Annotated in this window: 112 protein-coding genes, 1 pseudogene and 1 riboswitch (2 of these 114 only partly in view); of the genes and pseudogenes, 69 read left to right on the top strand and 44 right to left on the bottom strand. The window is 55.1% G+C overall.

Annotated features, from left to right (window positions below):
* Together ON072_RS00260 and gorA are read left to right on the top strand one after the other, a co-directional pair.
* Positions 1–127, top strand: partial view of a hypothetical protein gene (locus ON072_RS00260; RefSeq protein ID WP_221059238.1) — the final stretch only. It extends 410 nt beyond the left edge of the window; the window shows 127 of its 537 coding nt (coding positions 411–537); the start codon falls outside the window, past its left edge; its stop codon occupies positions 125–127.
* Between the two features lie 128 nt (positions 128–255).
* Positions 256–1,611: a glutathione-disulfide reductase gene (gorA, locus tag ON072_RS00265; RefSeq protein ID WP_045283799.1), complete on the top strand. Its 1,356-nt coding sequence runs from the start codon at positions 256–258 to the stop codon at positions 1,609–1,611.
* A 103-nt stretch (positions 1,612–1,714) separates the two neighbouring features.
* Here the strand turns inward: gorA and ON072_RS00270 are convergent, their stop codons facing one another.
* A complete protein-coding gene (locus tag ON072_RS00270; protein ID WP_144227107.1) occupies positions 1,715–2,482 on the bottom strand; it encodes a hypothetical protein in 768 nt (255 codons plus the stop codon).
* A gap of 262 nt (positions 2,483–2,744) precedes the next feature.
* On the opposite strand from ON072_RS00270, the gene ON072_RS00275 reads away from it, so the two are divergent.
* Complete coding sequence (locus ON072_RS00275) at positions 2,745–4,841, top strand: M13 family metallopeptidase (protein WP_144227105.1); 2,097 nt, start codon at positions 2,745–2,747, stop codon at positions 4,839–4,841.
* Between the two features lie 71 nt (positions 4,842–4,912).
* On the opposite strand, the gene ON072_RS00280 is transcribed toward ON072_RS00275, so the two are convergent.
* The 4 genes from ON072_RS00280 to ON072_RS00295 all read right to left on the bottom strand — a co-directional run bounded on the left by ON072_RS00280 (position 4,913) and on the right by ON072_RS00295 (position 14,206).
* Positions 4,913–11,869, bottom strand: a complete 6,957-nt coding sequence (locus ON072_RS00280; RefSeq protein WP_261752880.1) for an Ig-like domain-containing protein — start codon at positions 11,867–11,869, stop codon at positions 4,913–4,915.
* A 91-nt stretch (positions 11,870–11,960) separates the two neighbouring features.
* On the bottom strand, positions 11,961–12,536 hold the full coding sequence (locus ON072_RS00285; protein WP_096142198.1) for a phage tail protein: 576 nt from the start codon (positions 12,534–12,536) through the stop codon (positions 11,961–11,963).
* A 221-nt stretch (positions 12,537–12,757) separates the two neighbouring features.
* Complete coding sequence (locus ON072_RS00290) at positions 12,758–13,249, bottom strand: GNAT family N-acetyltransferase (protein ID WP_025890131.1); 492 nt, start codon at positions 13,247–13,249, stop codon at positions 12,758–12,760.
* Positions 13,250–13,279: 30 nt separating this feature from the next.
* Positions 13,280–14,206, bottom strand: coding sequence for a pirin family protein (locus tag ON072_RS00295; RefSeq protein WP_096142197.1), 927 nt, complete (start codon positions 14,204–14,206; stop codon positions 13,280–13,282).
* 118 nt (positions 14,207–14,324) lie between these two features.
* Between ON072_RS00295 and ON072_RS00300 the strand changes: the two genes are divergently transcribed.
* The 3 genes from ON072_RS00300 (at position 14,325) to mog (ending at position 16,303) form a co-directional block, all read left to right on the top strand.
* On the top strand, positions 14,325–14,840 hold the full coding sequence (locus tag ON072_RS00300) for an NlpC/P60 family protein (RefSeq protein WP_096142196.1): 516 nt from the start codon (positions 14,325–14,327) through the stop codon (positions 14,838–14,840).
* A 16-nt stretch (positions 14,841–14,856) separates the two neighbouring features.
* The gene (locus ON072_RS00305; protein WP_261752879.1) at positions 14,857–15,696 is read left to right on the top strand and encodes a hypothetical protein; all 840 of its coding nucleotides are present in this window, start codon (positions 14,857–14,859) and stop codon (positions 15,694–15,696) included.
* A gap of 73 nt (positions 15,697–15,769) precedes the next feature.
* Positions 15,770–16,303: a molybdopterin adenylyltransferase gene (gene mog / locus ON072_RS00310; protein ID WP_028780400.1), complete on the top strand. Its 534-nt coding sequence runs from the start codon at positions 15,770–15,772 to the stop codon at positions 16,301–16,303.
* 130 nt (positions 16,304–16,433) lie between these two features.
* On the opposite strand, the gene ON072_RS00315 is transcribed toward mog, so the two are convergent.
* From ON072_RS00315 to ON072_RS00325, 3 genes are read right to left on the bottom strand one after another with little or no spacing between them, the layout of a single operon-like run.
* Positions 16,434–17,570: an ABC transporter permease gene (locus tag ON072_RS00315; RefSeq protein ID WP_371872533.1), complete on the bottom strand. Its 1,137-nt coding sequence runs from the start codon at positions 17,568–17,570 to the stop codon at positions 16,434–16,436.
* Positions 17,567–18,301 carry an ABC transporter ATP-binding protein gene (locus ON072_RS00320; protein ID WP_028780402.1) on the bottom strand — a complete coding sequence of 245 codons (735 nt, stop codon included), beginning with the start codon at positions 18,299–18,301 and terminating at the stop codon, positions 17,567–17,569. The genes ON072_RS00315 and ON072_RS00320 overlap by 4 nt, the downstream gene beginning before the upstream one ends.
* Positions 18,298–19,788 carry an alpha/beta hydrolase gene (locus tag ON072_RS00325; protein WP_025009111.1) on the bottom strand — a complete coding sequence of 497 codons (1,491 nt, stop codon included), beginning with the start codon at positions 19,786–19,788 and terminating at the stop codon, positions 18,298–18,300. Before ON072_RS00325 ends, ON072_RS00320 begins: the two co-directional genes overlap by 4 nt.
* An 83-nt stretch (positions 19,789–19,871) precedes the next feature.
* On the opposite strand from ON072_RS00325, the gene ON072_RS00330 reads away from it, so the two are divergent.
* The 4 genes from ON072_RS00330 to ON072_RS00345 all read left to right on the top strand — a co-directional run bounded on the left by ON072_RS00330 (position 19,872) and on the right by ON072_RS00345 (position 25,097).
* On the top strand, positions 19,872–20,255 hold the full coding sequence (locus ON072_RS00330) for a GntR family transcriptional regulator (RefSeq protein WP_107005871.1): 384 nt from the start codon (positions 19,872–19,874) through the stop codon (positions 20,253–20,255).
* Positions 20,256–20,545: 290 nt separating this feature from the next.
* Positions 20,546–22,339, top strand: a complete 1,794-nt coding sequence (locus ON072_RS00335; protein WP_144224111.1) for an AMP-dependent synthetase/ligase — start codon at positions 20,546–20,548, stop codon at positions 22,337–22,339.
* A 127-nt stretch (positions 22,340–22,466) separates the two neighbouring features.
* Positions 22,467–24,671: a toxin-antitoxin system YwqK family antitoxin gene (locus ON072_RS00340; protein WP_274625894.1), complete on the top strand. Its 2,205-nt coding sequence runs from the start codon at positions 22,467–22,469 to the stop codon at positions 24,669–24,671.
* Positions 24,672–24,698: 27 nt separating this feature from the next.
* Positions 24,699–25,097 (top strand): acyl-CoA thioesterase, encoded by a 399-nt coding sequence (locus ON072_RS00345; RefSeq protein ID WP_144224107.1) that lies wholly within the window; start codon positions 24,699–24,701, stop codon positions 25,095–25,097.
* A 37-nt stretch (positions 25,098–25,134) separates the two neighbouring features.
* Here the strand turns inward: ON072_RS00345 and ON072_RS00350 are convergent, their stop codons facing one another.
* Positions 25,135–25,962 (bottom strand): AraC family transcriptional regulator, encoded by an 828-nt coding sequence (locus ON072_RS00350; protein WP_245003280.1) that lies wholly within the window; start codon positions 25,960–25,962, stop codon positions 25,135–25,137.
* 86 nt (positions 25,963–26,048) lie between these two features.
* Here ON072_RS00350 and ON072_RS00355 point away from each other — a divergent pair, with 86 nt between their 5' ends.
* Complete coding sequence (locus ON072_RS00355; RefSeq protein ID WP_274625895.1) at positions 26,049–26,747, top strand: glutamine amidotransferase-related protein; 699 nt, start codon at positions 26,049–26,051, stop codon at positions 26,745–26,747.
* 97 nt (positions 26,748–26,844) lie between these two features.
* Here the strand turns inward: ON072_RS00355 and ON072_RS00360 are convergent, their stop codons facing one another.
* From ON072_RS00360 to ON072_RS00400, 9 genes are all read right to left on the bottom strand, one after another.
* Positions 26,845–30,339 (bottom strand): hypothetical protein, encoded by a 3,495-nt coding sequence (locus ON072_RS00360; protein ID WP_274625896.1) that lies wholly within the window; start codon positions 30,337–30,339, stop codon positions 26,845–26,847.
* 125 nt (positions 30,340–30,464) lie between these two features.
* A complete protein-coding gene (pbpG, locus tag ON072_RS00365; RefSeq protein WP_274625897.1) occupies positions 30,465–31,370 on the bottom strand; it encodes a D-alanyl-D-alanine endopeptidase in 906 nt (301 codons plus the stop codon).
* Between the two features lie 91 nt (positions 31,371–31,461).
* Positions 31,462–33,540: a flagellar biosynthesis protein FlhA gene (gene flhA / locus ON072_RS00370; RefSeq protein WP_144224101.1), complete on the bottom strand. Its 2,079-nt coding sequence runs from the start codon at positions 33,538–33,540 to the stop codon at positions 31,462–31,464.
* 11 nt (positions 33,541–33,551) lie between these two features.
* On the bottom strand, positions 33,552–34,682 hold the full coding sequence (gene flhB, locus ON072_RS00375; RefSeq protein ID WP_025009120.1) for a flagellar biosynthesis protein FlhB: 1,131 nt from the start codon (positions 34,680–34,682) through the stop codon (positions 33,552–33,554).
* Positions 34,679–35,458: a flagellar biosynthetic protein FliR gene (gene fliR / locus ON072_RS00380; protein WP_044735535.1), complete on the bottom strand. Its 780-nt coding sequence runs from the start codon at positions 35,456–35,458 to the stop codon at positions 34,679–34,681. The genes flhB and fliR overlap by 4 nt, the downstream gene beginning before the upstream one ends.
* A 1-nt stretch (position 35,459) precedes the next feature.
* Positions 35,460–35,729: a flagellar biosynthetic protein FliQ gene (locus ON072_RS00385; RefSeq protein WP_025009122.1), complete on the bottom strand. Its 270-nt coding sequence runs from the start codon at positions 35,727–35,729 to the stop codon at positions 35,460–35,462.
* Between the two features lie 4 nt (positions 35,730–35,733).
* Positions 35,734–36,492 carry a flagellar type III secretion system pore protein FliP gene (fliP, locus tag ON072_RS00390; RefSeq protein ID WP_044735534.1) on the bottom strand — a complete coding sequence of 253 codons (759 nt, stop codon included), beginning with the start codon at positions 36,490–36,492 and terminating at the stop codon, positions 35,734–35,736.
* Positions 36,467–36,820: a flagellar motor switch protein FliN gene (gene fliN, locus ON072_RS00395; protein WP_028780412.1), complete on the bottom strand. Its 354-nt coding sequence runs from the start codon at positions 36,818–36,820 to the stop codon at positions 36,467–36,469. Before fliN ends, fliP begins: the two co-directional genes overlap by 26 nt.
* On the bottom strand, positions 36,786–37,502 hold the full coding sequence (locus tag ON072_RS00400; RefSeq protein WP_181316372.1) for a flagellar motor switch protein FliM: 717 nt from the start codon (positions 37,500–37,502) through the stop codon (positions 36,786–36,788). The genes fliN and ON072_RS00400 overlap by 35 nt, the downstream gene beginning before the upstream one ends.
* Before the next feature lie 704 nt (positions 37,503–38,206).
* Here ON072_RS00400 and ON072_RS00405 point away from each other — a divergent pair.
* From ON072_RS00405 to ON072_RS00440, 8 genes are all read left to right on the top strand, one after another.
* Positions 38,207–39,055, top strand: a complete 849-nt coding sequence (locus ON072_RS00405; RefSeq protein WP_274625898.1) for a MotY family protein — start codon at positions 38,207–38,209, stop codon at positions 39,053–39,055.
* A 70-nt stretch (positions 39,056–39,125) separates the two neighbouring features.
* Positions 39,126–40,370: a sigma-54 dependent transcriptional regulator gene (locus tag ON072_RS00410; RefSeq protein WP_044736033.1), complete on the top strand. Its 1,245-nt coding sequence runs from the start codon at positions 39,126–39,128 to the stop codon at positions 40,368–40,370.
* Positions 40,371–40,396: 26 nt separating this feature from the next.
* Positions 40,397–40,732, top strand: a complete 336-nt coding sequence (gene fliE / locus ON072_RS00415) for a flagellar hook-basal body complex protein FliE (protein ID WP_025009127.1) — start codon at positions 40,397–40,399, stop codon at positions 40,730–40,732.
* A gap of 9 nt (positions 40,733–40,741) precedes the next feature.
* Positions 40,742–42,409 (top strand): flagellar basal-body MS-ring/collar protein FliF, encoded by a 1,668-nt coding sequence (fliF, locus tag ON072_RS00420; protein WP_025009128.1) that lies wholly within the window; start codon positions 40,742–40,744, stop codon positions 42,407–42,409.
* A gap of 10 nt (positions 42,410–42,419) precedes the next feature.
* A complete protein-coding gene (locus ON072_RS00425) occupies positions 42,420–43,406 on the top strand; it encodes a flagellar motor switch protein FliG (RefSeq protein WP_025009129.1) in 987 nt (328 codons plus the stop codon).
* A complete protein-coding gene (fliH, locus tag ON072_RS00430; protein ID WP_025009130.1) occupies positions 43,406–44,134 on the top strand; it encodes a flagellar assembly protein FliH in 729 nt (242 codons plus the stop codon). The genes ON072_RS00425 and fliH overlap by 1 nt, the downstream gene beginning before the upstream one ends.
* On the top strand, positions 44,124–45,449 hold the full coding sequence (locus ON072_RS00435) for a FliI/YscN family ATPase (protein ID WP_025009131.1): 1,326 nt from the start codon (positions 44,124–44,126) through the stop codon (positions 45,447–45,449). Before fliH ends, ON072_RS00435 begins: the two co-directional genes overlap by 11 nt.
* On the top strand, positions 45,446–45,877 hold the full coding sequence (locus ON072_RS00440; RefSeq protein ID WP_107005863.1) for a hypothetical protein: 432 nt from the start codon (positions 45,446–45,448) through the stop codon (positions 45,875–45,877). Before ON072_RS00435 ends, ON072_RS00440 begins: the two co-directional genes overlap by 4 nt.
* Here the strand turns inward: ON072_RS00440 and flgN are convergent.
* From flgN to flgA, 3 genes are all read right to left on the bottom strand, one after another.
* Positions 45,860–46,312: a flagellar export chaperone FlgN gene (gene flgN, locus ON072_RS00445; protein WP_045283788.1), complete on the bottom strand. Its 453-nt coding sequence runs from the start codon at positions 46,310–46,312 to the stop codon at positions 45,860–45,862. The genes ON072_RS00440 and flgN overlap by 18 nt on opposite strands.
* Before the next feature lie 7 nt (positions 46,313–46,319).
* On the bottom strand, positions 46,320–46,604 hold the full coding sequence (flgM, locus tag ON072_RS00450; protein WP_025009133.1) for a flagellar biosynthesis anti-sigma factor FlgM: 285 nt from the start codon (positions 46,602–46,604) through the stop codon (positions 46,320–46,322).
* 94 nt (positions 46,605–46,698) lie between these two features.
* Complete coding sequence (flgA, locus tag ON072_RS00455; RefSeq protein WP_107005862.1) at positions 46,699–47,445, bottom strand: flagellar basal body P-ring formation chaperone FlgA; 747 nt, start codon at positions 47,443–47,445, stop codon at positions 46,699–46,701.
* A gap of 80 nt (positions 47,446–47,525) precedes the next feature.
* Here flgA and ON072_RS00460 point away from each other — a divergent pair, with 80 nt between their 5' ends.
* The 22 genes from ON072_RS00460 to ON072_RS00565 all read left to right on the top strand — a co-directional run bounded on the left by ON072_RS00460 (position 47,526) and on the right by ON072_RS00565 (position 65,122).
* Positions 47,526–47,876 carry a flagellar basal body rod protein FlgB gene (locus ON072_RS00460; RefSeq protein WP_025009135.1) on the top strand — a complete coding sequence of 117 codons (351 nt, stop codon included), beginning with the start codon at positions 47,526–47,528 and terminating at the stop codon, positions 47,874–47,876.
* 2 nt (positions 47,877–47,878) lie between these two features.
* On the top strand, positions 47,879–48,289 hold the full coding sequence (gene flgC, locus ON072_RS00465) for a flagellar basal body rod protein FlgC (RefSeq protein ID WP_025888439.1): 411 nt from the start codon (positions 47,879–47,881) through the stop codon (positions 48,287–48,289).
* Positions 48,290–48,300: 11 nt separating this feature from the next.
* A complete protein-coding gene (locus ON072_RS00470) occupies positions 48,301–48,966 on the top strand; it encodes a FlgD immunoglobulin-like domain containing protein (RefSeq protein WP_025009137.1) in 666 nt (221 codons plus the stop codon).
* An 11-nt stretch (positions 48,967–48,977) separates the two neighbouring features.
* Positions 48,978–50,177: a flagellar hook protein FlgE gene (flgE, locus tag ON072_RS00475; protein ID WP_025888437.1), complete on the top strand. Its 1,200-nt coding sequence runs from the start codon at positions 48,978–48,980 to the stop codon at positions 50,175–50,177.
* Positions 50,178–50,187: 10 nt separating this feature from the next.
* Entirely contained in the window at positions 50,188–50,919 is a 732-nt protein-coding gene (locus tag ON072_RS00480; RefSeq protein ID WP_025888436.1) for a flagellar basal body rod protein FlgF, read from the top strand.
* 17 nt (positions 50,920–50,936) lie between these two features.
* Positions 50,937–51,722 (top strand): flagellar basal-body rod protein FlgG, encoded by a 786-nt coding sequence (gene flgG, locus ON072_RS00485; protein WP_025009139.1) that lies wholly within the window; start codon positions 50,937–50,939, stop codon positions 51,720–51,722.
* Positions 51,723–51,727: 5 nt separating this feature from the next.
* On the top strand, positions 51,728–52,390 hold the full coding sequence (flgH, locus tag ON072_RS00490) for a flagellar basal body L-ring protein FlgH (RefSeq protein WP_025009140.1): 663 nt from the start codon (positions 51,728–51,730) through the stop codon (positions 52,388–52,390).
* Positions 52,391–52,401: 11 nt separating this feature from the next.
* Entirely contained in the window at positions 52,402–53,523 is a 1,122-nt protein-coding gene (locus tag ON072_RS00495) for a flagellar basal body P-ring protein FlgI (RefSeq protein WP_025009141.1), read from the top strand.
* Positions 53,523–53,921, top strand: a complete 399-nt coding sequence (locus ON072_RS00500) for a rod-binding protein (protein ID WP_208160267.1) — start codon at positions 53,523–53,525, stop codon at positions 53,919–53,921. The genes ON072_RS00495 and ON072_RS00500 overlap by 1 nt, the downstream gene beginning before the upstream one ends.
* A complete protein-coding gene (flgK, locus tag ON072_RS00505; RefSeq protein ID WP_096142182.1) occupies positions 53,918–55,288 on the top strand; it encodes a flagellar hook-associated protein FlgK in 1,371 nt (456 codons plus the stop codon). The genes ON072_RS00500 and flgK overlap by 4 nt, the downstream gene beginning before the upstream one ends.
* Positions 55,289–55,298: 10 nt before the next feature.
* Positions 55,299–56,216, top strand: a complete 918-nt coding sequence (flgL, locus tag ON072_RS00510; RefSeq protein WP_071237319.1) for a flagellar hook-associated protein FlgL — start codon at positions 55,299–55,301, stop codon at positions 56,214–56,216.
* A gap of 49 nt (positions 56,217–56,265) precedes the next feature.
* The gene (locus tag ON072_RS00515; protein WP_274625899.1) at positions 56,266–57,246 is read left to right on the top strand and encodes a hypothetical protein; all 981 of its coding nucleotides are present in this window, start codon (positions 56,266–56,268) and stop codon (positions 57,244–57,246) included.
* Between the two features lie 101 nt (positions 57,247–57,347).
* The gene (locus tag ON072_RS00520) at positions 57,348–58,130 is read left to right on the top strand and encodes a flagellin N-terminal helical domain-containing protein (RefSeq protein WP_274625900.1); all 783 of its coding nucleotides are present in this window, start codon (positions 57,348–57,350) and stop codon (positions 58,128–58,130) included.
* A 244-nt stretch (positions 58,131–58,374) separates the two neighbouring features.
* Complete coding sequence (gene fliD, locus ON072_RS00525; protein ID WP_071237320.1) at positions 58,375–59,712, top strand: flagellar filament capping protein FliD; 1,338 nt, start codon at positions 58,375–58,377, stop codon at positions 59,710–59,712.
* A gap of 11 nt (positions 59,713–59,723) precedes the next feature.
* Positions 59,724–60,104 (top strand): flagellar export chaperone FliS, encoded by a 381-nt coding sequence (fliS, locus tag ON072_RS00530; RefSeq protein ID WP_025009148.1) that lies wholly within the window; start codon positions 59,724–59,726, stop codon positions 60,102–60,104.
* Positions 60,097–60,438: a hypothetical protein gene (locus ON072_RS00535; RefSeq protein WP_274625901.1), complete on the top strand. Its 342-nt coding sequence runs from the start codon at positions 60,097–60,099 to the stop codon at positions 60,436–60,438. The genes fliS and ON072_RS00535 overlap by 8 nt, the downstream gene beginning before the upstream one ends.
* Entirely contained in the window at positions 60,435–61,667 is a 1,233-nt protein-coding gene (locus ON072_RS00540) for a flagellar hook-length control protein FliK (protein WP_274625902.1), read from the top strand. Before ON072_RS00535 ends, ON072_RS00540 begins: the two co-directional genes overlap by 4 nt.
* Before the next feature lie 21 nt (positions 61,668–61,688).
* A complete protein-coding gene (locus tag ON072_RS00545; RefSeq protein ID WP_037474831.1) occupies positions 61,689–62,126 on the top strand; it encodes a flagellar basal body-associated FliL family protein in 438 nt (145 codons plus the stop codon).
* Positions 62,127–62,148: 22 nt separating this feature from the next.
* Complete coding sequence (locus ON072_RS00550; RefSeq protein ID WP_044736031.1) at positions 62,149–62,859, top strand: RNA polymerase sigma factor FliA; 711 nt, start codon at positions 62,149–62,151, stop codon at positions 62,857–62,859.
* A gap of 15 nt (positions 62,860–62,874) precedes the next feature.
* Positions 62,875–63,732, top strand: coding sequence for a flagellar motor stator protein MotA (motA, locus tag ON072_RS00555; protein WP_025009154.1), 858 nt, complete (start codon positions 62,875–62,877; stop codon positions 63,730–63,732).
* On the top strand, positions 63,732–64,700 hold the full coding sequence (locus ON072_RS00560) for a flagellar motor protein MotB (RefSeq protein ID WP_025009155.1): 969 nt from the start codon (positions 63,732–63,734) through the stop codon (positions 64,698–64,700). The genes motA and ON072_RS00560 overlap by 1 nt, the downstream gene beginning before the upstream one ends.
* Entirely contained in the window at positions 64,700–65,122 is a 423-nt protein-coding gene (locus ON072_RS00565) for a hypothetical protein (RefSeq protein ID WP_052658225.1), read from the top strand. The genes ON072_RS00560 and ON072_RS00565 overlap by 1 nt, the downstream gene beginning before the upstream one ends.
* Positions 65,123–65,134: 12 nt before the next feature.
* Here the strand turns inward: ON072_RS00565 and ON072_RS00570 are convergent, their stop codons facing one another.
* From ON072_RS00570 to ON072_RS00585, 4 genes are all read right to left on the bottom strand, one after another.
* Entirely contained in the window at positions 65,135–65,566 is a 432-nt protein-coding gene (locus ON072_RS00570; protein WP_144437819.1) for an acyl-CoA thioesterase, read from the bottom strand.
* A gap of 173 nt (positions 65,567–65,739) precedes the next feature.
* Positions 65,740–66,420: an acireductone synthase gene (gene mtnC / locus ON072_RS00575; RefSeq protein WP_071237323.1), complete on the bottom strand. Its 681-nt coding sequence runs from the start codon at positions 66,418–66,420 to the stop codon at positions 65,740–65,742.
* A 239-nt stretch (positions 66,421–66,659) separates the two neighbouring features.
* The gene (locus tag ON072_RS00580) at positions 66,660–69,791 is read right to left on the bottom strand and encodes an efflux RND transporter permease subunit (RefSeq protein ID WP_025888418.1); all 3,132 of its coding nucleotides are present in this window, start codon (positions 69,789–69,791) and stop codon (positions 66,660–66,662) included.
* A 16-nt stretch (positions 69,792–69,807) separates the two neighbouring features.
* The gene (locus ON072_RS00585) at positions 69,808–70,947 is read right to left on the bottom strand and encodes an efflux RND transporter periplasmic adaptor subunit (RefSeq protein WP_025009159.1); all 1,140 of its coding nucleotides are present in this window, start codon (positions 70,945–70,947) and stop codon (positions 69,808–69,810) included.
* A gap of 469 nt (positions 70,948–71,416) precedes the next feature.
* On the opposite strand from ON072_RS00585, the gene ON072_RS00590 reads away from it, so the two are divergent.
* Positions 71,417–72,364, top strand: coding sequence for a LysR family transcriptional regulator (locus ON072_RS00590; RefSeq protein WP_025009160.1), 948 nt, complete (start codon positions 71,417–71,419; stop codon positions 72,362–72,364).
* Between the two features lie 139 nt (positions 72,365–72,503).
* Complete coding sequence (locus ON072_RS00595) at positions 72,504–73,241, top strand: TorF family putative porin (RefSeq protein WP_028780704.1); 738 nt, start codon at positions 72,504–72,506, stop codon at positions 73,239–73,241.
* 126 nt (positions 73,242–73,367) lie between these two features.
* Here ON072_RS00595 and ON072_RS00600 read toward each other — a convergent pair whose 3' ends face one another.
* On the bottom strand, positions 73,368–73,829 hold the full coding sequence (locus ON072_RS00600; protein WP_025009162.1) for a GNAT family N-acetyltransferase: 462 nt from the start codon (positions 73,827–73,829) through the stop codon (positions 73,368–73,370).
* A gap of 87 nt (positions 73,830–73,916) precedes the next feature.
* Complete coding sequence (locus ON072_RS00605; protein ID WP_044735519.1) at positions 73,917–74,576, bottom strand: 7-cyano-7-deazaguanine/7-aminomethyl-7-deazaguanine transporter; 660 nt, start codon at positions 74,574–74,576, stop codon at positions 73,917–73,919.
* A gap of 168 nt (positions 74,577–74,744) precedes the next feature.
* Here ON072_RS00605 and ON072_RS00610 point away from each other — a divergent pair, with 168 nt between their 5' ends.
* Complete coding sequence (locus ON072_RS00610) at positions 74,745–75,491, top strand: substrate-binding periplasmic protein (RefSeq protein ID WP_261752873.1); 747 nt, start codon at positions 74,745–74,747, stop codon at positions 75,489–75,491.
* On the opposite strand, the gene ON072_RS00615 is transcribed toward ON072_RS00610, so the two are convergent.
* Positions 75,488–76,846, bottom strand: coding sequence for an isochorismate synthase (locus tag ON072_RS00615; protein WP_025009164.1), 1,359 nt, complete (start codon positions 76,844–76,846; stop codon positions 75,488–75,490). The two genes, ON072_RS00610 and ON072_RS00615, sit on opposite strands and share 4 nt — an antisense overlap.
* Positions 76,847–77,196: 350 nt before the next feature.
* Here ON072_RS00615 and ON072_RS00620 point away from each other — a divergent pair, with 350 nt between their 5' ends.
* The 8 genes from ON072_RS00620 to ON072_RS00655 all read left to right on the top strand — a co-directional run bounded on the left by ON072_RS00620 (position 77,197) and on the right by ON072_RS00655 (position 84,910).
* Positions 77,197–79,347 carry a TonB-dependent receptor plug domain-containing protein gene (locus ON072_RS00620; protein WP_261752872.1) on the top strand — a complete coding sequence of 717 codons (2,151 nt, stop codon included), beginning with the start codon at positions 77,197–77,199 and terminating at the stop codon, positions 79,345–79,347.
* Between the two features lie 2 nt (positions 79,348–79,349).
* Positions 79,350–80,699: an ATP-binding cassette domain-containing protein gene (locus ON072_RS00625; protein WP_261752871.1), complete on the top strand. Its 1,350-nt coding sequence runs from the start codon at positions 79,350–79,352 to the stop codon at positions 80,697–80,699.
* A complete protein-coding gene (locus ON072_RS00630; protein WP_261752870.1) occupies positions 80,689–81,372 on the top strand; it encodes an energy-coupling factor transporter transmembrane component T in 684 nt (227 codons plus the stop codon). The genes ON072_RS00625 and ON072_RS00630 overlap by 11 nt, the downstream gene beginning before the upstream one ends.
* Positions 81,359–81,913 (top strand): hypothetical protein, encoded by a 555-nt coding sequence (locus ON072_RS00635; protein ID WP_037436264.1) that lies wholly within the window; start codon positions 81,359–81,361, stop codon positions 81,911–81,913. The genes ON072_RS00630 and ON072_RS00635 overlap by 14 nt, the downstream gene beginning before the upstream one ends.
* 13 nt (positions 81,914–81,926) lie before the next feature.
* Positions 81,927–82,658: a DNA-binding protein gene (locus ON072_RS00640; protein ID WP_261752869.1), complete on the top strand. Its 732-nt coding sequence runs from the start codon at positions 81,927–81,929 to the stop codon at positions 82,656–82,658.
* Entirely contained in the window at positions 82,659–82,874 is a 216-nt protein-coding gene (locus ON072_RS00645) for a hypothetical protein (RefSeq protein WP_025009171.1), read from the top strand. It abuts the gene before it with no gap.
* Between the two features lie 161 nt (positions 82,875–83,035).
* Positions 83,036–84,217: an HD-GYP domain-containing protein gene (locus tag ON072_RS00650; RefSeq protein WP_261752868.1), complete on the top strand. Its 1,182-nt coding sequence runs from the start codon at positions 83,036–83,038 to the stop codon at positions 84,215–84,217.
* 75 nt (positions 84,218–84,292) lie between these two features.
* A complete protein-coding gene (locus tag ON072_RS00655; protein WP_156018516.1) occupies positions 84,293–84,910 on the top strand; it encodes a paraquat-inducible protein A in 618 nt (205 codons plus the stop codon).
* Here ON072_RS00655 and ON072_RS00660 read toward each other — a convergent pair.
* The 4 genes from ON072_RS00660 to ON072_RS00675 are packed head-to-tail and all read right to left on the bottom strand — an operon-like array spanning position 84,901 to position 90,455.
* Positions 84,901–85,206, bottom strand: coding sequence for a DUF3240 family protein (locus ON072_RS00660; protein ID WP_025009174.1), 306 nt, complete (start codon positions 85,204–85,206; stop codon positions 84,901–84,903). The two genes, ON072_RS00655 and ON072_RS00660, sit on opposite strands and share 10 nt — an antisense overlap.
* The gene (locus ON072_RS00665) at positions 85,203–88,256 is read right to left on the bottom strand and encodes an efflux RND transporter permease subunit (protein WP_261752867.1); all 3,054 of its coding nucleotides are present in this window, start codon (positions 88,254–88,256) and stop codon (positions 85,203–85,205) included. Before ON072_RS00665 ends, ON072_RS00660 begins: the two co-directional genes overlap by 4 nt.
* 1 nt (position 88,257) lies before the next feature.
* A complete protein-coding gene (locus ON072_RS00670) occupies positions 88,258–89,280 on the bottom strand; it encodes a hypothetical protein (protein ID WP_261752866.1) in 1,023 nt (340 codons plus the stop codon).
* Entirely contained in the window at positions 89,277–90,455 is a 1,179-nt protein-coding gene (locus ON072_RS00675) for a TolC family protein (protein WP_208141045.1), read from the bottom strand. Before ON072_RS00675 ends, ON072_RS00670 begins: the two co-directional genes overlap by 4 nt.
* Before the next feature lie 150 nt (positions 90,456–90,605).
* On the opposite strand from ON072_RS00675, the gene ON072_RS00680 reads away from it, so the two are divergent.
* A complete protein-coding gene (locus ON072_RS00680; RefSeq protein WP_025009176.1) occupies positions 90,606–91,130 on the top strand; it encodes a helix-turn-helix transcriptional regulator in 525 nt (174 codons plus the stop codon).
* A gap of 405 nt (positions 91,131–91,535) precedes the next feature.
* On the opposite strand, the gene ON072_RS00685 is transcribed toward ON072_RS00680, so the two are convergent.
* Both ON072_RS00685 and ON072_RS00690 read right to left on the bottom strand, forming a co-directional pair.
* On the bottom strand, positions 91,536–92,459 hold the full coding sequence (locus tag ON072_RS00685) for a YeiH family protein (protein ID WP_208188295.1): 924 nt from the start codon (positions 92,457–92,459) through the stop codon (positions 91,536–91,538).
* 227 nt (positions 92,460–92,686) lie between these two features.
* The gene (locus tag ON072_RS00690) at positions 92,687–93,241 is read right to left on the bottom strand and encodes a hypothetical protein (RefSeq protein ID WP_025889195.1); all 555 of its coding nucleotides are present in this window, start codon (positions 93,239–93,241) and stop codon (positions 92,687–92,689) included.
* 146 nt (positions 93,242–93,387) lie between these two features.
* Here ON072_RS00690 and ON072_RS00695 point away from each other — a divergent pair, with 146 nt between their 5' ends.
* Positions 93,388–94,926: a DUF3612 domain-containing protein gene (locus ON072_RS00695; RefSeq protein ID WP_144220766.1), complete on the top strand. Its 1,539-nt coding sequence runs from the start codon at positions 93,388–93,390 to the stop codon at positions 94,924–94,926.
* A 104-nt stretch (positions 94,927–95,030) separates the two neighbouring features.
* Here the strand turns inward: ON072_RS00695 and ON072_RS00700 are convergent, their stop codons facing one another.
* The 3 genes from ON072_RS00700 to ON072_RS00710 all read right to left on the bottom strand — a co-directional run bounded on the left by ON072_RS00700 (position 95,031) and on the right by ON072_RS00710 (position 99,329).
* Positions 95,031–95,348 (bottom strand): hypothetical protein, encoded by a 318-nt coding sequence (locus ON072_RS00700; RefSeq protein WP_261752865.1) that lies wholly within the window; start codon positions 95,346–95,348, stop codon positions 95,031–95,033.
* Positions 95,349–95,499: 151 nt separating this feature from the next.
* The gene (locus tag ON072_RS00705; protein WP_261752864.1) at positions 95,500–97,410 is read right to left on the bottom strand and encodes a methyl-accepting chemotaxis protein; all 1,911 of its coding nucleotides are present in this window, start codon (positions 97,408–97,410) and stop codon (positions 95,500–95,502) included.
* A 269-nt stretch (positions 97,411–97,679) separates the two neighbouring features.
* Positions 97,680–99,329, bottom strand: a complete 1,650-nt coding sequence (locus ON072_RS00710) for an electron transfer flavoprotein-ubiquinone oxidoreductase (protein ID WP_261752885.1) — start codon at positions 99,327–99,329, stop codon at positions 97,680–97,682.
* A gap of 231 nt (positions 99,330–99,560) precedes the next feature.
* A riboswitch (molybdenum cofactor riboswitch) is annotated at positions 99,561–99,696 on the top strand.
* On the opposite strand from ON072_RS00710, the gene moaA reads away from it, so the two are divergent.
* From moaA to ON072_RS00780, 14 genes and pseudogenes are all read left to right on the top strand, one after another.
* Complete coding sequence (gene moaA / locus ON072_RS00715; protein WP_261752863.1) at positions 99,684–100,664, top strand: GTP 3',8-cyclase MoaA; 981 nt, start codon at positions 99,684–99,686, stop codon at positions 100,662–100,664. (Overlaps the previous riboswitch by 13 nt.)
* Positions 100,665–100,773: 109 nt before the next feature.
* Positions 100,774–100,923 (top strand): annotated as a pseudogene (locus ON072_RS00720) (molybdenum cofactor biosynthesis protein); the annotation flags it as partial.
* Positions 100,916–101,392 (top strand): cyclic pyranopterin monophosphate synthase MoaC, encoded by a 477-nt coding sequence (moaC, locus tag ON072_RS00725; protein WP_025889198.1) that lies wholly within the window; start codon positions 100,916–100,918, stop codon positions 101,390–101,392. The pseudogene ON072_RS00720 and the gene moaC, both read left to right, overlap by 8 nt.
* 4 nt (positions 101,393–101,396) lie before the next feature.
* Positions 101,397–101,645 carry a molybdopterin synthase sulfur carrier subunit gene (gene moaD, locus ON072_RS00730; protein WP_025009184.1) on the top strand — a complete coding sequence of 83 codons (249 nt, stop codon included), beginning with the start codon at positions 101,397–101,399 and terminating at the stop codon, positions 101,643–101,645.
* Position 101,646: 1 nt separating this feature from the next.
* On the top strand, positions 101,647–102,105 hold the full coding sequence (moaE, locus tag ON072_RS00735) for a molybdopterin synthase catalytic subunit MoaE (protein ID WP_025889201.1): 459 nt from the start codon (positions 101,647–101,649) through the stop codon (positions 102,103–102,105).
* Between the two features lie 12 nt (positions 102,106–102,117).
* Positions 102,118–102,918: a molybdate ABC transporter substrate-binding protein gene (gene modA, locus ON072_RS00740; protein ID WP_096142167.1), complete on the top strand. Its 801-nt coding sequence runs from the start codon at positions 102,118–102,120 to the stop codon at positions 102,916–102,918.
* Positions 102,919–103,584, top strand: coding sequence for a molybdate ABC transporter permease subunit (gene modB / locus ON072_RS00745; RefSeq protein ID WP_025009185.1), 666 nt, complete (start codon positions 102,919–102,921; stop codon positions 103,582–103,584).
* The gene (locus tag ON072_RS00750; RefSeq protein ID WP_096142166.1) at positions 103,581–104,675 is read left to right on the top strand and encodes an ABC transporter ATP-binding protein; all 1,095 of its coding nucleotides are present in this window, start codon (positions 103,581–103,583) and stop codon (positions 104,673–104,675) included. The genes modB and ON072_RS00750 overlap by 4 nt, the downstream gene beginning before the upstream one ends.
* Before the next feature lie 123 nt (positions 104,676–104,798).
* Positions 104,799–105,161 carry a YgiW/YdeI family stress tolerance OB fold protein gene (locus ON072_RS00755; protein ID WP_208148003.1) on the top strand — a complete coding sequence of 121 codons (363 nt, stop codon included), beginning with the start codon at positions 104,799–104,801 and terminating at the stop codon, positions 105,159–105,161.
* Positions 105,162–105,216: 55 nt separating this feature from the next.
* A complete protein-coding gene (locus tag ON072_RS00760) occupies positions 105,217–105,738 on the top strand; it encodes a PepSY domain-containing protein (protein WP_025009188.1) in 522 nt (173 codons plus the stop codon).
* A 2-nt stretch (positions 105,739–105,740) separates the two neighbouring features.
* The gene (locus ON072_RS00765; protein ID WP_025009189.1) at positions 105,741–106,418 is read left to right on the top strand and encodes a response regulator transcription factor; all 678 of its coding nucleotides are present in this window, start codon (positions 105,741–105,743) and stop codon (positions 106,416–106,418) included.
* A 49-nt stretch (positions 106,419–106,467) separates the two neighbouring features.
* Positions 106,468–107,730, top strand: coding sequence for a sensor histidine kinase (locus ON072_RS00770; protein ID WP_261752884.1), 1,263 nt, complete (start codon positions 106,468–106,470; stop codon positions 107,728–107,730).
* Positions 107,731–107,733: 3 nt separating this feature from the next.
* Positions 107,734–108,414, top strand: a complete 681-nt coding sequence (locus tag ON072_RS00775; RefSeq protein ID WP_261752861.1) for a TIGR01621 family pseudouridine synthase — start codon at positions 107,734–107,736, stop codon at positions 108,412–108,414.
* A gap of 120 nt (positions 108,415–108,534) precedes the next feature.
* Positions 108,535–108,702, top strand: a complete 168-nt coding sequence (locus ON072_RS00780) for a YqaE/Pmp3 family membrane protein (RefSeq protein ID WP_044735493.1) — start codon at positions 108,535–108,537, stop codon at positions 108,700–108,702.
* 51 nt (positions 108,703–108,753) lie between these two features.
* Here ON072_RS00780 and ON072_RS00785 read toward each other — a convergent pair whose 3' ends face one another.
* Complete coding sequence (locus ON072_RS00785; protein WP_123115359.1) at positions 108,754–109,188, bottom strand: hypothetical protein; 435 nt, start codon at positions 109,186–109,188, stop codon at positions 108,754–108,756.
* Between the two features lie 113 nt (positions 109,189–109,301).
* Positions 109,302–109,958, bottom strand: a complete 657-nt coding sequence (locus ON072_RS00790; RefSeq protein ID WP_261752860.1) for an FMN-dependent NADH-azoreductase — start codon at positions 109,956–109,958, stop codon at positions 109,302–109,304.
* Positions 109,959–110,066: 108 nt separating this feature from the next.
* Between ON072_RS00790 and ON072_RS00795 the strand changes: the two genes are divergently transcribed.
* Positions 110,067–110,951 carry a LysR substrate-binding domain-containing protein gene (locus ON072_RS00795; RefSeq protein WP_144220762.1) on the top strand — a complete coding sequence of 295 codons (885 nt, stop codon included), beginning with the start codon at positions 110,067–110,069 and terminating at the stop codon, positions 110,949–110,951.
* On the opposite strand, the gene ON072_RS00800 is transcribed toward ON072_RS00795, so the two are convergent.
* The 5 genes in view from ON072_RS00800 to ON072_RS00820 are tightly spaced (at most 60 nt apart) and all read right to left on the bottom strand, a layout consistent with a single transcriptional unit that may run on beyond the window.
* The gene (locus tag ON072_RS00800; RefSeq protein WP_045283325.1) at positions 110,920–111,429 is read right to left on the bottom strand and encodes a M23 family metallopeptidase; all 510 of its coding nucleotides are present in this window, start codon (positions 111,427–111,429) and stop codon (positions 110,920–110,922) included. The genes ON072_RS00795 and ON072_RS00800 overlap by 32 nt on opposite strands.
* Positions 111,426–111,674, bottom strand: a complete 249-nt coding sequence (locus tag ON072_RS00805; protein WP_261752859.1) for a helix-hairpin-helix domain-containing protein — start codon at positions 111,672–111,674, stop codon at positions 111,426–111,428. The genes ON072_RS00800 and ON072_RS00805 overlap by 4 nt, the downstream gene beginning before the upstream one ends.
* A gap of 60 nt (positions 111,675–111,734) precedes the next feature.
* Positions 111,735–112,217: a GNAT family N-acetyltransferase gene (locus tag ON072_RS00810; RefSeq protein ID WP_045283324.1), complete on the bottom strand. Its 483-nt coding sequence runs from the start codon at positions 112,215–112,217 to the stop codon at positions 111,735–111,737.
* Positions 112,217–112,813: a hypothetical protein gene (locus tag ON072_RS00815; RefSeq protein WP_261752858.1), complete on the bottom strand. Its 597-nt coding sequence runs from the start codon at positions 112,811–112,813 to the stop codon at positions 112,217–112,219. The genes ON072_RS00810 and ON072_RS00815 overlap by 1 nt, the downstream gene beginning before the upstream one ends.
* A protein-coding gene (locus ON072_RS00820) for an alpha/beta hydrolase (RefSeq protein ID WP_274625903.1) crosses the window boundary here: on the bottom strand, positions 112,810–113,296 show its 3' portion. 440 nt of this gene lie beyond the right edge of the window; the window shows 487 of its 927 coding nt (coding positions 441–927); the start codon falls outside the window, past its right edge; its stop codon occupies positions 112,810–112,812. Before ON072_RS00820 ends, ON072_RS00815 begins: the two co-directional genes overlap by 4 nt.

Genomic DNA, 113,296 nt, shown 5'->3' on the forward strand with positions numbered 1-113,296 from the left:
AGATTCCCACACTGCCAGATTTTTGCAGGCTGAACTCGGCGAGCATCAACAGCAGTTTCGTTGCCTCAAGTGCTCGGGTTCAGGGCCTGAGACCCAGGATTATTCGCGCTGCACCTTGTATCACTGAAATTTTTACCGGCAGACTCTGGTCTGGTCACTTGATCTGAATCCCCCTACAATGGCTCACAAGTATCCCGCCAGACGGGAGGTCGCCCTGTTGGGCGAAAGAATCTGTATCAATCGACGGAGATAAACATGGCACAACATTTTGACTATATCTGCCTGGGTGCGGGCAGCGGTGGTATTGCGTCAGCCAACAGGGCCGCCATGCGTGGCGCCAAGGTGTTGCTGATTGAAGCCAAACACCTGGGTGGTACCTGCGTCAACGTCGGCTGTGTGCCCAAGAAGGTCATGTGGTATGGCGCCCAAGTGGCCGAAGCCATGCATCTCTATGCCAAAGATTATGGTTTTGATGTCAGCGTCAACCAGTTTGACTGGAACACTTTGGTGGCCAGTCGTGAAGCCTATATCGAACGGATCCATGGCTCCTATGAACGCGGTCTGGCCAACAACAAGGTCACTGTGGTTAACGGCTATGGCCGCTTTGTTGATAACCACACCATTGAGGTCGACGGTGAACACTACAGTGCCGAGCATATTCTGATCGCGACCGGTGGCGCGCCCAGCATTCCCGACATTCCCGGGGCAGAATATGGCATAGACTCGGACGGTTTCTTTGCCCTGCGTGAACAACCCAAGCGGGTAGCCGTAGTGGGTGCCGGTTATATCGCGGTGGAAATTGCCGGTGTATTGCATGCCTTGGGCAGTGAAACCCATCTGTTTGTACGCAAACATGCGCCGCTGCGTAACTTCGACCCCATGCTCTATGAAACACTGATGGAGTCCATGGCCAGCGAAGGGCCTTCGCTGCATACCCAGAGTATTCCCAAGGAAGTGCGTAAAAATGCTGATGGCAGCCTGACTCTGGTGCTGGAAAACGCTGAAGAGTACACAGTGGACTGCCTGATCTGGGCCATAGGTCGGGCACCGGCCACAGGCAATATCGGCCTTGAAAATACCGATGTGCAGTTGGATCCCAAGGGATATGTGATAACTGATGCCCAGCAAAACACCAGCGCCAAAGGGGTTTACTGTGTCGGTGACATCATGGCGGGCGGAGTAGAGCTGACACCGGTTGCCGTCAAGGCGGGTCGCTTGCTGTCAGAGCGTCTCTTTGGCGCCCTGCCGGATGCCAAGATGGACTATGACTGCATCCCGACTGTGGTCTTCAGCCACCCGCCAATTGGCACCATGGGGCTGACAGAGCCCGAGGCCAAAGAGCGCTTCGGTGAGGATCAGGTTAAGGTCTACACTTCCTCCTTTACCTCCATGTACACTGCGGTTACTGCGCACCGTCAGGCTTGTAAGATGAAGCTGGTTTGTGCCGGCGCCGATGAAAAAGTCGTCGGGATCCATGGTATCGGCTTTGGCATGGATGAAATCCTTCAGGGCTTTGGCGTTGCCATCAAGATGGGCGCCACCAAGGCTGACTTTGATGCCGTAGTCGCTATCCATCCAACGGGCGCAGAAGAGTTTGTTACTATGCGTTAAGCTGTGACTCGTTGAGTCAAGCTTGTAAAAAAGCGCCCAAGGGCGCTTTTTTGTTGTCTGCGGCGGCTGTAATGTCATTGCCGAGGCGCCATTTTACTCAAGGCTAAAGGCTTTCCGCTTGTGTCGGTGCTTTCGAGCCCCGAGGTTCCAGACAAGCCAGTAATTGCTGTTGGGCTTCATCGCGCTGCGATTTATCTATCATGCCATAAAGAATTCTCAGTTCATGACTGACCCCTTGCTCGTCTCTAACCTTGAGCGTCAACTTGCTGCTGTCCTGATAACCCAGGGTGATTTTATCTAAGGGTAACAAGTAAAACTGTTTGCCACTGGAGTCGGGTGAGAAGGAGATCCCTTCATTGACTATGGCAAACAGGTAGCCGGATTTTTTGATCTGGTATTTGATCATGGCGAATAAAGCGGCGAAAGCCATAAAGCCCCCTACCGCCGACCCGAAGCCCATCATGAGCACGCCTATAGCCATCATGATTGCTGTGCCCCCGGTAATATCGGCATATTTAAACACTGTATGATGCTGCTTCACCTCCTCAGGGTCGCTCTTTTGCAGGTTGCGGAAGCGATAACGCTTCATATCGTTTCCCAGGCCATCGAGGAAAAATATACTCCAGGGAATAAAGGGAAGGCTGGCAATGATTGCCATGGTCAGCGTCAGTTTTTGATAACGACGGAAAGTAAACAAACAGAGGCACAGTACGATAAAGGCACTCAAGAAGAGTAGCTGCAGCTTTTCAGCGCCGCTTTGGCTCATCCCCACTTCTCGAATAAGCACTTCATCTATTATCACGGGAGTTAGGCAGAGAAAGAGTAGCGTGACAGCTAACCCGATCCAGGTTGTGGTTGAAATCCATTTCATGGTTATTTCCTTTGTTAAGCCATCTTGGCTTGAGGTTTCTGCAATAGGTTGAACAGCTTCTCCACAATAAGCCAGAAATCCGCCTTTGCCTATTGCCTTTTGGGTGGGAATTACCTCAGACGCTTTTGAGGTTAAGGGATGCGCAGGGGGCAATCTGCCTCATATCTTGTGACAGTTTTCTGCTTGGCCGCCAAGCGGTGAAATGAGATAGACTCGAAGATCAAACGCCTGAAAACCCATAAATAAGATCAAGGAAATTTGCATGTTCAAGCCCAATGCCATCGCGCTGTTTACCGCCGCGGCCCTGCTCGGCGGCCTGGCCGCTTGCCAGTCTCAAGATACAGCTTCAACCAAGGTGCCGTCTGTGGCTTCCCGTCAGGGAGAGGCCAATATAGGCATCAGTCTGGCGGCCATGGATACCAGTATTAAACCAGGAGATGACTTCTACAATTACGCCAATGGTCAATGGATGCGGGATACCAAGATACCTGCCGACCGAGCCTCCACTGGGTCTTTTCTGGTGGCTTTTGAATCGACCGAGCAGCACAAGGCCGAATTGATTGCTGAGCTGGTGGCCAAGCCCCATGCTGCCGGTAGTGATGAAGCGCGAATTGCCGATTTTTATCTGGCCTATACCAATACTGATGCCATCGAAAAAGCCGGCCTGCAGCCATTGGCGAATTACCAAAAGCAGATAGCAGCCCTGAAAACCAAACAGGCGCTATCGGCGGCCTTGGGAGCCAGTTTACGGGCCGATGTTGACCCGCTCAATGCCACCGACTATCACACTGAGAATCTGCTGGGGGTATTTGTCACCCAAGGGCTGGCGACTCCTGGAGAGGTATTGCCCTATCTGTTGCAGGGCGGGCTGGGATTGCCGGAGCGGGAATACTATCTGTCGGGCGATCCCAAGATGCAGCAACTGCGGCAGGCTTATCGTCACTATGTCGAGACCTTGTTGCAAACCGCTGGCATAGACAATGCCGGTGAACGGGCCGAGCGAATATTCGCGCTGGAGCTGAAAATAGCTGCCGCCCACGTCAGCCGTGAAGACAGTGAAGACTTTGCCAAATCATCCGCAGTTTGGAGCCGGGCTGACTTTGACACCAAGGCCCCGGGTATCGATTGGCAGGCATTCTTTGAGGCCGCGCAACTTGGCCAGCAGCCACGCTTTGCCGCTTATCATGGCCCCGCCATCCGCGCACTCTCGGCCTTGGTAGCTTCCGAGCCGCTGGCGAGTTGGCAAGATTGGTTGCTGTTCCACCAGATCAATAGCCACACAGATGTCTTGCCTTCGGCGCTGGATCAGGCGCACTTTGCCTTCTATGGCACGACCTTGTCAGGCACGCCTATGCAACGCAGCCGCGATAAGCGCGCCTTGGAGGCGTTGGATAATTATCTGGGAGATGCTGTTGGCCGCGCCTATGTGAGCCGTTATTTCCCGGCGTCGGCCAAGGCCAAGGTCAGCGAGTTGGTGGATAACATAGTCGATGCCTTCCATGGCCGGGTTGAGGCGATTGATTGGCTGGCACCGGCCACCAAACAGGAAGCTCTGGCCAAGGTTGATACTCTGGTGGTGAGTGTGGGCTATCCGGATAATTGGCGTGATTACAGCCATTATCAGGTGGGGCAGAGTGCTTATGCCAATGCCGTGGCCGGTGAACAGGCCGAATACGCTCATCAATTGGCCAAAATAGGCAAGCCCCAAGATAAAGGGGAATGGTGGATGAACGCCCAGATAGTCAATGCGGTAAACCTGCCGGTGCAAAATGCGCTCAACTTCCCGGCCGGGATACTGCAACCGCCGTTTTTTGATGCCACGGCCGACGATGCCTATAACTATGGTGCCATAGGGGCTGTCATCGGCCATGAGATCAGCCACAGCTTTGATAATAATGGTGCGGCTTTCGATTCCAGCGGCGCTATGCGCAATTGGTGGACTCAGGCGGACTTTGAGCATTTCGCCGCCCAAGGGGATGCCCTGGCCAAGCAGTTCGACAAATATGCGCCTTTCCCCGACTTGCATGTCAACGGCAAACTAACTCTGGGGGAGAATATCGCTGATGTAGCCGGATTGGCTGCCGCTTACGATGCTTACCGGGCGTCACTCAAGGGCAAAGAGGCGCCCGTTATTGCCGGTTTTAGCGGTGATCAACGTTTCTTTATCGGTTATGCCCAAACTTGGGCAACCAAGATGCGAGATCAGGCCATGCGCCAACGTATTGCCACCGATGGTCATGCCCCCGGCAACTACCGGGCCCTGACTGTGCGCAATCTGGATGCCTGGTACCGCGCCTTCGATGTCAAACCCACAGATGCTCTCTATCTGGCGTCAGAGGACAGAGTCAGGATCTGGTAAGCCTACCGATAAGAAGACCGCCATTGGGCGGTCTTCTTACATCTTGGCGGATCGCTTAAGCTAATCCAAGCTCAGAAAAAGAACTCCAGACCGATAAAGACACCGTCTACCTGATTTCTGTCCAGCATATAACGGCGGTAATCGGCTCTGATCGCCCACTGTTCGGAGAGTTGATATTGGCCACCCAGGCCCCAGTAAAAGTCGACGCCGGAGTCGTCATAACGCAACTCTTGCTGTAGCCACTGGCTGCTGAAGTCGCTCTCCCAGATAAATATCCCGCCGTTGAGGCTGAAAGACCAGTCGCGATATCGCCACAAGCGGTATTCGGCTCCGGCAGTTACCCCGGAGGCCAGTTGCGGCCCAAGGTTGGCAAGTGATTGCTGCAAGGCCTGTGGGTCGAGTGTGCTACCGGCCAGCATGAGTGAGGTTTCGCCCAAATCAAGATAGCCAAACTGCAGCGCCCAGGCATCATTAGCCTGGTAGTTCAGCGCCACAGACCAGGCGAAATCATCTTTGTCCAACTCTGTCAGTTTGACCTCTGCCGGTAAGGCCTTGTTGATATCCGACTCCGAGAGTCGGGCATGGCTGTAACCCAAGTTGAGGTTCACAGACCAGCGCGCCTGGGCATTGAAACTGACCCCAATTGCCAGTAGTAGCAACAGCGGCAGGCTTGCCAAACGCAGGCTTAAGCGCCTGAATCCTGCCATTAACAGCATTAGTGCCAAGGCCCAGGGGGCGACCGCCCCGCCGGAAGAGCGGTTTTCCACCACAACCTCTTGATAGGCCGTGACAGTCACCACTACCTGAGCGGTTGCCGAGGCGCCGTTGCCATCACTGACACTGAAGCTGATGATGTCTGTGCCCGCAAAGCCGGTCTTAGGTTGATAGCTCAGCGTCTGTGATGTGGTGATGCTGACGCTACCGGATTGAGCCACAGCGCTTTCCAGCGTCAGGCTGTCGCCATCCGGGTCACTGGCAGTGCTCAATACATCCAGCTCTATCGCCGTCCTGTCATCCGTGCCGGCGCTGCTGTCATTCACCACTGGAGCCCTGTTGTAAAAGACAACCAGTTCGGCATGGCTCATTGCCGTACCGCCCATGCCGTCGCTGACGGTATAACTCAGCTGTGCGTTGCCGATAAAGTCTTCCGGCGGCGTGTACATCAGGCTGAGCTTGTCGTCACTGACACTGATCTCACCGATAGAGACACTGGCCTGGACCAGATAGAGGCTGTCGTTATCGGCATCATTATCGTTGGCCAGTACGTCCAGCAGATGTTGCTGATTCCATGGCAAACTAAAGCTGTCAGCCTGGGCTATGGGGGCTTGGTTGGCTGACAGCTTCACGGCAACGCCGCCAGGGTCGACTATGGTGCCATTGGCTTGGCCGTCACCGTCGTTGGGGCCACCATCCTGAATAAGCAGTTGCACACACCAATGACCTTCAGTGAGGCCACTTTGCCAGCTGGCATCACCCATTGGTGGACAATATCCGGGTTCTCCCGCGCTGCTAAATATCTGGTTGTTGGCATCTGTTACAAACTCCTGCCAGCCGGAAGCGACGTATTTACGGTATTGAGCTTGTGCCGGTATCGCCTGAACTTGCGGGATCACTATGCTGACACTGCCGCCATAGTCACTGCCCTCGAGTTCGAAGTCGAATAAACCTCCGACAATTTTTCCTTCACTGTCATCTGGCAACATTGAGCCATCTTCCAGCTCAATACCGTTATCCAGCCGCTGTAGACTTAGCAGTCCCTTACGGGAGCAGATGCCGGGTTGCGCCTCGGCCAGGTAGCTATTGGGGCGGCTGAGCTGTTCGGGGATCACATTACAGGGGTGATCGCCCTGCAGATAGGCCGGAATACCGTTGCCGTCCGGATCGCCATAGCCTTCGGCACTATCCGGTAAACGGTTGTTGTTGGCGTCTGTTTCCCCAAGAGCCGGTAGCTGTGCCAGCAGCAATAGCTTGAGACTCTTGCTGCTTCCCAGCTGGGGGGAACCATCGTCCATGGCGTTCAATGTCAGAGTCACAATCCCTGGAGCCAGCGTTGCGGGGTCAAAGGTGAACTCGTTTGCAGAGGTCGAGAGGTTTGTCATCGCAGGCTCGCTGGACCAACTGAGGCTGATATTGTCTGCCGGGTTGGGGTCAGCGACTTCTGCCGTTACCGTCACTAAGCCATCCGAGCTGCTGACACTGGAGCGAATTTCACCCTGTTGACTGGCGCTCAAGCTGAGGTTGGGCGCCAGATTATTGTTACTGATGCGTATTTCAGTAGCGGCGTTGTGCCCGGGGTTTTGGCCGTCGTCCAGGGTGATTGTCAGCGATTTTTGTTGCCCGGCGGTCAAGTCGGCAAAAACATTGAACTCCAGGCTGGTGGACATTCCCTGACTCAAGAGCAGGCTTCCGCTTGCAAGGTCATGGTCTTGACCTGCAATCGCATCGCCGCTGACACTGTAGCGGATTTCCATCGGATACTCGGGGGCCGAGCCGTTGAGTAAAACCGGCACCTGCACTTGAGTGAAGTTGGCGACAGTTTTTGAGGCTCCCAGGTTAATCCTGGGGTATACGGTAACCAACTGCGACGCTGTGGCACTTACCCCCTTACCATCTGTGGTTTTCCAGTAAGCCAAATGTTGGCCGGGAGCAAAAAACGGGAAGCCGTTCAACAAGGATACCGGAATGGGGTTGTCATCGCTGTCGATGGCGCCGACCCGACCCAAGTTTACCCGGGTAAACAGACCTGTGGCGTTGGCTGTGACATCGGCCGGAATATTGATGACAGGGGCTTCTGGATTACTGCCTTCTATGTTGAAGCTCACCTTGGCACTGTCATAAAACTCTCCGTCCGTGATGCTGTAGCTGAGTCGCACCTGACCATTGAAGTTTTCCGGCACTGTCAGTTGCAGCTTATCTCCCAGTACAGTAGCAGTGCCCAGACTGGTGCTGATATCCACAATCGTCAGTGGATCGTCATCTGGGTCACTGTCGTTGGCCAGTACATCGAGTAAATAACTATTTTCCTGGCTGAAGGCCTGGGCTATCCGGTCGTGGTTGGCCTGTGGCGCTTGATTGACAGCCTTTACTTCCACACTAAAGGGCGCCAAATCTGTACTGAGCGCACCATCCGAGACTCGGATAATGATGTTGTCACTAACGCCTACATGTTCTCGCAGTGGAGTACCGCTAAGCTCGCCGCTTGCCGTGTTGAAACTGGCCCAGGCCGGTTTGTTGCTGATGCTGAACGTCAGAGGATCTTGATCCGGATCTGTGGCCGTGGGGATAAAGCTGTAATAGCTATCCTGATCTACGCTGCCGGCTGGAGTACCTGAAATACTGGGGGCCTTGTTATCCGGCTCCGGGGTTACAGTATTGGAGGGGCTTGAGGCCGGGCCTGTGCCTGCGATGTTGCTGGCGCTGACGGTAAAACTGTAGCCGGTGCCGTTGCTCAGGCCGCTAACTGTCAGCGGCGATCCGGTGCCGCTGGCGGTGAAACCACCCGGGCTTGAGGTGACGGTATAGCTGCTTATCGCCACACCGCCGGTACTTGCCGGGGCGCTGAAGCTGACCGTGGCGCTGGCATCGGCCGCGACAGCGCTGACAGACATCGGCGCGCCGGGCACCACAGCATTAACTGTAAAGCTCTGGGTCACTGTGGGCGCCGCATTGTAGCCGCTGTCCCCGGCTTGGTCGGCGTTAATGCTGCAACTGCCCGCACTGACAAAGCTGAGAGTGCCGGTAGTTGTGATGGTACAGACTCCAGTGCTGTTGGAGCTGAACACTGGCGCCAGCCCTGAACTGGCTGTGGCCGTAAGGGTTGGTGCGGTACCAAAACTCTGCGCCCCCGGGTTGCTGAAGCTAATGCTCTGGCTTGCCTTAGGGGTCACAGTATTGGAGGGGCTTGAAGCCGGGCCCGTACCCGCTGTGTTGCTGGCGCTGACAATAAAGCTATAGTCGGTGCCATTGCTCAGGCCGCTAACTGTCAGTGGCGATCCGGCGCCGCTGGCGGTAAGGCCACCCGGGCTTGAGGTGACGGTATAGCCGCTGATCGCCGCGCCGCCGGTACTTGCCGGGGCACTGAAACTGACTGTGGCGCTGGCATCAGAGGCAACGGCGTTGACGGACGTGGGCGCCCCGGGCACCACGGCATTGACCGTAAAGCCCTGGGTCACTGTGGGCGCCGCATTGTAGCTGCTGTCTCCGGGCTGATCGGCATCGATACTGCAATTACCCGTGGTGACAAAGGTTAAGGTGCCGGAGGCCGTGATGGTACAGACCCCAGTGGTACTGGAGCTGAACACAGGCGTCAGCCCTGAGCTGGCGGTGGCAGCAAGGGTTGGCGTGGTGCCAAAGTCCTGCGCCCCCGGGTTGTTGAAGCTGATGGTCTGGTTTGCCTTGGGGGTCACAGTATTGGAGGGGCTTGAGGCCGGGCCCGTACCCGCTGTGTTGTTGGCGCTGACAGTAAAGCTATAGTCGGTGCCGTTGCTCAGGCCGCTAACTGTCAGTGGCGAACCGGCGCCGCTGGCGGTAATGCCACCCGGGCTTGAGGTGACGGTATAGCCGCTGATCGCCGCGCCGCCGGTACTTGCCGGGGCACTGAAACTGACTGTGGCGCTGGCATCAGAGGCAACGGCGTTGACGGACGTGGGCGCTCCGGGCACCACGGCATTGACCGTAAAGCTCTGGGTCACTGTGGGCGCCGCATTGTAGCTGCCGTCTCCGGCTTGGTCGGCATCAATACTGCAATTACCCGTGGTGACAAAGGTTAAGGTGCCGGAGGCCGTGATGGTACAGACCCCAGTGGTACTGGAGCTGAACACAGGCGTCAGCCCTGAGCTGGCGGTGGCCGTAAGGGTTGGTGTGGTACCAAAGTCCTGCGCCCCCGGGTTGTTGAAGCTGATGGTCTGGTTTGCCTTTGGAACTACCGAGTTGGATGGCGCGGATGGCGAGCTTGTGCCCACGGCATTGATGGCCTGCACAGTAAAGGTATAACTCGTGCCGTTGGTCAGGCCTGCAACCCCTATCGGCGAGTTGGCGCCACTGGCGGTGATCCCGCCTGGAGATGAAGTCACTTGGTATGAGGTAATAGCAGAACCACCATCACTTGCCGGCGCCGAGAAGTTGACCACGGCTTGGCCATCCAAGGCAGATGCCGTGCCTATGATGGGAGCGCCGGGAACAGTAGGGACGGCAACAGTATGAACATCGCCAGAGGTGTAGGCTGCCGGCCCACTGTTGGCCTGAGCATCGCTGATGTTGGTTGCTGCTTTCAGATCCAGGCGCAGCGAACCGTTACCGCTGATATTGTTGATAGTTACAGTAACGCTGGTGCCTGAGCTGGCGGATACCGACGCAATATTACCTGCGGCAGAGCCCGTGTTGGTCAGGTTAAAGTCGTCGGTCGAGATATTATTGGCCAATTCATTGAAACTAACTGTGTAACTGATGCTGGTTGCGGTATCTGCGGGTGAGCCATCGATAGTAATTCCGGTCACTTCCGGAGCAAGGTCATCCACCACTGTGATGCTAAAGGCTTTTTCAAATGTGGCATTGCCTGAATCTGTCGTCTGCACCCGGATGCTATAACTACCGCCAACCAAGGTGGAGGCATTGTTGGCCCTGAGGGAATCACCACTGAGATTGAAGCTGCTATTGTTGGTGTCACCACTACCGGCAATCAAGGCATAACTGAAACTGTCACCAACATCGGCATCCGTGGTTGTCAGGGTGCCCACCACAGCATTGCTGCTGCCGCTTTGGCTGACGGAGTTGTTGGAAAGCGAGATATCTGTTGGGCTTTGATTACCGCTGAAGGCTCCAGTGACACCCAATGTAACACCACTGCTGCTTCCCTGGAGTATGGAACCATTGGTTTGGCTGTCATTGACAACTGTGCCGCTGGTTTCGTTGAGTTTCCAGTAGCCAATCAAGCCGGTTTCATTGCCCGCCAGCTCGAGCTGGCGGTTATTTTGAATTTCGGTTTGAGTCCGCGCCGTGCTCCAAAGGCGGATGTCATCTATTTTGCCGGTAAAGTTGTTTACCGAACCATGATTTTGAAGACCGGCGACCAGGTTGTTGACGTTTGCCGCTTGATAATCCGGCACTGTGTTGTTGCCACCCATGTCGGCAACACCAATACCTGTGGCTTGGCCATCCAGATAAAAATCCCACTGGCCGTTGTTGAAGACAAAAGCAAAGTGATACCAGACATTGGTTGAAATAGTGATTGGATTACTTTGGGTCAAAGAGCTGAAGTCGCCGCTCAGATCAACCGTCATTGTATTGTTATATATGATAAAACCACCGGCATCGAGTGAGCCGGTAATATCCATCAGATTGATGATGCCTGAGGTGCTGGAAAAATTGGCCCACATTTCCAGGGTAAAGGTGCTGTCATTGGCGAGTGCAGAGGCGGCATTGGTGAGGGTAACCGCATCACCGTCGGAGAATTCGTAAGCTGTGTTGGACAATAGCGTATTAAATCCTCCTACGTCACCGGAAAACAATGTCCTGGCTGCAATGGCCGAGGATGTGGAGTATTCGAGTTGCCAATCACCGCCAAGACGCTTGTTGCCTGTGGCGTTGGTTGAGGCCAATACGGGCCGGGCTAAAATCGAGGCCAGATTATCGACAAAGGCTTTACCCTTTGCGTCTTGGGCCAAGTTACAGGCGTAGAGATAGAGGGGGGCACCCGGTAGTAGCAGTTGATCCAACTGGGTGGCCAGTTCCCGCGGCGCCAACTTGTGGCCTGCCAACAGTATTTCGCCGCTTTGACCGTGAGTGATCAAGTGTAAACCCGAGTACTTCTTGTCTTGGGCTATCAAGGCGTTGAGTTCGGTCAGTTCGGTAATGGGTCTAGAGGTGAGGGCCGTGGTAGATGCCTGTTCCAGCAAGGTTTGATATTGAGAGATTGTGGCATCGACCAAGATGAGCTCAGCCTTTGTCCCTGGTTCTGTGACACTCTTTGCTTGTACAAATGGCAACAGCAACAATGTCACCAGGCTTAATATCCGTATTAAAGAGTTCATGGTTTTGGCAGCCCTGAATAGTCCGGTGTTAGCTTGAGCAATTCAACGGCAGCAGGAAAGCACACTTCCAACTGCCGTTGATTGTGATGCTTTATGTTCTGGGAGGGTAAATGCCTTGTAAGGCAATGATGAAGTTCACCACGGTTAACGGCTGGCGCAAGTCGACAGTGTCACTGTTGCCTGTTGTGTTTGTGTTGCCATCCAAGCTGACTGGTGACGGTTTCATACTGGTGTCCGCCGTGGTGCTGTATGCTTCCAGCGCATTGAGACCGCTGGCAATCTTGGCCGGTACTGTATCGGGGCCTGGCTCATCAGTGGTGCCGCTGCCGGTGGATGCCAGTGGGCTGACACTGGCATTGATTGAGTCAATGGCGTGGCTATGGGCGGGCAACTGGGCTGTTGTCAGATTGGTATCCTCGACTCCAAGCATCTGCCCTTGGTTGTATAAACTGGTGCCTGGACTCTGGCCAAAGCTGACGGGTACCCGGCCGCGAAGATCCGGCAGCTTAAAGGTGCTTACTCCATCACCGCCATACATAGTGCCTAATAAAGAGAATAAAGCCGTATTACTGGCAATGCTTATTGTCTGTCCGGCGCACAGTGCCCAACCTGGCGGAGCATAGTTGAAGCCCACCATACGAATTTCGCCGATAAAGTTGTCTGCCATGATATTCACTCCTTGAAAATGAAGGCTTGGCTTGAGCAAGCCCTCTTGATGATGTCCATTTACCTAGAGGTGTCGCTGCGAGGCAGTGACAGGTCTCCATAAACACTGGTACACAAGTCTGGAAATAACAAGTTGGTTACTGGATTTTAACTTTGATTGGGTGGTTGGCAGAGAATTGCGGAGGGAGGTAAGGTGTATCTTTGCAGGCCAGCAGCTGGTACTTAGTGACAGTGCCAGCGCATCAATTCGTGAGTCTCGGTAACATCCTGGGTAACAAAGCCTTTGTTCAAGTACAGTTTTTTCGCTTGCGGATTGTCCCTGGCGACCATCAGGGATACCGCCAGTTGTTTTAGCTGGGCCAGAGATTGAATGGCGTTCAGCAATTCGCTGCCCAGGCCTTGTCCCCGATACTCAGGTAACAAAGCCATATCCAGAATATGCAGTGCTTCAGTACCCGTGTTTAGGGTGAGTATTCCTGCCGCTTGCTCTTGCACCCGGAGTATTTGGGTAATGGCATTGGGATAGTGATTCTGGAACCAGGCTTGTTGCAGCTGAAACTGTTGTAACAACAGCACCTGAGCCATCTCCTCGGGTAGGCCCAGATGCAGAAAATAACTGCGGCAGGAGTTGAAGACTTTTTGGATAAAAGCTGTGTCTGCGGCCGTGGCCATTGAGGCCGACAATTGGGACTGAGGTGTGAATTCAAGCATCATAGTGTGCCCATCCTTGAGCCAAAAGATTGATTACCAGGGGATCGCCGGGGGTAACAGGCGTTTACCCCGGTAGCCGGGCACGGCTGCGAAGCGGGGATCTTCAGCCAGCCATTGCGCTTGAGCCGCGGCAATTTCAGCCTTGCTGTGACCAACAAAATTCCACCAGATGGTGATGGCTTCTCCCAGCGGCGCACCGCCAAGCAGCAAAACCCGACTTTCGGGCGCCAATTCCAGACTAACCTCGGTGCGATTCAATCCAAGATAGGCCAAAGTGTCTTGGGCAAAGGGCTCTCCATCAACTTGCATGCAGCCTTCGAGCGGCATCAGGCCATACTCGAAATTGGGATCCAAAGGCAGATTCAATAAGGCGGAATCATGGCTCAAGAGATCCAAACCTATGATGGGAGAGAAATGTACTGCCGGAGACTTGCGCTGTAACCACTGCCCTATCAGCAGGGTGAAGTCGACCCCGGATTCGGTCCAACGAGGCAAGTCGGCATAGTGATCGAATCTGGGCTGGGTATCTTTGTGGGCTTCGGGAAGGGCAATCCAGAGCTGGGCCGCATGTAACTCAGCATGCCCCGGCTGCGCTTCTTCGGTATGGGCAATGCCGTGGCCGGCGGTCATCAGGTTGACTTGTCCAGGGCGGATAAGTTGCTGACTTCCCAAGCTGTCGCGGTGCAATATTTCGCCGGCCAGCATCCAGGTGAAGGTTTGCAAACCTATGTGCGGATGGGGGCCTACATCCATCAAGGGGCCTGAAGATGCCGGGCCAATATGGTCGAGAAAGCACCAAGGACCTATCAGGCGCCTGGCTTTCTGGGGAATGGCCCTGGCAACCGGAATGCCGCCGACATCATCGAAACGCGGTTCCAGCTTCTGGATCTGTTGTCGGCCATCCTTACTGGAATATTCCCTCGAGCCGGCGTAAAACGGCGGTATTTGCCTGTCACCCATATAGCCTCCTTTGCGATAACCCGCTTCAGTTAGACTCGGGCATTTACCCGATTTTTGCAAATAGCAGCGGCTTATTGCACATTAGGGGTTCTTCAATGGCATCTGAGTTGGAACGAGCATGCAGCTGTGGCAGATATTGGCGACATTCCTGTTGTTGGGCGCCCTGAGTGGCTGTTCCGGTCGTCCCGATCCTGTTTCCGCTCCGGCTACAGTGGCTAAGCCCCAAGACGGCACAGAGTCCGAAGCCAAGCGCTCTGAGCAAGCGCCCCTGTCACAGCAGCGGCTGCTGACGATGCAGCGAGAATGGCATGGGGTTCCCTATCGTTTGGGGGGCATGAGCAAGCGAGGTGTCGACTGTTCGGGCTTTGTCAGCCTGACTTACCGGCGTTTGAGCGACATCATGCTGCCGCGCACCGTGGATGAACAGCGCAAGCTGGGGTTTGCGGTCAAGAAAAGTCAGCTCAAGGTCGGCGATCTCCTGTTCTTCAAGACTGGCTGGAGTAGCCGCCATGTGGGGATCTACATAGGCAACAATGAGTTTATGCACGCTTCTACCAGTCAGGGGGTGATGATCTCATCGCTGGATAACAGCTACTGGAAGCAAAAATATTGGCAGGCCAGGCGTCTGCTCTAGTGTCGGGAGAAGGGAGATGGATAGCCTGTTACTCGCCAAAATAGCTACCGCCATCATAGCCGTGGTGGGCCTGTCGCTGGTGGCTGAGCGGGTCAGCCCCAGAGTGGCTGGTATTTTGTCCGGCTATCCACTGGGTACGGCTATCGCGCTGTTTTTTATCGGCATTGAATTGGGTGAGCCCTTTGCCGCGGCCAGTGCCACCGCCGCCTTGTCCGGTTTTATCGCTTCGTTGCTGCTGATTTGTGGTTATGCCCTGGGTATTCGTCTCGGTGGCGAGCGGCCACTGCCTTTGGTGGCACTGCTGGGGTCAGGGCTGGGATTGCTGGCCTTTGGCCTCAGTGGCTATCTTCTGAGTCTGTTGAATCTTAATCTCCTCGGCGGAAGCCTGGCGCTGCTGCTGGCGATAGTGCTTGTGGGCTTGGTGCTTGCCAAAATACCGGACGCCACTGTGGCCAAGCCCGTTCGACTCAGCCCGCTGGTATTGCTGCTTAGGGCTGCGGCGGCCGCCATGATAGTGCTGTTGGTCACGGCGGCGGCCAAACTGCTGACGCCGGCTCAGGCCGGTATTCTGGCCGCTTTCCCCATTACGCTTTATCCGTTTTTGTTAATCATTCATCTGGCCTATGGTGCGCCGCAGGCGCAAACCATTATCAAGCATTATCCCAGAGGCCTGGGGTCGCTCATGTGTTATGTGATGGCGGTGAGCTGGCTCTATCCGCTGCTCGGCATTGCCTGGGGAACTGTGCTGGCGTTTGTGGTGGCGACCCTGTATCTGTTGGCGTTGAGCGCCTGGCACCGCTTGAGAACCAAGCCACTTGAGACTCCCGCCCCCGAGACGACAAAATGCTCCCGCTGATGAGGGCAGGAAAGCCTAATTGTGGTATGTTAGGCGCCACTGCAACACAAGCATTTTTGCCAAGGGGAACAGCATGGCCAAAGCCAAAATCGGGATAGTAACCGTTAGTGACCGTGCCAGTGCCGGAGTCTATGAAGACATTTCCGGTAAGGCGATCATAGAGACTCTCAATGCTTATCTCACCAGTGAGTGGGAAAGTGTTTATGAAGTGATCCCGGACGAGAGGGAGGTGATTGAAGCCACCCTCAAGCGGATGGCCGATGAAGACGGCTGTTGTCTGGTGGTGACCACAGGGGGCACTGGGCCGGCCAAGCGCGATGTTACGCCCGAGGCGACCGAAGCCGTGTGCGACCGTATGATGCCTGGCTTTGGCGAGCTGATGCGCGCCGAGTCGCTCAAGTTTGTTCCGACAGCGATTCTGTCACGGCAAACCGCCGGGTTGAGAGACGACACCCTGATAGTCAACTTACCGGGTAAGCCCAAGTCGATTCGTGAGTGCCTGGATGCGGTATTCCCTGCGATTCCTTACTGTATCGATTTGATGGAAGGCCCCTTCCTCGAATGCGATGAGACAGTGATTAAGCCGTTTCGTCCCAAGGCGAAATAAGCGCCACCCCGGTTTTTACCCGGCCGATACCCTTGGGTTTAGGGGGGCGGGTTTCGGGGTTTCGGCAATCGAAAGGCAAGCCAATATTGAATCTCGGCTTGCCTTTTCTTTTGCGGCCTTGGGGTTTGGATCAGAGGCCGAACACCACCTTTTCGCTCTTGAGTGAGCGCTCCAGCCCCAGCACCAGGGCGGCGGCTATGGCCAGCGTCAGCAAGCTGGATACCAACAGCTGCAGCAGCGGCAACTCCTTACCCTTGATAAAGGCCATCAGCGCCTGTTGCTGCCCCGAAACCGGTAACCACTGCAAGGTGTCCGGCGCTATGTCGTAACTGGCAGTCATTGCCAGGGCCAAGGGCACGAACAGCACTATGGTCAGATAGGACTGGGCTTCCTTGAAGGTCTTGGCCAGGAAGGACACAAACAGTTGCATGCTGGCGGCCAGCAGGGCGACCGGCAAGCCTATCAACAGCATCAGGGCAATAAACTCGGCGCTGATACTGATGCTGAAGCCGAGCTCCTGCCAGGGCACCATGGGATAGGCAAACTTGGAGATCAGCAAAATCAGGATCAAGCCCAACATGGCAAACACAGTTACCGCCAGCAGCTTGGAGATCACCAATTGCCTCGGGGTGACAGGGTGACTCAGCAGCAGCGCCAAGGAGTTGCGTTCACGTTCGCCGGCACTGGTATCTATCGCCAGATTCATCCCGGAAATAAATACCGAGTAGATCATGGTGAAGATGGCGATTCCGAGGATCATTCCGCCCTTGGAGTCGGGCGTGGCCTGATCCTGCAGTTGCACCTTAATCGGCTGCATTATCCTGGGGTCTATACCGCGGGCCAGTAGGCGCAGGCTGCCCATTTCGGAGGAATAACCCTGCAGCGCCCGCTCCAGACGGCGAATCGATTTCTGCAGCTTTTCATCCGAGTTGTCGGCTATCAGGATCACCTCGGCCCTTTCGCCTTTGGCCATCTGCGCCCGATATTGCTCGCTTATCTGCAGTATCAGAGCGCCTGCCTGCTCGCCGCTGTCCTGATTGATCCCCTTCTGGCCGAGATAGCGCACCAGATCCGGCGCCTGTTCGGCGTTGTCTATGCGAATTTGCAGGTCATCCGGGCTGGAGAGCTGACCAATCAGCACCACAAACAGACCGCACATGATCAGCGGCGTGCCTATGGCATAGTAGAGACCGGCCATTACAGAACGCTTGTCGCGGGCGGCATCCAGCAGTTCCTTGCGAACCAGTGTCAAGAGTCGACTCATCATGCGGCTATCCCCTCATCCGTGCCTATCAGTTGTATAAAGGCATCTTCCAGTGACTCCTTACCGGTTTGACGGCATAGATCGGCCGGGCTGCCAACGGCCACCACGCGTCCCTGGGTCATGACAATCACCTTGTCACAGAGAGCGGCGACCTCCTGCATCACATGGCTGGAGAACAACACACAGTGGCCCTGGCGTTTGAGATCCAACAGCAGCTCTCGCAGTACCCGGGTGCTCATCACATCCAGCCCGCGGGTGGGTTCGTCGAGAATAATATTGGTCGGTTGATGCACTATGGCCTGAGCCAGTGCCGTCTTCATCCGCTGCCCCTGGGAAAAGCCCTTGCAGTGGCGGTCGGCAATATCGTCCATCTTGAGTTTGCCGAGCACATCGGCAGTCGCCTGCTTGGCGGCCTTACTCGGCATGCCGCTGAGTTCAGCGAAGAAACGAATATATTCCCTCGGACTCAGGCGTTCATAGAGGCCGAAGGGATCCGGAAACAACCCCAGTTGCTGCTTGGCCGCCAGTGGATTGCGGCCGACATCTATACCGTCGACTTCGGCTATGCCTTCGTCCGGTTTCAGCAGGCCAAACACAGTGCGCAGGCAGGTGGTCTTGCCGGCGCCATTGGGGCCGAGCAGGCCGGTAATCATGCCATCTTCGGCGCTGAAACTCAGGCCATCCAGGGCTTGAACCTTGCCAATGCGCTTACTCAGATTGGTCACCTTGATCATTTTGTTCCTCCTGGAATGGCTTCCACTGTGCTGGCGTTGAGATAGAAACTGCGACGCACATCTTTGTTGAGACACTCGCCATCCAACTTGTCCGGCGCCGTGCCCTTGACCAGCTCGGCGATCAGCTCATTGGCGCAGGACTGGGCGGCAACACCATGGGTGGCATAGGGGGAGATCAAGTGTCTGGCGTTGCTCAACTGAGCCATGGCCAGCTCACCCCAGGAAGGCGGCGTGGCGGGGTCCTTGGCTCCGGAAAGCAACAGGGTGGGGATATCGCTGGCTATCGGCTCGGCAAAGGTGGCCGCCGCGGCCGGGACATTCCAGATAGGGCAGCTTCTGTCCAGGCTGCTGAGCATCTCTTTGCCTATGACGCTGGCCTCTGCCTGTTGGCGCTCGGCGGCGGTCAATCTGGGCCAATCTTCACCGCAAACCACGGCGGCGTGCATGCCCATGGCGATACCTGTGCTATCGACACTGAGAGCCATTAATCCCAGCAGAGGTTGGTATTCCTCCATGGCCGCCCGGTGGATGGCGTAGGGCAGCAGAGCTCTGACCGAGGGGCTGTAGAGCGCCATTCTCAGGCTGCCAAGCAGCTTGCTACGGGTCAGGGTCAGCATGGCGATATCACCGGTTACCGGATGAGGCACCTTCTTCATCACCGCATGTTGCCCCAGGCGCTCGGCCAGCTGGTTCAGTTCCTGACGCAGCTGTGGGTAGGTCTGAGCGCACAAAGCGTCCTGCTCACAATCGCTCAGCAGCAGATCCTGGGCCCGGCCAATGGCGGCACCTATGGCCAGCACACTCTGCTGCATAGGCACGACGCCATCCAGGGTCACTGTCTTGAGTGCCTCGGGATAGTGGCGCATATAGAGCTGAGCCATGCGGCTGCCGTAGGAGATGCCATAAAGGTGCAGCTTCTGATAACCCAGATGCCGGCGAACTGCTTCGAAGTCGTGCAATGCCTGCTCGCTGCCGTATTGGCTGATGTCGGCATCCAACTTACTCAGGCAGTTACGGGTTTCCTGTTCGACATCGAGCGCTTCGTCGTTATAGGCCAGGGTTTGTTCCAGATCCAACGCCGCACACTCAAGGGCGTTGGACTGGCCGGTGCCGCGCTGATCTATCAGCAATATGTCCCGGTTTTGACGCACTTTGCTTAAGATCAGGTTGAAGGTGGCGGCATTTTCGATGGCCGACTGTCCCGGCCCGCCGGCGATGGCCAGTACGGCTTCATTGGGGGCGGTATTCTTGATTGCCGGCAAGACGGCATAGTGGATTGCCAACTGGCGCCCTTCGGGCTTTTGCGGATCCTCCGGTACTCGAATCGTGCCGCAACGCAGACGCTCAGACAGACCATCGACATAACAGCCCGTGCTTTCGGAAGCTGTCTGTGCCTGACTCAGTGGCGTCCAACAAAGCCCCAGTGCCAACAGCAGCATGCTGGTTACGGCAAGCCTGTGGTGCCGGCCAAAGTTCCTTTGCTTCATGCTTGTGTTCCTTTTTGGCATTCCTGCCGGAGTGTGTTAGTTTTATTGGTGTATCAATGTATTAATACAGTGTTTCAAGGCTAATGTTAGAACTATTGCATGTCAACCCCGGCAGCGGCGAACCCATCTACCGTCAATTGAGCGAGCAGATTATTCATCTGATCGTCGGCGGTCAGCTGCCCGAGGAAACCGTATTGCCCTCGGTGCGGCAGATGGCTGAGCATCTGGCTGTAAACCCCATGACAGTTTCCAGGGCGGTGAAACAGTTGGTGGAGCAGGGATGGCTGGAGCGGCGACGCGGCCAGGCAACCCGGGTAGCCCAGCGCCGGGCCCATCAGAATTTGTCGGCCGAGGCCATGATAATGCCGCAGCTTGAAGACTTGTTGGCAACGGCGCAGCAATTGGGGTTGTCGCAACAGGGGCTGCAACAGTTGGTAGTCAAACATTGGCCCCGAACCAAAGAATAACAGGGAACAAGTATGAAACAGCCGGCCGGGCGATTATTGCATTTCGCCAAGATTGGACTGTGAGTCTTAGCGCGGGTCAGGCTGCTCTTTGCCAAGGACGTTGTTTCATCTTGGCCGCAATAGATTATGGCGTACAGAAGTACTGGAACCCTGATATAACAACTGGTCTGATCTCTATGGGTGGAGCGTGATACTGTACGGAATTAGAGCAAAAGCTCTTATGTTTGCCTGAGCCTTGGGGTAGAATCTCAAAAGCGGAACAGCTGTAAGCTAAAAAGGTAAACCGAGTTATGTCTCTAGAGCAGTACAGAATCACCCATCTCTTGCGTCAGCAGCTTAAAGCGCGCGCAGAGCATATCGCCCTGGAAGGCTTCGAAATGGCTGCGCCTTGGGACAAGGTCAGCTGGAATGAATTTAACCGTATCAGTGCTGCCATTGCCGGAACTCTGATTGCCAACGGCTTTGAGGTTCAGGATCGCGCCGTGATCTTGTCTCGCAACTGCCCGCAATGGACCTGTGTCGATGTCGGTGTGATCCGCGCCCGAGGTGTTGTGGTGCCGGTTTACCCTACCTCCACCCTGGAGCAAGCTGCTTATATCATCAATGATGCCGGTGCCAAGCTATTGTTTGTGGACAACAAAGCTCAGTATGAACTGGCTTGTGAGTTGGAGTCCTTGTGCCCGACACTGAATTGCGTGGTGGTGTTTGACAAGCAAGTCACCCTCAAGCAGCCTCATCATCAACACCTGGACACCCTGCTAGAGCAGACAGTGCCCGAAGAAGCGCGCACTGAGCTGGCCTCCAGGGAACAGAGCGCCACGCTGGACGATCTGCTGACTCTTATCTATACCTCTGGTACGACCGGCGATCCCAAGGGGGTGATGCTGGATCAGCGTAACTTCGCCTCGGCCATGCGCCAGCATCAACAGAAGATCCCCTTCAGCAGTGACCAGGTGTCACTGGTTTTCCTGCCCCTGAGCCATGTTTACGAGCGGGGTTGGAGCTTCTATGTGCTCAGTCGTGGTGGCCGTAACGTTTACCTTGCCGACACTCAAAGAGTCAAGGAAGCCATCGCCGCCGTGCGTCCTCACACCCTGTGTGTGGTGCCCAGATTCCTGGAAAAGGTATACAGCGCGGTGCAGGACAAAGTTGCCCGAGCCGGAAATGGTCGCCGCCAGTTATTTGCCTGGGCATTGTCAGTGGGCGAGCGCCAGTTTGAGGTGATGCAGGGCCGGGCCAAACCCAGTGCCTGGTTGTCGTTGCAATGGCATCTGGCCGACAAGTTGGTTTACGGCAAACTCAGAGCCGCTCTCGGTGGTCGCCTGCAGCTGATGCCCTGTGGCGGCGCGGCTTTGGATGCCAAAGTGAGTGCGTTCTTTGCGGCCATTAACCTGCCGGTACTCTGTGGTTACGGTATGACAGAAACCACGGCAACCGTTACCTGCAATACATTGGACAACAGGGTTACAGGTTCCAATGGCCGCTGTATGCCTGAGGTGGAAGTTCGTCTCGGGGCCGAGAATGAGATTTTGGTTCGCGGTGATACCGTGATGCGCGGTTACTTCAACCGTCCCGAGGACACAGCCGAGGCCTTCGAAGATGGCTGGCTCAGGACTGGTGATGCCGGCTACCTGGATGAACAGGGCAATCTGTTTATCACCGACAGGATCAAAGAGCTGATGAAGACCTCCAACGGCAAGTACATTGCGCCGCAGCGGGTTGAAGGCAAGGTGGGTTGTTGTCCCTTTATCGAACAGGTGGCGGTGGTTGCCGATGCCCGTAACTATGTGACTGCGCTAATCGTTCCTGCCTTTGAAGCCCTGGAAGCCTGGGCCAAACAAAAGGGACTCAGTTATGAATCCCCGCTGGAGCTGATACGTCACAGCCATGTGGTGGAGCATTTTGAAGAAAGGCTCAAACACCTGCAACAGGAGCTGGCGGGTTTTGAACAGATCAAGAAGTTTACCCTGCTGCCGGAAGCCTTCTCTATGGAGGCGGGTTTGATTACCCCGACTCTCAAGCTCAGACGCAAGATGATCTATCACAAATATTCCCGCGAAATTAACGCCATGTATGGTGGTTAATTCTGAAAAAGGCTGCCTGGGCAGCCTTTTTTAATAGCATGATTCCTTTAGATTTAATACCGGCTGTTGTAGTATTGGCCCCCAATCTTGGCCGGGTTGCCAAGGTCATTTCTCAAGGAAGCAGTATATGGAACGACTATTCCAACCGGGCTTGCTCACAGGCTTATTTCTCCTTATTTTTTCCCCGCTTTCTTCAGCCTCTGAATTGGCTCACGGCCCGCTGACACTACCGGCAGGAGACAATGAGCAGTTGTCTTTCTTCCGGGATGGCGAGCAGCTGCTGGCCCAGATAAAGGGCGACAATGACAGTGAAACACTGGACAGCTTCCCGGCAGCGACTCAGGTTGTCGCCGTCTTTTATCAGGATCTCGATGGTGATGAGCAGCGCGAAGTCCTGGTGATGCTAAAGACCGGCTCAGAACTTTCCATCAGGGGATATGGTCGGGACTACAGCAATTGGCAGTGGCTGCAACGCCTGCAGCCCAGGCTTGACCGGCTGGCTCCTTCCCTCAAACACTTCACCGTGGCCGAAGTGCGTAAACAGTTGAAGCGCTGGCCGCCGCAACAATATTTGATGACTTACGATATTGACGCCACTGATGACGCCAACATCAGGGCCTTGCTGCAAGGTGCCCTGGAGAGTGACGGGCAGCTCTTGGGTTACCGGGATGAAGAGGGGCGGGCGGTGAAGCGCGCCGAGCAGGCGTACTCCTATCGGCTCAAGTATCCCGTCAGTATTAAAGAGGGACAGACAGCATTCTTCCTGACAGCCAGCTTCGAGCGGCTCAGCTTTGGTATTGGTGAAGCTGAAGGATTTATGGTGACCGAAGTGGCTTACCAGCGCGATGATATCGAGGGGGAGGCTGGTCGCAGTGGCCCGCTGCTGGGGTTTACTCCTACCGGTGGCACCTGGGGCGGTGTGACACTGAGTGCCTATTACCAGGGCGGTAAGTTGCATGGTAGTTGGGCCAGCTATAGCCCACGAAATGGCCGTATCAACGCCGCCGGTGACTATAAAAATGGCTTGCAGCAGGGCGAGTGGATAGAGGCTGACTTCGATGGTCGTTTTTGGCGGGGGCAGTACGTCGACGGCAAGCAACAGGGCCTGTGGAAGCTGGAATCCGACTATGACGAAACCTTGTCGCTGGGGTTTGCGAACTACAAAGATGGCTTATTGCATGGTGAATACGAGGAGCTTCTGGCCGATTTTGGCAGTGACGCCGAACCCACACCCACAAAAATCTGGCTCAAGGGTGCGTACTTTGACAACAAACGTCATGGCCCCTGGATTGAAGATGGCAACAGGGTGACTTATGACCATGGCTTGAAAGATGGCCTCTGGGTTGAGATGGATGGCGAATCTGAGCTGCGGACCCATTACCATCAAGGCAAGAAACAGGGACTGCGGCAGCGACTGGGTCGCAGCGGCAAACTGCTGCTGGAAGAAAATTATCTTGCCGATCAGCTTGATGGCCAGAGTCGTTACTTCTATGCCAGTGGCCAGCTGAAAAAGCTGGCGCAGTTCAAGCAGGGTAAGCAAGATGGCCAGCAGCTGTATTTCCATGAAAATGGTCAACTGAGCAGTTTGTATGATTATCAGGCGTACCAAGATAAAGAAGGTCGTTGGTATGAGATCCTTCAGGGACAGGTTCTTAGATACAGCGAGCAGGGGCAACTGCTGGAGGTGCAGCAGTATCGTGATGCTCGCGCCGAAGGCCGCTGGTATCGCTTCGATAAACAGGGGCAACTGGAGCGCCTGCAAAACTTCAGTCAAGGGCTGGGTCAGGGAATGCAGGCCAGCTTCAGCCCTCATGGGATCTCCTCTTTTCGGACCGTAGAAAAAGGGATATCCATAGGCGATGGCTATCGTTTTCACCGCAACGGCCAGTTGCAGGAGATCAACTTCTATTGCGATTATGACGGCGCGGCAACCAGCAATAACCTGTGCGGTTGGCAACACAGCTTCTATGAAGATGGTCAGGATGCTTGTTTCAGACGCCTCAGCTACGGTTATGAACAGGAATATATCTGCTATGACCGTGAGGGACGGCTGCTCAAGAGCCAGGAGCTAACGGCGGCCAACAAGATGGTTGAACGCCGTTACATCAATGGCAAGTTCCATAAGGAGGAGCCGAGGATCTCTGTATACAACCGGATGATCAATGGCGAACAGGTTTACAACTTCAATGGTGCCCGTTTCGATGGCGTGGTCATAGGCATCTATCACGATGGCCGCTATGAAACCCTGTATCGGGACGGCAAGAAAATTTGCGGCAAACAGTTTGACCCTCAAGGTAAGCTGAAGGCCGGCAAAGACAAGTGCGAGTTTTAATCAACAATAATAACAATAGGATACCCTATGGAAGCGTTAAGCCTGGATATTCAACCCAGATTCAATGAAACCGATGGCCTGGGCCATATCAATAACACTGTGCTGCCCGTGTGGTTTGAAGCCGCCAGAGAGCCTGTGTTCGAAATCTTCAACCCAGGTCTGGATCTGGCCAACTGGAACCTGATAGTGGCCGGATTCACCATCGCCTTTAAGGCGCCCACCTATTACGGTAAGACAGTCAGAGTATTGACCTCGGTCAGCCGCATAGGCAACAGCTCGTTCGAAGTATTGCAGCAGAGTTGGCAGGGAGAGCTGCTTACCGCCGAAGCCAAGACCACCCTGGTGCACTACGACTACAGCTGTGAGCAGAGTCGACCTATTCCGAATGAGATCCGTCAGCGTCTGCAGTCTTTGCTGCGGGAGTGAGTCGGCGTTTTCCAAGTACAGATTAAGCCAGCGTCTTCTACGTTGGCCTATTCTGGCTACGGTATTGGTGAGGTGTCTGATCAAAGAGACCTTTGAAGGCACAGATAAAGGCAGAATCGGACTGATAGCCCGCCTGAAATGCCACCTGTTGCACTGTTTCACCTTGTTCCAACTGCGTCAGCGAACTCAACAAACGTAGGTGCTGGCGCCAGAGTGGATAGCTGCAACCCAGTTCCCGGGCAAACAGCCGGGAAAGAGTGCGCTCGGATGCGCCCACCCGCTCGGCCCATTGGGCCAGAGTCATTTCCAATGCCGGCCTGGCAACTTGTTCATCAAAAATCCGCAGCAGACGTTTGTCTTTTGGCAGCAGTAACCCCAAACGATAGGGCGCCGCCTGGATCACCTCATCCTTGAGAACCGCCAACAACCTCAACCTTGCGTCTGAGGCTTGCGGGCTGGGTGCTTGTGTCATATGCAGCAGCAATTCCCTTAGAAAGGGAGATACTGCCAAGGGTTTGGCCTGAGTGGGAAAGCCCTGGCTATATGCGGGATCCAGGTAGAGACCGATGAACTGGGTATCCACCAGGACTCTGGACTCATGCTCCTGGGTTGCCGGAATAAACAGGGCGCCGTTATGGGGCAGTATAAAGCGGGTATCCCTGACCTGAGTCTGTAACAGGCCGCTTGCCGGAAACACCAACTGATGCCAGTTGTGGCTGTGCCAGCTATCGACATGCCCTCTGGGCATCCACAGTTCTTTGCTGAGCACCCGGGCGTCGGGATAAGCCGCTATCAGCCCGTTGGCATCGAACCGTGCTTCTGAAGCTAGGGTATCTGTTGGGGAAATAGTTTGGCGGTTTGGCAATGTTATCTGTCTTTGTGTCGATATCTATCGGTCTGCTGTCAAGGCTAACATGACGGCCAACTGAACAACAAACGCGGGAGCGACAGGTGAAGGTACATTTTATTCAACATGAGTCTTTCGAAGGGCCGGGGGTTTTGGCGAACTGGTGTCGCGCGCGCGGCTATGAAGCCAGCTATACCCGCCTCTGGCTTGGTGAATCCTTGCCGCAGAGCCTCCAAGGCGTAGGTTTATTGGTTGTGCTCGGAGGCCCACAGTCACCGGCAACCGGCATTGCTGAGTGCCACTATTTTGATGCCCGGGCGGAACAGGCCTTGATAGCCAGAGCCATTGCCGGACAGGTGGCTGTGTTGGGCATTTGTTTGGGAGCGCAGCTGATTGGCGAGGCGCTCGGTGCTCCTTTCGAACCCAGCCCAGAGGTTGAGATAGGCTTCTTTCCCGTGACCTTGACCGCGGCCGGCAGGGCGCATCCAGGCCTGGAAAGCTTCGGCGACAGTGTCACTCTGGGGCATTGGCACCATGATATTCCTGGGCTGACGGCCGATAGCAAGGTGTTGGCATTCAGTGAGGTGTGTCCGAGGCAGATAGTGGAATATGGTGCCAGAGTGTACGGCTTTCAGTGCCATCTGGAATTTGACGCCGAGGTGATAGAGGCGCTTATCAGTCACAGTGCCGCCGAGTTTAGTCAGCCCCGTCCTTGGGTGCAGCCACCTGATGTACTGCGCCAGGCCGAGACTCAGGAGATGAATGCCTTGTTGTGGCAATTTCTGGACTGGCTGGTGCGCTGAAGCGGGCAGCATAGACAGCCTAAAAGGCGTGCCCATGCTGCCTGGCGTCTATGTGGCCAGCCCGCCAACCCCCTTGCCTTACCCAAATCGGCGGCGGTTAGGCAAGCTCTGCCATGGCGTCTCTTACCCGACGGGAGCCATCTTTGGCCAGCGCCGAGAGCAACTCGGCCGCGTCGGGATAGTCGCCTTCCAGGCAATCGATCAGCTCGATTTTCTCATTGACAGTCAACTGAGTAATAAGGGGCGTCAGCGTGCCGTTTCTCAGTTGAGCGACTAGCCAGTCACAGGGAGCCTCATATTCCCCCTTGCCGAGGCAAAAACGTAGCAGTTTCATCGGCTCAAGCCGCAGCGGCTCCAGAGTTTGCAGCAGCCAGCTCAGCGCGGCTTCTTGCAGCTCATCGCTGTCCTGGTATCTCCTGTCTATGTATCGCGCCGCTGGCCAGTCGCCGCGGCGCACCTTGTCGGCCATAAAGGCCCGCAATAGCTGCTTATCGAACAGTTCAAATCCCAATTGGTAGCCAAGCAGGAGCTGCAGCAGTCGCTGCCGGGTTGGGGGGGGAAGCAGCCACAGGCACTGCTTGAGGTCATAACGCTCGTAGGATGAGTAGATACTCAGCTCATCAAGGACGAACAAGCGTTGCAGGCAGGCTTGCATGGCTGCCAGCGGCAGTTCACCACTCAGGTATGCTTGCAGTCGAGCATTGACCAAGGCGACCCTGGCATCGACCGAGTACAGGGCCTTGAATGCCGCCAAGATCTCCTCGGCGCTGACACTCTCGTCAAACAGCAGCACCTCGCCCGGAACACCTTGGGGCAAGCCCTCCGGCGGTATCGCTTGGGTCAGTAATAATGCCTGCAACTCTTCACCCTGACGTCGAATCAGGCTGACATTGAGCCAGTCCCATCTGTCATCTTGGGCCTGCTCGCAAACCACAAGTTGCGGCGCGGCAACCACAGGCTGCTTTATGCCCCGCTCCAGCAACTCGCAGCGGCCATCAAAGTCTTGAGCCAGTACCCGCTGCCAACTCTTGAGGTTGTCGCGAATAAAATACTCGAGGCAGAGTGACCACTCCCGCTGCAGCTCAGGGTGTTGGATAAAGCCTTGTCCGGGGTATTGCAGCTCCAGCAGTTCGAAGGCATTGAGCTTCTCTCTATCCGGCAGTCGTCTCAGTGCCTGCAGCAGTGAATCTACCTGGCTCGATGAGGCCTGGGTCAATGGGCTCAGCTGCGCTAGCGCGCGCAGGGTGTTGGCGCCATCGCCGCTGCTCAGCGACAGTTGGAAGTCAAATACTGTCAGCAGGGCTTCACTGACGCCGAGTGATCGCATGCTATCGACAAAGCCCTGGCGCTCGGTATCAGAGTCAAACTCAGGGTCGAAATTATCGTCACTGTAAGGCATGGCGGCATAATGCAAGAGCTTGAGTGGCGCCAGTTCCAGCAGCCATTGCCACAGGCGCCGGGCCAGTATGAGAGCCGGCGCTTGCGGCTCATTTGGCTGAGCCGAGGAGTGAGTTAAAGCGTGCTGCGAGGCCAGCAGGAAATAGCACAGCATGGCACCGCGGCGAAAACCGTCTTGTTTGTCGAGCAGCAGGTATTTGGGCTGGAAGTCACTGATGGGCTCCAGGGTCAATTGGCGGCCAACATCATCACGCCCTCTTCGATAGAGCTGGTCCTGTGCCAGTTGCAGCGCCTCAAGCTCACAAAGAGAGGGGTCGGGCCGACAGATAAACGCCTTGAGCGGCTTGGCATCGTCTGCGGCCTGTTTGAGCACTTGCCCGGCAAGCTGTTCCCAAGGGCTATTAGCGTTTAATCTCTCGCTCAGCGCCCGGCTGGTGGCGTCATGGCACCCGGCCAGACAGTCCTGTTGCCAAAGGAAGGCCAGCAACACATAGTGGCCGAGCTCCATTTGGCTCAGTGGCCAGTTATCCGGGTTGGCAAGCTGGCGGTGTTGCCGGAACAAGGCCAGGGTCTTGTTCAACAAGGGGCGGTTGTAGACCTGGCGCTTGTCGTTCCATTGCTGCAACAGTTTAACCAGTTGCGCCTCGAGCAGTGCCTGCTCACTCGTGTCACTGAGGTTGCCGTAGCGCTGCAGATATTGGCCGTCATCAAGCAGTTCTTCATCGTCGACCAGGTTTTCGCGGATCTCTTCCAATTCGGGTTTGCCAAGCCAAGCGAACCAGATATCCAGCAGGCGTAAATACTGCTGTTGCCTTTGCTGCAGACTCTTTGATGGCAAGATATCGGCAAAGGCTTCGACATCTTCTTGATCACCATGGAGCAGTTCATAACGGCTATCGCTGAGAATGCTGCTCAGCTCTTCGGCAACATGCCGATTGGATTCTGCCGTAACGCAGTAGTCGACTATGTAGTGATAGAGCCCTAGGGCTTTGGCCTTACAAGCGGGAATTAATGCTATTGGTTGCTGAGCCGCCAGCGCCTGGGATTGGCTGCCATCATGCAGATATTGCCACAATGCCGCGCCTTGGGGTTGCGCCAGTACCAATGGCTTTAACAGACGCAGCAGCCTGCCCGGCCTCTCATCGTCCTCATCCTGATAGCTGTCGTCTTGCTCATCTGCGTCGGTTTCGGCGCTCCCGGTTATGCCGCATCTATAACAGGCCAGGGCGCCACTGGCCTGGCTCTCTATGGCGGCGCGCAGGTCGCTTATCTCCTCTTCGAGACTGGCGCGGATAAACTGGCTTTCAAGCAGGGTATCCAGCCCCTCGCTCTGTTCAACTTCAAACCAGGCAAACTCAATCGGGTACATGCTGACAAAGAAATGCAGCACGGCATCGACTCTGCCGAGTGGGCGGTCTTCGGCGGCGAGCAGTTTGGGGCTATTGAGTAAACGCTCGCTCAACAGCTGTTTGAACAGAGGATATTGCTGTGGATTTTGCTTGAGGAAGTCGGCCAGTGGCTGATGACTCTGAATGCCGGTTTTGCCGCTGTAGAAGAAGCCCTGGCGCATGTGGTCGCTGTCGCACCAGACAAAGGCCCGCAGCATATCCGGGCTCCAGCCATTGAGTTCGAGCAGCCGTGCCATATATTGCTCATAGCCATTGCTGTAGACATTGTCCCAGGCGGGGATAAGAAAGCGTGCCAATAGCCAGGCCAGTTCGGGCATGCGCCGGGCCAGCAGAAACAGGGCCTCGACCCCGAAAATGCGGCTGTCGTCCAGCCACATGCGCTGCAGATCATTGTGCCTGCGGGCGAAGTCTATCATGACCTCGGCGGTGGCCAGCAGTTCGGGTGCCAGGCGAGAGTGTTGCATGGCAATGGCGAACAGCAAGGGTTCAGAGAGATAGAGGTCACATTCGTCACTGATGAGTGGCGGCAGCATGAATACTTCGCCATCCGGCCCCAGGCTCAGGGCTTCCTGCAGCAGGCTGCGCAGTGCTGAATCTTGCAGGTCATCGATTTGCAGGCGGCGGTTGCCGCTGTCGGTCACTGCGACAAATTCGATATCGAACATGCCCTGGCGCAGAATAGTACCTTGCTGCAGTTGTTGCCGGTATTGCGCCAGTGCCAGGCTGATGGAGAGAGGATCCCGGGGATCCAGCGGGATAAGGGTGTGCTTTTTAAATGACTGCATCTTCCTGACTCAGTAACTGCGAAGGCCAAAGGCCTTTAAACGAGGCGGGATGATAACAAAACTTGTTGTGGATGCGGCTACGCAAGCGTGAAAACCTGCGCTGAGTCACCGCTGTTTGCCGAATATTAACGGGTGGCGGCCAAGGCCTGACGTTCTGTTTGCTTTTGCTGTTTATAGTCCAGTGCTTCTTGGGGAACCGGACTGACTTTGCCGGTTTCCAGCCACTTCTTCAGGCGGCCGGCATCGGCCAAATGGGTCAGCTTGCCGAAGGCATCCAGTACCACAAAGGCGACTTCGCGCTTGGCCATTTTGGTGAGCATAACCAGACAGTGGCCGGCGTCATCGGTATAACCCGTCTTGGTGAGGTGGATCTGCCAGTTTTTCTTGTTCACCAGGCGATTGGTGTTGTAAAACGCCAGGTTATATCTTGGCTTACGAAACATGACGCTACGGTTGGGGGCCGAACTCAGTTCGCCGATCAGAGGGTATTTCCTGGCTTCACGCAGCAGTTTGACCAGGTCTCTGGCGCTGGAGACATTCTGCTCCGACAGCCCTGTGGGTTCGACAAAGCGGCTGTCAGTCATCCCCAGTTCTGCCGCCTTGGCATTCATCGCTTTGATAAAGGCCTGGTAGCCGCCGGGGTAGTGATGTGCCAGGGTCGCGGCGGCGCGATTTTCCGAAGACATCAACGCCAGCGCCAGTGCTTCTTTGCGTTTCAACTCACTGCCGATACGGATACGGGACACCACGTTTTGCATGATATCGGCCTGACTGACATCCACGGCAATCCGCTCGTTGAGCGGCAACTTGGCATCCAGTGTCACCAGCGCCGTCATCAACTTGGTTATCGAGGCTATGGGCTGTACCTGCTGTGGGTTGTCCTCATAGAGGACCTCGCCGGTTTCCAGATCCACTAGCATGGCGCTGGCCGAGGCCAGCTGTTGCAGCTCGGCCCTGGCCGGTAATTTTTGCGCCGCCCAAACCGGCAGACAGCAGCACAGCAATATTATTGAGCTGGTAAGTCTTCGCATTACCTTAATCTTCCCGCAATCATTTCTCGTAGGACTTTAGTATAAGTTTAAGGTGAATTACAACGATTTACTCCATGCCGATAATGCCCGTTCATCCCAACTGACCGGCGACCATAATGTCTTTGTTTTCAGAAATCTCATTGTAAGACAACACATTAAGACCTCTTGAAAAGGCCAGAGCATAACGGCCCAGCAGCGGGCGCAACTGAGGAGGCACCAGTAGGATAGGGTGATGTCCGGCGGCCTTGGCCTCGGCCAACAGCTGGGGCATTTTTTGCTGTAGCTGCGCCAGCAACTGCGGATCCACAGGGAAACCATCCAGTGACACGCTGCCTTGCTGTTGAGCGGTACTCAGGGCACTCATCAGTTGTCGCTCAAGCTCTGGGGTCAGGGTCATCACCTTGAGCTGAGGCGCATCTCCACAGATGGCCTGTACTATCGCCTGCCTTAGCGCGCAGCGAACATCTGCCGCCAACAGCACGGGATCTTTGCTGTTTTCACTGCAATCCAGCAGTGTGGTGCCTATGGTCAAAATATCCCGCAAAGAAACCTGTTCCCTGAGCAGTAGCCGGTACACCTTGAGCTGTTGAATCGGCGACAGCGCCTGGCTCAGTGACTCGGCCAGCTTGGGGGCCTGGCGCGCCAGTCGTTCATTGAGTGAAATCACATCATCGTGCTGCAATAGCTCGGCCATTCGCTCCCGCAGCAACTTGGCGACATGGGTGGCGATCACTGTGGCGTTGTCCACGACGGAATAGCCCAGGTTCAGCGCATTGGCTTTCTTTTCCTGCTCTATCCAGACCGCCTCCATGTTATAGGCAGGATCCCGGGTGATGATGCCGTCCAGCTCACCAAAAACATTGCTGCTGCGAATCGCCAGCAGTCGCTCTGGGTCCAGTTCTGCCGTGGCCACCAAGGTACCCATTATGCTGATTTGGTAGTGAGTGGGGCTCAGCGCCAGGTTATCCCTGACCCTGACTTCCGGCAGCAGATAGCCCGCCTGTTCCGACAGAGTGCGGCGAATTCCGGTCAGGCGTTTCATCAGTTCGGCGCCGCGCTCTTTTTCCACCAGAGACACCAGGCGATAACCCAGCTTGACCTCTATCGCATCGACATAGGGCAGGCTGTCCCAGCTGGGCGCTTGAGGTTCGCTCAGGGCTTCGCCGGCCTGTTTGGCCTGTGGCGGTGGCATGATTACCGGCTTGGTGCGGTACTGTTTGTAGGCGACAAAACCCAGCAACAACGCGGCACTGAGGAATACCCAAGTGGGCATGCCGGGTACCAGCCCCATGATCAACATCACCAGCGCCGCGGTCGCCAGGGTTTTGGGATTGGCCAGCAGTTGTTCGTTGAACTGGGCCGGCATCTCTTCGGCATCTGAAACCCGGGTGACCACAATCGCCGCAGCAGTTGCCAGCAGCAGCGATGGGATCTGCGCCACCAGGCCGTCACCTATGGTCAAGAGTGCATAGGTCTTGAACGCCTCTGTGCCGCTGAGATCATGCATAAAGATGCCGATACAGATACCGCCTATGATGTTGATTGCCAGGATCAACAAGCCGGCAATGGCATCGCCGCGAACAAACTTGGAAGCACCGTCCATAGAGCCGTAAAAGTCAGCTTCCGCGGCGACTTCTTTACGCCGCTCCCGCGCCTGATCCTGGGTCAGCAAACCGGCATTGAGATCGGCATCTATCGCCATCTGCTTGCCGGGAAGCGCATCCAGGGTAAAGCGGGCCGACACTTCGGAGATCCGCTCGCCACCCTTGGTGATCACCACAAAGTTGATAATCATCAGGATCAGGAACACCACGGCGCCAACCACATAGTTGCCGCCGATCACCACTTCACCGAACGCCTGGATCACCTTACCGGCGGCATCGCCGCCTTCATGGCCGCGGATCAGCACCACCCGGGTCGATGCCACATTCAGCGTGAGTCGCAGCAGGGTCGCCAGCAATAAGAGGGTTGGGAAAATGGAAAAGTCCAGCGGCCGCCGAATCGACACACTCACCAGCAACACCATGATGGCCAGCACTATGTTGAAGGTGAACATCACATCCAGCAGCCAAGGCGGCAGCGGCAGAATGATCATCGCCATCAGGGTCAGCAGCAGCAATGGCACCATGGCATGGGACTTATTGGCGGTAAGTAATCGCAGCCAGTTCATTGGGTTATCCTTTAGTCATGTCGCAAGTGGGGTGGAATATGAAATTCCGGCAGCGGTGCCGGCATGGGTTTGCGTCCGGCCCGGGCCGCCTGGATCTGCAAGACGTAATTGAGTACATGGGCCACGGCCTTGAACAGCGCCGCGGGGATCTGTTGCTCCACTGCCGTCGAGTGGAAGATGGCGCGGGTCAACGGCGGGATCCTGAGGATTTCGACGCCGTGCTGCTTGGCAATCTGTTGCATATAGAGGGCGACTTCATCGCGGCCCTTACAGAGAACGAAGGGGGCCTCGGCCCTGGCCGGGTCATACTTGAGTGCCACGGCATAGTGGCTGGGGTTGACCATCAATACATCGGCCTGAGGTACGGCGACCGAAGCGCGGGAACGGGCAAACTGTTGTTGCAGTTGGCGTATTCTGGCCTTGATTTCCGGCTTACCCTCCATCTGTTTATGTTCATCCTTGACCTCCTGCTTACTCATCCTCAGCTCTTTGTAGTGCTGCCAGAGTTGGTAGGGCACATCGACCAGGGCGATCACCAGCATTCCCAGTCCCAGATAGAGGATGTAGTCACTTAGCAGTTGCAGCCCTGTGCTGGCACCCTGCAGCAGATCCTGCTGACTCAGGTAGAGCAAGTGATCAAAATCATGCTTTAAAAACAGCAGCATGATCCCGATAAGCAAGCTGACTTTCAGGCAAGATTTCCCCAGTTCCACCAGGGAGCGAGTGCCACACATGCGCTTGAGGCCGCTCAAGGGGGCGATACGGCTCCACTTGAAGCCCGCATTGCCTAGGTTGAAGACATGGCCGCCTGGCAAGCCGCCCACAATAGCGGCCAGCAGCAGTATCATCAGAAACAGCGGTCCCAGCAGCTCGAGTATCCCCAGCAGCGCAGCGGCCAGGTGACTCTGCATCATTCCCGGGGTATCCAGGTTTTCGCGGCTGACCAGCATATGCAGCTCAGTCTGTTGCATCAGCTGCTGCGCCAGCCAATCGCCGCTGTTGCTCAGCAGCAGGGAACCGGCAATCATCAGCACACAGGCGCCGAGATCCTTCGAGCGCGGGGTTTGGCCTTTCTCTCTGGCCTTGCGCAGCTTGTGACTGCTGGCCTTTTCAGTCTTATCCTGGGAGGAGGATTGACTCATTGGCTCCCTCCCAAAAACTGATGCATGGCAAACAGGGCGTCGAGGCAAAAGTCGCTGTACCTGTCCGGCAGGGTCGAGAACGACAGCAGGACACAGACAAGCCCCATGATCATGGTCATGGGAAAACCCAGGGCAAAGATATTCAAAGAGGGCGCCGAGCGGCTGAGCACCCCAAATGTCAGGTTGACCACCAACATCGCCATCACCGCCGGCAGCGCCAGCATCAAGGCGGCGGCAAACATCCAGCCAAACTGGCCGATCAGCTGCATCAAGGGCAGGTCGAACAAGCCGTTGCCTATGGGCCAGAGGCGGAAGCTGTCCACTATGATGCCGATGGCAACCAAGTGCCCGTCCAACGCCAGAAACAGCAGGGTGCCGTACATTACCAGCATCTGCCCCAGCAGAGGTTGGCTACTGCTGCTGCCGGGGTCGTTGGCCAGCGCCATGGAGAGCCCCATCTGCATCGACAAAATGGTACTCAGCAGGCTGAGGATATGTAGCATCAGGCTGAGAAACAGCCCCAGCATCATGCCCAGCAGCAGTTGCTCCAGCGCCAGCAATACTGCCCTGAATGAGAGTGCGTCGAGGACGGGAACCGCCGGTAGTATCGGAATGATCAGCGCCGCCAGCAGCAGTGCCAACAATACTCTAATCAATACGGGGACATGGATATGGCCGAGGAAAGGCATCACCAGAAAAGCCCCCAGAAGACGACTGAAAGGCCACCAGAAAGAGCCGAGCAGTTGCTGCAGATAGTCTGTCGTCAGGCTCAGCATTTTAGCCAATCACATGGGGGATAGAGAGGAACAGCTGGTTGAACAGATCGAGCAGCTTCTGCACCAGCCACTGGCCGGCGAACAGCACCATTAGCAGAGTCAGTACCAACTTGGGCAGAAAGCTCAGGGTCTGCTCATTGACCTGAGTGGCGGCCTGAAAGATGGCGATCAACAGACCCAGCAACAGGCCCGGGCTGATCAACACCAATACCATCAATACCGCAAGGTAGATGGCATCGGAGAAGAAGCTTGTCAGTTCACTCAGCTCCATGGCGCTATCCGAAGCTGGCCGTCAGGGTGCTGACAGTCATAGACCAGCCATCGGCCAATACGAAGATTAACAACTTGAATGGCAAGGAGATAATCAGCGGCGACAGCATCATCATCCCCATGGACATCAACACGCTGGCCACCACGAGATCTATCACCAAAAAGGGCAGATACAGCAGGAAACCAATCTGAAAGGCGGTTTTCAGCTCCGACAGCACATAGGCCGGCAGGATCACAAAGAAGGGGATCTGCTCCTGGGTCAGGGTCAAGGGTTCCTGGGCGATTTTCAGCATCTGCTCCAGGTCGGTTTCCCGGGTTTGCGCCAGCATAAAATGCCTCAGCGGCTGCTCGGCAATCGCAATCGCCTGCGGCAGCTCTATCTGCCCCTGATCATAGGGAAGGTAGGCCTTTTGATAGATCTCCTTGCCCACGGGTTGCATGATAAACATGCTGAGTACCAGGGCGATACCTATCAATACTTTGTTGGGCGGGCTCTGTTGCAAACCCAACGCCTGACGCAAAATTACCAGTACTATGATGATACGGGTGAAACTGGTCATCATCAGCAGCATGGCGGGTAACAGGCTCATCACTGTCATCATCGCCAGAATTTCCAGCTTGATGTTGACCTTTTGTGCCTGTTGGCCGTCGTCCAGGGTGAAGAGTGTCATGCCATCGGCGGCAGACACAGGAAGGGCCAGCAGTGACAGCAGCAATAAAACGAGCAGGAATAGGCCGCTATTCTTTGACCAAGGTTGCGCCACTGGCAACGACCTCCAGCAGCCGCACACCGTAACGACCATTGACTTCAACCACTTCGCCGCGTCCGAGCAGGGCGCCATTGACCCGGATATCCAAAGGCTCACCCACCATGCGATCCAGGGCGATAACATCCCCCTGTCCCATATGGGTGAGTTCGCCGAGTGTCATCTCAGTACTGGCCAGTTCCAGAGTGACCTGCACAGGCAACTGCTTGAAGAAGCTCATATCCCGGGAGGGCTTTACCTGTACCGAGGTCAACGGCTCTTCGAGCAGTTCATTGTCGAGTAAAAAATCATCACTCAGCGATGTTTGTCCATCCACTTTGATCATCCTCATTTTGTTGGAAAGCATCTTGATTCAGGCGAGCGACCAACTTGCCTTGGTGGCTGTGTACCGAGCCGTAGAACAAGGTCAGCCCTCCCAGTGAAATCGGGCAGCGTTGATGCAGATTCAGTGGAATGATTTCCCCGGGCTGCAGTTCGGCCAGAGCCTGTACCGGCATGGGTTGCCAGCCCAGCTCCAGCTTGAGCTTGACCGGGATCTGGGTCAGCTGTTGTTCCAGTGCCTGTTCGAGATTGTCGGCTTGTTGATATTGGGGGGCAGCCTGACCGATACGTCCCAGCAGTTCGTCTGTCATGGCAAACAACATAGGACTGGTGTAATGGCTGTTCGGAAAGCTCATCGACCAAAGGGCCGCGACCCTGTATTCAGTCTCGGCACCGGACAGTTCTATCTGCAGTTCGTCCGGCTTGATGGGATCAAAGGGCATGCTTGCCAGCACCGCCTGCATCAGTTTGAGCCCCAAGCGAAATTCCGACTGAGTCGGCGCTCCCAGCGGCGAGTACAGCTTGCCGGATTGACCGCCATAGTAGCTGCTGGCCAGCTGTTCGAGGGTACAGCGATCAATTCGCAATAAACCCAATAGCTTGCGTTGATATTTAAAGGCAAACCAATGATGTTTATTACAACTTTTCAGCAGAGTTTCACCGGGCGTTAATTCGGTACGAATCAATGCCGGAAGTCCCTGTCTTGTCAATGGTTTGAGTATTTGATTTAGCGCTTGTAATAATCCTTGATTACAGTTATCCAACTGTCCGAATAAACGACTACGGGCTAATTTTTCTCGAATTAGAGCAATCGGCCTACAATCATGAGTCTGATCTGATTTTATTAGCTCTGCCCGTGCAGTTATCTTCATTCCATTATTACCGTGCAGTTATTTTCATTAAACCATTACCGCGCAGTCGCCGTTCGCAACAATACAGCTACAAAATAAGTTAATTTTTTGATAAAAAATAACCAATGACATATTAGACGTAGGGGGCAGAATATTATCAAAGTCTGGGCATCATACAAGCTGAAAAGTGTGTATTTATTCAGTGTCAAAAAATGGTTCTAAGACAAAAAATTGACACATTGATGTTAATCAAAAAAAGCGCTTTGTAATTTGACAGGATACATTTGTATGAGCTATTTTCGCCGTCAATTTTCTCGATAGAAAAGTGATTGTTTAATATTCTAAGAGATTTTTAACTGTTTTAAGGTTAATCGAATTGGCTATATTAATAGCGATTAAAATAGCGCCTACCTCTGGGTTTTAGGTGCTTTGAGTATATTTAGTTCAATTCGAATTCATCGCTGAAATTAAGGGTAATAACAAAGGAATTTACATTGTAATTATTCCATCTATTTATCCTTCACTAACTGGAATTTACTGTGTTGAAGCCTTTGACCCTAGCCCTGTGTTTCTTGCTGTTCAGCGCTATCAGTTTCGCAGAACCCATCACGCAGACGGTGACCTACAGAGTGGCCGCGGACGATGATGCCTGGCAACTGAGTAGCAGCCCCTTTGGTTGCCGGCTCAGCGTTGCTGTTGCCGGAGCCGGCTTACTGCAGCTGGAACTACTGCCAGGGCAACATTCCAACTTGTCCCTGATCTCCTCCTGGCTCAATCAAGCCCACAGCGTAAACGCCAGCGTTGGCTATCCGGCATGGGGCGAGGGATTTCCGGGCAAGGTGCAGAGCCGGCAGATGCAATGGCAAACAGGAAAGGCCAGCCTGAGAAGCGGGGAACTGGGCGTCTTTATCAAGGGGCTGGAGCAGGGATGGCGCTGGACATTTGAACTTGGACAAAGTGATGGATTCCTGCTTGAGGTCGATACCCTCAGTGCCCGAAGCCAGTTACAACCCTTGCGCCAGTGCCGCCAACAACTGCTCCCACAAGATTATGACTATGTTCATGATTTATCTATTTTTTACCCCTCAGGAATCGCTGGAATGGATTCGTCCATGCAGGCCGATATTCAAGCTGTGGCCCGTTATGTGGTGGTGGATCGCAACATCAAAAAAATCCTGATCGATGGTCACGCAGACGACGGCAGCTCCAGGCTGGCGGATCTGGTATTGAGCAAAGACAGAGTGGAAAACGTGGTGGCGGCTCTGGTGGAGCTGGGGGTGAAACGGCAGATGATAGAAGCCAGACATCATGGCAATCGTCAGCCCTATTCCAAGGAACAGTCCGAAGTGAATCGTAGAGTACGGATTCGACTGGTCAAAGCGGTATGAGGATAGAGTCTTGAAAAACTACAGCGTGGTTGGCTGCAAGGGGCTGGTCAGTACTCAGACAGCCCAGCTCATGGAACAGGAAGGGTTTAATATCATTGAAGGGATCAGCAGCTGGCTGGCGCTGGTCGATGTTTCTGCCTGCAGCCCCGAGCAGGTAGCCGGACGTCTGCATCGACAGCGGGCCCACAATTTGGTGGCGTTGCTGCAACCTGAGCAGACTGAGCTGGCGGTCAAGGCCATGCAGGCCGGGGCTCAGGACTACCTGCTGCTGCCCCTGGATGAAAGCCAACTGATCAAGCTGCTGTTTCGCCTGCGGCAGATGGAGCAGGAAGACAGCGAATTGGTGGTGGCTTCTCCCCTGAGTCGGCAGCTGTTGATGCTGGCCCACAGAACCGCCAAGGCGGATACCACAGTTTTGCTCACCGGCGAGAGTGGTACCGGCAAAGAGCCGCTGGCCCATTTCATTCATCGCCATTCCAGTCGCAGAGAGCAGCCCTTCGTGGCGGTGAACTGCGCCGCCATTCCTGAGCAGATACTCGAGTCGGTACTATTTGGCCATGTTAAAGGTGCCTTTACCGGGGCCAGCGCAGATCAACCGGGCAAATTCGAGTTGGCAGAAGGTGGCACTCTGTTGTTGGATGAAATAGCGGAACTGCCTTTATCTTTGCAGGCAAAACTCTTGCGGGTATTGCAGGAGAGAGAAGTCGAAAGAGTCGGCGGTCATAAAATCATTCCTTTGAACATACGCGTTATTGCAGCTACCAACAAAAATTTAAAAGAAGCTGTATCTCAAGGCCGATTCCGGGAAGATCTTTATTATCGTTTGGATGTGTTGACACTGGAATTAAAACCCCTTAGGGAAAGGGCGGAAGATATTATTCCGCTTGCGGAACATTTTATTCAGCTTTATGGCTATTTGACCAATGGTCAAGAATGTTATTTAAGCGATGCGGCTAAAAATGCGCTAATTAATTATAACTGGCCTGGTAATGTCAGAGAGCTGGAAAATGTCATTCAGCGGGCATTGGTTATGCGTCATGGCACTATTTTACAGGTTGTCGATTTAGGCATCAGGCTGCCGGAAAATATTGCAAGTGTAAATTCCATTCCGGAACCTTCCAATGGGCTTAAAGCCTCCAAAAAACATGCAGAGTTCCAATATGTCATTGAGATTTTGAAGCGTTTTGGCGGTCACCGCAGTCGCAGTGCTGATGCTTTGGGAATGACCACCCGGGCACTGCGCTACAAGCTGGTACAGATGCGGGACGCGGGCATAGATATCGACAGCCTTTTAGCCAAGGCCAAGGCCGCCTGAATGGCTGACAACAGAGAATGGCAGCAATGAGCAACAATAGTATTTCCGCCGGTTTTAACAATATCCAGCAAACACTGGCCATCCACAAGGAGATTGCCCAGGGCGCAATCATGCCTTCCATCGATGGTCACACTCCCCAAGTCGTCTCCTTTGGCAGCCTGATGAAGCAGAAGCTGCAGGAGATCAATCAAGATCAGCTGACATCATCAATGCTGACCCAAGCGGTCGACAGCGGCAGGAGCGATGATCTGGTGGGCGCCATGGTGGCGTCTCAAAAGGCCAGTCTGTCGTTTTCGGCCTTGATGCAGGTGCGTAATCGCCTTGTTCAAGCCTTTGATGATGTTATGAAAATGCCCATTTAAGGACAATAGATGTCAACGAGTTTAGCTCTACCGGCAAAACCGTCTGCCGCCGGACAGAAGCCCATGCTGGAAGCGATCAAGGGGAAGCTATCCCATGTAAACCAAATGCTGTTGCTGGCCATACTGGCCTCGGCAGTGGCCTGTGTACTGGTGTTGTTCCTCTGGAGTGGCAGCCAGGGATATCGGCCCTTGTACGGCCTCAAGGAAAAGGTCGACAGCAGCCAGATCATTGAAGTGCTTGAGGGTGAAGGCATTGACTATCGCCTGGAAGCCAATTCGGGACAGATCCTGGTGGCGGAAAACAAGTTGAGTTCGGCGCGGCTCCTGCTGGCGGCCAAAGGAGTACAAGCCCAACTGCCGGAAGGACTGGAAAACCTGGCCAAGGCGCCCATAGGTACCAGCCAGTTTATGGAGCATGCTCGCTATCTTCATGGTTTGGAAGGGGAACTGGCGCGCACCATAATGGCGCTCGAAGCCGTACGTTATGCCAGAGTGCATCTGGCGATTCCCAAGCGAACCCTGTTCATCCGTGCCGAGCCGGAAAAGCCGACCGCTTCCGTGTTGTTGGAACTCTATTCCGGGGCGCGTTTGGATGAGTCACAGGTCAGCGCTATTGCCAACCTGGTTTCCGGCAGCATTACCGGCATGACCCCGGCACAGGTGCAGATAGTCGACCAGGCCGGCAACTACCTGAATGCCGATATGGCCTCCGGCCAGGACATCAGCCAATCCCGCAGCAAGCAGCTCAAGTATACCCATGAGCTGGAAAACAACCTGATCGCCCGCGCCGAATCCATGTTGAATCCGATTCTGGGGCGGGACAATTATCAGGTGCAGCTGGTCGCCAGGGTGAACTTTAACCAGATAGAGGAAACCCGCGAGTCTGTGGATCCCAATCCTGTGATGACTCAGGAAACGCTCAACAAAGACCAAACCAACGGCAACCTGGCCTTGGGGATCCCCGGCGCTCTGAGCAACAAGCCTGTGTCCGGCAAGAAGGGCAAGAAAGAGGACAATCAGGAAAGCAGTCTGCGGCAACAGGAAACCCGCTCATACGAAGTTGGGCGCTCGGTGCGGCACACCAAATTCCAACAGATGCAGCTGGAAGGGCTGTCGGTAGCCATCCTGTTGAACCAACAGGCGGCAGGCAAAGAAGGCTGGCAACCGCAGCAGTTGCAGCAGATAAGCGACATGGTTAAAGACGCCATAGGTTTTTCCGAGGCTCGTGGCGATCAGATCAATATCAACAGTTTTGACTTCGTGGTGCCGGAAAAGCCCGTGATAGAAGCTTTGCCCTGGTGGCAGAACGAGCATCTGCGTGAATACCTGAAATATGGCATAGGCACTCTATTGGCCTTACTGCTTATTCTGTTCGTGTTGCGCCCCCTGGTTCAGCACCTGACCCGCGGTGATTCAGGCTCAAGACACTCTGGCAACAAGGCCGGTGACAAAGCCGCTGAAATGGCACTGGAAGCCGAGCCCCTGACACAAGCCATTGAGCCGCCTCAGCTGGCATTGCAGGCTGAGGACAGCAAGGCCTTGCCGCAGTCGAATCTGCCACCGCCCGGCTCGCCCCTGACGGTGAAAATGCAGCACCTGGGACTGCTGGCAACGGAAGAACCCGCCAGAGTCGCCGAAGTGATCAGCCATTGGATGAAGGACAAAAATCGTGACTGAACAAACGACTCTGGACAATCTTGAGCAGGCGGCCATGTTGCTCTTGTGTATGGGTGAGGAAGGTGCCTCTCAGGTCATGGCGCACCTCGACCGCCAGGATGTGGAACAACTGAGTTACAAGATGGCGCGCCTGTCTTCGGTGACCCAGCAGGAAGCAGAATCTGTACTGGATCGCTTCTTCAACCGCTACAAAGAGCAGGCCGGTATCGCCCGGGCATCGAGAGCCTATCTCCAGAAAACCCTGGATTTGGCACTGGGTGACAGAGTCGCCAAGGGCCTTATCGACAGCATCTATGGCGATGAGGTCAAGATGTTGGTGAAGCGGCTGGAGTGGGTCGATGCCAAGCTGTTGGCGCGGGAGCTGCAGCACGAACATGTGCAGCTGCAGGCCATCATGTTGGGACTCTTGCCACCGGAAATTGCCGCTCAGGTATTACAACATCTGCCGGGAGACAACCAGGACGAAGTGCTGGTACGCATAGCCCGCCTCGGCGAGCTGGATCGGGATGTGGTGGAAGAGCTGCGGCAACTGGTGGAGCGCTGCATGGTGATGGCGATGGAGAAAAGCCATACCCAGGTGTCCGGCGTGCGTCAGGTGGCTGACATTCTCAACCGCTTCGATGGTGACCGTGAACATCTGATGCAGATGATACGCTTGCAGGACAAGCATCTGGCCAATGATGTTACCGAAAACATGTTCGACTTTATCATCTTGGGCCGTCAGAAGCCGGAAACCCTGCAGGAAATCCTCGGGGCGGTCGAAGCCGAGTCGCTGGCACTGGCACTCAAGGGTATTGATGGCGAACTGAAACGCACTCTGCTCAACGCCCTGCCCAAGCGTATGTCTTCCGCCATTGAGACCCAGGCCGAGGCCTTGGGCGCTGTGCCGCTGAGCATGGCCAATGAGGCGAGACGCAACATTATGGAAACGGCCAAAGAGATGATGCAGAACGGCGAAATCGAGCTGCAACTGTTTGAAGAACAGGTGGTTGAGTAATGGGTGCAGATAGTCGCCTTTGGCGCATAGGTGCATCTCAGGTGCGCCGTTATCAATTTGCTCCCCTGGAAGGGGAGAGTCCTGAACAAGGCAACTGGCAAGACTTCCAGCAAGCGTTGGAGCGGGGCTATCAGGAAGGCTGGGAACAGGGCTTTGAAGCCGGCAAGACTCAGGGCGAAACCGAGGGGCGCCAAGCGGGCCAGGAATCCGGGCTGCGGGACGGGCTGGAGCAGGGGCGCAGCCAGGGTTTGGCACAGATAGATGAGCAGTTGAATCAGCTATTGACTCCCATGACGGCATTGCAACAGCTGCTCGCCGAGAGCCACGCAGAGCAGATCCAGGCGCAACAGCAGTTGATTGTCGACCTGGTCAGAAGGGTGGCACAGCAGGTGATCCGCTGCGAGTTGTCGCTGCAGCCTCTGCAGATCATTGCCCTGGTTGAAGAAACCCTGCAGGCACTGCCCAAGGATGCCAGTGATATCAAGATCCACCTTGAACCCTCAACCATCAAACAGCTACAGCATCTGGCGGCCGACAAGGTGGCCGACTGGCACCTGGTGGCCGACGACAGCCTGAGCCAGGGCAGTTGCCGGGTGGTTTGCGATCAGTGCGATGCCGATGCTTCCATGGAAACCCGCCTCAACAACTGTATGGATCAGGTTGAAGCTCATTTGAACGACGACTTGATTCCAGAAGCCGAGGCCACAGTCGCCAGCAATGAAGACTAATGTCCTGGCCGGAAACTGGCCCCGGGTACCGGTAGCCCAGATATACGGACGCCTGACCCGCGTGAGTGGCCTGTTGCTGGAGGCGGTCGGCTGCAACCTGGGTATTGGCGATCGCGCCATGGTGGAGCGGCGCGATGGCGCCTATGTCGAGGCCGAGGTGGTGGGGTTCCATCAGGGGATCCTCTGCCTGATGCCTATCACAGACACCCAGGGGCTGAGCCCTGGCGCCCGGGTCATTCCCCAGACAGAGACCCATAAGATCCCTCTGGGTGCCGGCCTGCTCGGCCGGGTACTCGATGGCCTTGGCCAGCCGCTGGATCAGCTCGGGCCGCTGAGTGGCGTGCAGTTTTGTCGTCCTGTCACTCAGGTACCCAATCCTCTTGCCCGGCAACCCATTACCCGCATTCTCGATGTGGGGGTCAGAGCCGTCAACGGCTTGCTGCCGGTTGGCTGTGGTCAAAGGGTAGGCTTGTTTGCCGGTCCCGGGGTGGGCAAGAGTGTACTGCTGGGGATGATGACCCGCTTCACCGAGGCCGACCGCGTGGTGGTAGGGCTCATCGGCGAGCGCGGCCGAGAGGTGCGCGAGTTTATCGAGCAGGCCTTGGGTGAAGAGGGGCGCCGCCGCGCCGTGGTGGTTGCCGCTCCGGCAGACACTTCCCCCTTGATGCGCCTCAGAGCCATGCGCCTGTGTCACCAGATAGCCTGTGGCTTTCGCGACGAGGGCCATAGGGTGTTGCTGCTGGTGGATTCACTGACACGTTACGCCCAGGCACAGCGGGAGATAGCCCTGAGTCTGGGGGAACCGCCGGCCACCAAAGGCTATCCGCCTTCGGCCTTCGCCCAACTGCCTTCATTGGTGGAGATGGCGGGCAACGGTACTCATCCACAGGGAACCCTGACGGCGTTTTACACTGTGCTGACCGAAGGGGAAGATACACAGGACCCTATCGCCGATGCGGCCAAGGCGATACTGGATGGCCACTTCTTCCTGAGCCGCCGCTTGGCCGAGGCCGGGCATTTCCCGGCACTGGATCTTGGGGCCTCTATCAGTCGTTTGGCGCTGCAGATTGCCCCCAAGGAACAACAGCAGGAGATGGCACTGGTTCGGCGTATGTTGGCGCGTTATCAGGAAGTACGTGAGCTCTTGCCGTTGGGCGGTTATCAACCTGGGCAGGATCCCGAGTTGGATGCCGCCGTGAGCCATTACCCGAGGATTGCCGACTACCTGACCCAAACCACAGACGAGGCGGTTGACCTTTCGGGCAGCCAACAACAACTGCAATCGCTGACCCGCGCACTGCGAGGTGAGTCATGAAACTATTGCAACGCCTGAGCCATCTTGAACAGCGTAAGCTCAGCGAGTTGGCGGAGCAAAAACAGGCGCTGCAGCAACGTCAGGCCCAGGTGCAGGGGCAACAGCAGCAGGTGGCGTTACTGGAGTCCCATTACAGCCAGTTTCGTCAGGGCTCAATAGTGGGGCTTTGCAACAGTCAGGCCTTGCTGCAAAGGCTGCAACCATTGAAGCAGAGTCTCAATACTCAGCAGCAGTTGCTCGGCAATGAACAACAAAGGCTGCAGGGCTTATGGCAGCAGCAGTTGGGGCGTTATCAGCGGGTGAATTGGTTTGACGGGCAGCAGCGACAGCGACAGCGACGACGGCTGGAGCAGCAGGAGCAGTTTCAGCTTGATGAGTTGGCGGGCAGCAGTACGGCGCGGCTTAAGGCTTCAGGGAAACTGAGGTGAGGCGAGGTTCTGTGGGTACTCATCGGCATTTCCCAGCCCCAGAATGCCGCGGATGATTTCCTGTTGGCGCACCAGCAGTTGGCCGTTGAGCTCGTTGAGTCTCTGGCTCTCTCTGGCCTGTTGCAGCAGTTGCTGCCACAGTTGTTCCAGTTTGTGAGCTGCCTGCTCGGGCAGTTTACTCTGCAGTTGGCGTATGCCCTGATGATCATTGCTGACACCTATTTGTGCCAGATGTGCGGCGCGCTGCAGCGAATTGTGCTGTAACTTGGCAACTAACTGATCCTGCTGCTGGTTATGCTGGATAAGCCCTTGATTGTCATGGCGCAGCATCAACTGGCGCTGCTGTTGCAGCAGCTTCTTTAACTCCCGGTAGTCCAGTATGTCCTGGCGGATCCCGGCGACCAGACTTTGCACTGCTTCGCGTTTATTGCTCATGGATGGCTTACTTGTCCTGTTTCCCGTGCTGCTGCAGCATAGCTTTGGCCATGGCCTCGACATCCAGTTCAAAATTGCCCTGTTGCAGTGCCTGACGCAAGCTGGCCACCTTGAGTTGATCTACCTCGCTCTCCTGAGCCAGTTGAGTCTGGGCCTGATTCAGCCAGTGATACTCAGGGCTTACCTTATCCTGCTGGGCTGCGGATACCGTGGTTTCCTGGCGTTGACGCCGATTCGCTGCGGTGACGCCACTGTCGCTGACAACCGCATGCAGACGCTGAGTGATTTCCATTGAACCCCCGAAATAATGTGCTCTAGTGAGTAAAGGCGACCGGATCCGTAAAAAATAAAATTATTTTTGTGATGTGGCTACTTTTGCTGAGTAATTACTTTTGTGGTGTAACTATGCCCTGCGCTATCGGGTAGGCCTTGATGACCTTCTGCGAGCTTAAGTTTCGCACCCTAATCACTTCTCCCCGGGAGGCACTTTCCAGCGCGGTGCCCGGCATTTGAGCTTCAAAACCCTCCTGGCTGACCTGGATGATCACCTGTTCACCGGCACGCACCCAATCACTCTGGCTCAGCTGGCGCAGCAAGATGGCTTCACCTGCGCGGATCCTGCGCGCCACCTGTTTGCCTATGAGCTCGCGTTGGCTGCTGACAATGTCTCTGTCACTGGCCTGCAACTCCAGCCAGCGCCACTCTATGTTCTGCGCGTCGATGATGCTGCCTCTGTGCAGGGTTTGTGTCAGCACAGGCAATTGGGCCTTGGCTTCGACCCTGGCCCGTAGAAAGAAACGCCAGTCGGCCGCCGGACAACGCACCTCCAAAGATACCCGTCCCCAGAGCGGCGCCGAAGGGTTGGCCAGGCTGATGTCCGGCTTTTGCGGGCAGTCGGCCAGGCGCTTGACCCCAGATGGCAGTGTCATTCGAATCTTGCTTTGAAGCGGTTTCATCTGTTGCGCCGCAGCAAACTGCTGCAATTGCTGCTGCAGATATTGTCTGGCCGCTTGCTCGACCTGGTTGGCCGAGGCGGCCGCCGGCAACGGAAGCAGCGGAAACAACAGCAAAAGCAGCAAGGCAAAAGGGGAAATCAGGGTTCCGCAATTATTGGTGGTTGGCTTGTTAGTCATTGTATTTTATGGATAAAAACTATTGGCATGGTATTTGTTACAAGGAGCGAAAACCTATGGATACCTTACTAGGAGAAACCATGGCTATCAAGCTCGATGCGGCATTGGGTCTGCATCCTCAATTATTGGATTTCAGGGTTGAGCGCAGCAAGGTGCTGGCCGGAAACCTGGCCAATGCCGAAACACCCGGCTACCAGGCCAGAGATCTGGACTTTGGTGCTCTGATGGCACAGCTGGATGCCGGCATCCCTTTTGGAGGGCAGTACACAGTGGGGTATCGGGTGCCTTATCAGTCCAGTGCCGATAACAGCACGGTTGAACTGGGGCAGGAGCAGGCGCGTTTTTCACAAAATGCCATGGACTTTCAGACCAGCCTGACCTTTCTCAACATGAAAATCCAAGGCCTGAAGGCCGCTATCGAAGGGAAGTAATCGTGTCATTTGCAGAGATATATCAGGTTGCCGGCAGTGGCATGACGGTGCAGACCCTGAGACTGAACGCGATCGCCAGTAACCTGGCCAACGCAGGTGTGGCTGCCGAGTCCAGTGATAGCGCCTACCGGGCGATAAAACCGGTATTTTCCACCCTCTATCAGCAACAAAACAACAGCGTCAGTGCCAAGGTGCAGATCAAGGCCCTGGTGCAGTCCGATGCACCGTTGGAAACCCGTTATGAACCCGGCCACCCGCTGGCCAATGCCGATGGCTATGTGACCTATTCCAATGTCAACACAGTGGAAGAGATGGCCGACATGATGGCCGCCAGCCGCGCTTTTGAAACCAGTGTCGAAGTGATGAACCGCGCCCGCTCCATGCAGCAGGGACTCCTGGCTCTGGGAAAATAAGGGAATAGAGGATGCAACAGGTACAGAACGTCAATACCCGCGAAGATGGCCAGAAGACAGATGCCATCCGTGCCAACGGCAATGATCCCGCTTCGCTGAAGAACGAGTTCATGTCGTTGATGATAGCCCAGATCAAGAATCAGGACCCTACCAACCCCCTGGATGCCAGTGAGTATCTGGGCCAGTTGGCGCAGTTTTCCCAGGTGGAGAGCCTCGAGGCGATGCGCCAGAACCAGAAAAACCAGATGACCATGATGGAAAACCTCGGGCTGGTGCAATCGGCTTCCCTTATCGGTAAGCAGGCCATGGTGCCGGCAGACAGCTTTACCGCGGCCGAACATGTGATAGACGGCAAAGTCTATCTGGAGCACAGCGCCTCGGCGGTGACTGTGGAGATCAGCGATAAAAACGGGGAAGTCGTCAAAACCCTGGAGCTCGGCAGTCAGGCGGCAGGTGATGTCAGTTTTCAGATAGATCCCGAAGGACTGGGGCTTCCTCCGGGGGAATACCAATTGAAAGTTCAGGCCAGCGACGGTGAAAAAGCATTGAAGGCTCAGTCATTTCTCGCAGGCGAAATCAGCAAGGTTCATTTCGTCAGTGCCAAGGGCATGATGATGGCTGAGCTGGCCAACGGTTTGGGCACAGTGTCTGTGCTGGATATTTCCGAAGTTTCATAACAGGAGACAAGATGTCTTTCAATATTGCGCTAAGTGGATTGCAGGCCACCAGTCAGGACCTCAACACCATAAGTAACAACATTGCCAACGCCTCTACCTGGGGCTTCCGTGGTGGTCGCAGCGAGTTTGCCGCCATCTACAACAGTGGCATGGGTGCCGGTGTCAATGTGATGAATACCAGCCAGAACTTCTCCCGTGAGGGCACGCTGACCTACACAGGCCGTGAGCTGGATATGGGGATCCAGGGCAGTGGCTTCTTTATGTTGCGTGGCACCGATGGTTCCAATCTTTATGCCCGCGCCGGGATCTTCGGCCAGGATGCTCTGGGCTTTATCACAGATCCTGTCGGCAACCGTCTGCAGGGCTATCCGGCCACGGCCGATGGCGTGCTGCAAACAGGCACCATGGGTGACTTGCAGATCAAGACAGGTTCTCTGCCGGCCAAGGCGTCGACTCTGGTCAATCAGGTGTCCAACCTGGATGCGCGTATGGAAGCCATAGATCCTGCAACGACGCCATTTTCGCCCACAGACCCGGCGAGTTATCACTCCTCGGGTACTGTCAGTGTGTTCGACTCACTCGGCAACCAGAGATCCCTGACCCAGTACTACGCCAAGACAGGCGACAATGAATGGAAAGTCTACTTCGTGCTGGACTCGGCCGTTCTCGAACCCAAAGACGGCCACAGCCTGCAGTTTGACAAGAAGGGCAGCCTGAGCGGCGGCGACAAGCTGAGCCTGACTCTGCCCGCCAAGGCCGGTGCCGAGGATGTCAGCCTGGCGGTGAACTATGAAGGGTTCACTCAATATGCCAATGACTATAACAACTCCAGCCTGAGCCAGGATGGTTATGCCGCCGGTGAATTCAACAAGATACGCCTGGATGACAGCGGGATGCTCTTTGGCACCTACACCAATGGTCAGGAGTTGCTGCAAGGTCAGGTGGTGCTGGCAGATTTCAACAATCCCAATGGTTTGACGCCGGTGAGCAACAACGCCTGGCAGGCCTCTGCCTCAGCTGGGCAGGCCACAGTCGGCGCACCTGGTAGCGGTACTCTGGGCAGCCTGAAGGGCGCCTATCTTGAGGGTTCCAACGTGGATACCACGGCCGAGATGGTCAGCCTGATGACGGCGCAGCGTAACTATCAGTCCAATGCCAAGGTACTGGACACCAACTCGACCATGCAGCAGGCGCTGCTGAACGCCATCTGACGGATGACTCATGGATAAGATGATTTATACCGCGGCCCAGGGTGCCAGCCGCATTCTGCAGTCCCAGGCAATTCGGGCCAACAACCTGGCCAATGCCGATACCCAGGGCTTTCGTGCCGATCTGGAGCGGGTTGCTGCGGTTCCTGTGCCTGAGACCCAGGGAAGCTTTGCTTCGCGGATCTTGCCGCAGACCCAGAATGTCGGTTTCAACAGTCGCCATGGAGAGATAGTCAGCACTGGGCGCCGGCTCGATATGGCGATTAAGGGCGATGGCTATTTCACAGTGCAAACACCTCAGGGCGAAGCCTATACCCGTAACGGCGCCATCAGCGAAGGTGCCAACGGTGAACTGACAGTGGCGGGTTTCCCCTTGATGGGCGCCAATGGGCCTTTGGTGCTGCCTCAGTATCGCGAGCTGATTGTCAGTGAAGACGGCCGTCTGTCGATAGTGGCCGAGCAGGGTGGGCTGATTGAAGAGGTTGCCCAGCTCAAGCTGGTGAACGCTGCCCAGAATCAGCTGCACAAGGGCGCCGATGGTTTGCTGTATGCCAACAACGGCGAGGCCCAGGTGTCCGAGCAAGTACGGCTGGCTTCCGGCGCGCTGGAGAGCAGCAATGTCGATGCCGTTGGTGAGTTGCTGGCCTCCATGGATCTGGGTCGTCAGTTTGAAGTGCAAATTAAGTTAATGAAAAGCGCAGAGAAGTTGGCTGAGGCGGGTAATCGCCTGCTGCGTGACGCCTAATATTGAGGAGAGTCTAAATGCAATCGGCATTATGGGTGAGTAAGACAGGATTGACTGCTCAGGATGTGAAGATGACGACCATCGCCAACAACCTGGCCAACGTTAATACCACAGGTTTCAAGCGCGATAGAGTCGGTTTCAACGATCTCTTCTATCAGGTACAGCGCCAACCAGGCGGCCAAGTAGACGAGCTCAATGAGTTGCCATCCGGGCTGCAATTGGGCACGGGCGCCCGAGTAGCCAGTACCCAGAAGGTGTTCACCACAGGCGACATACTCACTACCAATCAGCAACTGGACATCGCTATTGAGGGCCAGGGTTTTTTCCAGATTGAAGAAGCCAATGGCGAAGTGGCATACAGCCGTGATGGCCAGTTTTATCGTAACAGCGACGGCATCATGGTGACCTCCCAGGGGCTGCCCTTGGTGCCCAACATCCAGATCCCCGAAACCGCCACCGGGATCACCATAGCCGAAAACGGTGTGGTGAGTGCCAAAGTGGCAGGTCAGGCAGAGGCGATGGAGCTGGGACAGATCACCCTGGCGCACTTTGCCAACCCGGCCGGGCTCGAGTCCCGAGGCAATAACCTGTACCACGAAACCGCGTCTTCCGGTGTGCCGATAGAAGGAGTTCCCGGCGAGGAAGCGTTGGGCAGTTTGCGCCAGGGTGCGCTCGAAGGGGCCAACGTCAATGTGGTCGAAGAGATGGTAGAGATGATCTCGACCCAGAGAGCCTACGAGATGAACGCCAAGGTGGTCTCAGCCACTGACGATATGCTCAAGTTCCTGAACCAATCGGTATGAAGACCATGAGACTCTTGTTGGCGCTGCTGATGCTGTCGCTCAGCGGCTGTATCTCCCACTTCCCTGACGCAGAACAGCAGCCGGGTAACAAAGAATGGGCGCCGCCTGAGGTGGACTACTCCTTGCCGGAAGCCAAAGACGGCAGCCTGTATCGCCCCGGTTTTATGCTGACCCTGTTCAAGGATAAGCGGGCCTTTCGCGAGGGAGACATACTCACAGTCTCCCTGGATGAGAAGACCTACTCCAGCAAGAAGGCCAATACCCAGACCAATAAGTCTCAGGATCTGAATTTTGGCGTTCAGGGCGGGGTGGATGACAGTAGTTTCAGCGCCAATGGTGAGGGCAAGTTTGGCCGTGGCTTCAATGGCAGCGGCGCCACGACTCAGCAGAACCAGCTTTCCGGCGCCATTACAGTGACGGTGGCCAAGGTGATGCCCAACGGCGTGCTGCTGATCCGCGGTGAGAAATGGCTTCGCCTCAGTCAGGGGGATGAGTATCTGCGTCTTATCGGGCTTATCCGCTCCGACGACATAGACAACCAGAACACTATCTCATCGCAGCGGATTGCCGATGCCCGCATTATCTACGGTGGCCAGGGCGCCATTGCCGACAGCAATGCCATGGGCTGGGCGGCTCGCTACTTCAACAGCCCCTGGTTCCCTATGTAACAGGAATGAAGATGACAAGACTGCTTTTAGCTCTGCTGTTGCTGGGGCTTACCATGCCGGGCCAGGTGTTGGCCGAGAAGAGTCGCCATCTGCTGGATATGGTAGATGTGCAGGGAATTCGCGAAAACCAACTGGTGGGCTATGGCCTGGTGGTGGGTCTCGATGGGACAGGTGACAAGAACCAGGTGAAGTTTACCGGCCAGTCGGTGGTGAACATGCTGAAACAGTTTGGGGTGCAGATTGATGGCAGCATGGATCCCAAGCTGAAAAACGTTGCCGCCGTGGCCGTGGTTGCCAATGTGGCGGCGCTGGCAAGCCCGGGGCAGACTCTGGATGTGACCGTCTCCTCCATAGGGGATGCCAAGAGCCTCAGGGGCGGCACTCTGTTGATGACGCCTTTGCGGGCGGTCGACGGTGAAATCTATGCCGTCGCCCAAGGGAATCTGGTGGTGGGCGGCGTGTCGGCCCAGGGCCGCAACGGCACCTCCATGACCATCAATGTGCCCACTGTCGGCAGTATTCCTGGGGGCGCCTTGCTCGAGGCTGTCATTCCCAGCTCTTTTGCCAGTAATCCGCAGGTGATACTCAACCTCAAGCAGGCTGGCTTTCGCAGTGCCCGCAATATTGAGAAGGCGATCAACGCCGTGTTTGGCCCGGATGTCGCCAAGGCCGAGAGCCATGCTCGGGTGAGCGTCAGGGCGCCGCAATCCGAGCGGGAGCGGGTAATGTTTATGTCTATGCTGGAAGACATCATGGTCGAGCCCGGCCGCATTCCTCCCAAGGTGGTGTTCAACGCCCGCACAGGGACTGTGGTGATGGGCGGTGATGTGGTGGTGCGCAAGGCCGCCGTCAGCCACGGCAACCTGACAGTGACCATTACAGAGAAGCAGCAGGTGAGCCAGCCCAATCCGGGGATTTTTGGCGATGCCGCCGGTCAAACCGTGGTGACCAACGACTCGGATGTGGATATTCAACAGGAAGACGGACGTATGTTTGTCTGGCCAGAGGGCAGCTCTTTGAATGATATCGTACGTGCCGTCAATAGCATGGGAGCCTCTCCCATGGATCTGATGGCTATCTTGCAGGCACTGGAAGAAGCCGGTGCCCTGGAAGCTGATCTGGTGGTGATCTGATGAAAGTAACCCAAACTCCGGGGCTGCTGGGGCGGCTCGATTCGGGCGAGCTGATTAAGGCGCATGGCGAAAAGGGCGCCCTGAAGCAGGTCAGCCAGCAGTTTGAAGCCATGTTTTTGCAGACTGTGCTGAAACAGATGCGTACCGCCAGCGATGCCATTGCCGATGAAGATAATCTGCTGTCATCCAGCAACGATGGCCTGTATCGGGATTGGTATGATTCCGAGCTGGCACTGAGGTTGTCGCAGATGCAATCGACCGGGCTTGCGGATGTTATGAGTCGACAATTGGGGGCAAAACTTCAGTTTAGTGCCGAACCGGTCGCTTCTTCTGAGAAGACGACCATGGCAATGCAACCTGCACTCCTGGTTCCGCCAGTTCACAAGGAGACTGAATGAATCTGCTCAATAACGCCATGTCCGGGCTGAATGCCAGCATGGCGGCCTTACAAGTCATGTCCAACAATACCAGCAACGCTATGGTGCCTGGCTATTCCCGCCAGCAGGTGTTGCTCAGCTCAGTCGGTGGCGGCGCCTATGGCGCCGGTAATGGCGTCAGTGTTGATGGGGTGCGGCGGATTTCGGATCAGTATCAGGTGATGCAACTGTGGCGTACCGGCAGTGATGTGGGCTTCGCCGGTGTTAAACAGAGCTATGCCGGCCAGCTGGAACAGCTGATGGCCGCCGACAGCAACAACCTTTCTACCGGCTTGGATCATCTGTTTGCCGCCATGAATGCGGCCATGGAAAAGCCCAATGACCCGGCGCTCAGACAGGCGGTGCTCAATGAAGCCAACGGCGTGGCGCAGCGTTTCAACTCGATAGCCTCAGGGCTGGACAGTCAAGAGCAACAAATCGTCGGCCAGACCCAGGCCAGCATCAAAGAGATCAATACTCTGCTGGAGAAGATAGCTCGCTTGAATGAAGATATCGCTGCCGACGGGGCCGCCAAGGTGCCTTCGGCCTCGCTATTGGATAACCGGGATGCCGCAATAGCTGAATTATCTTCACTCATGGATATCCGGGTAGTAATGGATGACAAAGGTCTGGCCAATATCTCGCTCTCTCAGGGGCAGCCGCTGCTGAGTGGTATTGTTCCGGCAACACTCAAGGGCGTGACAGATCCGGCAAATCCCAAGCAAATCAATTTAGAGCTCAGTTTTGGCCAGTCTCAGTTTAAGTTACAGGAGACGGGCGGTCAGCTGGGGGCTCTGCTCAACTACCGGGATACCAACCTGAAACAGAGTCGGGCTTTCCTGGATGAACTGGCAACCCAGTTGGCACAACAGATGAATGATATTCAGGCTAAAGGCACAGATCTGGCCGGCAATAAGGCGACTCAAGCCATTTGGCACTTGGATGCTTCCAACCCGGCAGGCAGTCTGCGGCTCAATCAGGGCCTGAACTCCGGCGATCTGGCCTTCGGCCTGGATGGCACTCCGGGGGATAACAGCAATCTCAAGGCCTTTGTGGCCTTGGCCAATCAGGAGCTGGACTTTGCCTCCATGGGCAGTCGAGCCACCCTGGGTAATGCCTATGCCAGTAAGGTGGGTGAGCTGGGCAGTATTTCCCGGCAAGCGCAGCAAGAGAGCAAGACAGCGCTGGCACTACAGAAAGAAGCACAGAGCCAATGGGCCAGCACCAGTGGCATCAATTTGGACGAGGAAGGGGTCAACCTGATCGTTTATCAACAGTCATACCAGGCCAATGCCAGGGTGATAGCCACGGCCGATAGGCTGTTCCAGTCCCTGCTGGACAGTATTTAAGGAGTCCTGAATGCGGGTAGCCATGTTTAATATGTACAGTGCCAACTTGCACTCAATGCAACAGACACTGAGTCAACTGGGGCAACTGGATCAACAGCTGTCCAGTGGCAAGGCCTTGCTGCGTCCTTCCGATGACCCCATAGGCAAGGTAAAAGTGCTCAACTGCGAGCGGGACCTGGCCAAGACTTCACAGTACATAAGCAATATCGACAGCCTGTCGACCAGTCTCGGACGGGTGGAAACTTATCTCGATAGCCTGGTGCAGGCGCAGACCCGGATGCGGGAAATTGTCATTTCCGCCAACAGTGGTCAACTGTCGGCTGCCGACCAACAGGGTTATGCCGATGAACTATCGGCCCTGATGGACACCTGTGTCGATATCCTCAACGCCAGGGATGCCGACGGCAACTATCTGTTTTCCGGCAACCTTAGCCGTACTCCGGCGGTAGCACAGGACAGCAGTGGTCGCTATCAGTTTCAAGGGGATGCCCAGCATCGTCAGGTGCAGATAGCTGCCGACTCCTGGGTCGATGCCAACGTCACGGCGCAGGAGTTCTGGTTCGGTAACGGTAGCCAGGATCTGCTCAATCAAGCCGCCGAGTATGTCGAAGTGCTGCGGGATCCGGCCAAGGCTCCCGGTGATGCCGATTTTGAGGCCGTGGCAGGCGCCATGATGCAGTCTCTGGATGAGACTCTCTCCAGTATAGGCGCGGCGATTACAGACATAGGTGGCAAACAGAACCGCCTGAGTCTTGGCAAGAGCAGTCATCAGGAGATGGCACTGTTCACCAAGGAAGTGATAGGCGAAACCGAGGCGCTGGACTATCCGGCGGCAACCTCAGAGTTTCAAATGAAGCTGACGGCCTTGCGGGTGTCGCAGCAGAGTTTTGTCAAAATCAGCCAACTGACGCTGTTCAACCAGCTTTAATCAGGATTGGGGAGACGCCTAACTTGTTCCAAGACTGTCATAGGGTGCCATGATCCATTCGGTTACCGATGCCCTGCAACTGGCCGGGCAGATAAGACCCATCAGCCAGAGTGCCCCCCTGCTCGATATGACAGTGGTCAACAGCACTCAGGAGAGTTGGCGCGAGCTGCTGCCTTATCGGCAAGTGGCGTTCGAGCGCTGGGAGCGGGCCACCCGGCTGCAACATAACATCAGTGCCATGCAGCTGGTGGATGCAGGTTTTGAAGAGGTGCAGCGGATCCTTGAGAGGATGCGGCCCTTGCTGCTTATCAAGCCTTCTGCCGAACAGTTTGAGCGACTGTTGTCGCTGCAAAAGCAGTTGCAGCAGTTGCAGCCCAGTTATCTGCAGTACCCCTTGTGGGATCCCATGTTCAACATCATCTATCCCAGACGCAGAGCCTTGCGGCGGCGCTTTCGACTTAAGGCGGTTTCCCTGCTGGAGCCCAAACACAGGGAAGAAAGCCTGCAACTGCTGCTGCCGGGTGCCGATGGGCCACAGAGCCTGTCGTTGCAACTGCCGGCCAATACCGACCCGAGCCGTTTGGCACAGTTAATCAACGAGCAGCTGGCGCCTTTGGGTATCTCACTCAATGTCGAAAACCAACAGGCTGTGTTTGAATGCGACGACCAACTGTGGCAACAGCTGCAGGGTAATCTCAGTCTCAGTGGCCAGGGTATGCGCCTGCCGGCCGGTGAGATGCACAATATCAGGCTGGAAGAACTGCTGGACTGGCGCGATCCCAGAGAATGGCGTTTCGACAGCCCGGAGATGTTGCGTCAGACCCGGGCCAAGCTGGAGCGTACTGCGCGGCGGATAGAACACTGGCGTCAGGATTGGCAGGTACAGAAACAGCAAGTCACCAGCAATTTATCGCAGCAACTAGGGGAAATTTCTCTGCCACCTGTGGATGCTTGCTTCGGCTCGCAACTGGAGGCGTTGCTGGCTCAGGCCAACATCGGCCGAGGTCACGCCGAGGATCTGCTCAAATAATTTGGTCTTTTTAAAGTTTTTTTCAATCAGGCTTTCAGTTTGGTTTTTTCGGGTCGCTTTGTTGTTAATGACACAAATACACTCTTCGGGAGAAACAAACCATGTTGTCTGTACATACTAACTATGCCTCTCTGGTTGCCCAGAACTCCGTAAACAAAAACAACGGCCTGTTGTCTACCGCCATGGAGCGCCTGTCTACTGGTATGCGCATCAATGGTGCTGATGATGACGCCGCAGGTCTGCAAATTGCCAACCGTCTGAACGCCAACGTTGTTGGTATGAGCACTGCCAGCCGTAACATCTCTGACGGCGTCTCTATGCTGCAAACAGCCGACGGTGCCCTGAGTGAACTGAGCTCTATCGCCAACCGTATGAAAGAGCTGGCAACCCAACACGCCAACGGTGTGAACTCAGCCGATGACAAAGCCGCTCTGGCCGCAGAATTTGATGCACTGACAGCTGAAGCTACCCGTATCAAGGACAGCACTGAATATGCCGGTGAAAAACTTTTCACCAAACTGGGTACAGGTGTTGCCATGCAGATTGGTGCCAGCAAGGCTGAAACCATGACAGTGACTCTGGCTACCCAACCTGATGTAACCAAAGCCAAGATTGACGATCTGGATACCATCAATACCTTCATCGGTGAAATCGGTACCAACCGTTCTACTCTGGGTGCCAACATCAACCGTCTGGGCCACACTGCCTCTAACCTGGCCAACGTGACCGAAAACACCAAGGCTGCTGCCGGTCGCATCATGGACGCTGACTTCGCCAACGAATCAGCTGCCATGACCAAGAACCAACTGCTGGTTCAAGCCGGTACCAACGTACTGTCCCGTGCCAACCAGAACACTGGTCTGGTTATGGGTCTGCTGGGCTAAGCAAACATTTTGTTCCAAGCGCCGTCAGTCAAGATGGCGCTTTTTTTTAAGCTCGACAAAGAAACGGCGGAAGAGCTGATTCCTGTTTGAGGCCTTCCGAGGAAGAGACTGTACCAAGCTACAGTAGTCACTCTTAAGTAACTTTCAAATTTTACAAAGGGTTAGCTTTGCCGTTTGAATGGCATACCTCTTGCTATCCCCGAATATTCCAAGGACACGAGTCTGTGTCTATGAGGAGTTGAAAATGATTTCCGGAATGAGTGGTGCCCAATTCGCGCAGCAGCTGATCAGTGCCGAGAGGGCCGGTAAAGACAATCTCTATCAAAGCAGCAAAACGGGCTACCAGAAACAGTTGGATGCCTACACCTTGCTGGATAAGGGGCTCGATCGTCTTAACAGCAAGCTGACAACCCTTGGGACCGATGCCTTCAAGGGCAATATCGCCGAGGTCACAGATGAAAACATCTATGTCAGCAGCTCGGCCAAGGCGCCGCAGGGGAATTTTCAGCTGTCGGTAGAGCAGTTGGCTCAGGCACACCAACTGGTCAAGCCCTTTGCATCGGAAGATGCCACTCTGCCGGCATCCGGGGTTATTCAGATCAGCATGGGTGGCAAGAGCATGAGTGTGGATCTGGCCATGGTTAACAGCGGTGGCAGCGTTTCTGTCAGTGAGCTGCGGGATATGATCAACCAGCATCCCAATAACCCGGGCGTGCAGGCTAGCCTGGTACGCACCGGCGGCCAGGTGCAGCTGATGCTGACCTCGAAGGAAACCGGCAAGGCCAACAGTATTAGTATCAGTCTGGATGGTGCTGACTGGGGCATGGTCGAGACTCAGGCCGCTCAGGATGCCAAGGCTACGCTCAATGGCATGAGTATCACCTCGGCCAGCAACATGCTGACTCAGGTTGTGGACGGGGTGGATATCGAACTGCGTAAGGTTCATGAAGCCGGTGACAGCAGCAATATCAGTATCAAGGCGGATCAAGAGGCCGGCAAAGAGGCAGTTAAAGCCTATGTGGATACAGTCAATGAACTGCTGCGGCAGATAAGTCAATTGACTCGAGGCCTGGGGGTTGATGCCCTGGATGACTCGAAAGACAAGGACGACAAGGATAGCAAGAGCAGCAAGATAGATGAGAGTCAGCTGGGGATCCTCAAGGGTGATACCAGCCTGAGAACCCTGCAACAAAGGCTGCGTGAGCTGAGTTTCCAGGCTGCTCCCAATGGTTTGACTCTGGCCGACGCCGGTATCGAACTGACCCGTAATGGTGAGCTAAAGCTGGATGAGAAAAAGCTGGAAAACGCCCTGAAGACCCAACCGCAGGCGATCAGTGATCTCTTCGGAGCCAAGGGCGGCATGGTCGATAAGGTTCAGGAGATCACTAAACCTTATACCCGTTTCGATGGCTATATGGATATGAAGAAGAACAACCTGAAACGCCAGTTGGACCGGGTCGAAGACAATATGGAACGCCATAACCGTATGATGGAACAGCGTTATCAGATCTATCTGAAGCAGTTCACCGCGATGGAAACCACCATCAATGAGTTGAACAGCGCCAGTGGATTGTTTTACTGAGGAATTATTCGATGTTTTATGAGCAGGATCCTTTCAGCGGCTACCGTCAGGCCAGCTTGGATGCCCGGGCCGCGGCGGCCAACCCCCATGAGATGGTGCGTATGTTGCTGGATGGCTTGTTGGATGAACTGGCCAGAGCCTCGGGGCATATGGAACGCAAGGCGTTTGAGGCCAAGGGCCAGAGTATCAACAAGTGTTTGAATGTGATCCATGGGCTTGATGTGTTGTTGGACATTGAAAACGGCGGCGAAGTAGCAACCAACCTCAACCGTCTCTATGACTATTGCAGTCGTCAACTGGTTAGCGCCAGTGTCGAAAATAACCCAGAGGCACTGCAGCCTGTGGTGCAGGTTATTCAACAGATTAGGGAAGGTTGGGCCCAACTTGAGTGAGTCTGTGATAGCCCGCTGGCAAGCCTTGGGACAACGCCTGCAACAGCAGGCTGAGGCCGAAGACTGGCAGGGAGTATGCCGGGTCAACCGGCAGATGATCCAGTTGCTCAGGCAGCAGGGAAAGCCCCGTTCTCAGGCTGAGTTACAGGCGCGCAAACAGTTGGAGTTTTGTCACTCGCAAGTGATGCAACAGCTGCAAACCAAGAGTGAATCGCTACAGCGGCAGATGCAGCAACTGCTGGCACAACAAGAGGGCATGTCCGCCTATCAACTGACCCAACTCAGCCAACCCGAGTTTCAAGAGGGAAACATGAGTAAAGGAGACCTGTATTGAGTATTGCGCTGATCCCGGCGCTGGCTGAAACGCCGGCGAAAAAAGTGCCCTTGTCCGCTCACCCGGACAGCAGTGGCAGAAAGGACTCTTATCGGCAGGAAGAACAGTCTCTTTCTCAGGCCGCGACTCAGCCGGCCAACTCCACAGCTTCCGGTATGAATGCCAAAGCGCAGGGTGCTCAAGAGAAGGGCTCTCAGGTAAAGACTACTCAAGGGCAAAGCAGCACAGTAGAGGATAGGGAATCAGGGACAGAGTCGGCAGGCGAGATGCAGGCCAATACTGTGGTGGCGCAGGAACTCTTGCCGCCTTTGATGCAGCCAACTGCAATCCAAGTGACCACTCCGCCAGGAGCACCCTTGGCGCAATTGCAGGGCCAAGGTCATGATGAAAATACAGTGCCACCTTTGGGCGGCATCACGGCGCAGGGCATTGTGGGCACGCAGCAAACCAATCTGTCACTGGCAGGCATCAGCCAACCTGTGGCAGCGAACCCGCTCAATGGTGAGGGCAGAGGTGCGGGTGATATGCGGGGACAAAGCCTGCAATTGGCCGCCGCCTTCCCTCAAGCGGCTACTCAAGTTTCGAGTGCGGCAACTGAGGCCAAAGGCACGTCTTTTCTGCCCGTTGGCACCATGGCGCAGACCGCCATGCCGTCGCAACAGCTAACGGTCAATGCCGCGGCGCAGCTGGCGGCCTGGCATGCAGATCCTTCCAGCAAGCCTGTGGCTGAGCTTGGTCTGCAGCCGGAGGTTGCCGCATTGACAAGCGAGCGCCCGGGCGTGAGCCAGTGGGGCCCCTTGCCTCTGAGCGCTCAGGGAACTCAGGTGCAGCATGCCAGAGAGCTGTTGCTGCCACTCAGAGATCAACTGCGTTTTCAGATAGATCAACGCATTCAAACCGCCGAGCTGCAATTAACCCCGCCCGAGCTTGGACGGATAGAACTGAACATTCGCCTCGACGGTGACCGGCTGCATATTCAGATGCATGCGGCCAACAACCATGTGCGCGATGCTCTGCTCAGCGGCCTGGAACGCCTGCGCAGTGAACTGGCCATGGAACACAAAGGCAATATTTCCCTGGATGTAGCCACCGACAGCGAGCGACGCCAACCTGAGCAGGATGCCAGAGAAGGGTATGCCGGCGCGATCGCTTCATCCCGGGTGGACGAAACCAAAGGTGACACAGAAGCCGAGCGCAGACGCGATAGGCAACTGAACCTACTTGCCTGATGATAGAGATGAAAGATTGATATGAAACGAAATTTACTCATAGTTGCGTTACTTATTCTGGCCACTGGAGGCGGTTTTTTCATCGGCCATCAGCCGCCCGCATGGTTGGGGAAATGGTTATCGGCGGAAGAAGAAGTGCAACCACAGGCCAGTTTTTACCCGCTGGATAAGATGATTATTTCGGTACCGGGTGATGAATATCCCCACTACCTGTTGCTCGAGCTGGCGCTCAAGTCCCGCAGTGACAATGCGGCCCAGGAGATCAAGGCGGCCGACCCACTTATTCGCAACACCATGATGCGAATGTTCAGCAGCAAGTCTTTCAACGTGCTGAATCAACCGCAGAATCTGGAAACGCTGCAACTGGAGGCCAGAGAATCCCTGATCAAGGTGCTGACCAAAGATCAATTTACTCTGGATATTGAAGAAGTCCTGTTCACCCGTATGGTCATCCAGTAAAGGAGGCGCCTTGGACAGTGAGATGACAGCCTATGATTTGGGTTATCAGGCGTATGGCAATGAGCGGCAATCCGAGCAGGCGTTGTTACATCAGTATCTGCCCTTGGTAAAACGCACAGTTTGTTCCCTCAAGAGTCATTGTGGCCCGCTTATCGGCCAGGAGGACATGGAGCAGATAGCTCTGATGGCCCTGCTGGAGGCTGCCCGGCGCTATCCGGGTGAATATGATGCCGGCTTTATCTCCTTTGCCGGCCAGAGGATCCGTGGCGCCATTCTCGATGAACTGCGGCGCCTGGATTGGCGGCCACGCTCGGTGCGCCAGCAGGCACACTCATTCAACGATGTGGTCAGGCAGTTGACCCGGGAGTTGGGCCGTTACCCGAAAGACAGTGAAGTCACTGCAAGAATGGGCCTGACCCAGGAAGAGTACCGGGATTACCTGCATGCAACCCTGGCAGAATCCATGACCAGTTTGGATGAGATGCTGGGAGAGGGGTTGTCACTGGGCGGTCAGGACAAGGAAATTGTCGATTTTGAACGCAATCAGCTGTTAATTGCGGCAATCAAGCAACTGAGCAACAGAGAACAGGTAATTCTGTCGCTTTATTATCAGCATGAACTCAATCTCAGAGAGATTGCAGCCACCCTGGGGTTAACCGAAACCCGGATATGTCAATTACACAAGGTTGCCGTGCGCCAGTTACAGGCGATTTATCGGCAGGCTCAACTCTGATTTGGAAGCCTGATAATGAGTAAGTTTGTTGGTTTAATGGTGATTTTGGTGTGTGTCTTCGGCGGCTATGCCTGGGCCGGCGGCAACCTGCTGGCCTTGTGGCAACCGGCAGAAATCCTGATCATCCTAGGTGCCGGCATCGGCTCTTTGCTTATTGCCAACCCCCGCGCTGTGCTGGTGGAGCTGTGGCAGCAGTTGCGCCAGATCGCCAGACAGGATACTCCTGAGCCGGAACTCTACCCTCAGCTGTTTGGCCTGATGAACATGCTGATGGCGCAGATCCAATCCCAGGGGATGAAGGTGCTGGATGCCCATATCGAAAATCCGGACGAGAGTTCGTTGTTTTTGATGTATCCGGTGGTGCTTGAACACCCTCAGTTGCTGCAGTTTTTGGTTGATAACCTGCGCCTACAGTCGATAGGTAAAATCTCTCCCCACGATCTGGAAATGATACTCGAGGAAGAGATCCACAGAATCGAAGAAGACAGCCTGCGTCCCTCGCTGGCACTGGGACGAATCGCCGAAGCCATGCCGGGATTCGGTATTCTGGCGGCAGTGATGGGGATCATCATTACCATGTCCAACATTGATGGCCCCATCAGCCTGATCGGGGTCAAGGTAGCGGCTGCTTTGGTGGGCACCTTTATTGGGATTTTCGCCTGTTATTGCTTGCTCGAGCCGTTGTCAAAGGCGCTGGAACATCAAGTGGATCGGCAGATCAGTCAGCTCAAGTGTATTGCCGCCATGCTGACGACGTTCGCCAAGGGCAAACCGCCGATACAGGCGATTGATGCCGGCCGCAAACAGATCCAGACCGAGAGCCGCCCCAGCTTTGTGGAATTGGAACAGATACTGACAGAACAGAGAAGTTAATGGCACCAAGACAGGAAACTATCATTGTCCGTCGTGCTCGGGCGGGCAAACAACACGGTGCCCATGGTGGTGCCTGGAAGGTCGCCTTTGCCGATTTTACCCTGGCAATGATGGCGCTGTTTTTGGTGCTGTGGATCATGCAGGTGGCGGATCAGAAAGAGCGGGAAACCGTGGTTAAGTATTTGAATGGTGAGTTGTATCCCTCCGGCGATATCAACCCTTTCGATCTGCGTAACATCCCCTCGCTCATCGATCTGCAAGGGCAACCCAGTGTGCAGCAACCTGTGGTTCCTACCCCGGCCAGTGGTGATGAGATGCGTGGCCCTGCGCTGCGCACCCATGTACCAGAAGGCAAGTGGCAGCCCAAGGCCGGTATGGGGCCCAAACTGAATGCCATTATCCCAGGCGAGTTCGCCACTCAGGTGCAACTGGAAGTGTTGGCGCGGCAGATCCAGCGGGTCGTTGACCAGGCGGGTATGGGTAAAAACGTACAGTTGGACGCAGTGCCTCAGGGAATAAGGATCCGCATTCACGACAACAATGAACAGTCAATGTTCAAAGTGGGCCAGGCGCAGATGCGGCCCTATTTTGAAGATCTGCTGTTGGCCTTGGCGCCTGTTTTGCAACAGGTGAAAAACCAACTGATCATCTCTGGCCATACCGACTCGCTGCCCTATGTCGGTCGCAGCTATACCAATTGGGAGTTGTCCAGTGAAAGGGCGCTGATCGCCAGGCAAACCATAGAGTTTGGTGGCGTGCGTCAGGGGCAGATCCTTCAGGTTAACGGTATGGCCGACCGGGTACCCTTTATCGATAATGAGCCTTTTAACCCGGCCAATCGCAGAGTGGAGATACTGATCCTCACCAAGGAAGCCTCCGAGCAGATCCAGAGCCTGGCAGGAGGAAAGGCACTCTTTGAGGCCAATGAGGCGGCCCGCTTTAATCAGCCAAGGGACAGGTACCAGTGATGACGGACAATAGCAGTGACGAGGCGCAGCGACGCGAGCATTTGCGTATCAGCCTGAGGCTGGGTAATGACGCCGACTTCCTGCTCGACTGTGATGGCATGACGGTGCAACTGGGACACTGGCACTGGTGGCGCCCCGGCAAGCTGGGGCTTGGAAATATCAAAGATATCAGCCGCGGCGGGGTTGGTTTGATCTCCGCCTGCCGTTTGCATCAGGGCATGAAACTGAAATTGCTGCTGAACGATGACCTGATGTTACCCATCAGCATTACCCATGGCCGACAGTTGTACGGTCCACTGTGGTTTTACGGCGGCCGTTACCTGGAGCTGTCGACAGAAGATCTGTACCGGGCACTGCGTTTGGTACAGCAGCACAGGCGCAAACTGCGGCAGGGCCGGCGCCAGCCTGTTCTCGAGCCCTGACTTAGCCTTGGCTTAAGCTTCCTGGCTGTGTTGCCTGAGAATCGTCAGCAGTTCCTGCGGTAGTTTGGCCTTGGTGCCTTTCTTGAAATCGTACATCACGGCGACAGAGCTGCCTGTAGTGGTAATGGCTCGCTGCGCCTTACTGTACGCCTCGTAATGCATGGTAAACCTGTCTTCACCTATGTCGCTTATTCTGATGCCTATCAACAGGGTATCCGGGTAGGTGACCGGGCGCTTGTACCTGGCCTGATTCTCACTTATTACCGGTCCCATTCCCTGTTTGTACATCTCACCCAAGGGAAAATGGCGGTTGAAGAAGTCGATTCTGGCGGTCTCAAAGTAGCGGAAATAGACCACATTGTTGACGTGTTGCAGGGCATCCATTTCGCCCCAGGCCACTGGGATTTGCGAGTATTGTGGGTGACGCTGAGTAAAATCTTCCATATTTAAACGACCGTTTTATTTTTGTTGGCTCAGGATAACAACAGCGGCTCTCTGTCTCAAGAGGGGAACAACATTCCGTACAGGCGTTGATTTTCCGGGATAAGAAATAGGTGTTGTAAACAATAAGGGGAGCCATTGGCTCCCCTTGATTTAGCGGCTAACTCTGCTTGTTATCAGTCAATCTTCAGCTCGGCGAAACTCTTCACCTGCCGGAAATCGCCTGTGCGTTGTCCGGCCTCTCGTACCATTTGGCAGGTGATCAGCCCGGCAGCGGCAGCGGCCTTGAGTTCGCCCACCATGTCGGAGACAAACAGTATCTGCTTGGGGCTCAGACTTATGGTGTTAATGATGTTGCAGTAGGCTTGCTTATCCAGCTTGCCGCCGGTGCGGGTATCAAAATGACCGTTGAACAGCTCGGTCAGATCGCCGCCGTCACTGTGGCTGAACAGTAACTTCTGGGCTTCCACTGAGCCGGAAGAGAAGCTGTATATCCTGAGTCCCTGAGCCTTGTATTCCTTGATGGCTTCAATGAAGTCAGGATAGATATGACCGGTGAACTCGTTCTTGGCATAGCCCTGTTTCCAGATCAGGCCCTGCAGCGTTTTCAGCGGCGTGGCCTTGCGGTCTTCGGCAACCCACTGCTGGAGTATTTCTATTACCCGCGGCAGATCGGCATCCGGCTCCAGCGCCATCTCTTTGGTGTCGCTGATACAGTTTTCTACCAGGATATTATCTTGATAGCGTTCCAAAAATTCCGGCAATGCCTTGGCCGAATAGGGGAAAAGCACATCCTGAATAAAGTTAAGATCTGTCGTAGTGCCGGCGGTGTCGACGACTATGGCTCTGATACCCATAAGGTGAATTACTCCAAAAAGTGCTGTTTTCTGTGCAGATCCTAAGCTTTATTGGCGCGCTTGACCAGCTTCTTTAACCCTTTGTTTCCCTCCAATTTTACATTTTGGGCGGCATGCCAAGCCCAGAGGCCGGATGTGAGGTATGCAGCTGTTAAGTGATTGAAGCTCAATGGAGAAGTCGCCTGCTGCAGACAACAAAAAGCCCGGCACAGAGGCCGGGCTTTGAGGTGACAGGCGAATTACTCGGCCTGTTTTCGCAGTTTGCGTTCTTCGCGCTCACGCTTACTGAACATGCGCTCTACCACCACGAAGAAGAGTGGGATAAAGAAGATACCCAGGAAGGTCGAGCTGATCATACCGCCCAGTACCCCGGTACCAATGGCGTTCTGACTGCCTGAACCCACGCCTGTACTGACGGCCAGTGGCACAACCCCGAGGCCGAATGCCAGCGAGGTCATCAGAATTGGCCGCAGACGCACCCGCACCGCATGCAGTGTCGCGTCAATCAGCTTGGCACCCTGCTCATAGTACTCCTTGGCGAATTCCACAATCAGAATGGCGTTCTTGGTCGCCAGACCCACAGTAGTCAACAGACCCACTTGGAAGAACACGTCGTTTGGCAGGCCGCGGCCATTCATGGCGATCAGGGCACCGATAATACCCAGAGGCACCACCAGAATTACCGCGAAAGGCACAGACCAGCTTTCATACAGGGCCGCCAGTACCAGGAATACCACCAGAATCGATAGCGCGTAGAGCGCAGGCGCCTGGTTGCCTGACAGACGTTCCTCGTAGGAGAGGCCGTTCCATTCGATACCAAAGCCAGGAGGCAGTTGGTCAACCATGCCTTCCATGATGTTCATCGCTTCACCGGTACTGAAGCCTGGAACCGTCGCACCCTGGATGTTCATCGCCGGCAGGCCGTTGAAGCGTTCCAGACGTGGTGAACCATACTCCCAGCTGCCGGTGGCAAAGGCTGAGAAGGGCACCATGTCTCCCTGGGTGTTACGCACATACCAGGAGTCCAGATCTTCAGGTTGCATCCGATACTTGGCATCGGCTTGAACATAAACCTTCTTCACCCGACCACGGTCGATGAAGTCGTTGACATAGGAGCCACCCCAAGCGGCAGAAAGCACGTTGTTGACATCACCTATGTTGACACTCAGCGCCCGTAGCTTGGCATGATCTATGTGTAGCTGATACATGGGCGCATCTTCCTGACCGTTGGGGCGTACACCCACCAGGTTGGGATTCTGAGCCGCCATGCCCAGCAGTTGGTTACGGGCCTGAACCAGCTTTTCGTGTCCTTGACCATTCTTATCCTGCAGGAAGAGGTCAAAACCGTTGGCCGTACCCAGCTCAATTACCGCAGGTGGTACGAAGGCAAACACAAAGGCTTCTTTCATCTGGCTGAACACCGCCATGGCGCGGCCGGCAACCGCCTGAACATCACTGCCTGGAGCAGTACGCTCAGACCAGTCTTTCAGTCCGACGAAGGCGATACCCATGTTCTGACCCTGACCGGCGAAACTGAAGCCCGCCACACTCAGAACCGATTTGACGTTTTCGTCTGCCAGGAATTGATCCGAGACCTTCTCCAATACCTTCAGGGTACTTTCCTGAGTGGCGTTGGTTGGCAGAATCGCCTGGGTAAACAGAATGCCCTGATCTTCGTCCGGCAAGAAGGCGGTTGGCATGCGGATAAAGATCCAGCCTACGGCCACAACCAGCGCCAGATAGATGGCACTCATACGTACCGAGCGTTTGATGATGCCGGCAACAGTACCTTCGTACTTACCCGTCATGCGCTCGAAGTTGCGGTTAAACCAACCGAAGAAACCGGTTTCTGCGTGGGTATGCCCTTTCTTCAGCGGTTTGAGCATAGTGGCACAGAGCGCCGGAGTCAGTACGATTGCCACCAATACCGACAAGGCCATCGCCGATACGATAGTGATGGAGAACTGACGATAAATAACCCCGGTAGAACCCGACATGAAGGCCATAGGTACAAACACCGCTGACAGTGTCAGACCGATACCCACCAGTGCGCCGGTGATCTGGCCCATGGACTTCCTGGTCGCTTCTTTGGGACTAAGTCCCTCTTCCGACATCACACGTTCAACGTTCTCCACCACCACAATGGCGTCATCCACCAAGAGACCGATAGCCAGTACCATGGCGAACATGGTTAGGGTGTTGATCGAGAATCCGGTGAAGGACAGGATGGCGAAGGTACCCAGCAAAACCACAGGCACGGCGATCGTTGGGATCAAGGTGGCGCGGAAGTTTTGCAGGAACAGATACATGATGACGAACACCAGTACCACGGCTTCCAGCAGAGTATGAACCACACCTTCGATAGAGTTCTTCACGAAGGGGGTTGTGTCATAGGGATACACCACCTGCATGCCGGCCGGGAAGAAGGGACGCATCTCTTCGACTTTGGCGCGAACAGCTTCGGCAGTATCCAGCGCGTTGGCACCGGTAGCCAGCTTGATTGCCAAACCTGTAGCGGGGCGACCGTTATAGAGTGACTCAATGGCGTAACTCTCGGAACCCAGCTCAACCTTGGCAACATCGCCCAGATAGACGTTGGCGCCCGAGGCGTTGGACTTGAGGATGATGTTGCGGAATTCCTCAGGCGTCTGCAAACGGCTCTGGGCCGAGATAGTCGCATTCAACTCCTGGCCTTGAACCGCAGGGGCTCCACCCAGCTGACCGGCAGAAACCTGGGCGTTTTGTTCTCTGATCGCGGCGATCACGTCCAGAGTCGTCAGGTTGTAGTTGGTCAGCTTCAGTGGGTCGACCCAGATACGCATTGAGTACTGGGCACCGAACAGGGTGGTTTCACCCACACCGGGCACACGACTCATGGGGTCCTGAACGTTGGAACCTACGTAATCGGCGAGGTCGGCCTTGGTCATGGAGCCGTCTTCAGAAATAAAGGCGACTACCATCAGGAAGCCGGAGCTGGATTTGTTAACCCGGACGCCTTGAGCCGTTACTTCCTGAGGCAGCAAGGCCATGGCGGCCTGCAGCTTGTTCTGAACCTGAACCTGGGCGATGTCGGGATCCGCTTCGGCGTTAAAGGTCAAAGTGATTTCGGCGTTACCGAAGCTGTCACTGGTGGACTTGATATAGCGCAGGTGGTCTAGACCTGTCATGCGCTGTTCAATCACCTGGGTCACAGAGTCTTCAACAGTTTTGGCCGACGCACCTGGATAGTTGGCAGCAACCACAATGGTTGGCGGCGCAATATCCGGGTACTGGGAAACCGGCAGGGCCTTAATGGCCAGGACACCTGCCAGCATGATAATAATCGCGATCACCCATGCGAAGATGGGGCGATCGATAAAGAAACGTGCCATAACTTCCGCCCTGTTATTACTGGTTTGCTGTCATGGGTTTAGCCGTCACTGGCATGCCTGGACGGATTTTCTGCAGCCCTTCGACAATCAGTTTGTCACCTGGCTTAAGGCCATCGGTAACCCGCCACTGGTGATTGATGACATCGGCAGTCTTGATAACCCGAGCTTCCACCTTGTTTTCGGCGCCAACCAACATGGCCACCGCTTCACCCTTTGGATTACGGCTGATAGCCTTTTGCGGTACCAGAATGGCTTGAGGATCGACACCTGTGTTGAGAATGGCGCGAACATACATACCTGGCAGCAGGGTGTGATCCGGGTTCGGGAACTCGGCTCTCAGAGTCACAGAACCTGTGCTCTGGTCGACGCTGACTTCGGCAAACTGTAAGCGACCCTTGTGATCATAAGTCGAGCCATCTTCCAGCAGCAGAGTCACTTCAGCATCATCGGAAGCCTGCAGTTTGCCGGCTTTCAACATGCTTTTGAGACGCAGCATCTGGGTGCTGGACTGAACGATATCCACATTGATGGGATCCAGTTGCTGGATAGTCGCCAGAGGTTGAGCCTGGTTGGCGGTCACCAGAGCACCGGCAGTAACGCTGGACTTACCGATACGGCCGGAGATAGGCGCCTGTACTTCGGTATAGTTGACGTTAATGGTTGCAGTATTGATGGCCGCCTTGGCCACTTCCACCGCCGCCAGCGCTTCTTTATAGGAAGCATCTGCCTTGTCGTACTCTTCTTTACTTATGTACTTGGTCTTGACCAGTTCCTGGTAACGGGCCTGAGTTGCCTTGGCAGACGCCAGAGCCGCTTCGGCGCGGGCCAGATCGGCTCTGGCACTCTGCAAAGACGCCTTATAAGTAGAAGGGTCAATCTGATACAGTGACTCACCCTGCTTCACATCTCCACCTTCGGTAAAGCTGCGCTTCAGAATGATGCCGTTGACCTGAGGCCGAACTTCGGCTTCAAGGAAAGCTACGCTGCGCCCAGGCAGTTGCACTTGCAGTGCCTGCGGAGCCGACTTGACTTCGAGGACACTGACTTCCATAGCGGGGGCCGCCTGATTGCTTTTGGCTTTTTCAGCTTCCGACCCACAGGCCGTCATCCATAACGCCATACTTACAACTGAGGCAACTTTTAATACATGCCGCATGATAACTCCTAATCAGTATCTGCTTGCCGGGAAGGAAAAATGTCTTGTACGACAGGCTTCCTGGCGCAGTTAGCCAGCAAAATTTTCGAACCCATATTTATCGCACAAGCATTCTGTATCAACAAGCTACAGGATAAGCGAAAAGTGTAAATGAATGAAAATTTTTTAATCAATAAACGACACTATTGCCATTTATTTACATTTAGTTGTGAGATTTATGAATTCAACAACTTATGTATCCAAATCCCGTTTTTGCCCGTTTGGGAGAGATTCTGTTTTTGCCCTGGAGGCAGAGAGTTCTTTCCCAACAACAGCAAGCGTTTTATGGTTGAGCGAACCAAGGCAAAACTGCATAAATTTCTCTGCGTCATGCTGGATCCTCCACCGCGAGGCGAGTATTCTACTACTGTCACTATAATTTGATTAGTCACATAGAAATAAACCCACTGTCCCACAGGTGCAACAATAAATGGATCTAAACAGGGTACAAATATTTGCTCAAGTTGTTGAGCAGGGTAGTTTTACCGGCGCGGCCAAGGCGTTGGGGCTTACCAAGACCACCGTCAGTCGTAAAGTTGCCGAATTGGAGAAGGCGACCGGTGTTCAGCTACTGTTCAGAACCACCCGGGCATTGAGGTTAACCGAGGCCGGCGCCGAGTATTACAACAAGATCACCAAGATACTGGTAGACCTGGAAAATGCCGAGGCGCAGCTAAGTGCCAACCAGCAGCGGGTCAAGGGTAACCTAAGGGTGGTCTGCCCGATCGAGATGGGGCAGCTATTTCTCGGCCCGGTATTTGCCCGCTTTCTTGAGGCCTACCCGGATATCACCATAGAAGCTGAGCTGACTAATCGCAAGGTGGACATGGTTGAAGAAGGAATAGACATACTGTTCCACCTGTGTGGTATCGAAGATTCACGCCTGCAGCATTACCAACTGGTGAAGACCAGCACCACCCTGATGGCCAGTCCGGAATACCTTAAACGCCACGGTACTCCGCAGACCCCGGATGATCTTTGGCATCACAAGGGCATAGAACAAGGGGGGATCCAGCTCATCAATGATGGTTGCTGGAAGATTTTCGATGGTAAGGAGTGGCAAGTGATTACTCCGGAGGTACAGCTCAAGGTCAACAATATTACCTTGGCCCGGGAAGCGGCCATTGCCGGTTTGGGGATCACTTGTCTGCCTCCCATGATCGCAGATGAAGCCTTGCAAAAGGGGGAGTTGGTCGCCGTGCTGGAAGACTTTCCCATGGAACATAACACCCTGTTGCTGTCTTATCCAAAACGGGCTTACTTACCTCGTAAATACATAATCTTTATTGATTTTATCTATCAGGCCTTGTTCGGTTACTGGGGCAACATGCTGCTGGAGATCCCCGAGTATGTGAAGCGCCCCGAAGGCTTCGAATAAGCCGCTATGACTGCGGCGTTGCCGCAGTCATTCATAATTGTTCACATTTATTCCTCCATGGTTCATTCATCTAGATAACCCTGTTCACAACTTCTTCTTACTATCCGGGCTAACAATAATCATGCTCTGGTGGATAAAGATGAACCCAACTCATAAGCTGTTTTTATCAGGTTTGCTGCTGTGCAGCAGTTCTATGGCTCTGGCAGACGAAGCTCCCCGTTTCGCCGGTGGCAGTTTTGCCGGCAATCTGACCTTTGCCTCTGACTATGTGTTCCGTGGCGAATCGGAAACCCTGGATGGCGATGTGCCTGTAGTCCAGGGCACATTCAGCTGGAACCATGATGCCGGTTGGTACGCCGGGGTATTTGCTTCCAACATCAAGTTTGCCGACCCCAACCTTGAGATAGTCACTGCGCCTTTCATCGGCAAGAGCGGTGAGTTGGGCGACTCAGGTTTCACTTATGATGTCATGCTGTTCTCTTATCTCTATCCGGGCGCATCCTACTCCAACTACACAGAGCTGTGGCTGAAACTCGGCAAGTCTTTCGGTCGGGCCCATCTGCAACTGGAAGTGACGCCGACTGTGGATGACTGGTTCGGTGTCGATGGTTGGCACGGGGTCAACTATGCCCTGCACCCCAGTTACAGTTTCGAGAACGGTATCAAGGTTTCCGGTTCTGTCGGTTATCAGGACCTGAACGGCAATGGTGCTGAGGGATGGGGACACTGGAACTTGGGGGTAAGTAAGGAGTTCTATGGTTTCAACCTGGATCTGCGCTACCACGGCAGTACAGTTGAATCAGACCACAAGGTTTATGGTACCCAGACAGAGATCTTCGATGACAGATTGGTAATAGGTATCAGCAAGGCGTTTTAAGAACTGCTTCCCTGCAGTCTTTGTGAGTACGCCGGTTGGCGTGCTCTTTTTTTAGGTAAGGTGCGAACAAGCCTGGATTCAAGGCGTGGTTCGCAGCAAATGGCCCTAGTCCTTTGCAAGATTTCCTTAGTACATGCTCTTTTCAAGATAGAGACGGTTGTCGGCAATATGTCCGGGCTCGGCGCGGAAGTCCACTACCTGATACTGATGGCTGATCAGCATGTTCAACATAGAGCGGAACTGGTTGCGGGTCTTGACCTGGATCTGCTTGTAGCCGGCCTGAGTGGCCCAGCGTTCCTGAGCCTCAAGCATGCTGCGTGCCAGCCCCAGACTGCGATAATCGGGTAATACACCGCCCAGCCAACTGTAAAAACACTGCTCATCCAGAGCATAACCCAGCTTGAATCCCGCCAGTTCACCTTCCACAAAGGCCAACAACAACAAACAGGCATTGCCTGTCAGCCGACGCTCGAACTCCTGCTTTTGGTAGCCGGAATCAAACTCGGGGATCTGGGCACTCAAGGCCATGATCTCATCGATCTGTTGCTGATCTATTTCAGTAATAGCTTTGATTTCAATGGAGTACATCATTATTCTCTCAACGGACCGCAAAATGTCACAGGTTGCGGGATAAAAACTGGCCAAAATTATAACAGGTCTGGCCAGTTGAATGCATCAGGAGAATTGCTGCTGGTTTTCCGTCTGTAAGATCTTATCCTGAAGTACCCGCAGCAGCACGCCATAGGCCGGCAGGAACAGCCCCAGACTGACCAACAGCTTGAAGCCGTAATCCACGGCGGCGATTTCCGGCCAGTTGGCGGCCATGAAGGGGTCGCTGGAGGCGAAGAAGGCGATACTGAAGAACACCAGAGTATCCACCAGGTTGCCCACCAGGGTTGAGGCTGCCGGTGCGACCCACCAGGCACACTGGCGGCGAATTCTGGCAAACACTGCGATATCCATCAACTGGCCCACCAGATAGGCGGCGAAACTGGCAAAGGCGATACGGAATACAAAGGTATTGAAGTCCGACAGGGCGCTCAGCCCCTGAAAATCACCCTGATGAAACAGTACGCCCATGGCATAGGAGATCAGCAATGCCGGCAGCATGGCCTTGAAGATGATCTGCCGGGCGGCGGCCTGGCCGAATATCCGTACCGTCAGATCGGTTGCCAGATAGACGAAAGGAAAGCTGAAGGCACCCCAGGTTGTGTGGAAGCCGAATAGCTGAAACGGGAGCTGCACCAGATAGTTACTGGCACTGATAATAAGGATGTGAAAACTGACCAAGAGGATCAGTGCGCGTTTGAGCTGCGCGCCGGTTAACATTAACATATTGTGACCTTTTTAGTTGGCTGGGCGGGGTGAGGGAACCCGCATCTTCGGTTCGACCGAAAGGGCGCACATTATAGTGCCCATAATCCGGCTGACAAGGGGGAAGCGTAAAAAATGTCCAGTCCATCTCAAGCTACTCTACACTGAAAAGGAAGACAGGAGAGTAAAATGAATCGAATCTGCTGCCTGCTGCTGGCCTTGCTGACTTTTGTCTGGCCGGCCATTGCCGAACCGACCAAGATCCAGATAGCTACCGCCAGTTGGGGCGGTTATACCGAAACCAATGGCGAAGGCTATTATTTTGAGCTGTTGCGAAGGGTCTTTCCCGAGTCGGAATGGCAACTGGAAATCCAGTTTGTGCCCTTTCCCCGTTCCCTCTACATGCTGGAGCGTGAACAGGTGGACATGGTGTTGGGGCTCTATCTGGGGGATATCTCCAAGGGGATTTACAGCGCCAAAAAGGTAGAAACCGAGGTGAGAGATGCCGCGGTGACCCCTGAGCTGGCCAGTGTTTGGCAAGGAATGGACTCACTGACCCATCGCAGGGTTCAGGCCCTGATCGCTTATCGCTTTTTTACCCTGACCCAGGTACCCATGCACTATCAGGAAAACAGTAGCCTGCTGGAAATGCTGCGCAAGGTGAATGAAGGCAAAATCGATGCCGTGCTCGACTATAAGCCGGACATCTTGCCGCTGTTGCCACAGTTGGAACAGCCCAGAAGATTGGTGCTTATTGAGGATGTGCTACGGGCAGATGTTTATTTTGCCTTCGCCAATAATCCCAAAGGGCTCGAGCTGAAGGCCTTGTTCGACCAAGGCTTTGAACAGTTGGAGCGTTCCGGGGAATTGGCGGAGATTAAACAGCAGAGCCTGGAGCAGCTGCAACTGAGGATACAGGAACAGCCATCACCCTAGAAATCCAGCAGAATCGACATTATGGTGGCGAGCTTGTTTTCCAGCTCCTGCCATTCGGCTTCCGGGTCTGAGCCTGCGACTATGCCGGCGCCGGCAAACAGATTGATGCAGCCAGGCTCCAGCAGGGCGCAGCGGATGGCTACCGCAAATTCACTCTCATATTTATTCAGATAACCGCAGGCCCCGGCATACCAGCCGCGCATATAACCTTCCCGTTGGCGCAGAAAACTGATGGCCGATTCCCGTGGCAGGCCGCCGACGGCCGGCGTCGGATGCAAGGCCTGCAGCAGTTGAAAATCTTTTACCCCGTGCCGTAGCTCGGCGCGAATCGATCTGTGCAGATGCTGAATATGGTTGAGTTTGAAGATGGTCGGTGTCTCATCGGCACCAACATAGCGGCTCAGGGGAGTCAGTGCCTTGACAATATGCTCCCTGACCAGCTGATTCTCATGGCTGTTTTTGCTGTCATCCAATAGCTGCTGCGCCAGTAGTTCATCCTCTTCCGGGCTCAGGCCGCGAATGGTGGTGCCCGCCAGTGCTTCGGTATACAGCTCTTGCTGATGGCGGCGATAGAGACGCTCGGGCGAACAGGAGATAAAGCTGCGCTCGGGGCTGAATTCGAAGCCGAATTGAAAACTGTTGGGGTTGCGCCCTTGCCAACTGGCCAACACCTGCCAGGGATCCGGAGTGTCTTTCACTTGCAGCTGAGTCAGGCGCGACAGCACTACTTTGGGTGTGTCCTGGTTGAATCTGGGGGCGGTCACCTGTTCCACCAGTGTCTTCCAGCGTGGATAGTCGGGTCTGTCATTGCGTGACAGCTGTTCAGTCTTGGTCGGTGGCGTCATGGGGCGGGCCGGAACCAAGGCATCCAGCGCGGCTTGTGCCTGAGCTATTTCCGCTTGCCTGTCAGCCTGGCCCAGATTCAGGTTAACCAAGAGGCGGAAATGATCTGAACTGCGTCTCAGCTCTATTCTGGGTAACAGGAATCTGGCGCGGCCAAACTCGGGCCAGGAGGCGATTTCGCGGTCGAAGGCGACGCCGCCGTAGTAGCGGATCTCCTGATTACTGGAGTAGGCGCGCTGCTTTTCATAAATTTCGGCCAGGGCCTCGTCTGTGACTTCATCTTCGAAGCGGAAATCCAGGCAGCAGCCGATGGCGGCAACCTCCTCGAGTCTGTCTCTTCCTTGCCAATAAATTCTGGGATAGCTGGGTTGGGAAGCCAGCCAGGAGATCAGTGGAATTGCCTGTACCTCGGCGGCCAATTGGACAATAGGCTCTGCTGGCGTCAGCTTGGCCAGTTGACACAGCTTGTCTTTGAGTGACGAAATGGCCTGAGGCAGGGTAAGTGCAGACAAGGGGAGCTCCGAACATCCGAACAAAGGGATCCGGAAGCAGAAAGCGTCCGGCTAACAGTATCTTTAACACAAACTAAAGTTCCTCACCTTGAGTGTCAAGCCGTCGAACTGGCCTGTGTGACGTGTAGCATGATCCCATTAATCAGCTTAGGTTAATGTGACACGAGTGGACATTTTTGCTCGGCAAATTGTCTTGATGGGACAATCTGTCCGCGGCAGACTCTGTTATCTACTCCCTTTGTATTAATTTGTCGATCTGTATTGGTTTTTACCGTCACTGAGCTTGTAGCTTTTTTGGGCGGCGCCAGAATAGCCCGGATAATCCCAATCAGAAATGACAGAAGAGCCTTATGTCCCATATCCCGGTAAAACTCTCTGCCCTCGCACTGGCGTTGGGCTGTGCCATGCAGGCCAATGCGGCCTCTATCGAACGCGATCCACTGGTCAACAATGCAATGGACGTCATAGTGGTGCACGGTGAGCGTGCCAACGCCACTGAAGTTGCCACTACAAGTTGGAGCATTTCCGAAGATGAAATCAAGGCCTTGGGTGCTCAAAGCTTGGATGAAGTGCTGAAAAATGTTCCCGGTGTTTACGTACGTTACGGCGGCGAGGGTACGCCAAGGGTGGATATCCGTGGCTTCAAAACCCGCCATGTGACTCTGTTGGTCAACGGTGTACCGGCCAACAGTGCCGATGATGGTCAGTTTGATCCCAGCGTGATCCCAACCAGCCAGATTTCCAGAGTCGAAGTCTCCGTTGGCCCAACTTCAGTACTCTATGGACCAGGCGGCGCTGGTGGTGTTATCAACATCATTACCAAGCGTGGCGACAGCGCCCCGGCTGTATCCGGTAACCTGGAATTGTCCAAGGACGATACCTTCAAGGGTGATATCAGTGCCGCCGGCTCGGGCGACAACTGGCAGGGACTCATCAGTGCCGGTTATCAGCACACTGATGGTTTCCCCATGTCTTCTGATTATCAAGTTACTGAATATCAAGATAAATATCAGCGCAACAACGCAGATAAAGAGCTGACCAATCTGTACGCCCAAGGCAGCTATTGGCTCAGTGACAATACTCAACTCATTGCCAATATGGCGCTGCGTTCAGGCGAGTGGGGCAAACCACCAAGAGATGGCAGCGGCAGCGGCCGGGTGAAATTTGAGCGTGTCGATGACTATGATTCACAGACTTTCCAGCTGGGTCTGGCACATAAGTTCAATGATACTTTCACTTTCCGGGGTTTTGGTTATCACAACCAGAGCGACACCTATGAAACTGTGTACGGTGACAACAGCTATGCTGAGCTGACCCAGGCTCAGGACGGCCGCTCCAAAGTACAGGGGGCAAACCTGCAGCTGATCACCGACTTCGACACCGCGGGTATCCTGACCACCTCTGTGATTGCTGAAAAGCAGAGCTGGGAAGCGGTAGCCGAAAGCTTAGGTTCCTCCAAGTCCGGCAGCAGCAAGGTTGCAGCAGCCAAGGGCTCAGGTGGTGGTACTGGTTCAGGCGGCGGTAACGGCTCAGGCGGTGGTACTGGTTCAGGCGGCGGTAACGGCTCAGGTGGTGGTACTGGTTCAGGCGGCGGTAACGGCTCAGGTGGTGGTACTGGTTCCGGTGGCGGTAATGGCTCAGGTGGTGGCAGCGGTGAGTCTTTCGATGATTCGGCCTGGGTTTATACTGCGGCGGCCGAGTATCAGTTCCAGTCGGAAGGCGATTGGGGCTTTACTCTGGGCGGCGCTTACCACGATATGGACAAGACCGAAGGCAACGAGAAGGATTACTCGGCGCTGGCCTCAGGTTTCTGGCAAGCGGCTGACGATACCCGCCTGAGCCTGAGTGTGGCTCGGAAGGTGCGTTTCCCATCCATGCGCAACCTGTACTCCCTGTCTTCAGGCAATCAGGAACTGGAGACGGAAATCTCCAAGCATGTTGAGTTGGGACTGGAGCAAGGCCTGGGTATGAATACCGAGCTGCAACTCTATCTCTATCACACAGATGCCGATGATTACATTGCCAAAGATGCCAGCGGCATGTATCAGAACATGGGCAACTATCGCTTCCAGGGTTTGGATACTGTGCTGTCCAATAACAGCATAGAGAATCTGGATCTGAGCCTGAGTTACAGCTATCTGCATGCCGAAGACAGAGACAGTAGCACAGGTTTTGATGGTCTGGACTATCGTCCCAAGCACCAGCTGCGCTTCCAACTGGGTTACAAGCTGCCTACCGAGACCCGAATCCACCTGAATGTGGAACGCATCATGGATCAGAACTACTACGAGCAGGAGAAGATCGGCGGTCAGAAGGTGTGGCAGGAGAAATCACTGGATGATTACACCCTGGTAGACATCAATCTGGTACAGCCTTTGCTTAAAGATAAGCTAGAGCTCTATTTACGAGCCACCAACCTGCTGGACGAGAACTACTATCAGAGCGATTCTCTGCCTCAGGCAGGTAGACAAGTCTTTGTTGGGATTAACTGGCAGATCTGATAATGCGCTTACTCGAACTCGAAGGGATCAATTTCAATCATGGCTGTTTGCAGCCCTTGATATTGAGGGATCTGGATCTAAAAATAGAATCCGGCTCCTGCCACTGCATCAGTGGTCCCACGGGTTCGGGTAAATCCAGTCTGCTGGCTTTGCTTGCCGGGCTGCAACGGCGTCCCTGTGAAGGCGGCATTTTCCGCCGTCAGGGGTTGTTGGTGGGCCTGGTGATGCAAGATCCCCAGGTGCAGATACTGCGCCAGACAGTCGGGGCCGAAGTGGCCTTTGCCTTGGAAAACCTCGGTGTGCCCAGCGGCCAGATGATCTCCAGAGTGCAGCATGCATTGCGGCGGGTGGGGCTGTTTGTCTCGCTGGAAACTCAAGTCAGCAAGCTGTCTCTCGGACAGAAATATCGCCTGATGATCGCTGCCCAGTTGGTGAGTGAGCCGGCGGTACTGCTGTTGGATGAACCTTGGGCGCAGTTGGATGACGCCGGTGTCGATGAACTGCTGGCAGTAATCCGTAACCTGCTGGCGGAAGGTATGGCTGTGGTACTGGTGGAGCATAATCCCCAGGCTTTTGCCTCAGTTGTTGAACATTTCTGGTACCTGGACCAAGGGCGCCTGTTACCCGGCAGTTACCGGGTCGAATCCGCCAGCCATTTGAAACGCCTGGAGCCGGACCGAAGTCGGGAACTGGTCAGTGCCACTTCATTTGAATTTCGTTATCAGGGGCATTCGCCCCTGTTTGTGTGTCAGCAGGGCCTGTCTTTGGGCGCCGGTGAGCTGGTTACTCTGGTGGGTAACAACGGCTCGGGCAAGAGCAGCCTGCTGAAGGCGATAGCCGGTATTCAACCCGCGGTGGCGTCGATGCAACTGCGGGTCTTTGGCCGTAAGCCCAAGCCTGGTGCCTATGGCCCCATGCTAGGCCTGTTGATGCAGCGCCCCAACCGTCAGTTGTTTGAAGCCACAGTCATAGAGGAGATGCAGTTCAGCCTGCGCCGCTTCGACCTGCCGCTGTCCCGGGCTGAAAGCCTGCTTGAGCAGCTCGACTTGCTGCATCTTGCCCAAAGCTCGCCCCACACGCTTTCCTATGGGCAGCAGCACTTGATTGCCCTGGCCTCTATCGCTTGTTTAACCCCCAGCTTGATGCTGTTGGATGACCCCTTAGCGGGATTGGATGGCAAGCATCTGGGGCAGCTTTGGCAGATACTCAACTATCTGCGGGAACAGGGCGGCAGCATAGTGATTGCCAGCCACAGACCCCTGCCGGGCTTACCTTGTAGTCAGCTGTGGCAGTTGCAACAAGGCCAACTGGAAATCGAGTTTGCCCCAGAGGAGGTTGCCTGTGTGGGCTAAAGGACGGCGCCACGGCCGTGCTTCTCCCAAGGGGCTGGATTTAGGTTTGTGGGGCAGTGCCACCGCCTTGTTCTTGGTAGTGATTCTGTCATCGGCAGCCTTTCTCTTGCCTCAGGCGCAGCTTCCCTGGCTGGCGGCCATTAATCTGATCTTGGTGGTTCATGGCATGCTGCAGCGCGGTGCCATAGGCGGGGTAATCCGCTTTGTTCTGCTGCAACTCGGCTTTACTTTGGGGCTGTATGCACTGATGCATGGTGGCGAGCAGCTGGGACAAGGTACCTTGGCGGTGGCCCGCATCACCCTGGCGCTGCTGCCGGGATGGTGGCTATCGGTTACCGTGCGCCCGGAACGGATCGGTGAGGTGTTATGCCTGGTCATGCCGGCTAAATGGGCCTTTGTGGTGGCCGCTTCTATAGGTCTGCTGCCCTTTATGACCCAGGAGATCGCCGAGATCTACCAACTGCAGCGGCTGCGGGGTGCGCGAATTGCGCCCAAGCAACTGCTCAACCCCCGCAACTGGCCTGAACTGGCCTACTGTGTGTTATTTCCCCTCTTGATCCAACTGCTTAAATTGGCCAAACAGATGGCGCTTGCCGCCAAGAGTCGCCACTTTGGCCACACTTCCAAGCCGACCCATTGGCAGGACCACCGGAGCGAACATGGCAACAAATAAAATCAAAGGATTTCAATTGCAGGATGCGCTCTTTATCGGCTTTTGTGCCACCTTATTGGTGGCAGTCAAGAGTATGCTCAGGCTGAAACTCGGCTTGTCGGGACATTCTATGTTGCTGATGAGCTTTTTCTATCTCACCTGTTACGGCATTGTCGGACGCATGGGCGCCATGACAGCTTGCGGCGCCTTGGCCGGAGTGGTTGCCATGACCTTGGGCGTGGGCAAAGGCGGCCCGCTTATTCTGCTCAAATTTGTGGTTCCGGCTGTGTCCATGGACCTGGCGCTTCTGCTACTGGCCAATGCTTTCAACTTGCGCTGGCGTTTCATCGCCCTGGCATTGGTGGGCTGTATCGCCTGGGCCGCTAAAGGGCTGGTAGAGGATTTGCTGGTGGGCATGAGTGAACAGGTGGCCTTGGTGCGCTTTGGTCTCAAGTGTTTACAAGGTGGAGCCTTTGCCATAGTCGGGGCCCTGTTGGTGCCTCCCGTTTTGAGACGCCTCAAGGCTCACGATCTCCTCCACAAAGATACCCAGACAGATTGATTAAGGTTTATTGATGAAAGATTGGCTGATTTGTATAGACGATACCGATGATATTGGCACCAAAGGCACGGGTGAGATCGCTTCCGAGATTGCTGAATTGTTGACCCAACAAGGCGGGCAAACCTCCCTGGTGACCCGGCATCAGCTCTATGTGCATCCGGATATTCCTTACACTTCCCATAATAGTGCCATGTGCTTTGGTTATCGTGGCGAGCTTACCTTGGAGGCGATACGTGAGGTGGCCATAGCTCATCTTCTCAGGGAATCAGCCAGCGCCGCCGACCCTGGGTTGGCGCTCTTGTCTCTGGCCGATTTCAGCGGCCAGGACGCACTGATGGCTTTTGGCCGTGAGGCCAAGCAAAAGGTCAAGACCAAGGAGCAAGCCTACGGCTTGGCCGAACACTTGGGTATCAGTCTCAGCGAGCACGGCGGCACAGGGCAGGGTGTTATCGGCGCGCTCGCGGGCCTCGGGCTCAGGCTCACAGGGAATGATGGCCGGGTGAAAGGCCAACTGAAATTTGGCCAGACAGGTGAAGCGGCGCCCTTCAGCGTTGCCGACATACTAAATCGCTCTGAGCTGGATGGCGTATTGACCACAGATGGTGAGTGGTTGCCCGAAACCGACACTGTCTGGCTCAGCGGCAAGGTCAAAGCGGTGTGGGCCGAGCATAAGTTTGCCCTCCTGGTCAGCAAACGTGGCGCCGAGTGGCACAATGCCGGTAAACAGCAGCTGAAGGAGTTCTGAATGCAGCAATGGTTTGAACTAAAGCAGGGCAAACGCCTGTTTCTCGGTGGCAGCAGCAATCTGCAGGCCGCCCGAGAGGTTGCCGGCCAGTGTGTTTGTTTTGCCGAAGATGACGAAGATGAACAGATAGATGATGTGACCCGCTCCTGTTACAACTGCCAGTATCGCCGTTGGTTGAGTGAAGGGTTTCAGTGTCTTGGCCCAATATCTGAATGAGATTGGCATCATAAAGACAAATTTTACCCCCCAGGATGCATAGGCATTTCCGGCTTTGGCTTCTAAAATAAGGCAAAGCCGAGTGACATTTGTCGGAGAGTCGTTAACCCCAGGCAAACGTTTTTCGGATTGAGGCCAAAAGCATTTACCGGAGTGAAAGAATGACCGATGTGGTATCGACAGCAGCCCTTTTGAAGTTGCCCGTCACTCAATTGGGGATAGGCATGTATGTCTCGGCCATTGAGAACAACGGCCAATTGGCCGTCGCCAATGCCGGCCAGATCAGGAGCCGCCAGGCAATCACTAAACTCAGCAACAGCGGCATCCGCTTTGTCTGGGTCGATGTGGAGCGTTCCAGCGACAACTGTGGCCTGAAAAAACAACGCCCCGTCTTCAATCACCCTCCCCGTAAAACCTCGGTGAACCATCAATTGGCAATAGGTCAGGCCAAACAGCTACTGACAGAAGCCAAGGGCTTGGTGCGCAAAGTCCTCAGTGAAACCTTCGAAGGCAAGGCGATAGAAGTCGAGCCGTTTGCGGCACTGGCAGACAATATGATCGAGTCGGTGATGCTCGACTCGGATGCGATGAAGTGCGTTTCTGCGTTGAGATCCAAAGATGCGTACCTGCTGGAACATTCGGTCAATGTTGCCTTCCTGCTGATCACCTTCGGTAAATATCTCAAGCTAGATCGCGAGATGCTCAGACAGCTGGCCATCGGCGGTATTCTCCACGACATCGGCAAGATCAAAGTGGATAACAAGATACTGCACAAGCCGGGTAAGCTGACGCCGGAAGAGTTTGAGCACATGAAGCTGCATCAGGCCTACGCCATCGAGATCATGGAACAGGCCAAGGGCTTGTCTCAAGTGAGCAAGGATGTGTGTCTGATGCACCATGAAAAACTTGACGGCCGTGGTTACCCGAGGGGCCTGAAAGGAGATGCATTGCCGCTGCATGGGCGTATGAGCTGTATCGTGGATATCTATGATGCCCTTACCGCCACCCGCTGCTATAAAGAGGCGATGAGCCCGGCAGCCGCCTTTAAGATTCTGCTCAGTCTGACGCCCTTTCATCTGGATGAGAGCCTGGTGTACGAATTCATCCGTTGTATCGGTGTCTATCCGGTCGGTTCATTGGTGCAACTGTCCGATGGCCGAGTGGGCATAGTCTGGGAATCCAAAGACAGGGACGTGTTGCACCCCATAGTCAAATGCTTCTATTCATTGAAGTTTAAGCGATATACCGATGTGACCATGGTGGATCTGCAAAAGTCTGATCTCAACATAGACAGAGGTGTATCGCCCAGCTCTTTGGATGTCGACCCCAAGCCCTTCTATTGATCTGGCGGTAAACTGGGTAAACTGATGGGCCCACCGAGTGGTGGGCCTTTTTGTTGAGTTTGTGGAGTGACCCCGATGCGCCGAATTTTACCTATCATGACCCTGTTATTGTCGCTGGCCTTGCTGCTCCCCGGGGTGACTCAACCTATTTTGAGTGTCAGCGGCACGGTGGAAAAGGCCGAGCTGACCGAAGCCGGGTTGGACATGATTGCCGAAGCCGTCAGTGATGGTTCCGGACGCGACAGTGCCAGGGGAATGCTGGCGATGATTAGCGGTATGCTGGGGCTGAATAATCTTCAGGGTGAAATGGAGGTGTTCAACAAGACCCGCAGTATCTGGGGTACAGTGACCGAGCTGCATCAACACGGCAATACCCTGGTGGCGGCGCTGGTGATGCTGTTTTCCGTGATAGTGCCGGCCTGCAAGCTGGGGCTGATGCTGCTGGCTCAGGCGCCGCTGTCCAGTAAGGTGCGGCAGATCATCGACAGTATTACCGCGGCCATTGCCAAATGGTCCATGGCCGACGTATTTGTGGTGGCACTTATCATCACCTATATGGCCGGCAACGCCTCGGCCGGCATGGGGGATTTGGTTCACACCCACGCCAGCCTGGAGTCGGGCTTCTGGTTCTTCCTCGGCTATTGCCTGTTGGCCATCGCCGGCCAGTATTGGCTCAAACCCCGTCAGTCCTGACCCAGCACGCCGTCTGTCGCTATCGGTACTATCCAATAGCGGCAGGGGTTGTGGCGGCAGACCTCCGCCAAGGTCTGCAGCAGCGCCTGCTGTGACTCTTGCGGGTGCATCACCTCAAATTTGTAGAATTCCCGATAACCTTCCACCTGTTCCTTGAGATTGAAGTGGCTGTGTTCGCGGCTGAAGCCACAGATATTGATCAGGCTGAAGCCTGATAGGTAGTCCAGCGACATCAGGGTGTCGACCACATCGTCTTTTAGATTGTGCTGCACTATCAGCACCAAGAGTTGTTTCATTGGCGTTTCTCCAGGGTTTGATACAGCAGTGGCAACAAATAGAGGGTGGTGATAGTGGAGGTGATCAGCCCGCCTATGACCACGATTGCCAGCGGTCTTTGAATTTCGGCGCCGGGCCCGGTGGCAAAGGCCAGCGGGATCAGGCCGAACATGGCGGTGGTGGCCGTCATCAGAATCGGCCGCAGTCGGCGGGCGGCCCCCTGTTCGACCCGCTCACTGAGGCTGGCAAACAGATGCCGCGACTGTTCATAGTAGCTGACCATCACCACGCCGTTGAGCACGGCTACCCCCAGCAGGGCGATAAAGCCCACTGAGGCCGGCACCGACAGGTATTCGCCCGAGATAAACAGGCTGAAGATACCGCCCATCATGGCAAAGGGGACGTTGGCCAGGATCAGCAAGGCTTTGGAGATATTGCCGAAGGTGGTGAACAGGATCAGGTTGATCAGCATCAGCGCCACGGGCACCACCAACAGCAGATTACGGGTCGCCCGTTGCTGGTTCTCGAATTCGCCGCCGAAATTCAGGCTGTAACCGCTGGGCAGAGACAGCTCAGCCGCCAGCTTGCCCTGTAGTTCTTCAACAAAGCCGACGATATCGCGGCCGCTGACATTGGTGGTGACCACGGCAAAACGGTTGCCTTGCTCGCGCTCAATCAGTATCGGCCCTTCGCGATAGCTTATTTGCGCCAGTTCACCAAGGGGCCTGAGGCTGGCATCCGGCATTACCAATAGCCTTTGCTCCAGTTGCGGCAGGCTGTTGATACCATCTGCTGCCTGGGCGATCAGCACGGGAGTTCGCTTCTTGCCCTGGATTATCTCGGTTATGGCAAGACCTTCCAGTTGGCTCTTGAGATATCGGCCAAACTCATCGGCACTCATGTTGTAACTGCGGGCCAAACCTTCCTTGAGGCGGAGGTTGATAAAGGGGCTGCCTTCGGTCATGGCGGTTTTGACATCCTGGCTGCCGCGAGTGGCGCTGGTCAGGTGTGCCGTCTCACTGGCCAATCTTGAAAGCGTCTCAAGATCTTCACCGAAAATTTTAATCGCTACATCGCCTATGCTGCCGGTAAGCATCTCGGAGACCCGCATCTGGATTGGTTGGGTGAAGTTGAAATTGATCCCCGGAAACTTGAGCACTTCGGTGCGTATGGCATCGATAAGCGCCTCTTTGCTGGCAAAGCGCCACTCTTCAACGGGTTTAAGTTCCATGAAGACATCTGTCTCATTCAGCCCCATGGGATCCAGCCCCAGTTCATCGGCACCGGTGCGGGCGACCAACTGGCGTATTTCGGGCACAGTGGCCAGCAGGTGCTGCTCTATCTGAGTATCCAGTGTCAGTGAGGCCTGCAGCGAAATCGACGGGGACTTCTCCAACTGCAGAATAATGTCACCCTCATCCAGGGTCGGCATAAAGGTTTTACCCACCTGAGTAAACAGCCCCAGGCTCAGTACCAGTGCCACCAGTGCCGTGGCGCAAAAAGCCTTACCGTGCTGGAACACCCACTGCAGACTGAGCAGGTAGCGCGCCTTGAGCCAGCCAATGGCCTTGGGTTCGTTGGCCGCTTTTTCATTGACCAGATAGGAGGCCAGCACGGGGATCACCGTCAGCGACAGTGCCAGTGCCGACAGCATGGCAAACACTATGGTGATAGCCACTGGGGTGAACAGTTTGCCTTCGAGGCCACTGAGGGTCAGCAGCGGTGAGAAGACTATGATCACTATCAGGGTGCCGGACACCACAGGCACGGCCACATCCTTGGTGGCGCGGTAGATGAGGTGCAGCCTGGGCAGGCGTTTGCCACCGGCAATTTGGTTGACCATGTTCTCCACCACCACCACGGAGGAGTCCACCAACATGCCGATGGCGATCACCAGGCCGCCGAGGCTCATCAGGTTGGCCGACAGATTGAAGTAGCGCATCAGCATAAAGGTGGCCAGTGCCGCCAGTGGCAGCGACAGTGATACTACCAGCGCAGCCCGCAAGTTGCCGAGAAACAGCGCCAGTAACAGAATAACCAACACCACGGCTTCAAACAGGGCATCTGAAATGGTGCCTATGGCTGTGCCTATCAGGTTGGCCCTGTCGTAGAACACATTCAGCTGGCTGCCTGGAGGCAGGGTCTTTTCTATCTGGGCAAGCTTTTCCCGTACCTGTTTAATGACCTGATCGGTATTGGCATCCTTGAGACCGACGATCAAGGCCTCTGTGGTTTCTTCACCATTACGGGTCACGGCGCCGTAGCGGCTGAGATGGCCAATTTCGACCCGGGCGAGGTCTTGCAGGCGATAGCTGCCGCCCTGATTGGTGGCAATCACCAGTTGTTGCAGGGCTTCCAGCGAGTCGATGCGCCCTTCGGTGCGAACCGTCAGGTTATCTGTTCCTAGCGTGATGCGTCCGGCACCCGTGTTGCTGTTGTTGCTCTCGATACGGGCTATCAACTCTTCCTGGCTGATACCGGCCTGAGCCAGGGCGACGGGATCCGGGGTGATCTGCAGTGTCTTGGCAAAACCGCCGAGAATGTTGACATCGGCGACTCCGGGCACGGTACGCAGCAGCGGCCTGACTTCCCATTCCAGCAACTGACGGCGCTCCAGCAGCGACAGCGAGGGATTCTCCAGCGAGAACATGAAGATTTCACTGAGCGGGGTGCTCATGGGGGCAACGCCGCCTTCCAGATCGGCGGGCAACTTGTCCCATACCGCCGCCAAGCGTTCACTCACCTGTTGTCTGGCCCAGTAAATATCTGTGCCTTCGTTGAAGTCCAGGGTGATGTCGGTAATTGCATACTTGCTGGTGGAACGCAGTATCGCCTGCTTGGGGATCCCCAGTAGCTCAGTCTCAACCGGTACTGTCACCTGGGCCTCTATCTCTTCGGCTGTCATGCCGGGAGCCTTGAGGATGATTTTCACCTGGGTTGGCGAGATATCCGGAAAGGCGTCCAGCGGCAGCCCCAGCCAGGAATAGGCGCCGGCACCGCAGAGCAGTAGCGCTGTTATCAGGGTAAACAGCCTTTGAGTCAGGGAGAAACGGATAATGGCACTGAGCATGCTATTCGCCCCCCAAACCCAGGAGTATGCCTTTGACGGCCGCCACTGAGTCGCTCAGCACCTCGGCACCGACCAGTGTCTCATTGGGCGCCAGGAAGTAGCTGTCGGCGCTGGCACCTAGCACTTGCACATCGGTTGGCCGCAGCTTGTTTTGGCTGTGACTCAGCACCTGGCTGCCAGTGCCCCAGGAATAGAGACTCTGTTTGGGCACCACCAAGGCATTGATGGCCTGCAGCGGAATAACCTGTAGTTGCTGCCCGGGTTGCAGGCCGCAGCTTGGGGGAACGGCCTGGCTCCAGGCGTCGACAAAGCCCTGTTTGGCCAGCTGGTCCTTGCGACTTATCTGCAGTTGGCACTCTCCGGCCATCACGGCATTGACACTGTCTTTCTGGGCCAGGGGTAAACGCAGTTTAAGCCTGAGTTCGTCGGCGGGCAGTATCCCCAGCAGTGGGGCGCCGCTCATCAGCGGTTCACTGCTATCGCCGTATTGCAGCAATCCGGCCATGGGCGCGTGCAATATCAGAGTCTCAGGACTCTCCCCCGGCTTAAGCAATTCACTGAAATGCTGTAGGTGTTCATATTGCAGCAAGGTGTCGAAATACTGCCGGCTTATCTGCGACCAGGTTTCGGCACCTATGGCGCCGTTGGCCCGCAGCTTTTGGTTGCGATCATAGCGTTGCTTGGCGAGCTTGAATGCCGCTTCGGCGGCGGCAAATTGCAGCTGAAAGTGGGCAATTTCGGCGCCCTTAAGTTGCACCAGCGCTTGGCCTTCATCGACCCATTCTCCTTCGGCCACCAACCAGCGTCGCTGTTGGATGGTTTCCGGTGCCGTGAGATAGAAGCTGCTGCCGGGCTGAGCCGCCAATATTGCCGGTACAGGGGCTGCCTCTATCTGTTGTACTTGGTTCACTGAGGTGAAGCTGAGTGTCAGCTTGCCTAGGTCAGCAACCGAAATTTCCTGCGCCCACAGCGGGGAGAAGAACAGTGTCGACACCAATGTGCCAACCAGGGTTTTAGCGGTCATAGGGTAACTCCGAGCGCTTGCAGTTGTTGGGAATGCAGCTGGGCTTGTGCCAGCCGGTTGAGCGACAGCCTGGCTTGGGTATCCAGGGCCTCAAGATGGCGCCGCAGCCAGGACTCATACTGGGCTGGGCCTTGTTCGGCCGTGGTCAGCAGGGTTTGGCTGAGCTGTTTGCTCAGCTGCACGGCTTGTTCCAGCCCTTGCTGCTCTTGTTGTAGCTGGGCTTGACGACGTTTGAGTTGCTGCAACTGCAGTTGGCTCTGCAGTAACTGCTGTTGTTGCTGTTGCTCCAGTTGCAGCCTTTGTTGCTGCAACTCGCCAAGCTGTTGCTGGCTCAGGCCGTTGCCAACAGGCAAGGGGATCTCCAGTGCCAGACCCAGAGACTGTTCATCCTGTCCCAGAGTTGCAGTGTTTTTGGCCGTGACAGACACCAGCCAAGGAGTGTCATCTCCTTCGAGTTGGGCGTTTGTGGTGAGCTGCTGACGTTGCTGCTGCAGCGCCAGCAATTGCCACATGGGATGCCCGGCTCCGGCATCATCCGGCAGTGGGGTGTCACTTTCATCCAGCGATGGCAGCTGTTGCAGTCCGGTCAGTCGCTTGAGTGCCTCGTTGGCTTCTTGTTGTTGCTGCTCCAGTGGGAGTTTAGTGAGCGACAGCTCCAGCAGTTCACGTTTTAGCAGCAGTACCGCAGTTGCCGGCATTTCACCACTTCGGCTCAGGGCCTGTTGCCGCTGCAGCAGTTGCTGCAATACCTGTTGCTTGTGGCGCAGTTGCGCCAGCTCCTGCTCGGCTTGTGCCTGTTGCCACCAATACTGACGCAACAGGCCAGAGAGATAGAGGCGCTGCAGTTGGCTCTGCAATTCCAGCATGCGTTCGTTAATGGGCTTGAGTTTGGCATTCTGGCGCTGCATGGCCGGCGACTGAAAAGGCAGGTTGAGCGAGAGCTCCTGCTCATAGCTGTTGTGGCTTTCCAGGCTGCCAAGATGGCTCAAACTGATGCTTGGCAAGCCTGTCAGCCAGTCCGAGCTGTGATATATTGGAGCCAATTGTGCCGAAGATGTGTGCAGCCTGTTTTGACTCAGGGCCAGCAGGGCATCTCTGTCTGTTTCCGGGGCCGCTCTCAGCTGAAACACCATTAACAGCAGGCTACAACCCAGATAGAGGGGGCGGATTTTCATGGGAGTGTCTCTTGGGGAAATACCAGCCGCCAGCCTGGCACTGATTTGGCCTGTCGTCTTCGGCAACCTGTATCATATTTGCACTTATGGGACATATGTACCATAAGTTAACTGCTTGTTTTTTAAGCTTATTAATCGGGAGTTGCGTCAATGAAGGATCTGGTGATGATAGTGCTGCTCAGTGTGATCATGACGCTGAATCTGCTGGATGTGTTGTCAGACATGCAACTTGGTGTGCCGACTTATCACATAGTGCAGGAGAGCATTTTGGTGGCGCTTTCCGCCTGTGGTGCCCTGTATATCAGTGTTGATCTGATCCGCCGCAGCCGCGAGATGCAGTTACTCAAGTCAAAGTTGGCCAATGCCGATGCCAGGATCTGCAATATCTCCAGTCGAATGCAAGCCGCCCGCCAGGAATACACCCAGGCGGTACAGCAACAATTTGAGCTCTGGTCGCTGACCCGCAGTGAGCAGGAAGTGGCTTTATTACTGTTGAAGGGCTTGAGTTTCAAAGAGATTGCCAGTGTTCGCAGCACCAAGGAGAAGACGGTGCGGCAGCAGGCATCGGCAATTTACGCCAAGGCGGATGTTGATGGCCGCCATACCTTCTGTGCCTGGTTTATGGAAGACTTTATTCAACCCGTTGCTAGCGCCGATACTTCACAGGCGGCCTAAGACGCGGTTGGCATCTGTCGTTTTGAAGCGACTTTACACGCGTTTCTTGAAGCTAATCCTGCGGCGGCTGAGCAAGTAGGATTAGGCATTTTCCCCGGTAACTTTCCTCCTTGCTACCAGGCTATCCCCGTCACAGAGGGCGGGTTTCCTGCCAGTTAATGCATATAAAAAGGTATAAAAAATTTTTTCTTAGTGCTTTGGGTTCTTTATTATTGAGAATCGATATTGGCACCCAGGCTCCACAGACACCAATAATAGCGGCATTATTTAACTGTGGAGGTGGCGGTGAAGCCTGGCTATATCCTGCTGTTTCTCTTACTGGTGGTACTGGCATCGACCCAGACCCAAGGCTTGTTGCGGGCTCTGATAGAACTCAGCGCCTTCGCAGGCTTTTGTTACCTGTTTTCAACCCTGCCAGAGAATATAGCCAAGAGACGAGCTGCCGATAAACAGCCAGAGAGTCACTCCAAGAAGTAAGGGCTTACTACCACTCTGCTGTAGTTTCCTGAAGGTGATACCACAGCCAATCAGGAACAAACACACCACCAGGGTACGCTTCGCCAGCTCAAATAGCTCCTGATAGATAAATTGGCCCTGAGGTAACAAACTGGTGATGGCAATAGCCAGGCAGTAAAACAGAATAAACCCGGGAATATTGAGTTTACCCTTGCCACCAAACAACAAGGCGCTGATTGCCGCCAGAGGCACTATCCACAAGGCACGTGCCAGTTTGATGGTGGTCGCCGTTTTGAGTGCTTCTTCACCGTAGGCGGATGCGGCGCCCACCACGGACGAGGTGTCATGAATGGCGATGGCACTCCAAACTCCGAAGTCATGTTGGCTCAGCTGCAGTAGATGACCTATCACGGGAAAAACAAACAGGGCAACCGAGTTAAGTACAAAGACGCAGGCCAGTGCAATGGCGGTTTGTTCGTTGCGGGCATTGATAGCCGGTGCCACCGCGGCGATGGCGCTGCCACCACAGATGGCCGTGCCACTGGCAATCAAGTGACCGACTCGTCTATCCAATCCCAAAACCCGAGTCAACGCAGTGCCCGCCAGCAGGGTCAGCAATATTGATCCCAGGATTAACGGCAAGTTGCCCACAGAGGCGTCGATCGCCTGTTGCAGCGGAATGCCAAAACCCAGACCGACAATGGAGATGGCCAGCAGTTTTTTGGTCAGTTTCCCCAGATCCCAGTCCGATGGCAACCAGCCGAGATTAGCCAGCACAAATCCCACCAAGAGTGCCAGAGGTGAGGAGATTGCGGGGTGTAGGCAGGCGATGGCAAGCAGGCAAAACAGCCACTTTTTCTGCAGTTGGCTCATGGACAAGAGATAGCAAGATTCCGGGAGCGTTAGTATAAGTGAGGCAAAATGCTAGGAAAACTAAAATTAACTTAATGTCCAGCGTAAGTTTTACTGAATCTCTGACTAAGACAACAGGATCAGGGAAGCCAGTTCCCCGATCCCGAGTTTATGTCATTTCTGGCAGAAGTTTGCTGTGCCTTTTGCTGTGTCTAATAAGGCCAAGTGCCTATGACGCTCTGTTGCGATTAGACCCGTGAAGACAACTGATATTCATGGCCATCTTTGGTGGTAAAGCGTTTGCAACTCTTGTTGCTGCGTGGTTGACCGCCATCATTATGCAACAGGCTAATCCACTCACGTTTGAGTCTGTTGTCCTGGCAGCGGCCATCGATGAGACAGCGTTCCAGCTGAATGTCTTCAATGGCGGCACAGTCGCGGCTGCCGATGCAGCCTTGGCGGTCAAAGCTCAGTTCCAGGTGACAGCCGCAATCATCCTTGAGCAGTATGGCTTCTGGCTCGCTGCGGTGGCCGCTCAGGGCGACAAACTGTTGTGGCTGTTTGAGGCCACACTGGCTGCCATCGGCAAAGCAGGCCAAGAGATGCTGATAGTAGACCACATAGCAAACCACCTCGGCATGTGAGCCGTTTGCCAGTGGGAACAGCCGGTCAAGCAGTTGCTTGGCATTGGCCATCTTGTCGGCGATATGGCGTTCACCGAGTGCTTCCACGGCAAAGACGGCTTCGGCGATGAAAGGGTTGTGCTCTTGATTGATTTTTTGCTGCATAGTGGAGATGTTCATCGTCTCGCCCTCGTGTTTTGCTTTCCTTGACCTGATGGCACTGTCGCCTCATGGCCGGACAATTCCTGTGAATTGCTTAATTTGTAGGCTAGCGTTTTTTTGATTACAATTTCACAATAAAAATTTTACAGTGTGAATTTTACAAAATGCGCCAAGACCAAAGCCTGATCCGTAAGTCACATTTTCTGGGTACTAAAATAAGAAACCTCAGAAAGCGCAATCACTTAACTATGGAAGACTTGTCGGCACGCTGTGTCAGGGTCGATCCTGAGTCGGCGCCGTCTGTGTCATACCTGTCGATGATCGAAAGGGGCAAGCGTGTTCCCAGCGCTGGTATGCTGGCGGTCATAGCCGCAGTTTTTCAGAAAGAGGTGAGTTGGTTTCTGGACGATGCGCCGGAGGAGCAGGCTATCACTCCGGACAAGGGGCGGCGCGGTGGTGTCAGTGGTATGCCGCTGGAGCCGGGCTTCCTGTTTTCCAATGATATTTTGCAGATAGCCATTCCCGAGATGCTGTCACAAACGGGGATCAGCGGCCGCCAGTTTGCCCACCTGTTGATCCGCGCCCATCAGGAACACCATCAAAACCATTTCCCCGATCTGGAACGGGCCGCCGAAGAGGTGGGTAAGAAACGTCTACCCTTGTCGGTAGAAGAGATGCTGGATCTCGCCGCGACGCAGGGACTGAAGATCCAATGGTTCGCCCGGCCGGCAAAACTGCTGACGGATGCCCAGGGGATCAGTGCCGGGGAGTTGGTGACTTCCTACATGGAGCCGCCGGGAACGCTATTTCTCAACGAGATCCTTAAGTCTCAACCAACCAGGCTCAAGTATGATTTGGCGGTGCATATAGGTCACTGTGTGCTGCACAATCGCGATGGGCTGAGCAATGTTTTGACCGTGGGCCGCAGTGGTTTCAGTGAAACCGATCCCCAGATCCAGAGTTCGTCTCTCAATGCCCAGGATATTCTCCAGGCCTGGCGTGGCTTTGAGGCCAGTTTCTTTGCCGGGGCCTTGCTCTGCCCCAAAGTAGCATTCAGGCAACTGCTGGACAGATACGGCTACGAGATAGATGCTCACCGGCTGGCGGGGGTTTCTCCCTCGGTAGCGATGCGGCGTATGACAGTGGTTTCACCTTATCCTCACTGGCATTATTTCGATGCCTATGCTCCGGGCAAGCTAAAAGCTGTGTATCGGGGCAACGGTATTCCGCTACCCTGGGGGAATATGCGGGCGGTGGCCGACCCTTGTCAGCACTGGGCGGTATTTCGGATGATCACCGAGCCCAAGGAGGGCAGTTCGGCGCAGATATCCATTTTGGATGTGGAGCAACAACCCAGGATCTATTGCTGTGAATCGGTCAAGGTAGAAGACTTGGCCGGTAATCATCATGTGCTCTGTGCCGGAATAGATCTCAATCCTGCCATTGAGGCCCAAGGGGAGGATGCCTTGTCATTGGCGCAAGATCTTAAACAAGCTTGTGTCGAGCAGGGCGGAGAAGGTGCCATTCCCAGAAAGATAAAACAGCAACTGCTGACAGTAGCGCGGATACTCAATATTAATTGGGTCGAGCGTGGTATCGCCGGCGATGCCAGATTGATCTGCTCCAGAGGTGCAGTTTGCCCAAGACGCCCCACCTGCTATGGCGAGCAGCCTGAGGTGAGTTTTCCCTGGCCCAAACAATAACCTTGGAACACTAGCAGAACTTTGGGTTGGTAAACACAGGCCATAGATAACTGATATTCATCTATAGTCTGTCTTGAATAGCGCTGGGCTTAACGGGTTTTAGCTCACTCTAATATGGCCATTACAAAGCCTATGGTCAACAGAATAGCCATTATCAGTCTAAGGCTGCTCTGTTGTTTCTGATAACGAATAATCACAGGATCCTGGCTGTTGGCCAGAGTGCCAGACTCCAGCGACTGTTTGACTCTTATCGCTATATTTGGTGAATTATTTTCATCTGTATGAGCCAGTTCAGGATACTGAACCCGTATATGTTTCAACAGTTGCTGCCAACGCCAAAGCTGCAAGACAAAGAAGAGTCCTGCCAGAATAAACATCAGCCAGGCGATATGTGACAGCACCCATTCTATCTGTGGTTCCATGAATACTCTTTTATTAGCCGAAAGATAGTTGCGGCTATGTTATACCAATCAGCAGCAAGATTCAGGAGTTGCATGTGTACTCAAGGCTTTACGGGAATTAGGTTCAGTATTCCCAACGGCAGTTGCAAGGCTGCCGTTGGGGAACCTGAGGTTAAACCTTGAAGCGGGCGACTAAGGTATCCAGCCTATGGGCCAGATTATTGAGTGCGTCACTGGCTGCTGCGGCGGCTTCGGCGGTCTCGGCTGTGCGCTGGGTTATCTCATTGATCTCACTGACGTTACGATTGATATCCTCCACTACAGTGGATTGCTCCTCTGTGGCCGCCGCCACTTGGATATTCATATCGCTTATCTGGGCAATTTGTCCTGAAATACCGCTGAGCGCCTGGCTGGCTTCATCCACGGCCTGAACGCCTTCACGGGAGCGATTACGGCTCAGCTCCATGGCACTGACGGCTCTGGCGGCTTCGGCCTGCAACTTATCTATCATTACCTGCACTTCATCGGTTGAGGCCGCGGTGCGGGAAGCCAGGTTTCGGACTTCATCGGCCACGACCGCAAAACCACGGCCGGCTTCACCGGCCCGAGCCGCTTCGATGGCGGCATTCAGTGCCAGTAGGTTGGTTTGCTCCGAGATGGCACGGATCACATCCAGAATGCCGCCGATGGATTTGGTATGGGTCGCCAGAGACTCGATTACTTCGCCGACCTGAGCCACATCCTGCGACAGCTGGTTAATGGTATCCCGGGCGCGGGTCACCACCTGTTGGCCGGTGGCCGATTCGCTGTCGGCATCTTTGGCTGTTACCGCCGCCTGGGCCGCATTGGCGGCAATCTCGTTAACGGTTGCCCCCATTTCGTTGATGGCGGTCACCACCATCATGGTGCGGTCTTTCTGATCCTGGCTGTCGCTCATGGTCTGCTGGGCCTGCGCCGAGACATCCTTGGCTGATAACCCCAACTGTTCGCTGGTGGCGGCCACTTCGACCACAGAGTCCTGGATCTTGGAGATAAAGCTGTTGAAGCCCTTGGCCAGTTGGGCTATTTCATCTTCACCCTCGACCGGCAGACGTTGGCGTAAGTCGCCTTCGCCTTCGCCTATGTCGCGGAACATTTCCGCCACCTTGCTGATGGGGCGGCTAACAGAGCCGGCCACTATCACAGCCAGGAAGATGAAGCCGGCGGCAATCAATGCTGTCCATAACAGAATCTGGTAGGCGGCCTCTTGCAACAGGGCAAAGATTTCCCCTTGAGGAACCTGAGCCACCAGATACCAATCCATTGACGGAATATAGCTGCTGGCAACCAGCATATCGGTACCATTGACTTCGGTTTCGAGCAACTGGAAGTCGCTCTTATTCAACAGTTTGCTGACATTGCCTGGGTAGAGATCCTGCAAGTTACGTTTGCCTGTCAGATTCTTGTCCGGATGCAGTTGGATCTTGCCCTGATTGTCGGTGAGGAACACATAGCCGCTCTGCTCAATCTTGAAGGAGTTGAGCAGGCGCACCATATCGTCGAGTGACTTGGCCAGCCCCACCAGGCCGCGACCGTTGGGCTGTTGATAGTTAATGAAGAGTTTGACCTCGCCGTTGGCTTCGGTGAACACATTCAACATGCGTTCCTGGCGACTGTCTCTGTAGTTGAAGAACCAGCCGTCCTGCTGTTGATTGAGGATCCGCAGGAAACCGTCCTGGGTGTAATAGGCCGCCGTCTCGCGGTCGGCGTAGGAGGCTTGCGCCAAATGATACTGACGGGTCATGTCCTTGAGTTGTGAGATGACCAAGGGGACTTCGGCTTCGGGACGCCCCTGTTCCAACCAGTGTTTGAGCATCTGACTGTGGGCAAGTTGCTCGGCACCGTTCATCAGTGTACTGATCTCCAGATCCAACTTATTGCGGATCTGCAGCATCAAGCTGGGCAGCTCGGAACCGAGCATACGTTGTTCGACAACTTCACGGGCACTGCGCTGGCTGAGCACACCAACTAAAATAGTCGACATCAGCACGGCCAGAGTCACCGTCAGTAAAATCTTTTGTTTGATGGTAAGCATGAGTTTCATAGCGATCGCCTATCCATATCCTTATTAATGTGGACAACAGCATTAATTAGCCGGCGTTGGTTACGGCCGCGAGCTAACACAGTGGCAGGGACTTTCCCTTAAGTCTTTGTAGAGTATAGGTATGCCAGCTGTTTTATGGGGCTGGATCTTATTGTAGAACCGGGATTATGACTAAAAATTGCCCTTCCTTCAATAGAGCCTAATGTTGCGTTCGGTAAATAAAAAAACGCGCCTTATAAAGACGCGTTTTTGTGGTTTAGGTTAATCAATTACATATTGGGATAGTTGGGACCACCGCCTCCTTCGGGCGTCACCCAGGTGATGTTCTGGCTGGGGTCCTTGATGTCACAGGTTTTGCAGTGAATGCAGTTCTGGCTGTTAATCACAAACTTGGGTTGCCCCTCGTCTTCAACCACCTCATAGACACCCGCAGGGCAGTAACGCTGCGCCGGTTCATCGTATTTCACCAGGTTGACCGCAATAGGGATGTTGGCATCTTTCAAACGCAGATGGCAGGGCTGATCTTCCTCGTGGAAGGTATTGGAAAGATACACTGAAGAGAGCTTGTCGAAGCTAAGCTTGCCATCCGGCTTGGGGTAGTCAATCTTGCTGTAGGCGCTGGCTTCACCCATCTGGGCATAGTCGGGATGCTCATCTCTCAGGGTCACAGGGAACTTGCCGCCAAACCAGTTTTGATCGATATAGTTAAAGGCTCCACCCAGGAAAGTGCCGAACTTGTGCATGGCCGGGCCGAAGTTACGGGAGCGGTAAAGCTCATCAAAGAGCCAGCTCTGTTCCAGCCGTTCCTGGAAGCAGTCGAGATCTTTTCCGCCTTCAACCCCGGCAATAAGGCCTTCGGCCAGAGTCTCGGCCGCCAGCATACCGCTCTTGATGGCGGTGTGGGTACCCTTGATCTTGGCGAAGTTGAGTGTCCCGGCATCACAACCTATTACCAGACCGCCTGGGAAGCTCATCTTGGGCAGAGAGTTTAGCCCCCCCTTGGTGATGGCGCGGGCACCATAGCTCAAACGTTCGCCGCCACTTAAGGTCTTGGCGATGACAGGGTGGGTCTTGTAACGCTGAAATTCATCGAAAGGGCTCAGATGCGGGTTCTTGTAGTTGAGATCGATGATCAGCCCCACGGCAACCTGGTTGTCTTCCATATGGTAGAGGAAACCACCACCGCTGGCGCCTTCCAACAGCGGCCAGCCGCCACTGTGAACCACTTTACCCTGTTGGTGTTGCTCGGCCGGGATCTTCCAAATCTCTTTGAAGCCTATGCCGTAGTGCTGTGGTGTCTTGCCGTTATCCAGGTGGAATTTTTCTATCAGCTGCTTGCCCAGATGGCCGCGGCAGCCTTCGGCAAACACAGTATATTTGGCGTGTAATTCCATGCCCGGCATATAGCTGTCTTTGGGCTGGCCATCGGCTCCTATGCCCATGTCGCCAATCAGTATGCCCTTGACGCTGCCATCTTCATTGAACAACAGCTCGCTGGCGGCGAAACCGGGGAATATCTCCACTCCCAGGCCTTCGGCTTGCTCGGCCATCCAGCGGCAGAGATTACCGACGCTGATAATATAGTTGCCATGGTTGTGCATGGTCTTGGGTACCAGACTGTTGGGCAGATGTCTGGCATCTTCGGCCGACTTGAGCAGATAGATTTCATCTTCTGTAACCTGGGTATGCAGGGGCGCTCGCAACTCTTTCCAGTCACCGAAGAGTTCTTCCAATACGCTGGGTTCAAAGACGGCGCCGGAGAGAATATGCGCGCCAACTTCAGAGCCTTTTTCGACCACACAGACACTGATCTCTTTGCCGCTGTCTTTGGAGATCTGCATCAAACGGCAAGCCGTAGCCAGTCCGGCGGGACCTGCACCGACGATAACAACATCGAATTCCATTGATTCGCGTTCCATCATGTCACCTCTATCCTTCAAAGTCCCCGATGTAAACGGGTGTTTTATTTTTATCCAGCTCCAACCTTACCTGAAAATCCATCCAGGGCACAGTATTTGATCGGAAAGCGGCACAGGGATTCGATGAAATTTCTGAGTGAGACCTGTCACAAAAAGTCCACGCAGATTTGAGCCAAGTCGGGAAATACATTTTTAGGGGTATGGTTCGCCCCCCTTTTCGTCCTATAATTGGCGCAGACGGTTCTCCGAGCTTTTGGTCCTACGTCAGTGAAGATATGGTCCTTTAGCCGTGGCAATTTTGCCACCGGGGTGAGCAAAGAAATGCCCTCACCTCCCTGACTTGGAAAGGTGATCATGTCCCAGTTACAAGACAATTTTGGTCGAAGATTTCACTATTTGCGGATGTCAGTCACTGACGTCTGTAACTTCAAATGCAGTTATTGCCTACCGGATGGTTATCGCCCGGAGGGCAAGCCCTCTTTTCTGACGCTCAGCGAGATTGAGAATCTGGTTGCCGCCTTCGCCAAAGTAGGTACCCGCAAAGTGCGGATCACAGGTGGCGAGCCTACACTGCGCAAAGACTTTACCGATATCATCCGCGCAGTTGCCGACAACAGCGAAATTCACACTATTGCCACTACCACCAATGGTTATAGGCTCGAGAAGCACGCCAAAGAGTGGTACGACGCCGGGCTGAGGCGGATTAACGTGTCTGTGGACAGCCTGGACCCCAGGATGTTTTATCAGATCACCGGCGAGAACAAGTTCGATGAGGTCATGCGCGGTATAGATGCGGCGCTGGAAGCCGGCTTTGAGCGGGTCAAGATCAACGCCGTGCTGCTCAAGGATCTCAACGACAAGGATCTGCCGTGTTTCCTGCATTGGATCAAACATACCCCCATAGATCTGCGTTTCATCGAGCTGATGGAAACCGGGTTGGGGCACAACTATTTCAAGGCGCATCACCTGGCCGGAGCCGATATCAAGGCCAGACTCGAGGCCGAAGGTTGGCAGTATGATCAGCCCGCGGCCGAAGATGGCCCGGCGCAAAACTTCAGCCATCCTGATTATCGTGGCCGTATCGGGCTCATCATGCCTTATGCCAAAAACTTCTGCGCCAGCTGCAACAGGTTGCGGGTTTCTGCCAAGGGTAAGCTGCACCTGTGTCTGTTCACCGAACATGGTGTCGATCTTCGTGATCTGCTTCAGAGTCCTGAACAGCAGGATGAGTTGATTGCCCGTTTGCATCAGCAGTTGCAGCAGAAGAAAGAGACTCACTATCTGCACCAAGGTATTACCGGTGTGACCCAACACCTGGCCTCTATCGGCGGTTGAGGGTGGCCGCTCGTTTGGGCGTCAGATACTATCATCGCCATCTCGGTAGCATTCAGCAGCAGGAACTGACATGGGACATTGCAGTCATACCCATTTTGAGCCTTTGAATATCGCCAATCAAACGGCGCTGTTTTGTCTGCCCGCTTCCACCGGCGCATGCCGTACGGCCTGGAACAAGATCCTCAAAGAGCAGCCGGATGCCCGGCACCGGCCCTGTAACTTCGTATCCCATTTGAAAAAGGTTGCTATAGATGACTAATGCCTTTACCCATATCAATGCCGATGGCAACGCCCATATGGTGGATGTGACCGAAAAGTCGATCACCGAGCGCGAAGCCCGTGCAGAGGCCTATATTGAGATGTCTGCTGAGACGCTGCAGATGATCATGAGTGGCAGCCACCATAAGGGCGATGTGTTCGCCACCGCCAGAATCGCCGGCATTATGGCAGCGAAGAAAACCTCAGAGCTGATCCCTTTGTGCCACCCCTTGATGCTGACCAAGGTCGAGGTGGATCTACAGGCCGAGCCGGAGCAAAACCGGGTCAGGATCACCAGCCTGTGTAAGCTGGCTGGCAAAACCGGGGTTGAAATGGAAGCCCTGACGGCGGCCTCGGTTGCGGCACTGACTATTTACGATATGTGTAAAGCGGTGCAGAAGGATATGGTGATTACCCAGGTAAGACTGCTGGAAAAACGCGGTGGTAAATCCGGTCATTTTAAGGTGTAACGATATGATTAAAGTGCTGTTTTTTGCTCAAGTACGCGAATTATTGGGAACGGCTGCCATTGACGTCGAGAGCCAGCCGGGTTTGACGGCCGAGGCGCTGCGTGCCCAATTGGCGGCCACAGACGACAAGTGGGCCAGAGTGATGGCGTCCGACAAACTGCTGGTGGCCGTCAACCAAACCCTCAGCCCCTGGCATACAGAGATCAAAGCGGGTGACGAGGTGGCCTTCTTCCCACCGGTAACCGGAGGTTGAGATGCAAAGCGATCGTATTTTGGTACAAACCGCCGACTTCGATGTCCCGGCCGAATATGCCCGCATCGCCGCCGACAACAGCGACGGCGCCGTGGTGACCTTTGTTGGCAAGGTGCGCGACTTCAACGATGGCAGCGCGGTTACCGACCTGACGCTGGAACACTATCCCGGGATGACAGAAGCCGTTTTGGGGCAAATAGCCACTCAAGCCCGTGAGCGCTGGCCGCTGAATCAGCTGACCATAATTCACCGGGTTGGCACTATGCATTTGGGCGAGCAGATAGTGTTTATCGGTGTCAGCAGTGCCCACCGCAAGGCGGCGTTTGCGGCTTGTGAGTTTCTCATCGATTTCCTCAAGACCAAGGCGCCATTCTGGAAACTGGAAGCCGGTGAGAGTGGTCAACACTGGGTTGAGGCCCGCGATGCCGACGAGCAGGCCGCCAAGGCCTGGGAAAAGTAACCGGAGCTTGTGATGGTGCTATTGGAGCGATTGCTGAATTCGACGACCAGGGCCGTGCTGACCGCGCTGGCGCTGCTCAGTCTGTGTCTGCCGGCTGCGGCGGCGCAAAGCGTTCATGTGGCTGCGGCGGCCAATATCAAGTTTGCCCTGGATGATATTGCCGAGCGTTATCAGCAACAGACAGGACGCCAACTCAAGATCTCCTACGGCTCATCCGGTAACTTTGTGGCGCAGATAAAACATGGTGCGCCGTTCGAGCTGTTTCTCTCGGCCGACGAGCGTTATGTTGACGCGCTGGCTGATGCCGGCATCACCCGTGACAAGGGGGTGGTCTACGCTTACGGGCGCTTGGCGCTGGTGGCTCCCAAGAATTCACCGCTGAAACTGGATCAAGAGTTACTGGGGCTGCAACAAGCACTGGCCGCCGGGCAGATCAAGCGCTTTGCCATCGCCAACCCGGATCATGCTCCCTATGGCGAACGCGCCCGTGCGCTGCTCAAGCAAAAGGGCCTGTGGCAGGAGTTGCAGGCCAACCTCATCTATGGCGAAAACGTTTCCCAGGCGGCGCAGTTTGCCTTGAGTGGTTCGACTCAGGGCGGCATAGTTGCCCTGTCGCTGGCAGTGGCGCCGCAGTTTCAGGCGAGAGGTCACTATCTGGCGTTGCCGGTAGACTCCCATGCCCCGCTGACCCAGCGCATGGTACTGCTTGAGAAAGCCAGCGACGATGCCAAAGCCTTTTATGACTATCTGCAGGGGCAGGAAGCGCGACAAGTGTTCAGCGCCTATGGCTTTGCCTTGCCCGAGGGAGGCTGAATGGATTGGCAGTCGCTGTGGCTCTCGGTCAAACTGGCTGCCATCAGTGTCTTGGTGCTCTTGCCGCTTGCCATCTTGTTGAGCCGCTTGCTGGCCTATCGTGAGTTTCACGGTAAGTCCTGGGTAGAGGCGCTGATCATGGTGCCCCTGGTGTTGCCGCCCACGGTTATAGGCTATTACCTCTTGGTAGGGCTTGGCAGTGAAAGCTGGCTTGGCCAATGGCTGCAGCAAACCCTGGGAGTGCAGCTGGTATTTCATTTCTCCGGCCTGGTGGTCGCCTCGGTACTGGTCAATATTCCCTTTGCGGTGCAGCCTATTCAAAGAGCCTTTGAAGCTATTCCTCAGGATGTGCGCGATGCCTGCGCCTGTTGTGGCATGAGTCGCACCAAACAGCTGTTCAAGGTGGAGTTGCCCTTGGTGTGGCCGGGGATTTTGACGGCCCTGGTGTTGTGTTTCTCCCATGTGCTCGGCGAGTTTGGTGTCGTCCTGATGATGGGGGGCTCCATCGCGGGAGAGACCAAGACGATTTCCATCGCCATCTACGACAGTGTCCAGGCGTTTGACTTCGCCTCTGCCGGTACTATGTCGCTGGTACTCTTGCTATTTGCCATCACCACATTGGCATTGACCACAGGGCTGTCGCGGCGGCTCGGGAGATTGAAATGACCCCGACAGATCTGCATGTCAGCATCCATCAAACCAAGGGGATTCCACTGCAGGCCGACTTTGTTTGCCGTGCCGGTGAAGTCCTGGCCGTGGTGGGGCCTTCCGGTGGCGGCAAGACCACGCTGCTGAGGATGATTGCCGGTCTCAATAAGCCGCAATCCGGCAGCATCCGCTATGGTGATAAACCCTGGTTTTCCGAGACGGTGAACCTGAGCCCGCAGCAGCGCCATCTGGGGTTTGTGCCGCAACATTTTGGCCTGTTTCCCAACCTGAGTGCGGTCGACAATGTAATCGCCGGGCTGGATCATCTGCCCAAGGCAGAACGCCGGGCCAGGGCGCTGGATTGGCTGGAGCGGGTCAATTTGCACGGTTTGCCGGATCGTTTGCCGGAGCAGTTGTCCGGTGGCCAGAGACAAAGGGTGGCGCTGGCCAGAGCGTTGGCGCGTGAGCCTTCGGTATTGCTGCTGGATGAACCTTTTTCCGCGGTCGATCGCGAGACCCGTGAGCGCCTGTATCTGGAGCTGGCGCGGCTCAAGTCGCAGCTGCATATTCCGGTGATCATGGTGACCCATGACCTCAACGAAGCCTTGTTGCTGGCCGACCGCATGGTGCTTATCAGTCAAGGGCAGTTGCTGCAGCAGGGTGTGCCCCATGAAGTGTTGGCTAAACCCCGCAACGAGGCGGTTGCCCGGCAGATGGGCCTGAGAAACCTGTTTGACTCCGAAGTGGTGGCCCTGGAGCAGGAGCGGCAACTCACCTGGCTCAAGTTTGGCGAGCAACTGATTGCCTGTGACTATGACGCGCGCCTGAATCCGGGAGACAAGGTGCGCTGGGTGGTGCCCAATCAAGGCGTCAGATTTAACTCCATCAGCCGTGGCCGCCTGTGCCGCAGCTTCAATAAACTCAATGTCAGGCTCGAATCCCTGCTGGTAATGGGCGAATCTGTGCGCCTGCTGGCGGCAATCGAAGGCGTGGATCAGACTCTCAGCGCCGAAGTGCCGTTACATCTGGCGCGCAAGTTGGAGCTGGTTGCCGGTATGCAGACCGAAGTCGCGCTCAAATCCGAACAAATTCATATCCTCGAGCGCTGACAAAGGCTGCATTTTTGTGCCTGTTGTTAACTAGATGATCAAAACTTAATCTTGCTTCCATCCTGGCTTCAAGTGCTGAAATCTATACTGCAGCCATTGAAACAACCACAGGAGTGAAACAAGATGCAAAAGTTAGCTTATTTATTGGTATTATCCTCATTCTGCAGTGCCGCTGCTCTTGCCGCTTATACCGGTCCAGGAGCCGAAAATCGGGTTAGTACAGCGTCTCAGGTCGAGCAGGCCAACGATGACACCCAGGTGGAGCTGACAGGTTATCTGGTGAAGAGCCTGGGCGACGAAACTTACTTGTTCCGTGATGATTCCGGAGAGGTTAAAGTCGAAATCGACCATGACCTTTGGCGGAATATCAATGCCGATGTGAAAGAAAGCACTCTGGTGAAACTGACCGGTGAGGTCGACAAGGAGTGGGACGGCAAGGAAGTTGAAATTGAAAGTATCACTCTAGTTGGTGAAACTGCAAAATGAACCATGGCTTGTATGAGTGGCTGGCCTTCAGTGCCAGCGCTCGGATGGAGGCAAAATGAGACGTTTATTGGCGGGGCTGGTACTGTTTTCTTCGGTGGCAGTCGCGGCTCCCTCGCTGCTGGAATTGTTGAATGATAATGAACGCATTCAACCCATAGAGCTGATGCAGCGTATTGAGTCCCAGTTTCCCGGGGTGATCGTCGAGTTTGAAACCGATGTGGAAAATGGGGTCTTGGTCTATGAAATTGACCTGATAAACCCGGATGATCGTACAACTACGGAGCTGGATATACTCGCCAGCAACGGCGAAGTACTCAAGCGCAAAGTCGAACGCCTCGAGGCAGACGATATGGCCGAGTTGGCAGTGGTCAAACTCCTGGTCAAGAAGCAGCTCAGCTTTTCCCAACTGGTGGAAATGGCAATGCAAAACAGCAATGCTCATCTGCTGGAAGCCCAACTGGATAAAGATCTGGGGATTGCCTACCTGGAGCTGAAAGTAATGGATGAACGAGGCAAGCATAAGCTGGCGTTTGATATCGAAAAACAGCGGCCATTGCCTCTACTGAAATGGGACTGACAATGAAGATACTACTGGTCGAAGATGACGCAACCACACAGGACTATATCGTCAAAGGCTTCCTGGAGCAGGGACACAATATTGAAACTGCTGCCGATGGTCATCAGGGTTTGCTGTTGGCGACCAGTAGTCAGTATGACTTGGTAATACTGGATCGCATGTTACCCGGGCTCGACGGCCTCAAGGTGCTGGCGGCGCTCCGGGCCACCGGCAATCAGACCCCAGTACTGATCCTCTCGGCGCTCAGCCATGTCGACGAGAGGGTCAAGGGACTGCGCGCCGGCGGCGATGACTATATGACCAAGCCGTTTGCCTTCTCCGAGCTGCTGGTGCGGGCCGAGAAGCTGATGCTGCGCGGCCAGTCACAGCCGGCCAAGACAGATCTCAAGGTGGGTCTGCTGGAGATGGAGCTGCTGACCCGTAAAGTGACCCTGGACGGCACTGAGCTGATGTTGCAGCCCAAGGAGTTCCAGCTGCTCAAGTACCTGATGGAACATGCCAACCAGGTGATCAGCCGCACCCTGCTGTTTGAAGCCGTATGGGACTACCACTTTGATCCCAGAACCAATGTTATCGATGTGCATATCGCCAAGTTGAGACGCAAGTTTGAAGAGCTGGGTCACGGCGAGCTGATTGAAACCATAAGAGGGGCTGGTTATCGTCTCCGCCAAAGCCATTAAGCCTTACCAGAGCAGCGTATGGCGTATCACCATCTTCTTCTCTGTGCTGGTGACTCTGATCATCGGCGCCTTGCTGTTTGCCCTCTATCAACAGCTGGTGACAGAGCAGCAGTCTCAGGTTGAGAAACACTTGGCCTCGGAGGCGCAGCGCTATCAACAGCTGGCCTTGAGTGTGGATCAACGCAGTTTTGCGGCGCAAATTCGCGCCGCCGATCCACAAACCGCACTTATAGCCTGGCAGGGTAGCCCGGATATGGTGGGGGCGCTGACCTTCATGCCCGACAATATGCCGCTGCTACCCAGAACCCGCGATTTCCCCATTCTCACCGGTGGCCCGGATAAGCTGCATATTCTCACAGGCGGCGTGGTGATGACCCGCTATGGCCCTGTGCTGATCGCTACCCGTACCGACCACCTGGCGACGCTGATCGAGAAGTTCCTCAGCGCAGCGGCTACCGCCGTGATGCTGACCGTGGTATTGACCTTGGCCATGGGATACCTGTTCTCCAAGGCGCTGCTCAGGCGTTTGGTGCAATACAACCGCTTGAGTGAACGCATAGAGCGAGGTTACTACAACACCCGCCTGCCGGTGAGTCGCAACAGTGATGAATTCGACATGCTGGCGCGCCAGTTCAACCGGGTGCTGGATACCCTGGAGCACAACCTGACGGCAGTGCGCGGGGTGACAGACAATATTGCCCATGACCTGCGCACGCCATTGTCGCACCTGCGGATAGGGCTGGAGCAGTTGCCGCAATATCCGGCGGAAGAGATCCCGGAGCGCAGCGCGATTCTTATTGAAAAGCTGGATCACTGCCTGGCGACCTTCAACGCCATGCTGTCGCTGACCCGCATTGAAGAAGGGCAGCAAAAACTGGAGCTGGAGAGCTTCAGCTTGCAGCAGATGTGCACCGATCTGCTGGATATGGCCGACGTGCTGGCCGAGGCAGAAGGCCAGCAGCTCAAGCTGGAAACCAGTGAGGACTGCCATATCACAGGCGACAAACACCTCTTGTTCCAGGCGCTGTTCAACCTGGTCGACAACGCCATTCGCTATGCGGGCGAGGGTGCCTGTATCACCATCTCGCAGCAAGTCAACCAGGTCATCATCAGCGACAATGGTCCCGGGATCCCGGAGGCTGAACGTGAGCGGGTCTTTGAGCGTCTGGTGCGGCTGGATCCCAGCCGCCATCAGCAGGGTACCGGCTTGGGGCTTTCCATGGTCAAGGCGATTCTATCGCGACACAACGCCAGTATTTCGCTGGAAGATAACCATCCAGGTCTCAGAGTCAGAGTGACATTTCAGGTTTAACCCATGTATTCAGTGATAGCCACAGAGCCCGACTTTATCCTGCTGGACAAGCGTCCTGGGGTTCATTTTCACAGCCAGCACGGTGAGGCAGGTTTGGTGGCCAGTGCCGAGCAGGAGCTGGGCTGCAAGCTCTATCCCGTGCATAGACTCGATACCTTGACCTCCGGCCTATTGCTGCTGGCCCGTTCATCCGAAGCGGCAGCTGAATTTACCCGTATGTTCAGTGAACACAAGGTGCAGAAATATTATTTGGCATTGGCCAAGGGTAAACCAAGCAAAAAGCAGGGTTGGATCATAGGTGATATGGCCAAGTCCCGCCGCAGTCAGTATAAGCTGCTGCGTTCCACCGACAACCCTGCCGTTACCCAGTTCTTTTCCTGGTCGGTTGCCGAAGGGCTGCGCCTGTATCTGCTCAAACCCCACAGCGGCAAGACCCATCAGCTGAGGGTGGCACTTTCCAGTCTGGGGGTGCCTATTCTGGGGGATACTCTCTATGGTGGCAGCGCTGTTGATGCCGACCGTGGTTACCTGCATGCCTATGCGCTGGAGTTTGAATGGCGGGGGCAAACCCTTAGATACCTGAGCTTGCCATCACAGGGCGACTCCTTTCTGCAGCCGGGAGTGTTGAGTCAGATGCAAGCGTTAGCGGAACCTTGGACTTTGGACTGGCCCAAGCGCAAATGAATTCCGGCGTGGTCGAAACGTCGGCTCGCTTCGAGGCAAAGGTAAAAAAGGTTGCAAGCCGGGCGTCATGCTGCCAAGTTAAACGGGTTGCCCCTTTAATTCCTCGCCAGGAGTCATACCATGGATACCAACAAACTCTTGCTCGTCATCATCGCTATTTTACTGCCGCCGGTGGCGGTATTTCTCAAAGCGGGTGCCGGTAAAGACCTGCTGATCAATATCATTCTTTGTCTGTTCTTCTGGTTCCCCGGGCTGCTGCATGCGCTCTGGGTGGTGACCAAGAGCTGATATCAACAACCGGCTTCAAGCGCAGAGAGCTTGACGGTAAAGTGGCCGCAGTTACTGAGCGGCCACGATTCTGCCAAGCAGGTTAAAATGCCTGATGCTTGCGCCTTCCTGGCTCTGATTACCGAACAGCTTTAGCCACTTGTCCTGCGGCAGCCTGACTTGACTCTGACTGCTGTAGTGGCTGCTGTTATGATGAAAGTCGGCAGTATAGTTAAGCTGCCAGACACCGCTCTCTATCTCCTGGAGTTGGTAACTCAAGCTGAACTCTTTATCTGTGACCTTGCCTGCATCTTCATCAGGCAACAGGGTTACTGTCAGCAGCTGTGACTTGGCCAGGAACTCCCGGCTGAGTTCCTGTGTTTCCAAAGGAGCAGCACATTGGCAATAACGCAGCTCGAGTTGCAGTGGTTGTGAGTCCTTGGCCAGAGCCATGCCGCTTGCCAACAGGGCCAGCAAGCCAATCACAGGGTTAAGTATCCGCGGCATCTTCAATTCTCCCTCCAAATCATCTTTTGCCCTTGCAATAGAGGTGGGCTTTCAAGACGGGAGAGCCTAGCATCTTCGCCGGTCGATGAAAGGTTATTTACACTTATGAATGGCTAGAGCATTTGGGCCAACTCTGTCAGCGAGGCTCCGGCTGCTGCGACGGAAGCCTGATGGCGCTCGTCGGCAAACTCCTGATATTCGCTGCGCACTTCATAAAACTGCTCCACCCCCAGATAGTGGCTCAGGGTCTTGATATGGGGACCCAGGTGATTCATTCCGGCGCGGATCCCCTCTTCGCCAAAGCCAAACTCGCCGCAGGAGTAAACCAAAACCAGTTTTTTGCCGCTGAGTATCGGCCGCAGCGGAAAATCGCCGCGCTTTAAGTCGAAGCTGAATGTGCGGTTGATGCGTATGACCTGATCAAACCAGGCCTTGAGTGCCGCCGGCATGCCATAGTTGTACATGGGCGTTGAGATCAGAATGATATCGGCCCGCTGCAGCTCATCGATAAGGCAGTCCGACAGTGCCAGCAGCCGTTGCTGCTCTGTACTTTGGTGTTCCTCCGGAGTGAATACGGCGGCAATCCAATCTTGGGTGATGGCCGGCGGTGCTTGGTCACCCAGATCACGATAGATGAATTCTGATAGGTTATTTTGGGCTTGCCAGTGATCGCAGAATAGCTGCGCCAACGACTTGGAAATCGAATTATAGCTGGGTTTGCCATTGTCGGTTCTTCTCGCGCTGGCATCGATTCTTAAAAGGGTTTTCATCACTTTCTCCGTTTGTTTGCTCAGGGCATAACTATCTGGAATACCGCTCGAGTTGACAAAGGGTCATTTCTCACTTATAGATGAGTAAAATTCACTTATTTGATCGCAATGTTTGCCCATTTACCCACACTGAATAACTTGAGAGTGTTCGAAGCCGCCGCCAGGCATCTGAGCTTCAAGCTGGCTGCGGAGGAGTTGAGCCTGACTCCGACCGCGGTTTCCCATCAGATAAGAAATCTCGAGACTCAGCTGGACACCCGCCTTTTTATCCGCCAGACCCGGGCGGTATCACTGACACCGGCCGGAGCAGAGTTGGCAGAATCCTGTCGCCAGGCCTTGCTCGGCATAGCTCAGGGGATTGAACGTTTGGGAGTGACACCAAACCAGCTGAGAGTTTCCACCACCCATGGTTTTGCCGCCCTATGGCTGGCGCAGCGATTGCCGGACTTTCAGCAGCGTTTCCCCGATATTCGGGTGTCGGTCAGCAGCGATGAAGGGCTGCAGCCTAGCGACCCTCTGGGTGAGACAGATCTCTGCATACGCTACGGCAAAGCGGCAGAAGGCGAAGAGGTGCTGTTCAGTGAGACGTTCGGCATTTACGCCAGTCCCGGTTATCTCAAGAGCAAGCAACCTCAGGTGACGCTGTTGCAGACCCGCTGGCAGAACCCGGCTCTCGACGGGCTCGATTGGCAGCAATGGCAACAGACCTATCACGAGTTCAAAGGTGCCAGAATGCTGGAGTTTACCCAGGAGGATCACCTCGTGCAGGCAGCTCTGGCCGGTGAAGGCTTGGCACTTGCCAGTTCTGTGCTGGTGGCCTCTTTGGTGGAGCGGGGTTGGTTGAAACCTTGCTTGCCGGGCAAGGTGTTGCCTGGACTCAGTTATCGGCTGCTGCCGGCTCCCGGCCGTGAGCAGAGCCACAGAGTCAGGGTGTTTCTCGAATGGCTCAGGCAGCAGGCACTCAGCGGGGCGCCAGATAGGTCACAGGATTGAGATAAAACGCCTTCTTGTATCCCTGGGGCGCATCATCCATCAACCAAGGCATGGGCATGAGGCTGACTATGCTGTAGTGCAGATGGGGCGGCTTGCCTTTGGCATTGCCCGAGTCGCCGACCGTGCCCAGTTTGCTGCCCTGAGGTAGATAAAAACCGTTCGGCTCCAGGCTGTCCAGATGGGCAAAATAATGCAACTTCCAGCCTGGACCCAAGGCCAGCACCACCTTGCCGCCGAGACGCCACTCCCCTTGATAGAGGCGCAGCATGGGCGTCGGGGCCTGCACTTGAGTGCCGCGGGCAGCGAAGATGTCTATTCCCTTGTGTACCCCGGAGGTGCCCCAGGGGTAGTACCAGAAACTGTCTTTATGCCAGTCTTTGGCGCTGGCCTGGTGAACCGGCACCTGTGGGTTTTCCGGGATCAGGGCACCGGCAAAGATCAACAGTAGCAGCAGGATAAAGCCATAACGTTTCTTCATGGTCTTAGGTCACGCTGTCGTTGGGCCAACTCTATGATGGCATTGATAGCCGCGCGGGCCTGGGGACTATTGTGCCAGCAGCTCGAGCCCATCAACTGGGCTATGGCGCGGGTGATATCGCTAGCGGATTCATCGGCCAGCTGCGACAGCTGACTGAATCCCAGCTGCTCAAGGCGACCAACGACTGTGGCTCCTACCCCCTTGAGATCGCACATCTGCTGTTTTTCCCGGTCACTGAAGGCCATGGCAACTCTCCTTGTAAATGGTTGTCCCTGGAATAATTCCACTGGATGTTCTTTCTTGGGTTAGATCTCTGCCAGTGGACAAGCCAACAGCAGCAGATCCAGACAGAGAATACCGTTTTCCACTATCGGCTCAGGGTAAGCGGCAAAGAAGTCCGGAACAATACCTTTGATACGAAAACCGCACTTCTGATAGAGGCCAAGCTGCGCCAGGCTGGAGTTGCCCGTGGCTATCCAAAGGCTATCCAGTCCCTTTTCCCGGCTCAGCGTCTGACACTGTTGCAATAGCCATTTACCTATTCCCTGGCCTTGGTGATCCGGATGAACGGCGAGGTTTTTTACCTCAGCCTGAATCTGTGTGGACGCCGGTGTCAGTTGCAGCAGTGCCAGCCCAAGCAGACGGTCTTCAGTATCCAGGGCTCTGAGCAGCAGACAGTCTCTCAGGTAAGCCTGCACGGCTTCGCGGCTTGGGTCGGCCAGCAAGAGTAAGGCCCACTCAGGTTCAGTGAGTGTGATGTCTGCGGTATTTGCCAGCTCCAGCTTCATTATATTTGCTCCGCAGCCAGTTCCGGCTCGCCGTTGTGCCAGTGACTGTATTCCTCCCAGCGCCGTGCCAGTTCGCCATCACCCAGTTTGGGAATGCCGCTGCGCCTAAGCCACTGCCAATATGGTCCCCAGAGGTAGTCTTGCCAAAAGGCCAGAGAGCCCTGGAGGCCACCCAGGGTATCGGGATCCAGTTCGGGAAAGCTCTCCCAAGGCATGGGCGGAGTCGGTGCCAGCTGTTGGACTTGCGCCAGAAGCTCGCTGTGATCAGATTGCAGGCACAGAAGGTAACCACCAAAGTCGGCGGTCAGTTGCAGATAGAGCTTTATCGGTGCCTGAAACTCGGTCTCGAAGTTATCGCCCTGACACTGCAACTGCTGCGCCAGCACTAGATAGTCAGGCAGGCCTTCTCCCAGCTGTTCTATCTCCATGCCATGTTGTTGTAAATAGCGGCGTAGCAGGTCAAGCAGAGCCGGCACCTGATGCCGGCTTATCAGGCAGGAAAGCGCACCGCCCTCGAAAGGACGGCTGATGGATTTTACCTGGGGGTAGCCGTCAGCCAGCGCTTGCCACTGAGTCACATCCGAGCCGCTTGTCATGCAGCTTCTTCACTGTCTCGACGCAGAATGGCCGCCAGTTGGGCCAGACACTCGCGCGCGGCCGAGCTGATATCGGCCAATTGGAAGAAACCATGGATCACGCCCTGAAAGCGGCAGGCTCGGGCATCGACACCGGCGGCTACCAGCTTGCGATACAGGGCTTCTCCCTCATCCCGCAGCGGATCAAATTCGGCGGTAATAATGTGAGTCTGACACAAGCCCTGAAAATCCTCCCGATACAGGGGGCTGATTTCAGGATGGTTGGCGTCGACACCAGAACCTTGCTGATAGGCTTCAAAACCGCTGAGCAAGGCATCGCGGGTGATAATAAAGTCGTCGCCGTTGCTGCGGTAGCTCGCCATGGCAGCGGTGGCATCCAACATGGGGTAGATAAGCAACTGCCGTTTCGGCTGCCAGCCCAGTTGTTTCAGGCGCAGGCAGGTGACCAGCGCCAGATGGCCGCCGGCACTGTCGCCGCCCAGA

This window comes from Shewanella sp. K8 (genome assembly GCF_028823715.1).
Taxonomy (GTDB): Bacteria; Pseudomonadota; Gammaproteobacteria; order Enterobacterales; family Shewanellaceae; genus Shewanella; species Shewanella algae.

Bases quoted from the DNA above. Each gene is read 5' to 3' on its own strand.
- flgN (WP_045283788.1), bottom strand. From the start codon at position 46,312: ATGAGCAATAAACGCGAAGCAGTGCAAAGTCTGGTCGCCGGGATCCGC.
- ON072_RS00780 (WP_044735493.1), top strand. From the start codon at position 108,535: ATGGATACCAACAAACTCTTGCTCGTCATCATCGCTATTTTACTGCCG.
- ON072_RS00815 (WP_261752858.1), bottom strand. From the start codon at position 112,813: ATGACAAGCGGCTCGGATGTGACTCAGTGGCAAGCGCTGGCTGACGGC.
- ON072_RS00330 (WP_107005871.1), top strand. From the start codon at position 19,872: ATGTTAGAACTATTGCATGTCAACCCCGGCAGCGGCGAACCCATCTAC.
- ON072_RS00700 (WP_261752865.1), bottom strand. From the start codon at position 95,348: ATGGAACCACAGATAGAATGGGTGCTGTCACATATCGCCTGGCTGATG.
- ON072_RS00270 (WP_144227107.1), bottom strand. From the start codon at position 2,482: ATGAAATGGATTTCAACCACAACCTGGATCGGGTTAGCTGTCACGCTA.
- ON072_RS00470 (WP_025009137.1), top strand. From the start codon at position 48,301: ATGCAACAGGTACAGAACGTCAATACCCGCGAAGATGGCCAGAAGACA.
- ON072_RS00790 (WP_261752860.1), bottom strand. From the start codon at position 109,958: ATGAAAACCCTTTTAAGAATCGATGCCAGCGCGAGAAGAACCGACAAT.
- ON072_RS00315 (WP_371872533.1), bottom strand. From the start codon at position 17,570: ATGATGAGTCGACTCTTGACACTGGTTCGCAAGGAACTGCTGGATGCC.
- ON072_RS00320 (WP_028780402.1), bottom strand. From the start codon at position 18,301: ATGATCAAGGTGACCAATCTGAGTAAGCGCATTGGCAAGGTTCAAGCC.
- ON072_RS00665 (WP_261752867.1), bottom strand. From the start codon at position 88,256: ATGCTCAGTGCCATTATCCGTTTCTCCCTGACTCAAAGGCTGTTTACC.
- mtnC (WP_071237323.1), bottom strand. From the start codon at position 66,420: ATGGGTATCAGAGCCATAGTCGTCGACACCGCCGGCACTACGACAGAT.
- moaD (WP_025009184.1), top strand. From the start codon at position 101,397: ATGATTAAAGTGCTGTTTTTTGCTCAAGTACGCGAATTATTGGGAACG.
- ON072_RS00570 (WP_144437819.1), bottom strand. From the start codon at position 65,566: ATGGAAGATTTTACTCAGCGTCACCCACAATACTCGCAAATCCCAGTG.
- flgA (WP_107005862.1), bottom strand. From the start codon at position 47,445: ATGACTAACAAGCCAACCACCAATAATTGCGGAACCCTGATTTCCCCT.
- ON072_RS00585 (WP_025009159.1), bottom strand. From the start codon at position 70,947: ATGCGGCATGTATTAAAAGTTGCCTCAGTTGTAAGTATGGCGTTATGG.
- mog (WP_028780400.1), top strand. From the start codon at position 15,770: ATGGCCAAAGCCAAAATCGGGATAGTAACCGTTAGTGACCGTGCCAGT.
- ON072_RS00775 (WP_261752861.1), top strand. From the start codon at position 107,734: ATGTATTCAGTGATAGCCACAGAGCCCGACTTTATCCTGCTGGACAAG.
- fliH (WP_025009130.1), top strand. From the start codon at position 43,406: ATGGGTGCAGATAGTCGCCTTTGGCGCATAGGTGCATCTCAGGTGCGC.
- ON072_RS00645 (WP_025009171.1), top strand. From the start codon at position 82,659: ATGCAGCAATGGTTTGAACTAAAGCAGGGCAAACGCCTGTTTCTCGGT.
- ON072_RS00305 (WP_261752879.1), top strand. From the start codon at position 14,857: ATGGATAGCCTGTTACTCGCCAAAATAGCTACCGCCATCATAGCCGTG.
- ON072_RS00290 (WP_025890131.1), bottom strand. From the start codon at position 13,249: ATGATGCTTGAATTCACACCTCAGTCCCAATTGTCGGCCTCAATGGCC.
- ON072_RS00360 (WP_274625896.1), bottom strand. From the start codon at position 30,339: ATGCAGTCATTTAAAAAGCACACCCTTATCCCGCTGGATCCCCGGGAT.
- fliR (WP_044735535.1), bottom strand. From the start codon at position 35,458: ATGCTGAGCCTGACGACAGACTATCTGCAGCAACTGCTCGGCTCTTTC.
- ON072_RS00685 (WP_208188295.1), bottom strand. From the start codon at position 92,459: ATGAGCCAACTGCAGAAAAAGTGGCTGTTTTGCCTGCTTGCCATCGCC.
- ON072_RS00345 (WP_144224107.1), top strand. From the start codon at position 24,699: ATGGAAGCGTTAAGCCTGGATATTCAACCCAGATTCAATGAAACCGAT.
- ON072_RS00300 (WP_096142196.1), top strand. From the start codon at position 14,325: ATGCAGCTGTGGCAGATATTGGCGACATTCCTGTTGTTGGGCGCCCTG.
- ON072_RS00660 (WP_025009174.1), bottom strand. From the start codon at position 85,206: ATGAAACAACTCTTGGTGCTGATAGTGCAGCACAATCTAAAAGACGAT.
- ON072_RS00560 (WP_025009155.1), top strand. From the start codon at position 63,732: ATGGCACCAAGACAGGAAACTATCATTGTCCGTCGTGCTCGGGCGGGC.
- moaE (WP_025889201.1), top strand. From the start codon at position 101,647: ATGCAAAGCGATCGTATTTTGGTACAAACCGCCGACTTCGATGTCCCG.
- flgK (WP_096142182.1), top strand. From the start codon at position 53,918: ATGAATCTGCTCAATAACGCCATGTCCGGGCTGAATGCCAGCATGGCG.
- ON072_RS00800 (WP_045283325.1), bottom strand. From the start codon at position 111,429: ATGAAGAAACGTTATGGCTTTATCCTGCTGCTACTGTTGATCTTTGCC.
- flgG (WP_025009139.1), top strand. From the start codon at position 50,937: ATGCAATCGGCATTATGGGTGAGTAAGACAGGATTGACTGCTCAGGAT.
- flgE (WP_025888437.1), top strand. From the start codon at position 48,978: ATGTCTTTCAATATTGCGCTAAGTGGATTGCAGGCCACCAGTCAGGAC.
- modB (WP_025009185.1), top strand. From the start codon at position 102,919: ATGGATTGGCAGTCGCTGTGGCTCTCGGTCAAACTGGCTGCCATCAGT.
- fliN (WP_028780412.1), bottom strand. From the start codon at position 36,820: ATGATCAAAGTGGATGGACAAACATCGCTGAGTGATGATTTTTTACTC.
- ON072_RS00635 (WP_037436264.1), top strand. From the start codon at position 81,359: ATGGCAACAAATAAAATCAAAGGATTTCAATTGCAGGATGCGCTCTTT.
- ON072_RS00460 (WP_025009135.1), top strand. From the start codon at position 47,526: ATGGCTATCAAGCTCGATGCGGCATTGGGTCTGCATCCTCAATTATTG.
- ON072_RS00440 (WP_107005863.1), top strand. From the start codon at position 45,446: ATGAAACTATTGCAACGCCTGAGCCATCTTGAACAGCGTAAGCTCAGC.
- ON072_RS00670 (WP_261752866.1), bottom strand. From the start codon at position 89,280: ATGACCGCTAAAACCCTGGTTGGCACATTGGTGTCGACACTGTTCTTC.
- ON072_RS00565 (WP_052658225.1), top strand. From the start codon at position 64,700: ATGACGGACAATAGCAGTGACGAGGCGCAGCGACGCGAGCATTTGCGT.
- ON072_RS00325 (WP_025009111.1), bottom strand. From the start codon at position 19,788: ATGAAGCAAAGGAACTTTGGCCGGCACCACAGGCTTGCCGTAACCAGC.
- flhB (WP_025009120.1), bottom strand. From the start codon at position 34,682: ATGAGTCAATCCTCCTCCCAGGATAAGACTGAAAAGGCCAGCAGTCAC.
- ON072_RS00590 (WP_025009160.1), top strand. From the start codon at position 71,417: ATGGATCTAAACAGGGTACAAATATTTGCTCAAGTTGTTGAGCAGGGT.
- ON072_RS00605 (WP_044735519.1), bottom strand. From the start codon at position 74,576: ATGTTAATGTTAACCGGCGCGCAGCTCAAACGCGCACTGATCCTCTTG.
- ON072_RS00285 (WP_096142198.1), bottom strand. From the start codon at position 12,536: ATGGCAGACAACTTTATCGGCGAAATTCGTATGGTGGGCTTCAACTAT.
- ON072_RS00515 (WP_274625899.1), top strand. From the start codon at position 56,266: ATGATCCATTCGGTTACCGATGCCCTGCAACTGGCCGGGCAGATAAGA.
- fliD (WP_071237320.1), top strand. From the start codon at position 58,375: ATGATTTCCGGAATGAGTGGTGCCCAATTCGCGCAGCAGCTGATCAGT.
- ON072_RS00640 (WP_261752869.1), top strand. From the start codon at position 81,927: ATGAAAGATTGGCTGATTTGTATAGACGATACCGATGATATTGGCACC.
- ON072_RS00480 (WP_025888436.1), top strand. From the start codon at position 50,188: ATGGATAAGATGATTTATACCGCGGCCCAGGGTGCCAGCCGCATTCTG.
- ON072_RS00710 (WP_261752885.1), bottom strand. From the start codon at position 99,329: ATGGAACGCGAATCAATGGAATTCGATGTTGTTATCGTCGGTGCAGGT.
- moaC (WP_025889198.1), top strand. From the start codon at position 100,916: ATGACTAATGCCTTTACCCATATCAATGCCGATGGCAACGCCCATATG.
- ON072_RS00755 (WP_208148003.1), top strand. From the start codon at position 104,799: ATGCAAAAGTTAGCTTATTTATTGGTATTATCCTCATTCTGCAGTGCC.
- ON072_RS00595 (WP_028780704.1), top strand. From the start codon at position 72,504: ATGAACCCAACTCATAAGCTGTTTTTATCAGGTTTGCTGCTGTGCAGC.
- ON072_RS00690 (WP_025889195.1), bottom strand. From the start codon at position 93,241: ATGAACATCTCCACTATGCAGCAAAAAATCAATCAAGAGCACAACCCT.
- ON072_RS00785 (WP_123115359.1), bottom strand. From the start codon at position 109,188: ATGCCGCGGATACTTAACCCTGTGATTGGCTTGCTGGCCCTGTTGGCA.
- ON072_RS00750 (WP_096142166.1), top strand. From the start codon at position 103,581: ATGACCCCGACAGATCTGCATGTCAGCATCCATCAAACCAAGGGGATT.
- ON072_RS00655 (WP_156018516.1), top strand. From the start codon at position 84,293: ATGCGCCGAATTTTACCTATCATGACCCTGTTATTGTCGCTGGCCTTG.
- ON072_RS00500 (WP_208160267.1), top strand. From the start codon at position 53,523: ATGAAAGTAACCCAAACTCCGGGGCTGCTGGGGCGGCTCGATTCGGGC.
- ON072_RS00705 (WP_261752864.1), bottom strand. From the start codon at position 97,410: ATGAAACTCATGCTTACCATCAAACAAAAGATTTTACTGACGGTGACT.
- ON072_RS00580 (WP_025888418.1), bottom strand. From the start codon at position 69,791: ATGGCACGTTTCTTTATCGATCGCCCCATCTTCGCATGGGTGATCGCG.
- ON072_RS00650 (WP_261752868.1), top strand. From the start codon at position 83,036: ATGACCGATGTGGTATCGACAGCAGCCCTTTTGAAGTTGCCCGTCACT.
- ON072_RS00495 (WP_025009141.1), top strand. From the start codon at position 52,402: ATGACAAGACTGCTTTTAGCTCTGCTGTTGCTGGGGCTTACCATGCCG.
- ON072_RS00385 (WP_025009122.1), bottom strand. From the start codon at position 35,729: ATGGAGCTGAGTGAACTGACAAGCTTCTTCTCCGATGCCATCTACCTT.
- ON072_RS00620 (WP_261752872.1), top strand. From the start codon at position 77,197: ATGTCCCATATCCCGGTAAAACTCTCTGCCCTCGCACTGGCGTTGGGC.
- ON072_RS00275 (WP_144227105.1), top strand. From the start codon at position 2,745: ATGTTCAAGCCCAATGCCATCGCGCTGTTTACCGCCGCGGCCCTGCTC.
- gorA (WP_045283799.1), top strand. From the start codon at position 256: ATGGCACAACATTTTGACTATATCTGCCTGGGTGCGGGCAGCGGTGGT.
- fliS (WP_025009148.1), top strand. From the start codon at position 59,724: ATGTTTTATGAGCAGGATCCTTTCAGCGGCTACCGTCAGGCCAGCTTG.
- ON072_RS00810 (WP_045283324.1), bottom strand. From the start codon at position 112,217: ATGAAGCTGGAGCTGGCAAATACCGCAGACATCACACTCACTGAACCT.
- fliE (WP_025009127.1), top strand. From the start codon at position 40,397: ATGAGCAACAATAGTATTTCCGCCGGTTTTAACAATATCCAGCAAACA.
- ON072_RS00520 (WP_274625900.1), top strand. From the start codon at position 57,348: ATGTTGTCTGTACATACTAACTATGCCTCTCTGGTTGCCCAGAACTCC.
- ON072_RS00795 (WP_144220762.1), top strand. From the start codon at position 110,067: ATGTTTGCCCATTTACCCACACTGAATAACTTGAGAGTGTTCGAAGCC.
- ON072_RS00435 (WP_025009131.1), top strand. From the start codon at position 44,124: ATGAAGACTAATGTCCTGGCCGGAAACTGGCCCCGGGTACCGGTAGCC.
- flgM (WP_025009133.1), bottom strand. From the start codon at position 46,604: ATGGAAATCACTCAGCGTCTGCATGCGGTTGTCAGCGACAGTGGCGTC.
- ON072_RS00765 (WP_025009189.1), top strand. From the start codon at position 105,741: ATGAAGATACTACTGGTCGAAGATGACGCAACCACACAGGACTATATC.
- modA (WP_096142167.1), top strand. From the start codon at position 102,118: ATGGTGCTATTGGAGCGATTGCTGAATTCGACGACCAGGGCCGTGCTG.
- ON072_RS00280 (WP_261752880.1), bottom strand. From the start codon at position 11,869: ATGAACTCTTTAATACGGATATTAAGCCTGGTGACATTGTTGCTGTTG.
- ON072_RS00545 (WP_037474831.1), top strand. From the start codon at position 61,689: ATGAAACGAAATTTACTCATAGTTGCGTTACTTATTCTGGCCACTGGA.
- flgH (WP_025009140.1), top strand. From the start codon at position 51,728: ATGAGACTCTTGTTGGCGCTGCTGATGCTGTCGCTCAGCGGCTGTATC.
- ON072_RS00805 (WP_261752859.1), bottom strand. From the start codon at position 111,674: ATGGCCTTCAGTGACCGGGAAAAACAGCAGATGTGCGATCTCAAGGGG.
- moaA (WP_261752863.1), top strand. From the start codon at position 99,684: ATGTCCCAGTTACAAGACAATTTTGGTCGAAGATTTCACTATTTGCGG.
- pbpG (WP_274625897.1), bottom strand. From the start codon at position 31,370: ATGCGAAGACTTACCAGCTCAATAATATTGCTGTGCTGCTGTCTGCCG.
- ON072_RS00625 (WP_261752871.1), top strand. From the start codon at position 79,350: ATGCGCTTACTCGAACTCGAAGGGATCAATTTCAATCATGGCTGTTTG.
- ON072_RS00550 (WP_044736031.1), top strand. From the start codon at position 62,149: ATGACAGCCTATGATTTGGGTTATCAGGCGTATGGCAATGAGCGGCAA.
- motA (WP_025009154.1), top strand. From the start codon at position 62,875: ATGAGTAAGTTTGTTGGTTTAATGGTGATTTTGGTGTGTGTCTTCGGC.
- ON072_RS00410 (WP_044736033.1), top strand. From the start codon at position 39,126: ATGGAACAGGAAGGGTTTAATATCATTGAAGGGATCAGCAGCTGGCTG.
- ON072_RS00295 (WP_096142197.1), bottom strand. From the start codon at position 14,206: ATGGGTGACAGGCAAATACCGCCGTTTTACGCCGGCTCGAGGGAATAT.
- flhA (WP_144224101.1), bottom strand. From the start codon at position 33,540: ATGAACTGGCTGCGATTACTTACCGCCAATAAGTCCCATGCCATGGTG.
- fliF (WP_025009128.1), top strand. From the start codon at position 40,742: ATGTCAACGAGTTTAGCTCTACCGGCAAAACCGTCTGCCGCCGGACAG.
- ON072_RS00335 (WP_144224111.1), top strand. From the start codon at position 20,546: ATGTCTCTAGAGCAGTACAGAATCACCCATCTCTTGCGTCAGCAGCTT.
- ON072_RS00610 (WP_261752873.1), top strand. From the start codon at position 74,745: ATGAATCGAATCTGCTGCCTGCTGCTGGCCTTGCTGACTTTTGTCTGG.
- ON072_RS00675 (WP_208141045.1), bottom strand. From the start codon at position 90,455: ATGAAAATCCGCCCCCTCTATCTGGGTTGTAGCCTGCTGTTAATGGTG.
- ON072_RS00340 (WP_274625894.1), top strand. From the start codon at position 22,467: ATGGAACGACTATTCCAACCGGGCTTGCTCACAGGCTTATTTCTCCTT.
- ON072_RS00680 (WP_025009176.1), top strand. From the start codon at position 90,606: ATGAAGGATCTGGTGATGATAGTGCTGCTCAGTGTGATCATGACGCTG.
- flgL (WP_071237319.1), top strand. From the start codon at position 55,299: ATGCGGGTAGCCATGTTTAATATGTACAGTGCCAACTTGCACTCAATG.
- ON072_RS00760 (WP_025009188.1), top strand. From the start codon at position 105,217: ATGAGACGTTTATTGGCGGGGCTGGTACTGTTTTCTTCGGTGGCAGTC.
- ON072_RS00600 (WP_025009162.1), bottom strand. From the start codon at position 73,829: ATGTACTCCATTGAAATCAAAGCTATTACTGAAATAGATCAGCAACAG.
- ON072_RS00695 (WP_144220766.1), top strand. From the start codon at position 93,388: ATGCGCCAAGACCAAAGCCTGATCCGTAAGTCACATTTTCTGGGTACT.